Origin of the sequence: Bacteroides sp. BFG-606 (genome assembly GCF_024788145.1) — a bacterium.
GTDB lineage: Bacteria > Bacteroidota > Bacteroidia > Bacteroidales > Bacteroidaceae > Bacteroides > Bacteroides vicugnae.
This window is the reverse complement of the sequence record NZ_JANUIL010000001.1, coordinates 2,134,800-2,250,142: the sequence shown is the minus strand read 5'-3', so window position 1 is coordinate 2,250,142 and position 115,343 is coordinate 2,134,800. Positions and strand designations below refer to the sequence as shown.

The 115,343-nt window shown below is 42.7% G+C and carries 79 protein-coding genes, 3 tRNA genes, 3 rRNA genes and 3 pseudogenes (2 of these 88 cut by a window edge); 37 read left to right on the top strand and 51 right to left on the bottom strand.

Going from position 1 to position 115,343, the window contains the following annotated elements:
• From NXV01_RS08025 to NXV01_RS07975, 11 genes are all read left to right on the top strand, one after another.
• Positions 1-327 carry the 3' portion of a hypothetical protein gene (locus NXV01_RS08025; protein ID WP_004323044.1) on the top strand. Its footprint begins 3 nt before the window's first position, so the window shows 327 of its 330 coding nt (coding positions 4-330); its start codon lies beyond the left edge, outside the window; the stop codon is at positions 325-327.
• 19 nt (positions 328-346) lie between these two features.
• Positions 347-1,426, top strand: a complete 1,080-nt coding sequence (locus NXV01_RS08020; RefSeq protein ID WP_004317142.1) for a penicillin-binding transpeptidase domain-containing protein — start codon at positions 347-349, stop codon at positions 1,424-1,426.
• Positions 1,423-2,139: a hypothetical protein gene (locus tag NXV01_RS08015; RefSeq protein WP_004323042.1), complete on the top strand. Its 717-nt coding sequence runs from the start codon at positions 1,423-1,425 to the stop codon at positions 2,137-2,139. Before NXV01_RS08020 ends, NXV01_RS08015 begins: the two co-directional genes overlap by 4 nt.
• 61 nt (positions 2,140-2,200) lie before the next feature.
• The gene (locus NXV01_RS08010; protein ID WP_080599548.1) at positions 2,201-2,392 is read left to right on the top strand and encodes a hypothetical protein; all 192 of its coding nucleotides are present in this window, start codon (positions 2,201-2,203) and stop codon (positions 2,390-2,392) included.
• 1 nt (position 2,393) lies between these two features.
• A complete protein-coding gene (locus NXV01_RS08005; protein WP_004317139.1) occupies positions 2,394-2,603 on the top strand; it encodes a hypothetical protein in 210 nt (69 codons plus the stop codon).
• 15 nt (positions 2,604-2,618) lie between these two features.
• Positions 2,619-3,071: a hypothetical protein gene (locus NXV01_RS08000; RefSeq protein ID WP_004317138.1), complete on the top strand. Its 453-nt coding sequence runs from the start codon at positions 2,619-2,621 to the stop codon at positions 3,069-3,071.
• A complete protein-coding gene (locus NXV01_RS07995; protein ID WP_259022133.1) occupies positions 3,058-3,459 on the top strand; it encodes a hypothetical protein in 402 nt (133 codons plus the stop codon). The genes NXV01_RS08000 and NXV01_RS07995 overlap by 14 nt, the downstream gene beginning before the upstream one ends.
• Positions 3,460-3,522: 63 nt before the next feature.
• Positions 3,523-3,696 (top strand): hypothetical protein, encoded by a 174-nt coding sequence (locus tag NXV01_RS07990; RefSeq protein ID WP_227102944.1) that lies wholly within the window; start codon positions 3,523-3,525, stop codon positions 3,694-3,696.
• 33 nt (positions 3,697-3,729) lie between these two features.
• The gene (locus tag NXV01_RS07985; protein ID WP_004317137.1) at positions 3,730-3,903 is read left to right on the top strand and encodes a hypothetical protein; all 174 of its coding nucleotides are present in this window, start codon (positions 3,730-3,732) and stop codon (positions 3,901-3,903) included.
• A 75-nt stretch (positions 3,904-3,978) separates the two neighbouring features.
• Entirely contained in the window at positions 3,979-4,203 is a 225-nt protein-coding gene (locus NXV01_RS07980; RefSeq protein ID WP_004323036.1) for a hypothetical protein, read from the top strand.
• A gap of 48 nt (positions 4,204-4,251) precedes the next feature.
• Entirely contained in the window at positions 4,252-4,539 is a 288-nt protein-coding gene (locus NXV01_RS07975) for a hypothetical protein (protein ID WP_004323035.1), read from the top strand.
• 319 nt (positions 4,540-4,858) lie between these two features.
• Here the strand turns inward: NXV01_RS07975 and NXV01_RS07970 are convergent, their stop codons facing one another.
• Positions 4,859-5,230: a hypothetical protein gene (locus NXV01_RS07970; RefSeq protein WP_004323033.1), complete on the bottom strand. Its 372-nt coding sequence runs from the start codon at positions 5,228-5,230 to the stop codon at positions 4,859-4,861.
• Positions 5,231-5,305: 75 nt separating this feature from the next.
• Between NXV01_RS07970 and NXV01_RS07965 the strand changes: the two genes are divergently transcribed.
• The 3 genes from NXV01_RS07965 to NXV01_RS07955 all read left to right on the top strand — a co-directional run bounded on the left by NXV01_RS07965 (position 5,306) and on the right by NXV01_RS07955 (position 7,772).
• A complete protein-coding gene (locus tag NXV01_RS07965; RefSeq protein ID WP_138301750.1) occupies positions 5,306-5,584 on the top strand; it encodes a hypothetical protein in 279 nt (92 codons plus the stop codon).
• Positions 5,585-5,691: 107 nt separating this feature from the next.
• A complete protein-coding gene (locus tag NXV01_RS07960) occupies positions 5,692-6,681 on the top strand; it encodes a hypothetical protein (RefSeq protein WP_138344007.1) in 990 nt (329 codons plus the stop codon).
• Positions 6,682-6,830: 149 nt separating this feature from the next.
• Positions 6,831-7,772, top strand: a complete 942-nt coding sequence (locus tag NXV01_RS07955; RefSeq protein WP_138301753.1) for a hypothetical protein — start codon at positions 6,831-6,833, stop codon at positions 7,770-7,772.
• Between the two features lie 259 nt (positions 7,773-8,031).
• On the opposite strand, the pseudogene recQ reads toward NXV01_RS07955, so the two are convergent.
• From recQ to tig, 4 genes and pseudogenes are all read right to left on the bottom strand, one after another.
• Positions 8,032-10,211: pseudogene (recQ, locus tag NXV01_RS07950) on the bottom strand (DNA helicase RecQ).
• A gap of 168 nt (positions 10,212-10,379) precedes the next feature.
• On the bottom strand, positions 10,380-11,624 hold the full coding sequence (clpX, locus tag NXV01_RS07945; protein WP_148366589.1) for an ATP-dependent Clp protease ATP-binding subunit ClpX: 1,245 nt from the start codon (positions 11,622-11,624) through the stop codon (positions 10,380-10,382).
• A 2-nt stretch (positions 11,625-11,626) separates the two neighbouring features.
• Positions 11,627-12,289 (bottom strand): ATP-dependent Clp endopeptidase proteolytic subunit ClpP, encoded by a 663-nt coding sequence (clpP, locus tag NXV01_RS07940; protein ID WP_004297164.1) that lies wholly within the window; start codon positions 12,287-12,289, stop codon positions 11,627-11,629.
• A gap of 143 nt (positions 12,290-12,432) precedes the next feature.
• The gene (gene tig / locus NXV01_RS07935) at positions 12,433-13,788 is read right to left on the bottom strand and encodes a trigger factor (protein ID WP_148366591.1); all 1,356 of its coding nucleotides are present in this window, start codon (positions 13,786-13,788) and stop codon (positions 12,433-12,435) included.
• 688 nt (positions 13,789-14,476) lie between these two features.
• Between tig and NXV01_RS07930 the strand changes: the two genes are divergently transcribed.
• Complete coding sequence (locus tag NXV01_RS07930; protein ID WP_004297160.1) at positions 14,477-14,722, top strand: RNA-binding protein; 246 nt, start codon at positions 14,477-14,479, stop codon at positions 14,720-14,722.
• A gap of 65 nt (positions 14,723-14,787) precedes the next feature.
• Here NXV01_RS07930 and NXV01_RS07925 read toward each other — a convergent pair whose 3' ends face one another.
• The gene (locus NXV01_RS07925) at positions 14,788-15,558 is read right to left on the bottom strand and encodes an ABC transporter ATP-binding protein (RefSeq protein WP_148366592.1); all 771 of its coding nucleotides are present in this window, start codon (positions 15,556-15,558) and stop codon (positions 14,788-14,790) included.
• Positions 15,555-16,298, bottom strand: coding sequence for an ABC transporter permease (locus NXV01_RS07920; protein ID WP_148366593.1), 744 nt, complete (start codon positions 16,296-16,298; stop codon positions 15,555-15,557). Before NXV01_RS07920 ends, NXV01_RS07925 begins: the two co-directional genes overlap by 4 nt.
• A 75-nt stretch (positions 16,299-16,373) precedes the next feature.
• On the opposite strand from NXV01_RS07920, the gene lptB reads away from it, so the two are divergent.
• On the top strand, positions 16,374-17,135 hold the full coding sequence (gene lptB, locus NXV01_RS07915; RefSeq protein WP_004297152.1) for an LPS export ABC transporter ATP-binding protein: 762 nt from the start codon (positions 16,374-16,376) through the stop codon (positions 17,133-17,135).
• Between the two features lie 134 nt (positions 17,136-17,269).
• Here lptB and der read toward each other — a convergent pair whose 3' ends face one another.
• The 10 genes from der to NXV01_RS07865 form a co-directional block, all read right to left on the bottom strand.
• Complete coding sequence (der, locus tag NXV01_RS07910; RefSeq protein WP_004297149.1) at positions 17,270-18,583, bottom strand: ribosome biogenesis GTPase Der; 1,314 nt, start codon at positions 18,581-18,583, stop codon at positions 17,270-17,272.
• A gap of 48 nt (positions 18,584-18,631) precedes the next feature.
• Positions 18,632-19,513 (bottom strand): GTPase Era, encoded by an 882-nt coding sequence (gene era / locus NXV01_RS07905; protein WP_259022129.1) that lies wholly within the window; start codon positions 19,511-19,513, stop codon positions 18,632-18,634.
• An 86-nt stretch (positions 19,514-19,599) separates the two neighbouring features.
• Positions 19,600-20,607, bottom strand: coding sequence for a beta-ketoacyl-ACP synthase III (locus NXV01_RS07900; protein WP_195648657.1), 1,008 nt, complete (start codon positions 20,605-20,607; stop codon positions 19,600-19,602).
• A gap of 86 nt (positions 20,608-20,693) precedes the next feature.
• On the bottom strand, positions 20,694-20,879 hold the full coding sequence (gene rpmF / locus NXV01_RS07895; protein WP_074559973.1) for a 50S ribosomal protein L32: 186 nt from the start codon (positions 20,877-20,879) through the stop codon (positions 20,694-20,696).
• A gap of 12 nt (positions 20,880-20,891) precedes the next feature.
• Positions 20,892-21,470 carry a DUF177 domain-containing protein gene (locus NXV01_RS07890; RefSeq protein ID WP_074559974.1) on the bottom strand — a complete coding sequence of 193 codons (579 nt, stop codon included), beginning with the start codon at positions 21,468-21,470 and terminating at the stop codon, positions 20,892-20,894.
• A gap of 207 nt (positions 21,471-21,677) precedes the next feature.
• Positions 21,678-21,788: ribosomal RNA gene (gene rrf / locus NXV01_RS07885) — 5S ribosomal RNA — on the bottom strand.
• A 77-nt stretch (positions 21,789-21,865) separates the two neighbouring features.
• Positions 21,866-24,745 (bottom strand): 23S ribosomal RNA (locus tag NXV01_RS07880).
• Positions 24,746-24,901: 156 nt separating this feature from the next.
• Positions 24,902-24,975, bottom strand: a tRNA-Ala gene (locus NXV01_RS07875).
• 58 nt (positions 24,976-25,033) lie between these two features.
• A tRNA-Ile gene (locus NXV01_RS07870) sits at positions 25,034-25,110 on the bottom strand.
• Positions 25,111-25,318: 208 nt separating this feature from the next.
• Positions 25,319-26,847: ribosomal RNA gene (locus NXV01_RS07865) — 16S ribosomal RNA — on the bottom strand.
• Together the 16S, 23S and 5S rRNA genes with 2 tRNA genes alongside form the textbook arrangement of a ribosomal RNA operon.
• A 1,326-nt stretch (positions 26,848-28,173) precedes the next feature.
• Here NXV01_RS07865 and NXV01_RS07860 point away from each other — a divergent pair.
• The 5 genes from NXV01_RS07860 to gldH all read left to right on the top strand — a co-directional run bounded on the left by NXV01_RS07860 (position 28,174) and on the right by gldH (position 32,954).
• Positions 28,174-28,686 carry a ferritin-like domain-containing protein gene (locus tag NXV01_RS07860; protein ID WP_004299950.1) on the top strand — a complete coding sequence of 171 codons (513 nt, stop codon included), beginning with the start codon at positions 28,174-28,176 and terminating at the stop codon, positions 28,684-28,686.
• Positions 28,687-28,873: 187 nt separating this feature from the next.
• Positions 28,874-29,827 carry a methylenetetrahydrofolate reductase [NAD(P)H] gene (gene metF / locus NXV01_RS07855; RefSeq protein WP_074558936.1) on the top strand — a complete coding sequence of 318 codons (954 nt, stop codon included), beginning with the start codon at positions 28,874-28,876 and terminating at the stop codon, positions 29,825-29,827.
• A 1-nt stretch (position 29,828) separates the two neighbouring features.
• Complete coding sequence (locus tag NXV01_RS07850; protein WP_148363870.1) at positions 29,829-30,953, top strand: DNA polymerase III subunit delta; 1,125 nt, start codon at positions 29,829-29,831, stop codon at positions 30,951-30,953.
• Between the two features lie 14 nt (positions 30,954-30,967).
• Complete coding sequence (locus tag NXV01_RS07845) at positions 30,968-32,503, top strand: regulatory iron-sulfur-containing complex subunit RicT (RefSeq protein ID WP_195649244.1); 1,536 nt, start codon at positions 30,968-30,970, stop codon at positions 32,501-32,503.
• Positions 32,481-32,954, top strand: coding sequence for a gliding motility lipoprotein GldH (gldH, locus tag NXV01_RS07840; RefSeq protein ID WP_195649245.1), 474 nt, complete (start codon positions 32,481-32,483; stop codon positions 32,952-32,954). Before NXV01_RS07845 ends, gldH begins: the two co-directional genes overlap by 23 nt.
• Positions 32,955-32,964: 10 nt before the next feature.
• Here gldH and rodA read toward each other — a convergent pair whose 3' ends face one another.
• From rodA to NXV01_RS07765, 15 genes and pseudogenes are all read right to left on the bottom strand, one after another.
• Complete coding sequence (rodA, locus tag NXV01_RS07835; RefSeq protein WP_148363873.1) at positions 32,965-34,422, bottom strand: rod shape-determining protein RodA; 1,458 nt, start codon at positions 34,420-34,422, stop codon at positions 32,965-32,967.
• Positions 34,403-36,265 (bottom strand): penicillin-binding protein 2, encoded by a 1,863-nt coding sequence (gene mrdA / locus NXV01_RS07830; protein WP_148363874.1) that lies wholly within the window; start codon positions 36,263-36,265, stop codon positions 34,403-34,405. The genes rodA and mrdA overlap by 20 nt, the downstream gene beginning before the upstream one ends.
• Before the next feature lie 2 nt (positions 36,266-36,267).
• Entirely contained in the window at positions 36,268-36,765 is a 498-nt protein-coding gene (mreD, locus tag NXV01_RS07825; protein ID WP_195649246.1) for a rod shape-determining protein MreD, read from the bottom strand.
• Positions 36,762-37,607, bottom strand: a complete 846-nt coding sequence (gene mreC, locus NXV01_RS07820; protein ID WP_122136129.1) for a rod shape-determining protein MreC — start codon at positions 37,605-37,607, stop codon at positions 36,762-36,764. Before mreC ends, mreD begins: the two co-directional genes overlap by 4 nt.
• 7 nt (positions 37,608-37,614) lie before the next feature.
• Complete coding sequence (locus tag NXV01_RS07815) at positions 37,615-38,637, bottom strand: rod shape-determining protein (protein ID WP_004304915.1); 1,023 nt, start codon at positions 38,635-38,637, stop codon at positions 37,615-37,617.
• A gap of 89 nt (positions 38,638-38,726) precedes the next feature.
• Positions 38,727-40,251, bottom strand: a pseudogene (gene purH / locus NXV01_RS07810) (bifunctional phosphoribosylaminoimidazolecarboxamide formyltransferase/IMP cyclohydrolase).
• 151 nt (positions 40,252-40,402) lie between these two features.
• On the bottom strand, positions 40,403-42,439 hold the full coding sequence (locus NXV01_RS07805) for a M13 family metallopeptidase (RefSeq protein WP_148364236.1): 2,037 nt from the start codon (positions 42,437-42,439) through the stop codon (positions 40,403-40,405).
• A gap of 47 nt (positions 42,440-42,486) precedes the next feature.
• Entirely contained in the window at positions 42,487-44,445 is a 1,959-nt protein-coding gene (locus tag NXV01_RS07800) for an ABC-F family ATP-binding cassette domain-containing protein (protein ID WP_122136212.1), read from the bottom strand.
• Positions 44,446-44,587: 142 nt separating this feature from the next.
• Positions 44,588-45,499, bottom strand: coding sequence for a nucleotidyltransferase (locus NXV01_RS07795; RefSeq protein ID WP_074558949.1), 912 nt, complete (start codon positions 45,497-45,499; stop codon positions 44,588-44,590).
• Positions 45,500-45,627: 128 nt separating this feature from the next.
• Entirely contained in the window at positions 45,628-47,970 is a 2,343-nt protein-coding gene (locus NXV01_RS07790) for a BamA/TamA family outer membrane protein (protein ID WP_148363876.1), read from the bottom strand.
• 2 nt (positions 47,971-47,972) lie between these two features.
• Positions 47,973-52,484, bottom strand: a complete 4,512-nt coding sequence (locus tag NXV01_RS07785) for a translocation/assembly module TamB (RefSeq protein ID WP_259022127.1) — start codon at positions 52,482-52,484, stop codon at positions 47,973-47,975.
• A 114-nt stretch (positions 52,485-52,598) separates the two neighbouring features.
• Positions 52,599-54,932 (bottom strand): ATP-binding protein, encoded by a 2,334-nt coding sequence (locus NXV01_RS07780; protein WP_259022125.1) that lies wholly within the window; start codon positions 54,930-54,932, stop codon positions 52,599-52,601.
• Positions 54,933-54,972: 40 nt separating this feature from the next.
• A complete protein-coding gene (locus NXV01_RS07775; protein ID WP_195649251.1) occupies positions 54,973-56,331 on the bottom strand; it encodes an MATE family efflux transporter in 1,359 nt (452 codons plus the stop codon).
• Positions 56,332-56,414: 83 nt separating this feature from the next.
• Complete coding sequence (locus NXV01_RS07770; protein ID WP_148363879.1) at positions 56,415-57,653, bottom strand: pitrilysin family protein; 1,239 nt, start codon at positions 57,651-57,653, stop codon at positions 56,415-56,417.
• A gap of 5 nt (positions 57,654-57,658) precedes the next feature.
• Positions 57,659-58,498 carry a peptidylprolyl isomerase gene (locus NXV01_RS07765; RefSeq protein ID WP_148363880.1) on the bottom strand — a complete coding sequence of 280 codons (840 nt, stop codon included), beginning with the start codon at positions 58,496-58,498 and terminating at the stop codon, positions 57,659-57,661.
• Positions 58,499-58,585: 87 nt separating this feature from the next.
• Between NXV01_RS07765 and NXV01_RS07760 the strand changes: the two genes are divergently transcribed.
• Positions 58,586-59,959 carry a sigma-54 dependent transcriptional regulator gene (locus NXV01_RS07760; RefSeq protein ID WP_148363881.1) on the top strand — a complete coding sequence of 458 codons (1,374 nt, stop codon included), beginning with the start codon at positions 58,586-58,588 and terminating at the stop codon, positions 59,957-59,959.
• A 220-nt stretch (positions 59,960-60,179) separates the two neighbouring features.
• Here NXV01_RS07760 and NXV01_RS07755 read toward each other — a convergent pair whose 3' ends face one another.
• Entirely contained in the window at positions 60,180-64,271 is a 4,092-nt protein-coding gene (locus tag NXV01_RS07755; RefSeq protein WP_259022123.1) for a two-component regulator propeller domain-containing protein, read from the bottom strand.
• A gap of 179 nt (positions 64,272-64,450) precedes the next feature.
• Between NXV01_RS07755 and NXV01_RS07750 the strand changes: the two genes are divergently transcribed.
• From NXV01_RS07750 to NXV01_RS07720, 8 genes are all read left to right on the top strand, one after another.
• Positions 64,451-67,294 (top strand): SusC/RagA family TonB-linked outer membrane protein, encoded by a 2,844-nt coding sequence (locus NXV01_RS07750; protein ID WP_409012923.1) that lies wholly within the window; start codon positions 64,451-64,453, stop codon positions 67,292-67,294.
• 22 nt (positions 67,295-67,316) lie between these two features.
• A complete protein-coding gene (locus tag NXV01_RS26015; RefSeq protein WP_409012921.1) occupies positions 67,317-67,712 on the top strand; it encodes a hypothetical protein in 396 nt (131 codons plus the stop codon).
• A gap of 19 nt (positions 67,713-67,731) precedes the next feature.
• Positions 67,732-69,666 (top strand): RagB/SusD family nutrient uptake outer membrane protein, encoded by a 1,935-nt coding sequence (locus tag NXV01_RS07745; RefSeq protein WP_259022122.1) that lies wholly within the window; start codon positions 67,732-67,734, stop codon positions 69,664-69,666.
• A 52-nt stretch (positions 69,667-69,718) separates the two neighbouring features.
• On the top strand, positions 69,719-71,176 hold the full coding sequence (locus NXV01_RS07740; protein WP_259022121.1) for a sulfatase: 1,458 nt from the start codon (positions 69,719-69,721) through the stop codon (positions 71,174-71,176).
• 17 nt (positions 71,177-71,193) lie between these two features.
• The gene (locus tag NXV01_RS07735) at positions 71,194-72,576 is read left to right on the top strand and encodes an alpha-L-fucosidase (RefSeq protein ID WP_259022120.1); all 1,383 of its coding nucleotides are present in this window, start codon (positions 71,194-71,196) and stop codon (positions 72,574-72,576) included.
• A 10-nt stretch (positions 72,577-72,586) separates the two neighbouring features.
• Positions 72,587-72,844: a hypothetical protein gene (locus NXV01_RS07730; RefSeq protein WP_409012960.1), complete on the top strand. Its 258-nt coding sequence runs from the start codon at positions 72,587-72,589 to the stop codon at positions 72,842-72,844.
• A 41-nt stretch (positions 72,845-72,885) separates the two neighbouring features.
• The gene (locus tag NXV01_RS07725; protein ID WP_259022119.1) at positions 72,886-74,448 is read left to right on the top strand and encodes a sulfatase; all 1,563 of its coding nucleotides are present in this window, start codon (positions 72,886-72,888) and stop codon (positions 74,446-74,448) included.
• 270 nt (positions 74,449-74,718) lie between these two features.
• On the top strand, positions 74,719-74,985 hold the full coding sequence (locus NXV01_RS07720) for a hypothetical protein (protein WP_167511699.1): 267 nt from the start codon (positions 74,719-74,721) through the stop codon (positions 74,983-74,985).
• Positions 74,986-75,106: 121 nt separating this feature from the next.
• Here the strand turns inward: NXV01_RS07720 and NXV01_RS07715 are convergent, their stop codons facing one another.
• The 7 genes and pseudogenes from NXV01_RS07715 to NXV01_RS07685 form a co-directional block, all read right to left on the bottom strand.
• Positions 75,107-76,678 carry a glycoside hydrolase family 76 protein gene (locus tag NXV01_RS07715; RefSeq protein ID WP_148363887.1) on the bottom strand — a complete coding sequence of 524 codons (1,572 nt, stop codon included), beginning with the start codon at positions 76,676-76,678 and terminating at the stop codon, positions 75,107-75,109.
• A 21-nt stretch (positions 76,679-76,699) separates the two neighbouring features.
• Positions 76,700-78,358 carry a LamG domain-containing protein gene (locus tag NXV01_RS07710; protein WP_148363888.1) on the bottom strand — a complete coding sequence of 553 codons (1,659 nt, stop codon included), beginning with the start codon at positions 78,356-78,358 and terminating at the stop codon, positions 76,700-76,702.
• A 21-nt stretch (positions 78,359-78,379) separates the two neighbouring features.
• Entirely contained in the window at positions 78,380-79,351 is a 972-nt protein-coding gene (locus NXV01_RS07705; RefSeq protein WP_217723268.1) for a BT_3987 domain-containing protein, read from the bottom strand.
• Positions 79,352-79,376: 25 nt separating this feature from the next.
• Positions 79,377-81,356, bottom strand: a complete 1,980-nt coding sequence (locus NXV01_RS07700; RefSeq protein WP_259022115.1) for a RagB/SusD family nutrient uptake outer membrane protein — start codon at positions 81,354-81,356, stop codon at positions 79,377-79,379.
• 17 nt (positions 81,357-81,373) lie between these two features.
• A pseudogene (locus NXV01_RS07695) lies at positions 81,374-84,479 on the bottom strand (SusC/RagA family TonB-linked outer membrane protein).
• Between the two features lie 21 nt (positions 84,480-84,500).
• On the bottom strand, positions 84,501-85,856 hold the full coding sequence (locus tag NXV01_RS07690) for an IPT/TIG domain-containing protein (protein WP_148363892.1): 1,356 nt from the start codon (positions 85,854-85,856) through the stop codon (positions 84,501-84,503).
• Positions 85,857-86,292: 436 nt separating this feature from the next.
• The gene (locus NXV01_RS07685; protein WP_148363893.1) at positions 86,293-90,333 is read right to left on the bottom strand and encodes a response regulator; all 4,041 of its coding nucleotides are present in this window, start codon (positions 90,331-90,333) and stop codon (positions 86,293-86,295) included.
• 212 nt (positions 90,334-90,545) lie between these two features.
• Here NXV01_RS07685 and NXV01_RS07680 point away from each other — a divergent pair, with 212 nt between their 5' ends.
• From NXV01_RS07680 to NXV01_RS07665, 4 genes are all read left to right on the top strand, one after another.
• A complete protein-coding gene (locus NXV01_RS07680) occupies positions 90,546-92,828 on the top strand; it encodes a GH92 family glycosyl hydrolase (protein WP_259022114.1) in 2,283 nt (760 codons plus the stop codon).
• Positions 92,829-92,881: 53 nt separating this feature from the next.
• Positions 92,882-93,832, top strand: coding sequence for an endonuclease/exonuclease/phosphatase family protein (locus tag NXV01_RS07675; RefSeq protein WP_195649266.1), 951 nt, complete (start codon positions 92,882-92,884; stop codon positions 93,830-93,832).
• Between the two features lie 80 nt (positions 93,833-93,912).
• Positions 93,913-95,046, top strand: coding sequence for a glycoside hydrolase family 76 protein (locus NXV01_RS07670; protein WP_229128602.1), 1,134 nt, complete (start codon positions 93,913-93,915; stop codon positions 95,044-95,046).
• 573 nt (positions 95,047-95,619) lie between these two features.
• Entirely contained in the window at positions 95,620-96,780 is a 1,161-nt protein-coding gene (locus tag NXV01_RS07665) for a glycoside hydrolase family 130 protein (protein WP_195649315.1), read from the top strand.
• A gap of 328 nt (positions 96,781-97,108) precedes the next feature.
• Here the strand turns inward: NXV01_RS07665 and NXV01_RS07660 are convergent, their stop codons facing one another.
• From NXV01_RS07660 to NXV01_RS07645, 4 genes are all read right to left on the bottom strand, one after another.
• The gene (locus tag NXV01_RS07660; RefSeq protein WP_259022113.1) at positions 97,109-99,379 is read right to left on the bottom strand and encodes a GH92 family glycosyl hydrolase; all 2,271 of its coding nucleotides are present in this window, start codon (positions 99,377-99,379) and stop codon (positions 97,109-97,111) included.
• 304 nt (positions 99,380-99,683) lie between these two features.
• A complete protein-coding gene (locus NXV01_RS07655; RefSeq protein ID WP_195649268.1) occupies positions 99,684-100,355 on the bottom strand; it encodes an RluA family pseudouridine synthase in 672 nt (223 codons plus the stop codon).
• Between the two features lie 9 nt (positions 100,356-100,364).
• Positions 100,365-101,111, bottom strand: a complete 747-nt coding sequence (fabG, locus tag NXV01_RS07650) for a 3-oxoacyl-[acyl-carrier-protein] reductase (RefSeq protein WP_010536417.1) — start codon at positions 101,109-101,111, stop codon at positions 100,365-100,367.
• A gap of 16 nt (positions 101,112-101,127) precedes the next feature.
• Positions 101,128-101,718, bottom strand: coding sequence for a TetR/AcrR family transcriptional regulator (locus NXV01_RS07645; protein WP_007763961.1), 591 nt, complete (start codon positions 101,716-101,718; stop codon positions 101,128-101,130).
• A gap of 237 nt (positions 101,719-101,955) precedes the next feature.
• Here NXV01_RS07645 and NXV01_RS07640 point away from each other — a divergent pair.
• The 3 genes from NXV01_RS07640 (at position 101,956) to NXV01_RS07630 (ending at position 103,498) form a co-directional block, all read left to right on the top strand.
• Positions 101,956-102,028 (top strand) — tRNA-Met (locus NXV01_RS07640).
• Positions 102,029-102,150: 122 nt separating this feature from the next.
• Positions 102,151-102,522, top strand: coding sequence for a transposase (locus tag NXV01_RS07635; RefSeq protein WP_259022112.1), 372 nt, complete (start codon positions 102,151-102,153; stop codon positions 102,520-102,522).
• Positions 102,523-102,562: 40 nt separating this feature from the next.
• The gene (locus tag NXV01_RS07630) at positions 102,563-103,498 is read left to right on the top strand and encodes a transposase (RefSeq protein ID WP_259021648.1); all 936 of its coding nucleotides are present in this window, start codon (positions 102,563-102,565) and stop codon (positions 103,496-103,498) included.
• A 241-nt stretch (positions 103,499-103,739) separates the two neighbouring features.
• On the opposite strand, the gene NXV01_RS07625 is transcribed toward NXV01_RS07630, so the two are convergent.
• The 7 genes from NXV01_RS07625 to NXV01_RS07595 all read right to left on the bottom strand — a co-directional run.
• Positions 103,740-104,537 carry a sialate O-acetylesterase gene (locus tag NXV01_RS07625; protein ID WP_258979408.1) on the bottom strand — a complete coding sequence of 266 codons (798 nt, stop codon included), beginning with the start codon at positions 104,535-104,537 and terminating at the stop codon, positions 103,740-103,742.
• A gap of 17 nt (positions 104,538-104,554) precedes the next feature.
• Positions 104,555-107,230: a glycoside hydrolase family 2 TIM barrel-domain containing protein gene (locus NXV01_RS07620; protein ID WP_259022111.1), complete on the bottom strand. Its 2,676-nt coding sequence runs from the start codon at positions 107,228-107,230 to the stop codon at positions 104,555-104,557.
• 19 nt (positions 107,231-107,249) lie between these two features.
• Positions 107,250-109,607 carry a TIM-barrel domain-containing protein gene (locus NXV01_RS07615; protein ID WP_259022110.1) on the bottom strand — a complete coding sequence of 786 codons (2,358 nt, stop codon included), beginning with the start codon at positions 109,605-109,607 and terminating at the stop codon, positions 107,250-107,252.
• 8 nt (positions 109,608-109,615) lie between these two features.
• Positions 109,616-111,409, bottom strand: coding sequence for a glycoside hydrolase family 71/99-like protein (locus tag NXV01_RS07610; RefSeq protein ID WP_259022109.1), 1,794 nt, complete (start codon positions 111,407-111,409; stop codon positions 109,616-109,618).
• Between the two features lie 56 nt (positions 111,410-111,465).
• Positions 111,466-112,479: a DUF6528 family protein gene (locus NXV01_RS07605; protein ID WP_195649276.1), complete on the bottom strand. Its 1,014-nt coding sequence runs from the start codon at positions 112,477-112,479 to the stop codon at positions 111,466-111,468.
• Between the two features lie 57 nt (positions 112,480-112,536).
• Entirely contained in the window at positions 112,537-114,087 is a 1,551-nt protein-coding gene (locus NXV01_RS07600; protein ID WP_259022107.1) for a hypothetical protein, read from the bottom strand.
• Between the two features lie 381 nt (positions 114,088-114,468).
• Positions 114,469-115,343 carry the 3' portion of a hypothetical protein gene (locus NXV01_RS07595; protein ID WP_217722912.1) on the bottom strand. The gene runs 643 nt beyond the window's last position, so only the last 875 of its 1,518 coding nucleotides appear in the window; its start codon lies off the right edge, out of view; its stop codon occupies positions 114,469-114,471.

Genomic DNA, 115,343 nt, shown 5'->3' with positions numbered 1-115,343 from the left:
AATCGTTTACAAACATTTATTATCAATTTCAAGCAGAAATGTTTGGAGCATGGCGTTGAATATAAGCCAAGAGATAAAAAGGAATTTGATAATTTTTATAAAATGGGATTTGTTTTAAGCAATTATAAATTAGGGTACTATGATGTGCACTTATTAATTGATTATGAGGATAATCTAAAAGCAATTCACCTATTGGGAATTGAACCTCACATCTCTATGATTGCAAAGGAGATACAGAGTACGAATGTATTTTGTGGCATTCCCGTTATTGTTAGTGCCTTGAATAATCAATATTCGCCTGCATCCATTACTATGATTTGTATATAAATTTATACGGTATGCTCGTATGAAAAAGATATTATTAAAGTGCACCATATTAATCGTTGTACTTTGTTCTTGCCAATCCAGACAGCAAGTAACAGCACCAATTTCCACTATAGATAGTACATTACAAACTAATGCTACTGCCATATTGGAAAGCAAGTTATCAGAGATAAATGCCCAATCTGGGCAGGTTGTAGTTATGGAAGTTCAGACAGGGCAAATAAAAGCTCTGGTTGGACTTACTAAGAAAGACAGTACGAACTACCAATCATGTGAGAACTTCTCTGTATGGCAGTCTACTGGTCTGATGCACCCAATATCGCTATTGGTAGCTTTAGAAACTGGTAAGGTGAAATTGAGTGATAAGGTTGATACAGGAAATGGTATCTACCAAGTTCATGGCAGAGAGCTTAAAGACCATAATTGGCATAGAGGTGGATATGGTGAGCTTACAGTACAGGAAGGATTGGCAGCTAGTTCCAATATTGCCATTTATAAGACAATGGAGAAGGCTTTTGGTAATAATCCCCAATCGTACTTTGATTTATTAGCTAATATGAGCTATGGTAAACCGGATAGTATTACAGGAATAGCCAATCTAAAGCCTGCACACTTTGTAGCTCCTAAAGATAACAACTGGACAAAGACAGCCTTTGTATGGTCTAGTATTGGTTATAACCAACACGTATCGCCAATTCAAATACTAACCTTCTATAATGCTATCGCCAATAATGGGAAGATGATACAGCCTCAACTATATAAGGATAGTGTAGTAGTTATTAATCCCCAAATAGCTAGTAGGGCTAGTATTGATAGTTTGAAGAAAGCTCTAGTATTTAATATTACTGACGGATTATGTCAACCTGCCAAGTCTGATAAGGTAGTAGTTGCAGGTATGCAGGGAACTAGTTCATTATCTACTAATGAGGATAGTACTAAGGATATGTATGCGGTAGAGTTCTGTGGTTACTTCCCTACTGATAATCCTAAGTATAGTATCATTGTATCTATTAATAAGGCTGGATTACCTGCAAGTGGTGGACTAATGGCAGGCGATGTATTTAAGAAGATTGTTGATTATATTAAAGACTGGGAAGTATGAGTGTAATAGTGTTTATTATTTGCCTTATTTCGTGTATAGCAAGTATAATAGGATATTTGAGAAGAAAGTATAAGTGGCGGTCTAGATTTATGCAGTCAAATCGTAAACTAAACCATTATGATAAACGGAGTCCTTATGATATATATACTCGTGATATAGATATAGATGCACCAAACCCTTATAATGTGTACAAACTATTTGTTGGACAAAACAAGAATAGTGATTACCAACAAAGGGAGCATGATTACCATTGGTATAGGTTTGATAGGTATGAATTGACAAGTTCCAAGAAGTATATATTTACAAATATAGTCTTGTGTATAGCAATGGCAGTTATGATTATTCATTATACCTTTCTAGTTATGGACGGTGTTGCTATTTTAGAGGGAGGTTATCAATATATTCCACTACTAATATCTGTGGCTATTTGTACAAACAAATTAATCACTAAATACAAAGCATACAAGATAGCAAAGGTTATTAATAATATATATGATAATATGTTGCCTCAAATAATAGAGAGGAAGAAGGTAAATCTAAGTTTTAAATATTTAGGAGAGTATGTTACTCTTAAATTCAAATTTGTTCCGCATTCTCACCTTCTACAGATAGATGAAATAGAATATGAATGGGGGGAGATAGATGTATTTATTGCTATAAACAATAATGAAACACAGCTAGAATTTTCATTTTTTTGGAGAAAGCAACAATGAATATAAACATTTGTGCTAAATGTGATTCTGGGGAATTAACAGAAGAGGGAGTGAATGAATTATGATAAGAATGACAAGTAATGATTATTATGACTTCTTGGAGAAGGTTTTAGAGAGATACGAAACAGGAGAGCTATCAGAGGAAGAAGCAAGACAAATGGTGAATGATGCTGTTATTGATGAATGGAAGTCAGACCCACGTGAACCGCATGATGTACCAGATGATTATATACCACCTAGTAGTAATTGTTAATATGATGACTATTGAAGAATTAATGAATAAATTAGGATTGGTAGAAGTATCTAAGGTAGATAAGCAACTGTTAGAACACTTACTTCATCTATATAATACAGGTCAATTAAAAGCTGTATCTATAAGCCGAGAGGAAGCACTACTACAAATGGCAGATGCATATCTTAATAATTGCTTACCTCAAATTGATGATATTATATATAGAGATTAGTAGAAGGGACGACCTATGGATTTAATGGAAGAAATGTGGATAAGCAGACCACAAAGAAGAATGACTAAACTGTCTGATTTATCAGACGGAAGTATTGCACGTATAAAGTTCTATAATGCGAATAAGGAATATACTGTAGATAGCTTTAAAATAATGTTTGCTGAATATCAGAAGTCTATATACTGCAATCAAGAAGTTATAGGAGTATGCCATTCTATTAGTGATTATAGCTACATAGTAGATTATATTAATAATTCCCATTTCAGAAACGAATTAGATATATTTACTCCAGAATTTGATAAGAAGCGTACTCACCACATAATATCTCATAAGTCAGACAAAGACACATTACAAGTGAAAGTAATTTCTAATGAAGGAGTTATTAAGAGCTATGATATGTCTGCAACTGGAATGTCATTTGAAGATATGTATGAAATTATAGATAAGGAGCGTAATGGATATGAATGAAATTGATTTAGTTTTACAGAAGTTCCAGAATATAAAAAGGAATGAATTGCTGATATTAGTAAGTAGTCTATTAGATTACTGGGATAACAAATGTCCTGAATCTCTAACTTCTCTTAGGGCAGATGTCGATAAATGGTGTAGTAATCCTTTACCGTTTCTGTATTGTTCCTTGAAAGCACATAAGGCAATTGTTGAATCAGAAGAGTTCTTTAATCTACTTAGTAAAGTAGAGAATTATGAATACATTAATGATAATCTACGTATAATGGGACTTAAAGTAATTGGGACTGATATTAAATTAGATGAGTATTCGGAAGTTATTCCAGATGAGAACACAGAGTTCCACAACTTAGGATATCCTATATATGAAGAGTGGTGGAATTACTAACATGAATGGGATTTGGTACAGCAGTTGGAGTTCCTACTGCGGCTACTATTAACAATTATGACAATGGAAAGTGAGAATAAAACAATACCAGAGTGGTGCACTATTGAATGTGAGAAGATAGTTGAAGAAATTGCACCCGGATTCAAATGTATTAAGAACGCTATAACAGGTGAAATATTAGCTTTTATACATGAGGAGTTAGATGATGATATGCTAGATGAACAGGCAGATGAATAACTATGAATATGATAACAGCAGAGTATTGGATGTATGGAAACAATGACAGCAAGTGAGATAATGGACATCATGGAAGAGTTGGGTATTTGTGTAGATAGCTTCACTGATGATATATACATACCCACTTTAGAGGAACTATGTAGAATGTTTGGAGTTAATAGCTTAGAAGAGCTTAGAAATATGCCTCACGGTCCAATGGCTTTCTGATATTAATAAGAAGAATTTATGAGAAGTTTAATAAGTATGGATTTGGTACAACAGCTCCTATGATTATGAATAATTATGGCAAAGAAGAAAGGTCCTTATGTGGAGATAATAGGTAAATGGAAACATGAATGTGTATCTCCTTCTAGACGTTATGACACAAATTTAGAAACTGGAGAAGTAATAATAGCAGATACGTTCTGTACATGGGAAGACTGGGAAGATTGGTTTGATTCTATGGAAGATGTAGAATCTACTAAAGAAGACGAGCAGGCAGATGAACAATTTAGCAACAATACTTAATATTCTTGTGCTAGTTTAATTGATTAATAATTAAAAACTTCATACAACATGAGAAGTGTAGAAATGGAAATGATTAATGGGAATAAAGTTAGCAAACTTAAGGTTATTGTAGATTATGATAGTAAAGAACCTAGTACTAATGAAGCAGACGGGACTATAGTTATTAATTTAGCAAATGCAAGGATTCCTTTCGCTTGTCCAGAAGAGGTATTCATTACAGAAGCTTTAGATAAATACATAGGTATTATAAGGGATTACATCATAGAAGGACTTACTGATTGTTATGTAGAATACGATGAGAATGGTAAGGAGATATTTATACCCAAATCTAAGTAAATGAGCTAGGTAAACTAGGATATAAGAATGGAGGTAAATTATGAATATGAAGAGAAACAAGAAACAACAGTATCGTGTAACTAGGTACGAACTGAATGATAAGAATGAACTAGTAAAGGTTGACAATCCTGTAAACTGTAACCCTAGAAAGAAGTTACCCAAACAACTAAAAGAGATGTTAGATAAGCTATTATTTAACGATTGATTAACATACTTCCGTTAGCTTAATTGGCTAATAATGAGTAACTTCACAAGAAATCGAGCTATATTCTTGTTCTATTAGATTTAATCATTAAGATATATTCTTTGATGTTAAAGTTTACCGTTTAGGTGGCTTATTAGGTACTTGACATAAATGATAACCACGGACTTTAAATACTTTCCAAGCTTGATTGTTCTTAAAACGGTCATTACACTTCTTACAGATAGGAGTAATATACTTGGTATAAATAAGTCTACCTTCTGTATCTAGTCGTCCATATTCAGCAAGTACATGCCCACCAACAGCAGGGTTGTCATTAGTAAATGACTTCTTACAGCAAGGGCATATAGTAATGAATCTTGTAAATATATTGGTTTTATAACAGTAGGCTATCCACGACTCGTAACCATATTTACACGCTTCATCATCAGCAACAGCTTGTAAACATGTTATCTCCTTCAAAATACCTGTAACCAATAGAACACCCATAACTAGCAACTTTTATGAAATTCTACTACAAAGATAAGAATTAAACTAATATCTCGTAACTATAAATAAACTAATATGAATAATAATCAATCAGAGAATAAAGAACCAGACTTCTTTACTCCTAATGCTCCAATTAAATACGCAATGGCAGGAGGAAGAGGAGTAATGATAGGTTGCGGAATTATAACAGCCTTATATGTCATTGGCGTAATTGTAGGGTTGTGTTTGGGCTATGGTTGGAGTAGCCTTCTTCTGCCTTTCCTACCATTCATCATAATTGGATTTATTGGCTACATTTGGGAGATGTTTAAGAAGTTCTATAATCTAGGATATAACAAGAAACGCAGGGTGTAACTAAGAAAGATAAGTCAAAGGTTAAGGTGGTAAGTGAAATTTCATTTACTGCCTTATTTTTTTATCTAATTCTTTCTATCTTTAAGGCATAATTTAAGATTAGAGATATGGAAGATATAAAGCCAATAGATAAGTTTACATTAGACAAATATGTAAGAGAAGAAGATGACTTGCTAGAATATGTAGAAATGTTGGGTTGTAAATGTCACCCTGACTATGATTTCATAAGGGTTAAAAAGGAGATAGAGGATAGAACAGAGACAAATGAAACAGAAGTAGCAACAGAACAACAAGCAACAGAACAACAAGCAGCAGCAGAAGAAGAAGAAGAAACAAAGTACGTATTCATGGGTACAACTGTAACACAAGAATTTAAGAAACGGTACAATGCAAAAGTGCTTAATGCTCGCTATACATTTGAGAAATATATACAGTATAAGGATATACAAAATACTTTGGAAGCACTAAATATAGATAGAGAAAAATTCTGGTATCTATTATTGTTTGTTTCTGATTACATTTATGGAAGTTGTTTGGAAGGAATTAAGGTTAAAGAAACTTCAAGAGTATTAGTGGAGAAACTCATGCAACAGCTTGGGAAGAATATTGGTAATAGTGGCTGTATATTATCTTTTATAAAACCAATGACACTAACATTAAAATTACAGGAAAAACATCGCTCTATAGAAATTGACGACCCTATATCATTAGCTTACATTTATCTTGTATATGAAGCAGGGAAGGACTATTTCAGTAATGATAAGCCAACAAGATTTGATACACAAGGAATAGATAGAAAAGGCAAAGACACAGAATATAAAACTATTCTAGTAGCAATGTTCTATAAATTATTGAAGAGTTTCTTTAAACTATTGCCCAAAACAAATACAAGTAAATCTGCAAAAGCATATAGTACAGTTTCTTTGAATAAGACACTATTAATTTCAAGACTTGTTTATTTGACTAACCTATCCAAAGACAAACGGTATACGGGAGTTGATGAGAAAAATAGCAAGCTGTGTCCTAACTTCATAAAAGACCAGATAAAATCTTACAAAGATTATGAAATTCTTAGAGCTAACAAATTTTATAAATGATTCATCAAGGAGGGGTAAATTTATTGGGCTGTTTTTACCCCTCTTACCACCTCTCAAAACATTGCCTTTATTCATATTTCCATTGTAATTTTGCCACCAGAAAGGAACGAAAGTAGAAATGTTTCTACTGGGCAGTCTGATTTTTAATTATGAATAAAAAAAACGAATTAGCACTTCAAGTTTTAACACTAGCAGTGCTGGCAAGTAAAGGAATCAAGATAGCTAGGCTATCAGGTAATCGTAACTTTGACGAAAAGGTGGTTAAAGCCAAAATGAAGTCCATGAAGGCAAATGGAATGTTAGTTCCCGCTATCATAGTGGATGCAAAGAAAGTTATAGAAGCCGGATTGGAAATTGTAGATTTTGAAACGGGAGAAATCATTAGCGCAGCTGATGCAGCCCGGTACGTTGTGTTAGTGGATGCAAACCACCGTTACAAAGGTCATCTAAATCTTCTGGAAGCTAACAAGGACTTAAAAGATGAAGAGAAGTACAAAGGTGAGTTCTATCTTATCTATGCTTTGAATGAAGAAATTGCAGTCTCGAGAATGTTTTCAGAAATTAACGTCTGTACAAATCCTTGGAAAGGTGGTGATTTCACAAAAGGAGCTAAAATGGTATGTAAAGAACCGCTTCCAGTATTAGACTTCATAGAGAAGCTTACAGATGAAGGCTACCCGTTACCAACAGCTTCCAAATGGGCTACTTTCAAAGGCGACATTACTAAAAAGATTATGGCAGATGCAATGGCGGGTAAGATAAACGATAAATTACGGAAAACTAATGGTCTGAAAAGAGGTGAGAGATTATTAAAAGCGGCATCCGAACACCTCTCTAAAGAGGTTCTTAAAAGTCGAACTCTCATTGATTGGGCTATCAAGGAATACGAAGAAGCAGATGATGAACAAAAAGTTAGTGTGATTAACAGTCTGGTTGGCTTCTTTTCAAGTTTGAGTAAAGAGAAAGCAGAGCAGATAGAGAAAGCCAAAGGACAGCGAGGTGGTGATACCAAAGAGACCATTATAAATCGTCTCCTTAACAATTTCTACGAGCAATACACACAATCTCAAAGTACTTCTACTGATGAGTAAAATTAAAAGCCAGTTATCGAGATGATAGCTGGCTTTTTTTTATCTAAATATGAATTGTCACATCTAAATGCAGACTAAAATTCTAATCTCAAAATTATGCCTTATACATAATTAATCCTATCTTTGTGTCGTTCAAACAAGGCTAGATAAGTACAAATTTGAGGAACTAACTTTGTAAGTTACTGATAAACAGTACCCAATCTAAATATACGGTTTTTATTCAAAACCGCATACCTGCACGCCTATTTTTTTCGCTTTTTTAATTAGCCATTTCAGAGATGAACTTAATACGTACCAAGCGAACTTCCTCTTCCGTAAAGTCATCGCCTAATTCATCAAGCGCATCATCAATCTTATCAGTGGTAGATTCTTTGAAATAATCGTAGATATCGAGCATATGATCTTCGTCCATGATTTCTTCCAGGAAGTAATCTATGTTCAGCTTGGTTCCCGAATAAACGATGGCTTCTACCTCGTCCAACAGTTCACCAAATTCAATCCCTTTGGAAAGAGCGATATCATCTAACGCCACTTTACGGTCGATAGCCTGAATAATAGCTACCTTCATCTTAGATTTATTGGCAACCGTACGTACCCGCAGGTCTTCAGGGCGTTCTATCTCGTTCTCTTCACAGTGGCGTTTGATTAATTTACAGAACTCTTCACCGTAACGTTTTGCTTTTCCGGCACCTACGCCAGGTATATTCTGCAACTCGTCTAATGTCACCGGATAAATGGTAGCCATCGCTTCCAAAGACGGATCCTGAAAGATCACATAAGGCGGTACTTCCAGTTTCTTCGAGAGTTTCTTCCGCAAGTCCTTCAACATAGAATAAAGAGCCGGGTCCACCGCACAGGAACCACCGCCACGTGCCGGCACTTCTTCTTCCGTCTCTTCGAAGTCGTTGTCCTCGGTAATCTTGAATGACTTCGGCTTCTTCAGGAACTTATGTCCTTCCTCCGTCACTTTCAGGAGTCCGTAATGCTCCACATCTTTGCTCAAGTAACCTGCAATCAGCGCCTGACGAATCACTGCGTTCCATGTCTTATCCTCTTCACCCATACCGGAGCCGAAGACTTCGAGGTCTTCATGCAAATGCGCCTGTACTTCGGAAGTTTCTTTACCTTGTAGTATGTCTATAATATAATCTGCCTTAAAATTTTCTTTCACCGCGATAATCGCTTCAATCACGGCACACAATAACTCTTGAGCCTCCACTTGTTTTTTAGGGTTTAAACAGTTGTCACAATTTCCACAATTTTCTTCCGTATATTCCTCACCGAAATAATGTAGCAACGTCTTGCGTCGGCATACGGAAGATTCGGCATAAGCAGCGGTTTCCAACAGAAGCTGCTTGCCAATTTCCTGCTCTGCCACAGGTTTTCCTTGCATGAACTTTTCCAGTTTCTGCAAGTCTTTGTTTGTATAAAAGGTTATGCACTGACCTTCACCGCCATCTCTACCGGCGCGCCCGGTCTCCTGGTAATACCCTTCCAGACTCTTTGGAATATCGTAGTGAATCACAAACCTCACATCCGGCTTGTCAATTCCCATACCGAAAGCGATAGTTGCTACAATAACGTCCACTTTTTCCATCAGGAAATCATCCTGATTCTTAGTCCTGGTCAACGAATCCATACCAGCATGATAAGGACGTGCATTGATACCGTTTGCTTGCAGGATTTCGGCAAGTTCCTCCACTTTTTCCGGCTAAGGCAATAGATAATGCCTGATTTCTCCGGATTGTTTTTGATAAACTTGATAATATCCCTGTCAATATTAGCGGTCTTCGCACGTACCTCATAATAAAGGTTCGGACGGTTGAACGAAGATTTGAAGACTTGAGCATCTACCATTCCCAGATTTTTCTGGATATCATGCTGCACCTTCGGTGTCGCTGTTGCGGTAAGCGCAATCAACGGAGCTTTTCCTATTTCATTGATAATAGGGCGAATCCGCCGGTATTCCGGTCGAAAGTCATGACCCCATTCCGAAATACAATGAGCTTCATCCACTGCATAAAACGAAATCTTTACCGAACGCAAAAACTCTACGTTTTCTTCTTTCGTCAGCGACTCCGGCGCTACATATAGCAATTTTGTCTTTCCGGCAAGGATGTCCGACCTCACTTGGTCTATCGCACCTTTGTTTAATGAAGAATTGATAAAATGGGCGACGCCATCTTCTTCACTGAAATTGCGCATTGCATCCACTTGATTCTTCATCAACGCAATAAGCGGAGAAATTACGATTGCTGTACCTTCCATCAAGAGCGAAGGTAGCTGATAGCATAAAGATTTCCCGCCACCGGTAGGCATCAGTACAAAGGTATCTTTACCATCGAGCAAGTTATTAATGATCGCTTCCTGGTTTCCCTTGAACTTATTAAATCCGAAATACTTTTTCAGTTCATCTGTTAAATTAATCTTCCTTGCCATCTTAACTTAGGTTGTTTTATTCAGTTCATGGTTTAACTTTAAGTATGTTCTCTTCTTCAAGAGAGCCAAACAAAGTTATAAACAACTTCGTAATTACCAAGCAAAATGCGACTAATATTTTCAAGAAAATACAGTTACGATCATTTTCTGTAGCCTTACTCTTTGATTTTAAGCAGTTTGTAGTCGTGCCATATTCGCTTTTTCCAGTTGCATCTTTGCATAATCCAGCGTCACCTTATACTCTTTTTTGTTCTCTGAAGGGATTTCAAACATGACATCCATCATGATTGTTTCCACAATAGAGCGCAATCCGCGGGCACCCAGCTTATATTCTACCGCCTTGTCAACGATATATTCGAAGACATCATCTTCAAATGTCAGCTTGATACCATCCATTTCAAACAGTTTGATGTATTGTTTGATGATAGAGTTTTTCGGTTCGGTAAGGATCGCACGAAGCGCATCCCGATCCAGCGGATTCAAATAGGTCAGTACCGGAAGACGTCCGATAATTTCGGGAATCAGTCCGAATGACTTCAAATCCTGCGGAGCGATGTACTGCATCATGTTATTCTTGTCCACCGTCGCTGTTTTCTGCGATGCCGTATAACCTACGACATGGGTGTTCAACCGTTGGGCGATCTTCTTCTCGATACCGTCGAACGCACCGCCACAGATAAAGAGAATATTCTTGGTATTTACCGGAATCATCTTCTGGTCCGGATGCTTACGGCCTCCCTGGGGAGGTACATTCACTACAGAACCTTCGAGCAATTTCAATAATCCCTGCTGTACACCCTCACCGCTCACGTCGCGAGTGATCGAAGGGTTATCTCCTTTACGGGCAATTTTGTCGATCTCGTCGATAAACACGATACCCTGTTCTGCTTCAGGTACATTATAATCTGCTACCTGAAGCAAACGGGTTAAAATACTTTCGATATCTTCGCCCACATAACCGGCCTCCGTCAGCACCGTAGCATCTACAATGGTAAACGGCACGTGCAGTAACTTGGCAATCGTGCGTGCTAGCAATGTTTTTCCGGTTCCGGTACTGCCCACCATAATAATGTTCGACTTTTCAATCTCCACATCATCACCGCTGTCTTTTTGCAACAGGCGTTTATAATGGTTATAGACCGATACGGAAAGGAAGCGTTTCGCATCATCCTGTCCGATCACATACTGGTCGAGGAATTTCTTGATTTCTACCGGCTTGGGTAGTTCTTTTAAGTTGAGTTTGGTAGCTCCTGTGCTTTTCTTGCCTTCTCCCAATGCCTCCTGAGTAATCTCATAAGCCTGGGTAGCACAGCTGTCGCAAATATAGCCATTCATTCCCGTAATCAGGAATCCGACTTCATTCTCCGACCGTCCACAGAAGCTACATCTTTTCTTTGTTTTTGAATCAGCCATTTTTATTTCTTAATCAATACCTCATCAATCATACCGTACTCTTTCGCTTCCTGAGCTGTCATCCAGTAGTCGCGGTCAGAGTCCGCCCATACTTTATCGAAATCAGTATGCGAATGATCAGCGATGATCGTATAAAGTTCTTTCTTCAATTTCTGAATCTCACGCGCTGTGATTTCAATGTCTGACGCTTGTCCTTGCGCACCACCCATCGGCTGATGAATCATCACACGTGAGTGAGGTAATGCAGAACGTTTGCCTTCAGCACCGGCAACCAGCAATACAGCCGCCATTGAAGCTGCCATACCTGTACAGATGGTAGCAACATCACTTGAAATAAACTGCATCGTATCATAAATGCCCAGTCCGGCATATACACTTCCGCCCGGAGAGTTGATATAGATAGAGATATCCTTACCCGGATCCACAGAATCCAGATACAACAACTGTGCCTGAAGCGTATTAGCTGTATAGTCATCAACTTGTGTACCGAGGAAAATGATGCGGTCCATCATCAAACGGGAGAAAACGTCGAGTTGAGTTACGTTCAACTGTCTTTCTTCCAGAATATAGGGATTCAAATACCCGGCCTGCGACTTAATCACATCATCCAATACCATGCCATTCATTCCTAAATGCTTGGTTGCGTATTTTCTAAAATCATCCATGTTAATTGTTCCTTTCTTATAAATTAAAAATAAACGTAAGTACAAAGAAACGAAAAAGAATACAGAGACACAAAAAAACACAGAGTTATAATTTTATAAAAACTCTGTGTTTCTGTGACTTTATATTTTATTCAACCGAATGATTACTCAAACATTTTATTGAATTCTTCGATCGAAACGTTCTTGTTTTCCAAAGTAACCTGCGCTTTCAGAGCAGCAGCAAGCTTCACTTCTACCACACGACTTACCAAATTATTGATAGTTTCTTTCTTCTTCAACATTTCCTGTGCATAGTTGTCAAGCACATCGTCAGGAATAGACAACATACCGTATTGAGCAAACTGTGCCTTCGTTGTTTCTCTAGCCATCTTCAGAACATCTTCCTGTTCTACTTTGATATCGTTTGCTTCAACCAACTGCTCCTTAATCAGGTGCCAAGTCAGTTCTTCGATGCTCTTATCATAGTTTTCAGCAACATATTCTTCTCCCTTTTCTTCGTTGTTCAGCAACATGATACGTTTCAGCAGGGTATCAGAGAATTCCAGCTTACCTACTTTTTCCATCATCACCTTACGAATGTCGATCAGGAATTTATAATCGCTGTCAGCCACAAATCTAGCTGCGATTTCTTCTTTAATCTTAGCGCGGAATTCTTCTTCAGTCTTCACAACACCTTCGCCGAATGCCTGGTCGAATACTTCCTGAGTCAATTCACCCGGAACAAAACGAGTGATTTCTTCTACCTGGAAGCTGAAATCAGATTTCACGTCTTTTGCGATTTCCTTGTCAATCTTCAACAAAGAACCCAGTTCGGCAGCATGTCCGTCATAAGCCACATTCGGATTGAACACCAATACATCATTTACTTTTGCATTAGCAAAAATAGCTTTCTGATCGTCGTTCTTCATGTAAGCAGGCATCAACACAGCAGCTTCTACCTGAATACCACCTTCTTTTGTGTTACCTTCTTCATCCAACTGTGCCAGCAGACCTTTCAACATATCATTATCTTCGTAAGAGTCTACCTTATCATACTTGCCAGTGCGTTGAGTATACATCTTCACCTGGTTGTCGATCATTTCGTCAGAAACTTCGATAGTATAATAATCCACTTTATCTTTAGCACTTACTTCTGCTTTAAATTCAGGTGCTAAAGCGATGTCGAATACGAAATCGAATTCTTCCATTGTATCGAAATCAATATTCTGTTGCTTTTCTTCGTTAGGCAACGGCTCGCCCAACATATTCACCTTATTTTCTTTAATATAATTGTAAACAGCTTCTTGCAGTGCCTTATTCACAACCTCTGCAATTACCGACTTACCATACATCTTTTTAATAAGACTTGTCGGAACCATACCTTTACGGAATCCCGGAATCTGTGCCTTCTGACGGAGCGACTTCAACTCTTTATCTACTTTCTCCTGATAATCGGCTTTCTCAAGCTTTACAGTAAGCTCTGCGCTTACTTTGTCAATGTTTTGTAATGAAACGTTCATTCTGACAATTATTTATTTGATTTATACTTTGTTCTATACTCAAAGAGGGTGCAAAATTAGTGCTAATCTTTCAAATTTCAAAAGACATTGCAGATTTATTTCAGCAACGCCACCCATCTTTCACACATCTTTTATTGATATTTCACTGATATTCTGCTCATACCCACACCTAAACAATGAAAATTCCCCATCAACACCCACCCCGCCAGGTTCCCCCGGCCTACTTTTTTCTCCATCAAGCGAGTGCCCGTAACGGAGCATTAAGAAGGGCAGATTGTTTGAGCGTAGCGAGTTTCTGCCCTTTAGCGTAGTGTAGGAAGCGAGTAGGAGAAAAAAGTCAGCCTTGAAAAGCCCGATTTAATGAGTGTAGCCGCAAGCTTGCTTGAGGATACCGAGCGTGAGGGCTTTCTCCAACTTTTTCTTTGGTTCTTTCTTTTCTTTCAAGAGAAAAGGAAAGAACTTTTTTTCTGATAATCCGCAAATTAACTTTCCAAAAAGATGGTTAATCCAAAAATTATTCTTTTCTTTGTTGCGGATTGATGGACCATTAGTTTCTCGATTTGATTACAAGGTTTTTACTTCCGTTACCAGAACGCATTTGTAAACTCTCTGTCGTTTTAATCTTTTTATTAGTAACCATCTATCCAGAGAGTTTTATTCATTTATTTATTTTTTTATCATTTTCATTATGAACATTTATGTTGGAAACCTTAACTACCGTGTTAAGGAAGGAGATCTGCAACAAGTGATGGAAGATTACGGAGCAGTATCATCAGTTAAAGTTGTTATGGACCGTGAAACCGGTAAATCCAAAGGATTCGCTTTCATCGAAATGGAAGACGACGCTGCAGCTGCAAAAGCTATTGCTGAATTGAACGGAGCTGAATACATGGGTCGTACAATGGTAGTTAAAGAAGCTAGACCTAGAGCTTAATTGCCGACGCTAACATAGCTAAGAAAAAAAGAAACTTCTGTCACCTGATGACAGAAGTTTTTTTATTACCCTTCCATTCCTTGCACTTCCACGTCCTTCACCTTACGGAGCAAGTCGGAAGCAAAGATAAAGTTATTCAGTCGTTCATTGGTAGAAGTAAAGATGTCATCTTTCGTACCTTCCCACTCTTTATGTCCCTCATAAATATAAATCACCTTCTCACCAATCCCCAATACAGAGTTCATATCATGCGTATTGATAATGGTCGTCATGTTATATTCCTGCGTAATATCGTGGATCAGATCATCAATCACCAATGACGTTTTCGGGTCCAGCCCCGAGTTCGGCTCATCACAAAACAGATATTGCGGATTCAAGGCAATCGCACGCGCAATAGCGACACGCTTCTGCATACCACCACTGATTTCTCCCGGAAACTTATCTTTCGCTTCCCCCAGATTCACACGATCCAGACAGAACATCGCCCGTTTGACCCGGTCACGCAAGATATCGTTGCTAAACATATTCAGTGGAAACATCACATTATCAAATACGGTCATAGAGTCAAAAAGAGCCGCACTCTGGAAAATCATTCCCATTTCCTTGCGAAGCATCTTCTTCTCCTTCTTCCCCATCAGGACAAGGTTACGTCCGTCATACAAGACTTCTCCTTTCTCCGGAGTCAGCAATCCTACAATACATTTCATCAACACCGTCTTACCGGAACCACTCTGACCGATAATCAAGTTTGTCTTTCCATTTTCAAAGTCAGCATTGATATCACTCAATACTGTCTTGTCATCAAATGATTTATAAAGTCCTTTAATCTCAATCATCCCATCAAAAGTTTAGTTAATATCAAGTCTGAAAACAGAATCAATACACTGCTGGATACTACGGCATCCGTAGAAGCCTTTCCTACAGCAATCGAACCTCCCTCTACCGTGTATCCGAAGAAAGCGGACACACTTGCAATGATAAACGCAAAAAAGAGGGATTTGATGATACCCGCCCAGATAAACCATTCGTTAAACATATACTGCAAACCATATTCGAGATCGACAGCATTCATAACCCCGGCAAACCAACATGTGCAAAAGGCACCGATGATTCCGGCAAAGATACTAAACGTCACTAGAATAGGGATAACAGTCACCATCGCCGTAATCTTAGGCAAAATCAGGTAGTTCGCCGAATTGATACCCATAATTTCGAGCGCATCAATCTGTTGTGTCACCCGCATCGTTCCTAATTCGGAAGCGATATTCGACCCGACTTTTCCGGCAAGAATCAAGCACATGATGGAGGAAGAAAATTCCAGCAACATAATTTCACGTGTCACATATCCCACTGTCCAGCGGGGCATCCATGGACTTTCGATATTCAACTTAATCTGAATGGTAATCACTGCGCCGATGAAAAACGAAATCAACAGCACAATACCGATGGAGTTCACACCTAGCTGCTCCAACTCGTTAAGGTATTGCCGGAAGAACATACGCATACGCTCGGGGCGGGAAAAAGTCCGTCCCATCAGTATAAAATATCTCCCGACGGTTCTCAATGCTTTTATCATAACTCACACTATTTGTCTGCAAATGTACATTATTTCAGCTTATTTTTACTACATTTGCCGCAAAATAACTAGAATATGGAAGAAAGCAAGATGGTGCTCCGCACGGAAGACCTGGTTAAAAAGTACGGTAAACGAACCGTTGTAAGCCACGTTTCCATCAATGTGAAGCAGGGTGAGATTGTAGGTTTGCTGGGACCGAACGGTGCCGGTAAGACGACTTCATTCTATATGACTGTAGGGCTGATTACTCCTAATGAAGGACGTATTTTCCTCGATGACTTGGAGATTACCAAATATCCGGTTTACAAACGCGCACAAACAGGAATCGGCTACCTTGCACAGGAAGCTTCCGTTTTCCGCCAGATGAGCGTGGAAGATAATATCGCCTCTGTACTGGAAATGACCAACAAGCCCAAAGAATATCAAAAAGAGAAACTCGAAAGCCTGATTGCAGAGTTCCGCCTGCAAAAGGTACGCAAAAATAAAGGTAACCAGTTGTCGGGAGGTGAGCGCCGCCGTACAGAAATTGCCCGTTGTCTTGCCATCGACCCCAAATTCATCATGCTTGACGAACCTTTTGCCGGTGTCGACCCGATTGCCGTAGAAGATATCCAGCAAATTGTATGGAAACTGAAAGACAAGAATATCGGAATCCTGATTACCGACCACAACGTACAGGAAACGCTTAGTATCACAGACCGCGCCTATCTGCTGTTCGAAGGAAAGATCCTTTTCCAGGGGACACCGGAAGAACTATCGGAAAATCAGATTGTGCGTGAAAAATACTTGAGTAATAGTTTCGTGTTACGCCGAAAAGATTTCCAGTTGGAAAAATAGGTTCACCACAGAGGACACGGAGGACACAGAGTTTTATTTTATAAGAAGACACGGATTGCCCCAATCTATATTTATATAGTTGAGACAGTCCGTGTCTTTGATTTATTATTTCTCTGTGTCCTCTGTGGTGAATTTTATTTCTGTCGAATATAAATATTAACCGGCGTACCTGTCAGATTCCATTTCTCACGCATCTTATTTTCGAGGAAACGTTTGTATGGCTCTTTCACATACTGCGGCAAGTTGGCGAAATATACAAATGAAGGCACTTGTGTGTTCGGCAACTGTGTGATATATTTAATTTTGATATACTTACCTTTATTGGAAGGAGGCGGATAAGCCTCGATCAACGGAAGCATTTCTTCATTCAAACGTGCGGTCGGGATCTTTGTCGTCCGGTTTTCATACACACTACGTGCTTCTTCAAGCACTTTTAGAATACGTTGTTTAGTCAGTGCAGAAGCAAAGATGATCGGGAAATCGACAAACGGAGCAAAACGCGAGCGAACAGCTTCCTCAAACGCTTTCTGTACTTTCACAGATTTATCTTCCACCAAATCCCACTTATTGATAACAACTACCAGTCCTTTCTGATTCTTCTGAATCAGAGAGAAGATATTCAAGTCCTGCCCCTCAACACCTCTTGTAGCATCCAACATCAAAATACAAACATCCGAACCTTCGATAGAACGAATCGAACGAACGACTGAATAATATTCCAAATCTTCATTTACCTTGTTTTTCTTACGGATACCCGCTGTATCCACCAGGTAAAAATCAAATCCGAATTTATTGTAACGAGTATAGATAGAGTCGCGGGTAGTTCCGGCAATCTCTGTTACGATATTACGTTCTTCCCCAATAAATGCATTTACAATGGAAGACTTTCCGGCGTTCGGACGTCCTACCACAGCAAAACGAGGAATATCATCATCCAGAATTTCAGATGATTCTTTCTTGAAATTGCTGACAATCAAGTCCATCAAATCACCCGTACCACTTCCTGTCATGGCAGAGACGCAATACGGATCGCCCAATCCCAGTTTATAGAATTCGGGAGCGTTATATTGTAAATCGTGATTATCCGTTTTATTAGCAACCATAATCACCGGACTATTAGCACGACGCAGAATAGCAGCTACCTGCATATCCAAGTCAGTCACTCCATTCATCACATCCACTACAAACAGAATGACATCCGCTTCTTCCACGGCCAATAATACCTGCTTACGGATTTCCTCTTCAAAGACATCATCCGAGTTGACCACCCATCCACCGGTGTCCACCACAGAGAATTCACGGCCCAGCCACTCAGACTTGCCATATTGTCTGTCGCGGGTTGTACCCGCTTCTTCATTCACAATAGCCTGACGAGTCTTCGTCAGACGGTTAAATAAGGTAGACTTGCCCACATTCGGGCGTCCTACAATTGCAACTAAATTACCCATAGTTCAATACCTTGTTTTTTCACGACTATCACAGTCGCATGAATACTCTTAATCTAACTGATAACCAAAATTGCGGAGTTCCTTATCCGAACTACGCCAATCCTTATCCACTTTCACATACGTTTCGAGGAAAATAGTCTTTCCAAAGAAACGTTCCAGTTCACGGCGAGCCTCGGTAGCCACCTTCTTCAACGCCTTTCCCTGTTTACCGATAATGATTCCTTTCTGCGAATCACGTTCCACGTTAATCACCGCCCGAATATGAATCTTCTTCGGTTCTTCCTTAAACTCTTCTACGACAACCTCCACCGAATAGGGGATCTCTTTATCGTAGTAGAGCAGAATCTTTTCCCGGATAATCTCATTCACGAAGAAACGGGCAGGCTTATCCGTCCACTGCTCCTTTCCAAAATAAGGAGGAGAATCGGGCAGCAGTTCTTTGATCCGCTTCATTACATAGTCTACATTGAACTTTGATGTAGCAGAAATCGGAATAATTTCGGCTTGGGGAAGCAACTCTTTCCACTCTTCCACCAGCTTTACCAGTTTTTCCTGATCTGTAAGATCTATCTTATTGATGAGCAAGAGAACAGGCACCGTCATCTGACGCACCTTTTCCATAAACTCATTATTCTTATCCGGCGTCTCCACCACGTCCGTTACATAAAGCAAGATATCCGCATCCGTCAATGCCGAAGTAGAAAAATTCAACATAGACTCCTGTAGTTTATAATTGGGCTTCAACACACCCGGAGTATCAGAAAAAACAATCTGCATTTCATCCGTATTATAGATTCCCATAATCCGGTGACGAGTAGTCTGCGCTTTGAAGGTAGCGATCGAAATACGTTCGCCTACCAAGACATTCATCAATGTCGATTTTCCGACATTCGGATTTCCTACGATGTTTACAAAACCTGCTTTATGCATTTCTCTTTATTTTATTGGTTGAGACAAAAAAACGCATCGAATCGAAATAGGATGCGTTTTTGAGTGTTATAGTTCAGTAACTTACGTTACGATTCCTTCTTTCCATCATAACCCCATTTCACATATACTGCGCCCCAAGTAAATCCGGCACCGAATGCAGTGAAAATGATGTTATCGCCTTTCTTGAGTTTATCTTCATAATCCCAGATACACAGAGGAAGTGTAGCGGCACTCGTGTTACCGTAATGCTCAATATTTATCAACACTTTATCCATTGGCACCTCCATACGGTGTGCCACAGCCTCGATGATACGGACATTCGCCTGATGCGGAACAATCCAGTCAATACTATCTTTCGTCAGGCCATTCTTTTCTGCGATTGCAGCAGAGACATCCGACATGTTGGATACAGCATATTTAAATACTGTTCTTCCTTCCTGGTGCAAATAGTGCATCTTATTGTCTACTGTGAAATAAGACGGAGGACAAACCGAACCACCAGCTTTCATGTGGAGGAAAGGCAATCCCTTACCATCTGTTCTCAGTATCGAATCCATGATCCCGTAATCTTCCGTAGTCGGTTCCACCATAAAGGCAGCAGCACCGTCACCGAAGATAGGGCATGTAGCACGATCTGTATAGTTAACCATTGACGACATCTTATCGGCACCGACAATGATAATTTTCTTATATCTTCCCGAACGGATGAAATTAGCAGCTGTCTCCATCAAATACAGGAATCCGCTACAAGCAGCCTGCAAATCGAAGGCAAAAGCATTCTTCAGTCCGAGTTTATCACAAAGAATAGAAGCTGTAGAAGGGAAGTGATAGTCAGGAGTAGTAGTAGCAACAACAACTAAATCAATGTCATCAGGATTAGCGCCAGTCTTCTTCATCAACTGTTTGGCAGCTTTGCGCGCCATATATGAACTACCTAATCCTTCCTCATTCAGAATATGTCTTTCCTTTACTCCGATACGAGTCATAATCCATTCGTCGTTGGTATCCACCATTTTTGATATCTCATCGTTAGTCAAGATATAATCGGGTACGTACCCGCCGACTCCTGTGATTACTGCATTTATTTTTTCCATCAAACCTATTTTTAATTAGCAATACTATAATACTTAAAGCAGCCGGAGAGTTTCACCCCCAGGCTGTTTCAGTATAACTGTACTAATTATACAGCTGCTTCTTTCACAATAGCGAGCTTACCTCTGTAATAGCCGCAAGCACCACATACAGTGTGGTAAACGTGCCATTCGCCGCAATTCGGACAAATAGCCAATGTAGGAGCTACTGCCTTATCATGAGTTCTTCTCTTCGCTTGTCTCGTACTTGATTGTCTTCTCTTAGGATGTGCCATTTTCTTAAAACTTTAATTATTATCTAATATTTTTTTTAATTCATTCCAACGAGGATCAATTTGTTCCTCCACTTCTTCCTCAATTACGATGTCATCTCCACCTGTGTCGAAAGTATCATCGCTATCCTCATTCGCATTCGTTTTCAAATGCTTGTTCAATTTACTGGTTACCGCTTTATTACACTTACCGGGAGCATGTACATGCTTCATGGGTATAGAGAGTGCAATAAACTCATACATGAACCATGCAACGTTGATTTCCCCTTCTTCCTCGGGAATCACAATCAGGTTGTCACCTTCTTCTGCATATTCATGTCCAAACTTTACCATCAGTTTATCAGAAGAACTGATAGGCAGCTCCATATCATCCAGACAACGGTCACATGGTACCCATACCATTCCCTCAGTCTGAAAACTCAGCTCGAAAGCACGAGAGGTTCTTTTCACGGTCAATGTAACATTCACCTTTCCTTTCTGAACTTCAGGACCATCAATGTGAGCGAAGTAAAGGTTATCCAATACAAACTCATACTTAGCAGAGTCTGTTTGCATTCCTTTCAAGTCAATTTTGTATTTATCAAACTTTCCCAAAGCTTCTCTCTTTTTTAAATCGTTAGCTTACAATTCGGGCGACAAAGATACAAATAAATATCCTCATAACATACAAATTATCAGTAAATATTCACTTTTTTAATAGGTATTATGAGGTTTGTATCTGTTAAAAACGGCGATATAAATACCAAAGTAATAAAAAAACAGAAAGCCTCGCCCGTCCAATAGACAAGCGAGGCTTCTTAAAAACGGCGGCTACCTACTCTCCCACTGTTACGCAGTACCATCGGCGTGACGAGGCTTAACTTCTCTGTTCGGAATGGGAAGAGGTGGAACCCTCGTGCTATAACCACCTGAATAAGGTTATGACATGATGAAAAGTAAAATCCTAGTGTATAGCAAGCTAAACGTATATACCCAACCGGTACATGTTCGAAAGAAAGTGAACGGGCAATTAGTAATGCTCGGCTTTGATGTTACCACCTTTACACCTGCATCCTATCAACGTCATCGTCTTTGACGACCCTAAGAAATCTAATCTTGTGGCTGGCTTCGTACTTAGATGCTTTCAGCACTTATCCAATCCCGACTTAGATACCCAGCAATGCACCTGGCGGCACAACTGGTAAACCAGCGGTCAGTCCAACACGGTCCTCTCGTACTAGTGTCAGAGCCACGCAAATTTCATACGCCCACGATAGATAGAGACCGAACTGTCTCACGACGTTCTGAACCCAGCTCGCGTGCCACTTTAATGGGCGAACAGCCCAACCCTTGGGACCTTCTCCAGCCCCAGGATGTGACGAGCCGACATCGAGGTGCCAAACCCCTCCGTCGATATGAGCTCTTGGGAGGGATCAGCCTGTTATCCCCGGAGTACCTTTTATCCTTTGAGCGATGTCCCTTCCATACGGAAACACCGGATCACTATGCTCTAGTTTCCTACCTGATCGACTTGTCTGTCTCCCAGTCAAGCGCCCTTATGCCATTACACTCTACGGACGGTTACCAATCGTCCTGAGGGCACCTTTAGAAGCCTCCGTTACACTTTTGGAGGCGACCACCCCAGTCAAACTACCCACCAAACAGTGTCCTCGCAGCAGCGAGTTAGAACTCAAATAATCAAAGGGCCGTATTTCAACAGCGACTCCACAAATACTGGCGTACCTGCTTCAAAGTCTCCGGCCTATCCTACACATCAATTACCCAAATTCAATGTTAAGCTATAGTAAAGGTTCACGGGGTCTTTTCGTCCCATCGCGGGTAATCGGCATCTTCACCGATACTACAATTTCACTGAGCTCACGGTTGAGACAGTGTCCAGATCATTACACCATTCGTGCAGGTCGGAACTTACCCGACAAGGAATTTCGCTACCTTAGGACCGTTATAGTTACGGCCGCCGTTTACTGGGGCTTCAATTCAATGCTTCTCTTGCGATGACATCTCCTCTTAACCTTCCAGCACCGGGCAGGTGTCAGGCTGTATACGTTATCTTTCAATTTAGCACAGCCCTGTGTTTTTGTTAAACAGTTGCCTGGACCTATTCTCTGCGCCCAACTCTCGTTGGGACCCTTTATCCCGAAGTTACAGGGTCAATTTGCCTAGTTCCTTAACCGTGAATCACTCAAGCGCCTTAGTATATTCAACCCGACTACGTGTGTCCGTTTGCGGTACGGGTACCTTAAAGATTAAGTTTAGCGGATTTTCTTGGGAGTATGTTTACACGCACTATTACCTCATTCCGAAGAATTCGGTATACTATCAGGTTCGACTCTTGCGGTGGATTTGCCTGCCGCAATCAACATCTACACCCTTCAACGGACTATTCCGTCAGTCCGCGGCGCTGTCACTCCTCCGTCTCCACGTCACTCTTTAAGGTAGTACAGGAATATTAACCTGTTCTGCCATCGGCCTCACCGTTCGGCTGAGCCTTAGGACCCGACTAACCCTGATCCGATTAGCGTTGATCAGGAAACCTTAGTCTTTCGGCGAGGGGGTTTCTCACCCCCTTTATCGTTACTTATACCTACATTTGCTTTTCCACACGCTCCAGCAAAGCTCACGCTTCACCTTCGACGCGGAGTGGAATGCTCCCCTACCGATCATTACTGATCCCATAGCTTCGGTAAATTGCTTGATGCCCGATTATTATCCACGCCAAACTCCTCGACTAGTGAGCTGTTACGCACTCTTTAAATGAATGGCTGCTTCCAAGCCAACATCCTAGCTGTCTTAGCAATCTGACTTCGTTAGTTCAACTTAGCAATTATTTCGGGACCTTAGCTGATGGTCTGGATTCTTCTCCTTTAGGACATGGACCTTAGCACCCATGCCCTCACTCCCGGGATCGAACTACTGCGCATTCGGAGTTTATCAAGACTTGATAGGCGGTGAAGCCCTCGCATCTTATCAGTCGCTCTACCTCACAGTAGTAATTCCCAAGGCTGCACCTAAATGCATTTCGGGGAGTACGAGCTATCTCCAAGTTTGATTAGCCTTTCACCCCCACCCTCAGTTCATCCGGAAGCTTTTCAACGCTTATCGGTTCGGTCCTCCAGTTAGTGTTACCTAACCTTCAACCTGACCAAGGGTAGATCACTTGGTTTCGCGTCTACTCCTTCCGACTAATCGCCCTGTTCAGACTCGCTTTCGCTTCGGCTTCATGTCTTGAGACACTTAACCTTGCCGGAAAAAGTAACTCGTAGGTTCATTATGCAAAAGGCACGCCGTCACTGCTTACACAGCTCCGACCGCTTGTAGGCGCACGGTTTCAGGGACTATTTCACTCTTCTATTCGAAGTGCTTTTCACCTTTCCTTCACAGTACTGGTTCGCTATCGGTCTCTCGGGAGTATTTAGCCTTACCGGATGGTCCCGGCAGATTCACGCAAGATTTCTCGTGTCCCGCGCTACTCAGGATACCACTACGCTTCGTTTCACTTCGTATACCGGACTATCACCGTCTATGGTCCCATTTTCCAAAGGGTTCTACTCATGAAATGTCTTGCGATGTCGTGGTCCTACAACCCCAATATTGCCGTAACAACATTGGTTTGGGCTAATCCCCGTTCGCTCGCCACTACTAGGGGAATCATTATTATTTTCTTTTCCTACAGGTACTAAGATGTTTCAGTTCCCTGCGTTAGCTTCCATCTAGGATGGATGACATTCCTTCAGAATGCCGGGTTGTCCCATTCGGAAATCTTCGGATCAAAGGTTATTTGCACCTGCCCGAAGCTTATCGCAGCTTATCACGTCCTTCATCGCCTCCGAGAGCCAAGGCATCCGCCATGCGCCCTTGCTTACTTTCTTTCAAACTTCTTAAATTGAAAATTGAGAATTGAGAATTTAAAAATAATACTCAATGACAATATCAATCACGTACGGTTTGATATATACTTTTAGCTCTTACTAAAATTTTACTTTTTGTACATCATGTCAAAGATCGTTTCTCTTTTTCAGAGATCGTGGAGAATAACGGATTCGAACCGTTGACCCTCTGCGTGCAAGGCAGATGCTCTAGCCAGCTGAGCTAATCCCCCAAGAGGTTATCAAGAATTGCTGCATTCCGCTTACGCGGCATTTCCTCGTTCTTGAGCTTGGTAGTCCCAGGCAGAGTTGAACTGCCGACCTCTACATTATCAGTGTAGCGCTCTAACCAACTGAGCTATAGGACTAGTTCAACCTTGTCTACCTGTATGTTAGACTCGGCTTCTTTTTTCTCTTGTTTATCTCTATCTATACTTCTATAGATGGTTGATCTATATATTATAAATAAACAAGTACCAGTAGTACAAAAAACAGAACCTTTAAAGTCACTTTTTTTTACGATGTTGTATTTTACATTATTCATGCAGAATTACATCGTTTACGGCATCACTCCAGAAAGGAGGTGTTCCAGCCGCACCTTCCGGTACGGCTACCTTGTTACGACTTAGCCCCAATTACCAGTTTTACCCTAGGACGCTCCTTGCGGTTACGTACTTCAGGTACCCCCGGCTTTCATGGCTTGACGGGCGGTGTGTACAAGGCCCGGGAACGTATTCACCGCGCCATGGCTGATGCGCGATTACTAGCGAATCCAGCTTCACGAAGTCGGGTTGCAGACTTCGATCCGAACTGAGAGAGGTTTTTGGGATTAGCATCCTGTCACCAGGTAGCTGCCTTCTGTACCCCCCATTGTAACACGTGTGTAGCCCCGGACGTAAGGGCCGTGCTGATTTGACGTCATCCCCACCTTCCTCACATCTTACGACGGCAGTCTCTCCAGAGTCCTCAGCATGACCTGTTAGTAACTGAAGATAAGGGTTGCGCTCGTTATGGCACTTAAGCCGACACCTCACGGCACGAGCTGACGACAACCATGCAGCACCTTCACATTTGCCTTGCGGCTATATAGTTTCCTACATATTCAAATGCAATTTAAGCCCGGGTAAGGTTCCTCGCGTATCATCGAATTAAACCACATGTTCCTCCGCTTGTGCGGGCCCCCGTCAATTCCTTTGAGTTTCACCGTTGCCGGCGTACTCCCCAGGTGGAATACTTAATGCTTTCGCTTGGCCGCTTACTGTATATCGCAAACAGCGAGTATTCATCGTTTACTGTGTGGACTACCAGGGTATCTAATCCTGTTTGATACCCACACTTTCGAGCATCAGTGTCAGTGACAGTCTAGTGAGCTGCCTTCGCAATCGGAGTTCTTCGTGATATCTAAGCATTTCACCGCTACACCACGAATTCCGCCCACCTCTACTGTACTCAAGACTGCCAGTTTCAACTGCAATTTTACGGTTGAGCCGCAAACTTTCACAACTGACTTAACAATCCACCTACGCTCCCTTTAAACCCAATAAATCCGGATAACGCTCGGATCCTCCGTATTACCGCGGCTGCTGGCACGGAGTTAGCCGATCCTTATTCATATGGTACATACAAAATTCCACACGTGGAATACTTTATTCCCATATAAAAGAAGTTTACAACCCATAGGGCAGTCATCCTTCACGCTACTTGGCTGGTTCAGACTTACGTCCATTGACCAATATTCCTCACTGCTGCCTCCCGTAGGAGTTTGGACCGTGTCTCAGTTCCAATGTGGGGGACCTTCCTCTCAGAACCCCTATCCATCGTAGTCTTGGTGGGCCGTTACCCCGCCAACAAACTAATGGAACGCATCCCCATCGATAACCGAAATTCTTTAATATCAATCTCATGCGGGATTGATATGCTATCGGATATTAATCTTTCTTTCGAAAGGCTATCCCCGAGTTATCGGCAGGTTGGATACGTGTTACTCACCCGTGCGCCGGTCGCCATCTTCACTTTGCAAGCAAAATGAAATGCTGCCCCTCGACTTGCATGTGTTAAGCCTGTAGCTAGCGTTCATCCTGAGCCAGGATCAAACTCTTCATTGTAAAAGTATTTTTATCATCAGTTAAGATGATCTTTTTGCTCTGTTCAGGACGCCGTAATTTTATTGACCTTATTCAAATACCTTTTAGTCTTAACTGTATCGCTACTGAATAAGACAAGTATTGACGGTTCTATTTTTACTTGTACTACTTGTATTGTTTATCAATATTTCAAAGAACTAACGTGGCTTCCGCCGCGCCTGCTTTCTTTTCGAAAGCGGATGCAAAGATAAGGACTTTTTCAGATAACTTCCAAACTTTTTTCAAAGTTTTTTGTTTTTATTTTCTGTGGCCTTCATCTTATAGCAGAATGTCAATCATTAGGCTCTGTCTCTCTAGCAAAGCGGGTGCAAAAGTAGACAAGTTATCAATAACTTCCAAATATATCTGACTATTTTTTCTAATTATTTTCGGGTATTCATCCTAACTTACTGAATCATAACGATGTTGTAGAATATATTTTTCTTCATATATGTTGCATATATATGAAAACAGGCAGGAAAGGACACCTTATTATATTACATACGCGCGTGTAGAGCAAATAGCAAAAAGATATTCGCAAAGAGAAGGTAAAAAGAGAAGTACTCTTAAAGAAACAAACTTAAAAATAGATTTCTACAGGACAAGAACACATAAAAAAGTGAGAATAGTTATCCGTTATCACTCTACTTTTGTTTATAATTCACTCCTACTAATCAATAAATAAATTACTATCCTAATTTCAGCATACAGGTGTCTTTCTTTATAAGACATACCACTTCATAGGCTTTCTTCTTATGTTCAATATTCATTTGCTTAGTAGTTGGCAAGGGCTCACTGCAGTGAACAAATAAGCTATCAGATGTAAACAAATAAGCTAACGATAGTAAACAAATTCGTTCACTGCAGTGAGCTGTTAAAAGACATTAGGGCTTATCAGAAGAATCACGAGGGATAAACATCTATTATATAAGACATTGACGTCTATTGTATAGGAGAGTATAGGATAAAAGCGAATAGACAAGACACTTATTATAAACTGTTTAAGATAGAATCAGGACGAGACAGGGTGAGGGTAAAAAGTTACCCTCACCCTACTACCACACTTACCCTCACACGTTGTAACCACGATGAATAAAGGGATTGAGCGAAGGTGTGAGGGTGTGAGGGTAAAAGTGATACAAAAATTTAGTTGAAATGAAATATTAAAAGCATCCATGTTCTATTAAAAAAGAAGGAGCTGCACAATGCAATGCATTCTTTCTGTTAAAACCTCCGGGATACTCAAACAAAAAGAACCTCCGTCTGTTACATTAGCGATTTAAACATAGTAACCTAAACTTTAAAATTATGGCTAGAGAAAGTGTAAAAATCCTACAAGGTAAATTAGATGTAGAAAGTTTAATTTCACAGTTGAACGCAGCATTGGCTGAAGAGTGGTTGGCATATTACCAATATTGGGTAGGTGCATTAGTAGTGGAAGGCGCCATGCGTGCCGACGTACAAGGTGAGTTCGAGGAACATGCCGAAGAAGAACGTAGACATGCACAGTTGCTTGCCGACCGTATCATCGAGCTGGAAGGGGTTCCGGTACTTGATCCGAAACAATGGTTCGAACTGGCAAGATGCAAATATGATGCTCCGCAAGGCTTCGATTCAGTCAGTTTGCTGAAGGATAATGTTGCTTCCGAACGCTGTGCCATTCTCCGTTATCAAGAAATTGCCGACTTTACTAACGGGAAAGATTTCACCACTTGTGATATCGCCAAACATATTCTTGCCGAAGAGGAAGAACATGAACAAGATTTACAAGATTATCTGACTGACATTGCCAGAATGAAGAAATCATTTCTCGAAAAGTAAATTCTAATTTAATAATGATTAGGTGAGAGAGGGTGCGTCCGAAATACAGGATATGCCCTCTTTTATGTAATAGTACGATAAAAACCAAACTATTTTCAAACAAATCAAGAAGAAATCTTTCTTTTTTCGTATTTTTGTCCCAATATGCATGTTTAATCCAAGTAGATAACAACATCAACGAAAAGGAATGAAAGTAATTGATTTAATAAATAACAGTAAAGGTACAGCTTTTTCTTTCGAGATTCTCCCTCCTTTGAAGGGAACCGGAATCGAAAAGCTCTATCAGACAATCGACACTCTTCGAGAATTTGATCCGAAATATATCAATATCACCACGCATCGCAGCGAATATGTCTACAAAGATCTCGGCAACGGGCTCTTTCAGAGAAACCGCCTGAGAAGACGTCCGGGAACAGTTGCCGTAGCGGCAGCCATTCAGAATAAATATAATATTACTGTGGTTCCTCATATCCTGTGCAGTGGTTTCACGCGTGAGGAAACCGAATATGTATTGCTGGATTTGCAATTTCTGAATATCACAGATTTGCTGGTACTTCGTGGGGACAAGGCTAAACATGAATCGGTCTTTACTCCCGAAGGAGACGGATATCATCATGCGATTGAATTGCAGGAGCAGATTAATAATTTCAATAAGGGAATCTTCGTTGACGGTTCAGAAATGAAAGTCACCGCCAGTCCTTTCTCGTATGGCGTGGCGTGTTATCCGGAAAAGCATGAAGAATCTCCTAACATAGAGACAGATCTTTACTGGCTGAAAAAGAAGGTAGAAGCTGGTGCAGAGTATGCTGTAACACAATTATTCTACGATAATAAGAAATATTTCGATTTTGTGGAGCAGGCTAAAGCAGCAGGTATCAACATACCTATCATTCCGGGAATCAAGCCTTTCAAGAAAATCTCCCAACTAAGCATGGTCCCCAAAACATTCAAGGTGGATTTGCCGGAAGCTCTGGTGAAAGAAGCATTGAAATGCAAGAATGACGCGGAAGCCGAACAGGTGGGTGTTGAATGGTGCGTGGCTCAATGCAAGGAGTTGATGGAACATGGGGTTCCGAGCATCCATTTCTACTCCATCGGAGCAGTAGACAGTATCAAGGAAGTAGCCAAAATCATTTATTGATATGTTTTTCAAAGACGTAATCGGACAAGAAGAAATCAAGCAACGACTCATTCAGGAAGTGAACGAGGGGCGTATTCCACATGCCCAACTCATTTGCGGTCCCGAGGGAGTTGGTAAAATGCCATTGGCTATCGCATACGCACGCTACATCAGTTGCACCAATCGGGGCGAGGAAGATGCTTGCGGTGTCTGTCCGTCTTGTGTGAAATTCAATAAGCTGGTACATCCGGATGTGCATTTCGTATTCCCCATCGTGAAAAGTGCGAAAGGCAAGAAAGAAGTGTGTGATGATTATATTGCCGATTGGCGGCCATTCGTTATCAACCATCCTTATTTCAACCTCAACCATTGGTTAAGTGAAATGGATGCGGAGAACTCTCAAGCGCTGATTTATGCCAAAGAGAGCGATGAGATCCTGAAGAAGCTCAGTCTGAAATCCAGTGAGGGTGGATTCAAGATTACGATTGTATGGTTGCCGGAGAAAATGCACCCGGTATGCGCCAATAAGTTGCTGAAACTGCTTGAGGAGCCACCCGAAAAGACGATTTTTCTATTGGTTTCCGAAGCTCCGGACATGATCCTGCCTACCATCTTGAGCCGTACTCAACGTATGAATGTGCGGAAAATTGACGAAGCCAGCATCGACCGGGTATTGCAGAGTAAATATCATGTTCAGCCTGCGGATAGCATCTCGATTGCCCATCTGGCAAACGGAAATTTCGTCAAGGCACTCGAAACGATTCATCTGAATGAGGAGAATCAGTTATTCTTCGAGCTCTTTGTCAACCTGATGCGCTTATCCTATCAACGGAAAATAAAGGAGATGAAGATGTGGAGTGAACAGGTGGCCAGCATGGGACGCGAACGCCAGAAAAACTTTCTGGAATATTGCCAACGTATGATCCGCGAAAACTTTATCTTCAACCTGCACCAGCGCGATCTGACGTATATGACTATTAACGAACAGAATTTTGCAACCCGCTTTGCACCTTTTGTCAACGAACGTAATGTGATGGGTATCATGGACGAATTAAGCGAAGCGCAACTACATATAGAACAAAATGTAAATGCTAAAATGGTATTTTTCGACTTCTCACTGAAGATGATCGTACTGTTGAAGCAATAATAAATATATAACTTATGGAATATAAACTTCATAATGGGAGCGGTGGCCTTTGCTGCAAAGGATGTTCCCGACAAGATAAAAAACTGAATACCTACGACTGGCTGGCTGACATACCGGGCAATGCGGAGGAGAGTGACATGGTAGAAGTGCAATTCAAGAATACCCGGAAGGGATATTTTCGGAACAGCAACAAGATCAAACTGGAAAAAGGAGATATAGTTGCCGTAGAAGCTGCTCCGGGCCATGACATCGGAGTAGTTACATTAACCGGCCGGCTTGTTCCCCTGCAAATGAAGAAGGCAAACTTCAAGGCAGATACGGAAATCAAACGTGTTTACCGGAAAGCCAAACCAGTGGATATGGAGAAGTTCAACGAAGCCAAAGCCAAAGAACACGCTACCATGATCCGCGCACGCCAAATTGCATTGAACCTCAATCTGGATATGAAAATCGGTGACGTGGAGTATCAGGGAGATGGTAATAAGGCTATCTTCTACTACATCGCCGATGAACGGGTAGACTTCCGTCAGTTAATCAAAGTATTGGCCGAAGCTTTCCGTGTACGTATCGAGATGAAACAAATCGGTGCCCGTCAGGAAGCCGGACGTATCGGCGGAATTGGCCCTTGCGGACGCGAACTGTGTTGTGCCACATGGATGACAAGTTTTGTTTCTGTGTCTACCAGTGCCGCCCGTTTTCAGGACATCTCACTAAATCCGCAAAAACTTGCCGGACAGTGTGCTAAACTGAAATGTTGCCTGAACTATGAAGTAGACTGTTATGTAGAAGCGCAAAAACGACTTCCTTCGAGAGAGATAGAGTTGGAAACGAAAGATGGTACTTTCTATTTCTTCAAAGCAGATATTCTAAGCAATCAGGTTTCTTACTCTACGGATAAGAACTTCCCCGCCAATCTGGTTACAATCAGCGGCAAACGCGCTTTTGAAGTCATCTCCATGAATAAAAAAGGGATGAAACCGGACAGCTTGATCGAGGAAGAAAAGAAACCGGAACCGAAGAAACCGGTTGACTTGCTGGAACAGGAAAGCGTTACCCGCTTTGACCGTAGCCGGAATAATAAAGATGGCGGCAATAACGCTAACCGAAACAATAAAAAGAAGAAGAAAGGAAACAATAACAATAATAACGGTAACCGCCCGCAACAACAAACGGAAGGTGGAAATCGTCCGCAACAACCTCAACGGGAGAATGAAAACCGCCCGCAGCCGTCAGAAAACGGCAACAGAGGGGAAAGGGACAATCGACCGAGAAATAACAATAACAACCGGAACAGAGGACAGAACCAGGGACGGAATAACGAAAACAGACGTCCGGAAAGGGGACAGAACCAAGAACGCCCACAAGGACAAGAGCGCCCCAGTCAAGAACGTCCGCAAGGTCAGGAACGCCCGCAACAACAAGACCGCCAACGGGAGCAGCAAGGACAGGAACGTCAAGAACGTCGTCCTAATCTGGAGCGTCCTTCCAAACCGGAAAGAAATCAGAATCAGGAGAAACTGCCAAATAATGAAAAGTCTACTCAAGAATAGTTTATTTATTCTATTCAGTGCTTGCTTACTGACAGCCTGCAATGATAATACGGTGTATCACTCCTATCAATCCCTCCCTGACGAGGGATGGGAAAAGAGTGATACACTCTCTTTTCAAATATCCATAACCGACAGTATTCCCACTACCCTCCGGCTTTTTGCAGAAGTCCGCAACAGAATAGAGTATCCTTATCATGACCTCCACTTATTTATCAGTCAGAATCTACAGGATTCTACGGTATGGCGCACTGACACAATCGCTTTCAGCTTGGCTGATTCTGAAGGGAAATGGACTGGACATGGATGGGGAAGCATTTACCAATCGGAAACTTTTTTTAAATCTCTCCTCCCCTTGCATTCCGGCAACTATACTATCAAAGTGATAAACGGAATGAAAGATGAAAAACTACAAGGATTGAGCGATATAGGCATCCGCATTGAAAAACAGTAAAAGGTAAAAGTTAAAGCCTTCTGCCACGGCCTGCATCAATCCGCAGGAAAATAAACAGCAATATCGTAAATCCCCATAAAGAAGAGCCTCCATAACTAAAGAAAGGTAATGGAATACCAATAACCGGAGTCAAGCCCAGCACCATACCGACATTGATAAACAAGTGGAAAAGGAAAATACTGACGACCGAATATCCATAAACCCGGCCAAAATTCGAAGTCTGCCGTTCGGACAAGAAGATTAATCGCAAAATCAAAATAAGGAATGCCAACAGGACAGCAGCCGAACCAACAAAACCTTGCTCTTCACCTACTGTACAGAAGATAAAGTCGGTATCCTGTTCAGGCACATACTTTAACTTCGTTTGCGTACCATTCAGGAACCCTTTTCCTGTTAATCCACCGGAACCGATGGCAATCTTAGATTGATTCACATTATATCCGGCACCGGTCAAATCTTCTTCCAAACCAAGCACTACTTTAATACGGACTTGCTGATGGGGTTCCAGCACATTGTCAAATACATAATTACTAGAATACAGGAACCCGACAGAACCGATTGCAAACAGAGCAATCAGGAAATAAGTACGTTGCCGCTCACTTAATGCCAGATAAATCAGATAGCCTATCATTACAGCACAAAGCCCCCATTGCACCCAAACCAGACTAAAGTGCACCCAATATTCCGATATTAAATAGGTAATCAGCAATATGATCAAACTTCCACCAATGATATTGCGGGTAGCAGCCCATTTCTTGCGATATACCCATACCATGCCACCGGCAAATAATAGAATCAACAGCAATACGATAAATTCTCCCAGCGGCGTAGGAGTATCGGCAATAAATACTTCATCAAAACGGATGCCGACCACAAAGTAGATTACCGCGCATACGCCTGCAAAGAGCACTACCCCCGGCATTCCTTCACGATAAAGAACCAGAAAAAAGGCGAGATAAACCAATGCGGAACCCGTCTCCCGCTGACCGATAATCAATAACATCGGAAGCAGAATGATAAATCCCAGGATAAAGGCACACTTTTCTTTTTTGATGCTGAATGAATAAGAGTTCATGTATTTGGCCAAAGCCAAGGCTGTGGCAAACTTGGCAAATTCGGCAGGTTGCAAGCTAACCGGCCCCATCACCAGCCAAGAGCGTGACCCCTTTGTGTCCGGCGCTATGAAGATGGTAACGATGAGCAAGAGAATCATTCCTACATATATAATGTACGCGAACATATCATACATACGGTCTTCCAGCATCAACAACACAAATCCGAGCCCGAAGGAACAGATAATCCACACAAACTGTTTACCGGCACGGGTCGAAAAATCCAGAAAATCACGTTCACCATAGTCGTAACTGGCTCCGCAAACGCTGAACCATCCACCAACAATCAGGAGCAGGTAAATAAAAATCGTTACCCAGTCCAGTGATTTCCACAAACTATCGTTCCTCGTTACCATACAATATCACTCTGTTACTAATTTCTTCCGCTCTTAATTCATTTTCCGGTGATAACTTCCCGTTTATATATTGTTCCATCATCAACGCACCAACAGGCACTCCATAAGTAGCTCCCCAACCACCGTTCTCCACATAGACGGCAATAGCTATCTTGGGTTTATTCATAGGTGCAAAACCCATAAATACCGAGTGGTCGTGCCCACGATTCTGTGCAGTACCTGTTTTACCACAGGCCTCCAACCCCGGAACCATTACGGACAGCATACGGCAGGTACCACCGGTGGCTGCGCCACGCATCCCTTCTACTACTGATTCATAATGCCTCTTCTCAATAGTGGTATAACGCGGTACGCGATAGATGCTATCCAACTGGTTATCCTGGATTTCCTTTACAATATGCGGTGTCACGAAATATCCTCTGTTGGCAATCGTCGCCCCCAAGTTAGCAATCTGAAGAGGAGTGGACAGAATTTCTCCCTGTCCGATAGAGATACTGATTACGGTTAATCCGTTCCAATGTCCGCGATAAGCTTTATCGTAGAACTGTGCATTCGGAATCAAACCACGTTTTTCTCCCGGCAAATCGACTCCCAGTTTGTAGCCGAATCCCTGCGAAACCATGTGATCTTTCCAGACCGTTATGGCATTTTGCGGTGAACCGTATTTACGATCGCCGAACATACGAAACAGTCCCCAACAGAAATAGGAGTTGCACGAAGTGGCAATGGCAGGAATCAGAGGCAAGGGAGAACCATGAGCGTGGCAACCTACTGTCAATCTTCCGTAATGGAATCCATGCGAGCAAGGGAATGCCGGACTTTGTTCGGTAATAATTCCTTCTTGCAAGAAGGTCAGTCCCTGCGCTGTTTTAAAAGTAGATCCCGGAGGATACACTCCCATCAAGGCACGATTCAGAAGTGGTTTCGTCATATCACGTTGCAAAGCCAGATGATTCTTTCCACGCTGACGGCCAATCATCAAGTGCGGATCGTAATTGGGAGAGGATACCAGACAAAGGATTTCCCCGGTTTCCGGTTCGATAGCTACAACACTTCCGATTTTATTCTTTAATAAACGCTCGCCCAGCATCTGCAAGTCAATATCCAGGCTCAATGTCAGATTCTTACCGGGAACGGAAGGACGGTCATATTCGCCATCCATATAATGCCCCTGGATACGGCCATGTGCATCACGAAGCAGAATTTCAATTCCTTTCTCGCCACGAAGATATTTTTCATACGATTTTTCAACTCCCAGTTTGCCGACATAGTCACCACGAATGTAGTATCCTTCTTCATCAGCCTCCATTTCTTTTGCGGAGACTTCTCCAATATCTCCTAAAGCATGAGCGGCAGCGTTGTAGGTATACTGGCGAATGGTACGCCGTTGAATATAAAAGCCACGGAACTTAAATAGTTTTTCCTGAAAGACACCACATTCCTCTGCCGAAAGTTGCGACATAAACAACTGGTTGGTATAGCGGGAATATCCCGGATTACGGCGACGGTCTTTCATGTCGCTCATAATTTTCAGGAACTGCGAACGGGTGATATTCAGCGATTGGCATAAATCGAGGGTATCGAGATTCTCGACTTCCTTCGGCACAATTGTTATGTCATAGGCCGGCTGGTTGAATACCAGCAATTTGCCGGTCCGGTCGTAAATAGCCCCACGTGAGGGATACTGAATTTTATTCAGAAAAGCGTTACTGTCAGCATTCTTTTTGTAGTCATCAGTCATGATCTGCAATACAAAAAGACGTATCAGATAAATCAGAACAATGGAGAGAGCAATACCTCCGATTACAAATTTGCGCTTCTCTAAGATATAATCTTTTGCCATCGTTACCTCTTAATCCCTTCTATAGCTATGATACAGGTTACAGTCAGAACAGTGCAAAGGAGCACTCGCAACAATAACAGCCAAATGCTGGTGAATGAGAAGAACTCGATGGAGAGTAATGCCAGACTGTGCACAAAAACACTTGCAGTAGTATATTTTAGAAAAGGACTGATTCCCATCGTCTTGAAAGAGGGAATGAGGCTGTCCGGATTATCACGGGGCATGAACAGACGAAGCAAAGAGGGTCGGAGAAAAGCAAGCAACACGGCAGCCGCTGCATTCATTCCCGGAGTATCGGAAAAAATATCAATGGTCAGTCCGAAGAAGAAAGCCCACAGCATCAGTTCATTGCGGGAAGTGCCGGAGCTGAACTTCAGAATAAAGTAGATATAGAGAAAAGGAGTTGCGTATCCGGCAATATGCACATTATTCAGAATCAGTACCTGAAGAAGCACCAAGCCGATAAACCATCCGATTCTATGTATATAAGTAATTATCATTCTTGCGTCACCTTGTTTTCAAGTTTCTTCTGTTCTTCCTGTCCCGTCCGGGCTATCACGCGAACATCACTCAACTTACCGAAATCAGTAGCCAGCTTAATCTTCAACAGATAGGAAAGTCCGTCATTAGAATCGGACATATCATCCACCGTTCCCACCATGACACCTTCAGGAAAGACAGTCGAGAAACCGCTGGTGACGACCGTATCTCCCAAATTAAACTCTGCATGACGAGGCAGGTCTTTCAGATAAGCATAGCGCGAATCTCCATGTTCCCACTTCAGGTAGCCGAAGTAATCGCTACCGACAATCTTACAACTGATATTCGACTTGCTGTTCAGTACCGAAATCACCACCGAATAAGAAGGGGATGTTTCATAAACAATCCCTACAATTCCATTACCGTCCACGACTCCCATTTCGGAGCGAATGCCGGAAGAAGAGCCTTTATCAAGTGTGATATAATTATCAACGAGATTCAAGCTGTTCTTTATCACATGAGCCTTGAACAGCTCATAATCCGTTTGCGACACCTGCCGAATACTTTTGATAGTCAGAGAATCAAGCTGACGCTCTCTCAATGCTTTCTCCAGATTAGTAATCTGTTGTTCGAGCACCATGTTCCGGTCCATCAGGTCTTCATTGACCGATTTCAGATGAAAATAAGAGGAAACTCCTCCCGAAACTTCATAAACTGCCCCCACAACCGTATTGGCAGAAGTGAAGAATGCACTCTGCTGATAACGGTTGAACCGAAATAACAAAACAAAACTGGCTACCTCCAATACGATGAAGAGGAACCAGTAATTGTATTTCAGAAGGAAGTTTAATAAATTCCTCATTCCCGGTTTATCTCATTAAGAAAGAGAAACGGTCTACGTTCTTTAATGCCACACCTGTACCTTTGGCGACTGCGTGCAAAGGATCTTCCGCAATATGGAAAGGAATGTTGATCTTGTCGGTCAAACGCTTATCCAGTCCACGAAGCAATGCACCACCTCCGGAGAGATAGATACCATTGTGCACAATATCAGCATACAGTTCAGGAGGCGTATTTTCCAATGCACTCAAGATAGCAGTTTCAATCTTTGAAATAGATTTCTCCAGACAGTGAGCTACTTCCTGATAGCATACAGGCACTTCCATTGGAAGAGCTGTGATACGGTTCGGACCATGAACGATATAATCTTCCGGAGCATCTTCACCCAGTTCGGTTAAAGCAGCACCCACATTGATCTTGATACGTTCTGCCATACGCTCGCTGACTTTCACATTGTGCTGACGGCTCATGTATTCGCGAATATCTTCTGTCAGGTCATCACCGGCAGTACGAATGGAGTTGTTGGAAACGATACCTCCCAAAGAGATAACGGCAATTTCCGTAGAACCACCACCTATATCGACAATCATGTTTCCTTCCGGAGCTTCTACGTCGATGCCGATACCGATTGCCGCAGCCATCGGTTCAAAAATCAAATAGACATCACGGCCACCGGCATGTTCCGCAGAGTCGCGAACAGCACGGAGTTCGACTTCCGTACTTCCCGAAGGAACGCCAATCACCATGCGAAGAGAAGGTGAAAACAAATGGTTGCGAGTATTCACCTGCTTTATCAAACCGCGCATCATCTGCTCGCAAGCATAAAAGTCGGCAATCACTCCATCTCTCAACGGACGGATAGTACGTATGTTTTCGTGGGTTTTTTCATGCATCAACTTCGCCTTTTCCCCCACGGCAATCATCTTTTCTGTACGGCGATCCAAAGCAACGACTGACGGCTCATCCACCACGATTTTCCCATTCGTGATGATAATGGTATTGGCTGTGCCCAAGTCCATTGCGATCTCTTGTGTAAAAGAAAATAATCCCATTCTTGAATAATTTATTAAAGTGGAGTATTAAGTTTAAGTATTATAACTGTGCAGTGCAAGTTAACACTAAAAACTTAATACTTATTTTTTTAGTGTTTAAAATGACGGATACCGGTAGTCACCATCGCCATACCATGCTCATTGCAATAAGCAAAGGATAAATCGTCTTTTACCGAACCTCCCGGTTGGATAACAGCCGTAATACCTTCTTTATCTGCAATTTCCACACAGTCGGGGAACGGGAAGAAAGCATCGGAAGCCATCACTGCACCATTCAGATCAAAACCGAATGATTTGGCCTTTTCAATTGCTTGCTTCAATGCGTCTACACGCGAAGTCTGTCCTACACCGCTTGCAAGAAGTTGCTTATCTTTTGCCAATACGATGGCATTAGACTTGCTGTTCTTTACAATTTTATTGGCAAACAACATATCTTCTACTTCTTCCGGAGTAGGAGCTTTGTCTGTCACGGTTTTCAGGTCAGCTACCGTTTCAATATTAGTATCTTTATCCTGCACCAATACACCATTCAGTAAAGCACGGAATTGCTTTTTAGGCAATTTGGCTTCTTTACGAACGAGGATGATGCGGTTCTTTTTCTGTCCCAGGATTTCGAGTGCATCCACATCATAATCCGGTGCGATAATCACTTCGAAGAAAATCTTGTTGATTTCTTCCGCTGCTTCTTTGTCAATGACGCCATTCGTAATCAATACACCTCCGAAAGCAGAAACCGGATCACCGGCCAATGCGTCTTTCCAAGCATCCAGAACAGTAGTGCGGGAAGCCAGTCCACAAGCATTGTTATGTTTCAGGATAGCGAAAGTGAGGTCGTCGAATTCGTCAATCAGGTCAACGGCAGCATTGATATCGAGAAGATTGTTATAAGAGATTTCTTTTCCGTGAATCTGGTCGAACATCGCTTCCAGATTTCCGTAGAAATAACCTTTCTGATGTGGGTTCTCACCGTAACGAAGTTGCTTCTGGCTATTTACCGAGCAACGGAAAGCAGAGCCTTCGCCGGCATCGAAATAGTTGAAAATAGCCGAATCGTAATGAGAAGAAACGGCAAATGCTTCTTTTGCCATCCAACGGCGTTCTTCGAGTGAAGAAGTAGCACCGTGCTCCATCAACATATCCATCAATGGTTTGTATTGAGCTTGAGAAGCCACAATGATTACATCGTTGTAGTTCTTGGCTGCGGCACGAATCAGAGAGATTCCGCCTATATCGATTTTTTTCAATAATATCTGCTTCAGATGCACCGGAAGCTACCGTAGCTTCAAACGGATACAAATCAACAATCACCAGATCTATCTCGGGGATTTCATACTTCTCAATCTGTTGCATATCCTGCTCCAAGCCGCGACGGCAAAGGATACCTCCGAATATTTTCGGATGTAATGTCTTTACTCTACCACCGAGAATAGAAGGATAAGTGGTCAAATCTTCCACTGCCTTGCAAGGATATCCCAATGATTCAATAAACTGACGAGTTCCGCCTGTCGACAAAAACTCTACTCCCTCTTCATGAAGTTTGGTAATAATTTCGTCCAAACCTTCTTTATGGTATACAGATACCAATGCAGTTTTTATTTTTTTAGACTCTGACATTGAATTGCTTATTAAGTATTTGGTGTGCAAAGTTACGAAATATTGTTTATCGTACGTAATAAATAAGGTGTGAATTAATAAAAAAAAGCGTTGACCCTCCTCAATGGAAAATCAACGCCTCTTCGCATATGTGTTCTCTATTCAAAATCTATTACCAGATAGACACTCGTTTATCCTTAGGTACAAACATCGGATCCTGCTCGGTAATTTTGAATGCTTCATACCAATTTTCGATATGAGGAAGAGCACCGTCCACACGCCATTTTCCTAATGAGTGAGGATCGAGTTTAGTTAACCGGAGAATTTCTTCAGGACGGATATTTCCTGCCCACACATTAGCATAAGCAAGAAAGAAACGTTGTTCCGGAGTAAATCCGTCAACAATTTCCAGTGGTGCAGCTTCTGTTGCTTTCTTGAAAGCCTGGAAAGAAACCTGCAAACCTCCGTGGTCGGCGATGTTCTCTCCCAATGTCAGGCTACCGTTTCCGTGTACGCCCGGAGCCACTTCAATGCTGTCAAAGAAGTTCACCATTACTTGGGCACGTTCTTCGAACTTTTTAGCATCTTCCTCCGTCCACCAGTCTTTCAGGTTTCCGTCTTTGTCATATTGACGTCCCTGATCGTCAAATCCATGAGTCATCTCATGGCCGATGACCACGCCGATTGCACCGTAGTTCATAGCATCGTCCGCATTCATATCGAAGAACGGAGGTTGCAGGATGGCTGCCGGGAAGCAGATTTCATTGGTAGTCGGGTTATAATAAGCGTTCACAGTCTGGGGAGTCATCAACCATTCATCCTTGTCTACCGGTTTGCCGGCTTTAGCAATCATTTCGTTGTAATCCCATTGGTTCGCACGTTCAATATTTGCCCAGTAAGAATCATTTTTGATCTCCAGTGCAGAGTAATCTTTCCATTTATCAGGATAACCGATTTTTACATGGAAGGTAGCCAGTTTCTCCAACGCTTTTTCTTTGGTCGGTTCGCTCATCCATTCCAAACCTTTGATGCGTTCACCCAAAGAAGTTTGCAGGTTCTTCACCAGTGTAACCATGCGTTCTTTAGCAGCAGCAGGGAAGTACTTTTCCACGTACATTTGTCCTACCACTTCGCCAAGCACACCGTCTACGGTGCTCACAGAACGTTTCCAACGAGGTTGCATTTCTTTCTTGCCGGACATTGTTCTGCTGTAGAAATCGAAATTCTGTGCTTCAAAATCATCGCTTAAATAAGAAGCGGCAGCATCTATCAATCCCCATTGGAGATACAGTTTTTGATCGTCCAGCGATACGGTGTTAATCACATCGGCTACTTCCTTCATGGCAGCAGGCTGACCGATGTTCACTTCCTTCAGATCTTTCAAACCGGAAACGGTGAAATAAGTATCCCAGTCGAAAGTCGGGAAGTTCTTTTTCAACGTTGCCATGTCCATCTTGTTATAATTAGCATGAGGATCACGCAATTCCACTTGTGAACGAGCTGCTTTCGCCAGACGGGTTTCAATGTCCATCACTGCTTTTACCGCTTTCTGTGCAGTAGCGTCATCATAACCTGCCAACTGGAACATCTTGGCGATGTGTTCCTGATATTTGTTACGGATATTTTTAGTCTGCTCGTCATCTTCCAGATAATAGTCACGTTGTCCCATTCCGATACCTCCCTGATAGGTTTGTACGATATTCATGGAACTGTTCATATCGTCTGCACTTACGAACATGGTGAAGTAAGGACGGATGCCTTTCTTCTGGCTTTCGGCAATATATGCATAGATTTCTCCTTTATCCTTGAGAGCGTCAATGGCTGCCAGTTCCGCTTTGATCGGAGCTACACCTTCCTGATTCAGTTTCACGCTATCCATTGCGATATTATAAAGATCGCCTACTTTCTGGGCAGCACTGCCCGGTGCGTTATCTTTCTTTGCTGCCAATTCGGCAATCAATGCTTTCAGTTGTTCACGACTGTTTTCGCGCAACATATCGAATGTGCCAAAACGTGAATACTCGTCTGTCAGCGGATGATCTTTCACCCAACCTCCACAGGCATATTGATAAAAACTTGTACCCGGCACAGCCGTGGTATCCAGATTAGCAAGGTCGATACCGGACGTCAGCACGGCCTCTTTCTTACTGTTACATCCTGTTGTCATAAGGCATACGGCAAGAATTGGTAAATACTTGGTTACTTTCATACTCATATAATATGTTATAGAATTATCATGCTATTGGAAAGGAAGTTCTAGCCTTTCACTTCTTCCAGTTCCATCGAAACTCGCTCCCACTCTTCAACAATAGTATCCAACTGCTGTTTCAGTTTCTGATGCTGCTCATACAGTTTCATATCCGAAGCTCCTTCGGGAGTGGCCATTTTCACTTCTATAATGGCTATGGCCGATTCGGTTTCTTCGATCGAGGTTTCGCAATCCGCAACTTGGCGCTCGAGTTTCTTCACTTTCTTATTCAGTTCTTTTTGAGCTTCATAAGAGAGTTTGTTTTCCGAAGGTTGTGCGGCTTCCTGTTCATTATTTCCTTTGGCAGATGCCGTAGGAGAAGTGGATAAGCCTGCCCCTTTCTGAAGTTCGTTCAAGCTATCTATCTTTTTCTTTTGCAGAAATTCATAGATACCGCCGAGGTGTTCTTTTACCAGTCCGCCACCGAACTCATATACTTTAGTCGCAAGTCCATCCAAAAAATCACGGTCGTGGCTGACAAGAACTACGGTTCCGTCAAATTCGCGGATCGCTTCTTTCAATACGTCTTTCGAACGCATATCCAAATGATTGGTCGGTTCGTCCAGAATCAGGAAGTTGACGGGTTCCAGAAGAAGTTTAATCATTGCCAATCGGGTACGTTCTCCACCGGAGAGGACTTTCACTTTTTTGTCCGAGGCTTCGCCTCCAAACATGAAAGCTCCCAGTATATCACGTATTTTCAGACGGATATCGCCTGTAGCTACCCGGTCGATCGTATCGAATACAGTCAGGTTCTCATCCAGCATTTGCGCCTGATTCTGTGCAAAATAGCCGATTTGTACATTATGACCGATGGTGAGCTTACCATCAAAGTCAATCTCTCCCATGATACACTTTACCAATGTAGATTTACCCTCTCCATTCTTACCGACGAAAGCTACTTTCTCTCCCCTGTTGATAGTGAGGTTTACATCATGGAAAACAACATGGCTGCCATACGCTTTGCGTACATCTTCGCAAATCACAGGATAGTTTCCGCTACGGCTGGCAGGAGGAAACTTCAAACGAAGTGAGGAGTTATCTTCTTCATCTATTTCAATGCGGTCTATTTTATCCAGCTGTTTGATACGGCTCTGCACCTGTACAGCTTTGGTAGCTTTATAGCGGAAGCGTTCGATGAAGTCTTCCGTATCCTGTATCTGTTTCTGCTGGTTTTCGTATGCACGAAGCTGTTGTTCGCGACGTTCTTTACGCAAGACTACAAATTCATCATATTTCACTTTGTAGTCATAGATCTGGCCACAAGTGATTTCGATGGTACGGGTCGTTACATTATTGAGGAAAGCACGGTCGTGGCTGACCAATACGACTGCATTGGCGCGTGTAGCCAGAAAGTTTTCCAACCATTGGATACTTTCAATATCGAGGTGATTGGTCGGTTCATCGAGCAAGAGTACATCCGGGCGACGTAAAAGCAATTTTGCCAATTCGATACGCATACGCCATCCGCCGGAAAATTCCGAAGTAGAACGTTCGAAGTCCTCCCGGCTGAATCCCAGTCCGAGCAGAGTCCGTTCGATTTCCGCCTGATAGTTTGTACCACCCATCATCAGGAAGCGGTCATTTTCATGTGTGAAACGGTCTATCAACTGATGGTATTCTTCCGAATCGTAGTCTGTCCGTTCGGCTAGTTCCTGATTCATCCGTTCCAACCTCGCCTGAAGTTCAAAAATATGTTCGAATGCCAGTTCCGCCTCTCCCATCACCGTCCGGTTGTCGGAAAGAATCATGACCTGCGGCAAATATCCGATGGTTACATCTTTCGGAGTGGCTACAATGCCATGTGTCGGCGACTGCAAGCCGGCTAATATTTTCAGCATGGTTGATTTGCCGGCACCATTCTTGCCGACCAACGCAATGCGATCTTTCTTATTAATTACATAGCTGACGTCCTCAAAAAGCGGCGTCGCATTAAATTCTACTGATAATCCTTCTACTGAAATCACTTCTGCTTCTGATTTATAACATTTTGGACTGCAAAGATACTGAATATTTATTAGATACAGCTTAGTATTATACGTTATGAAAAACAAAAAAGCAGTCATTCTGATTGAATGACTGCCCTCTATCTTTACCTATGTATCTTCTTTAGAACAACTTAGCAGGATATTCGCCGGCATCTACCAATGCCTGAATCTTGTCTACTACGCTCTGACGATCTTCCGGATAAGTAACACCAAACCATTTGCTGGTAGTATCCAATACTTCAACAGTAGCAGTTCCGTCATTAATCAATTTATCCACCATCAATGGGATGAAGAATTCGCTCTTCAGGTTTTCCATGTTCTTCGGATCGCTAAGGAAAGTCTTGAAAAATTCCTGGCTGTAAGCGAAGTAATCAGGAGTGAAGCCCCAGAAGTTCATACTTACCGGAGTCGTGTCGGGAGTAGCAGTCCATTCGCCATCATCACCGATATATTTCACTTCACCGTCAAGACGTTGAATCTTCGTACGTTCTACTACAGATGTCAACAATCCTTTAGCATCTGTGCTACAGATACCACGAGATACCGTACCGCTTTCGCTCAAGGTATTTCCTACACGGAAACCTACCATTGAATAAACGTTCTCTGAATTTTCAGGAAGAGCTGAAAGGAATTTACCCATTACCTGGAAAGAATCGCGACCATAAAAGTCATCGCAGTTGATTACTGCAAACGGTTCTTTAATCACATCAGCACCCATCATTACTGCATGGTTTGTACCCCATGGTTTTGTACGGTCTGCCGGACAAGTAAAGCCTTCCGGAAGATCGTTGATAGACTGAAATACCAGTTCGCAAGGGATGTGACCTTCGTATTTGGAAATAATTTTATCACGGAAATCTTGCTCAAAATCTTTGCGGATTACAAATACAAGCTTACCAAATCCGGCATTGATAGCATCATAGATAGAGTAATCCATAATAGTTTCGCCATTAGGACCCAGTCCGTCTAATTGCTTCAAGCCTCCATAACGGCTACCCATACCGGCTGCCAATAAGAATAAAGTTGGTTTCATAAATTGTGTAATATTAAAAGGTTAGTGATGTCAACGGCATCAGATTTCGTTGCAAAATTACAAAAATAGTTGAATCCAACAGGACAAATATCAATCATTATTTACCAAAATCGTACAAAAATCATTCATTAGAAGGGATAACCGATAGCAAAATGTATTCCCAGATTCTTCATAAAGCTTCCTGTGACATTGTAATATCCGCTTCTTTCGGTATCGTAAGGCAAATGCAAAGGTATACCGAAGTCGAGACGGAACACCAGAATATCCATATCATACCGAATACCGACACCAGTACCCAAGGCGATTTGTTTCGGGAAAGTTTTCAGTTCGAGCTGTGAGTCCGGACGAGCCTCATCTTTACGCATCAACCAGACATTTCCGGCATCTAGGAAAGTAGCTCCCCAGATACTCTTAAAGATACGGAAACGATATTCTACATTTGCCTCGAAACGGAAAGTACCCGTCTGATCGAGGTAGGAATAGCGGCTTTCCGACGGATGGTAGCCACCCGGTCCGATGCTACGCACCGTGAAGGCACGAATACTGTTGGCACCGCCTACATAGAATTGTTCGCTGTAAGGGGCTATCGTTGCATTACCGTAAGAGAAGAGAGCACCCAAGGCCACACGGGAGGCAATCTTATTATTCTTGTCCATATTCCATAAATGGCGGAACTCCGTATTCAGCTTTACAAACTGTGCGAAAGGTACGTTGAGCAAACGCTTATCCTCTTTGTTGAAAGGCTGACCGAAAGCACGGTAAATCAAGGAGGTCAAGTTTCCGGCAGAAGTAATGGTGGACTGCCACCAAATCGGATTCTTTATACCGCGTGCGGAAGCGTTATCATACGTATAAGTATATTCCATGGCAGGAATAAACTGGTCTTTCAAACTGATATATAAGGCCGGATTAGCTTCGGCTATTGCGATAAATTCGTCCGATTGATGTTGCAGGACATTGAATGTCAACTTGAAAGGGGTAATACTATGTCGGCTTGTACGTGTCGGCTGGAAATCGTAGGTAGCATTTCCACCGAAGGATAGCAGTTTGTAATATCTGGCGCGATTCAACTGGTCGACGTATAGGCGGAAAGTCGTTGTTGCCGGAAAGTCGAACTCCCGTTTTCCCAAATGCGGGAAAACCACCCGTGGGAAAGTCAAAGAAGTAGAAACTCCCATCTCCCAGCTATTCATCAGAGAACTCTTCTCTCCTCCGCCGGTTTGCCACTCATAAGAACCTTTCAGCTTTACATTCCAGCTTTCTCCACCTCCGAACACATTGTTCCGGGTGACGCCGAATGAGGCTCCCGGACCGGTCTGGTCGTTACTTTTGGTTACGACATTCAATTCCAGCTCGGCATCCAGCGGCTTGGCAAAAGTAGCTTGCATCGTCACCTGCAACGTATCGCAAACGGCTGTTGTATCTTTAGGAGCATATTGCAGATCCAAGTAACTGAAAATTCCCAGCTGACTGAGCTTCTCCTGAATCTGTTCCTGCCGATACTGATTATAAAGCCGGGTGCGGTTGGAAGCACGCATCTGTGTATTCCGCACAAATTGCTGATAGTTCAACCACCGATAAAGCATATTCGGACGAACCTGCAATTTCTTATAGAAATGAATATTCAGATTCTTGTACATCATGCTATCATTCGGCATTTCTCCATTTTTTCCAAATAAATAGACGGAAGCATCTCCTACATAGTAAGGACGCTGTGCAGCAGCAGGCAATCCCGACACAGGAATCAGACGAAGACTGATGTGTCCTCCGGGCACTAAAGTTGTATCTGCCTGATAAGTCATATAGTCGGGACGGAAATAAAAATATCCCCGGTTACGTAACAGCGTACTGATACGGGTACGTTCTTCATCCAGATCGACCACGTTAAACTGCTCACCGGGATTTATATAGGACATCCGGCGCCCCCGTTCCATAATACGTAAAGTCTGGGGTGTGAAACGCTGATAATAGACCGTATCAATAAAATAAGGATTCTTCATGTCAACCGTATAAAGAATGCTTGCTTTCAGGCTGTCTTTCTTATCCACCAAGGTTTCATAAGTCACTTTCCCGTTAAAATAGCCATAATCACGGAGCAAGTTAGTAGCCACCTTGATACGCACTTCCGGATTGACAGTGGAAATAAATACCGGAGGGTTGGCAGCCAGGCGGTTGAACATCCACTTTCCAAATCCCTTTTTATATTTCACAAAGTCATTATACATCCACATTTTAAAAGGAATAGGCAGAAGGCCTCCTAACATCTTTGTACTGGGAGTTTTGTCAAGAGCCGCATCAATCTCTGTTAAAGCCGTCTCTCCTACCGGTGTTGCCGACTTATTCTCTACTACCGTTTTTCCTCCTGTATAGAGTACCTCCCCTTCAGGCAGGTGTTTTGTCACCGAACAGCCCGAAAACAAAATGATACCAATCAGACAACTTGCTAATATGTTATTATATATCCCTTTCATGCTTACTTCTTTTTCTTAAAGATGAACAGTTCACTGAGTTTGTCCAGTTTCTTGCGAAGTACCAGACCGACTCCGGTTTCCGTAATCTCGCCTTCGAGTACACTCTCGTAGTTTTTATCGTAAAACAGACGGACATAACGGGTTCCGGTTCTATCCAAACGATATTCCAGAGAGATGTTATCAATAAAGGATTCCGCATCATTCGTCGCACTCTCACCTGTAGAAACCTTACCTCCGATTACAATCTGGAAACGATTGTTAAAGAGACGTTGTGAATAACGGAAACTGTAATCCGTACGCTTACCACCCGTATCCGACAAATCGTGATCTTCGATACCGACAGAAACACTGGCATTTTTCAGATTTCCCATCAATGAATTGATTTGGCTGCTTAATACGGAGTTCAGTGCGGAACCCATATTCAGTTTACCCAATCCACCACCTCCGCCACCAATCGGTCCGGTGCCAAGATAGGTTTTCATAACCATAATATAGAGAGCTTGTTTACCTCTCTCTTCCGCCCCCATGGCTGTCAACTCGTTTTGTATGGTTGCATCTTCGGGAGCAGATACATCAAATGCAAAGGAAAGATTATCCAACCGGTTCTTGACGACAATGGATACATCGAAATTAACCGAACGCGTTCCGCCGTTCTCTCCTTCGGAAACAGAAGCACGGATACGATCGGTGGCTTTGAAGTTCAACATCGGGTCCATGGGGTTTCCTGTCCATTCCACATAGCTACCGTTATCGATAGCAAATTCTTTGGCGGCAATGACAGGCAAAGCATATTTCATCAAACCGCCGCTCAACGTATAGCGTCCGGTCAATGTCAGATCACCTTGCGGAGTATATTTCATAGAGAGGTCACCTCCCCCTTCCAGTTCGACACGATTGTCATTGCTTGCATCCAAATCGACTTTCAAACGGACGGATGGATCGATATGTACCATCATCACCATGTCCAACCCGCCTAAAGAAACAGTCGGCACTTCTTGTTGAACAACCGTAGTGGTGTCGCTAAACGAAGTAAAGGTTACCAGACTTCCCAAACGATCCTGTACCGTCAACGGTGAGTCGGTCAAGATATAGGAAACGTCTGTATTACCCAGCAGGCTCATATTTCCACGCATGTTCAATCCGTCTAACGGACCTTTCACCGTTGCCCGGAAATCAGCATATACTTTTCCGTAGACCAGACTTTCGCGGGTACGTTTGGCATCCAAAAGCGTATAGTTCTGCGCCAGCAGATTCAAATTTGCCATCGGACGGGACATATCCCTGAAATCAACATAACCGTCAATCGTAAATGGAGTTTTTCCTGTTGTATAGATAGCGAATTTATCAAATTCCAACCGATTATTCTTTATCAGTACCGGACGGTTGTCGAACCTGAAATTAGCACCATACTGTTGAGAAAGGACAGAAACGCTATCCAGCACCAGTTCGCCATTAATCAAAGGCTGTTCGGTGCTACCCGTAATGTTCAGATTACCATCCATATCACCGGCCAGCGTAGCCATTTTATCAGGAATAAATACGTTAGCTACACGTAGCGGGAAATGCTCCAGAGTAGCGTTTACTTCCAGACTGTCTTTTCCTGTCCGGGTTGGAAGCAGCTTACCATCCGCCACCATCACTTCTACTTCGTCGTGATTCAGATAGGCGTTCAGGTATTGCTTTCCCTGTTCGCCCGGTAGCCAAGTAGCTCCCACTGTCACGTCACCAATGCGTTGACGTTCATAAGTCAGCTCATCAATAGCCGCTTCAACCGAAAGCTGAAGATCCTTTTCGGTCTGTACATAGTGCGCTTCCGCAGAGAATAAACCGGTTATTTCCGGGAAGTAAGGAAGTACACTGCTCAAATCAGCCAAACTGATTCTTCGGATTTCCACATCAATATTTTGTAGAGAAACGGTGTCTCCCCGTACGGAATGTACACGGAATCCCATTCCTTCGTCATCCCACATATCGACATTGGCGTATACGCGCATATTCTTATGTACATAAATCCAATTATGCTTTTCATTGAAATGGAACTTCTGGAAGGCGATAATCGGTTCTTCCGGAATCAAGGTGAAAGCCAGTCCATCGCCTTTTCCTTTGCCCTCAAACAAGGGACGTGCATTGACACCGAGTAATACTCCTGTTTCTCCTTTTCCATTTTTAAAGTCTACCAACAACTCGGCATCCCGGTCACGAATCTCTCCCGTCAGTGTGGTAGAGAAGGAGAATTGCGGATTCTTGGGGCCGTTAATAACTCCGGCACGCAATTTCATGAGTGTGGTATCTTGTTTGACGGTAAAGAAGATGGTATCCAATTGCAAAGTATCTACTTTCAAGGCATGGACAGCGGCCTTTCCATTGATTCCCCAGTTGGGAGCCGTTCCGAATTTCACTGAAGCGTCATGGTAAGCTATCTTCTTGGTAGCCAGGAAATATGCCAAAGGGTTCTCTTGTCCTGCGGAGAAAGAGAAAATAGCAGTTGGCAATGCTTTGCGTAATTCAGCGTGATTCAAGGCTTTCTCATCAATCTGCTTCATCAGTACATCTACAAAATGAGTGGACTGGCGAATCAAAGGATTAACGCCGGAACGTGCACTCAAATCGAGTTTCATATCTCCGGAGATTAAATGTGCCGAAACTAAATCCCGACGTGCTTCGGCAACTAAGTTAAAAGTCAGCGGGCGTTTCATTGGCTCTGGCATGATTCCCAGTTCATGCAAATCCAGTTGGGTGACATCAATCGTTATTTTACCGTCGGGGTAGCTGTGTGCCAGATTGTATTCAGCATCCGTTGTCATTTTCAATAAAGCATTGTCACTTGTTAGATGTGCAGTGACCAATGCGCCTTTAAGTTCTCCCGTCAGATCAAGATTGGAAAGATGGTATTTAGCATAATGAAGCTGATCTAGTGAAAGATTCAATTTGGCAAATGAATGGTAGGACATGACATCCAATCCACGACCATTAGCCGCAGCCGAAAGAGAAAGTTCATAGATAGAGTCTTTCGGGAGGAAACTATGAAGTTGCAGATTGTCTATTTTCAGATCAGCCTTATAGACTTCGGTAGCGGTATTTAAGGCTGCATTCACGTCCATAGCTCCTTGTCCTTCTTTCAAACGGAGATTTGCTTTATATTCAGGACCTTTGATATCCACTTTCGCCACCAGATTCATGCTGTCAGGAATGACAAGCGTACCATTCGGCGCTTCTCCCGACAGAGCGGTCAGGAAGTTCAGGTTTTGAGTGGTCATTTTCAAGCCGATGGTTCCGGTGCGTGTGAGGCTGTCAGCAAGGTTTTCCAGAAGACCACCACCCTCCAATGCAAAAGCACCCGGCAGATCTACCGTGAAACGGGAAATCTGCATTTCTTTCAGATTGCCGTCCGTGCCGGCACGGATGACGAGCGGGCGGAAGGGATAGGCTTCTTTGAAGCTTTCAGGCAGACCGCCGGCAAATAGCATGACGTCTTCTTTGCCGATATAGGCATTGAGACGGGCGGATAAGCGTCCCGTAGTGGGGATATTGACCAGTTCCCAATAGGTATGGGCAGATAAATCGATTTCAGAATGGGGAGTGTTCAGTTTCAAACCGGGAACACAGATAACAGAATCATTGGAGTAGGCTCTACCCGTCAGGGAAGTGACGCTCAATCCGGAACGTTCGTTCATGGTAAATTCACGAATGACTGCGTTCATATCCCTCCCTTTATACAGCAAGGAATCCAGAGCGATGCGAATATCCCGGACGGCAATATGAGAAGCATCGAAGCCCTCTGCCGGTTGAGCAGTTCCGGTATCATAGCTGGCGGAGGTTCCCGATAATAAGAACTTCTTCAAGTCGTAGTACTGATTCTTCAAATCCGCTTGAGCATCATCGATGGCTGCTTCTCCAATATGGGTCGCCATACGCATGGAATCAGCAGGAAGCTGCATACTGAACGATACATTTTTCAATTTCAACTGATGAAGAGCTACTTTCCAGTTGATCGGAGCAGAAGCTGTGGTATCTTTGGGCGTAGTTGTGGTATCATTCATCAGTAGTTGCACGTGAGTGTCGGATAGTTCGACCTGATTGATTACCGCTACTTCATTAGACAGATCGACGCCATGACTTTGCAGGAAGAAACGTCCCAAAACGCCTTTAATCTTCATTCCCTCCATCAAATCGGCTGAATTAACGGCTACCCGGCTCAAAGTCACTTCATCCACTTCTACTTTTCCTTTTATCAACGGCCATGCCTGTACACGGACATTGAGGCTTTCTAAAGACAAAAGGGTGTCCGGCTGTTGAATGACCTCCACACCACGTACCAACAGATTAAGTGGGAAACGAAGGTCTATCCGCTCCACCTGAATCTGCATGCCGGTTGCTTTAGAGGCGTATGCAGTAACCTCCCGACGCAAAAGATTCTGAACGGGAGGAACATAAAGCAATACCATTAGTATTACAAAGAGTATTATAGGAGTAAGCAGTATCCAGCTTACCCAACGTATCCATTTTCGTTTCATGTAAAATGTGTCAGTGTAAATAAGGTGACACAAAGTAAACAAATTATTTTGAAAAAAGGTTTGGGTAATAGTAAGAAAGATATAAATAGTAGCTAAGGAGTAGGAGAAACCGGCTTATTGGGGCTTCTTCATTATCTCCAAATAAAGCTCCGCTTCACTAATTATTTTACGGACAGCTTCTAATGTATTAAATGTTATTTCTTCTATTTTTTCCGAGAATTCTTCTCCACGACAAGCCTCCAACCATTTTAGCGGAGCGATGGTTTCCTCCGCTCCGATCATTGTGAAGAGAGGGAGAAGTTTATGCGCCATGGCAGCTATCCCATCCACTTCTTTATCGTTCAATGCTTGTTGCATCCGTTCGATATTCCTACCTGTCTCTTCAATAAAAGTATGAATGATGGAGTATGCTGCTTCCGGATCATCTTCAGAATAAGCAGTAAGTGCAGAAAAGTTGATCCCGACAGTTCCCATATCTTCTGTAATATGCGCTTCATCGGCCGAAAGTTGACCTTCATTTACTGTTAGCAACAATTCCTTTACTGTAAACGGTTTATGCAAACAACCGGCAAAACCATGTTCATGTAAAGCGGCTTTATCCATCTCACTACGGGCAGTCACAGCAATAACAGGGATTGTTTTTGCTTGTGGTATATTAGAAGCCCGTAATAGTTTTACCAGATCAAACCCGTTAATGGCAGGCATTTGTATATCTGTCAGCAATACATCGAAGACGGAAGAGCGAAGTTGTTCAATCAGCTGTTCCAGCTGTTCACAACATACCGCATCAATACCATGCTGTTTCAACATGGCAGCAGTCAGATTCAACTGAATCTTATCGTCATCAATCAAGAGCACACGAATGACTTTCATGGGAGGAATGCCAGCCGACTGTTTGGGAGCGTATGGACTTTCGTTCTCCGATGATTCACTTTCCGGAGATTCACTCTCCGCAAGGGATTTACCTACCGGATACAAAGGCAGAACGACCGTAAAACAGCTCCCCTCACCCAATGTACTCTGCACGTCGATTGTTCCCTCAAGCAAGGTTACCAGCTTCTTCACAATAGACAGTCCGAGTCCGAATCCTTCTTCCCCCTGTGCACCGGAAAGACGTGTGAACTCCTGGAAAATACGTTCACGATCTTCTGATGCCATTCCTTTTCCTGTATCGGCTATAGCAATGGTTAACTTTGAAGAATCATAACCGGCTGTCAGGCTAATCTCGCCTTTTTGAGTAAATTTTACAGCATTGGACAAAAGGTTATTCACAATTTGCCGAAGTCGCAAAGGATCGCTAATATATCCTCCGTTCAGTTCCGAAGCGACGTGACATTGCAAGGCTAATCCTTTGGCAGCAGTCAGAGGTTCGAAACTGACATAAATTTCATCAAATAGCTGGGAGGGGTTAAAGGTTACACGATTCACTTCCGCTTTATTGAGATCAAGCCGGTGGAAATCGAGCAAGTCACTGACTAACTTCAATAAATGTTCCGAAGAACTTTTCATATTGTCGAGATAGAATCGTTGCCGTTCATCTTCTGTCAACCGGGACAGAAGCTCGGTATATCCCATAATTGAGCCTAACGGAGCTTTAAAATCATGGGTAATGGCAAGCATTAATTTCTCGCGGGCAACAAGCAAATCTTCCGCCCGTTTATTCGCTACCTCCAATTGCCGGCGGTAACGGTTGCTACGGGAAATATCCCGCATAATCAATATCAGGAAAAAAGCAGATAATAGTACGGCACCAACCGCGATACCGCCGATGATACGTGCCGACCGCATCCTCACTTCCTGCTGAAGTTCGGCATCCTGACGGGCACGCAAAGTCATTTCTTCCTCATATTGTTTAATCAGGCTATCCATCCGTGCCGTCAACTGCGTATTCATCCGCTGGTACTTTGTACTGGTACGCCGGATTGTTTTCCTCCGTTGCAGTCGTTTTTCTTCGGTAGCCATGCGGATTTTCTGCTGAAGAGAATCTTTGGAAGTGGTCGGTTGAAGAATGGTATCGGTAGCAACTTCCAACGATGTATTTACTAATACGGCACTGTCTTGTTTAGAAGGGGAAAACACCTCGGCGAGTCGCTTAAAGAATCCCTTCTTTTTAGGCGTAGTGATTAAAGAGTCACGCTTGGTAATGACCCGATGTTGTACCCGCTGCTGGGTAATAACTGAATCCTGTTCGGAAATGATTTCTTCGATTTCCGAAGCAGAGAGAAGACTGTCGTTTGCCTCACTTAGCACCCGCAACATCTGAATCGTGTTTTGATCTTTCTCATGGAGAAGGGTCAACAGACTGTCTGTTCTTAAATTCTGTTGATCGTCGGCGGCCGACAATGCTTCCATCTCACGATGTACAAACACCAGCGAGAAAAGGAGGATCGCCAGCAACAAAGTGTAACCGGCGGTTATTTTCAACTTTGTAAAACGGAAGGAAGCCATTGGGGTTAAGTATTAAGTTTTAAATATCAAGTATTTAGTATCAGGTTTTGGGATGAGGTTCGGGGAGCTTCGTCATGTGATGAAAACGCCACCAAAGCATCAATCCTGCGCTCGTCAAACCAAAAGGGAACGCCATCCAGACACCTACTACTCCCCATCCCATCACAAAGCCACAGAAATAACCTACAGGAAGGGAAATAATGAAATAGGCGACAAAGGCAATCACCATCATTAGTTTTACATCTGAAATTCCACGCAAAGCGTTGGCAAAAGTAATCTGCAGTCCGTCGCCAAACTGATAAACGAGGAAAGGTAAGATTAGAGAGGTCACCATAGCAGCCACTTCCTGACTGTCGGTAAACCAGCCTCCCAAGTAATTCCGGCAAAGGAAAACAATCAAAGAAAGCACAACGCCCAATGTCATCATCAGATGAAAACCTGCATAGGCAGAACGACGTACATTGATGATGTCATTCTGACCTTTGAAGTTACTGACACGAACAGCCACAGCGGCACCCATACCGTAATACATCATAAATGTAAACTGCGAAATAGCCAGCATAACCTGATGGGAAGCCAGAGCGATAGTACCCAGCCAACCGATCATGATCGCACTTAGACTAAAGGAGGCTGTCTCCATTCCCATTTGAAAGGCAACCGGCCATCCGATCCCATTCAAACGTCCAAATATAGCTCGTGACCATCCCAAACGGAAAAAGCCAATCTTATAGCGGACAAAACGCGGACTACGCATAAAGATAATGATAAATATAATCACCATCACGATACGCGAGAACAGCGTGCTGATACCTGCTCCCAACAGACCTAATTCGGGCAATCCGAGCTTTCCATAAATCAGGATATAGTTTCCTATGATATTCAAGACATTTCCACCAAGCAATATCCACATGGCGGTTTTAGTATCCGTAATTCCGTCTGTAAACTGCTTAAATCCATTAAAAAGCATGACAAACACTAGCGAAGCGAGCAAAACAAGATAATACGGTTTAATCAGGGGAATCAATTCTTCCGGCTGTCCGAGACGTTCAATATTTAGATAAAGAACAGTCATACAGATAGTCAGCAACAATGCAACCATCAGGTTTGCCAGCAAACTGTTGCGTAAAGCCTGTCCCGCAGGGGCATACTGCCGGGTTCCATACAAACCTCCCACAATGGGAGTCAGCCCATACGAAAACCCTGTACTGAAAATAATCGCCAGATTGAACACATTATTGACGAAGGAAGCTGCTCCCAGCTCAATCGTACTATGATGTCCGATCATTAACGTATCCGCGAATCCAAGAACGATTACTCCTATTTGACCGATCACAATCGGCAATCCGAGAAAAATCAGTGCTTTATAATGCTCTTTATATGTACTATAAATATGTCTCATTTACTTTTCCGTTACCTAAACGAATCTCCATTTTCAGGCAAAGGGACTTTTCCCTTTCACTGGTAGATTATAAAAGGGAGAATTTAATTTTGTTGTTTCTTATAATAAAGTATTACTCCGTTCTCCTTACGGAAAGCAGATTGAGCCACTGCCCGCAATTGTTCGGCTGTGACAGATCGATAACGATCAACCTCTTTTTCCATGTCTTCCGCCCGGCCAAGCAATTCGTACCAAGCCAGGTTGGTTGCCACATTCAAATAATTGATGTTGCCGAATATCTGGGTAGACTCAAATTTATTCTTCACCTTTTCCAGTTCCTGTTCGTCAACCAATTCTTGTTGCAACAAATCCAGTTCTTCCCGTACTGCCGCTTCCGCCTGTTCCAGGGTGACACCTGCCGAAGGTTTGCCACTAATATGGAATAACCCCGCATCTACACTGCCGGAAATATAGGCATCTATACTTGAGAATAATTGTTTCTGCTGTACCAAACGCTGGCTCAAACGGCTGGAACGCCCGTTGCTCAACACATCCGACAGAATATCAAACGCATAATAATCCGGATGATGATGATCGGGCATATGGTAAGCCATAAACAGGGAATCGAGAGGAACATTTCTCTCAACTGTCAGTCGACGTTCTTCCGTCTGCTCCTGTTCCTGTGGCAGGTTCCGTTGAGGAACTTCCCGACGAGGAATAGAGGCAAACCATTTTTCCGTCAAAGCAACCGCTTCTTCGAAAGAGATATTGCCGGTTACAGCCAATATAGCATTATTGGGAGCATAAAAACGGAAAAAGAATGCCTCCACTTCTTCCAGCGTAGCATTGGCTATATGCGACAACTCTTTTCCGATAGTAGGCCATTGATAAGGATGCGTCTGATAAGCCAGAGGACGCAAAAGATGCCCTACATCTCCATAGGGCTGATTCAAACAACGCTGTTTGAATTCTTCCATTACTACTCCCCGCTGTACCTCCAGACTCCGTTCACTAAAATCAAGACTCAGCATCCGGTCGGATTCCAGCCAAAAGCCGGTTTCTACGTTCTGACGAGGTACAGTGAGGTAGTAATTGGTTATATCATTATTCGTCCAGGCATTATTCTCTCCACCCGCCAGTTGAAGCGGCATATCATAATCGGGAATATTCACCGATCCTCCGAACATCAGGTGTTCGAACAAATGGGCAAAACCGGTATGTTCGGGATCTTCGTCACGGGCTCCCACATTATATAATATATTAAGGGCAACCATCTGCGTACTTTCGTCCTGCGAATGTACCAAACGTAACCCATTATCAAGAATATGCCTGTTGATTTTCATATATTTCAGTCAAGTATTGTCACCTTTGTTATTTTTACATCTTCTTCGGGACGGTCGCTACGGTCGGTTTTCACCTGCTGGATTTTATCCACAATATCCATACCTTTCACGACTTCGCCGAATACGGTATATTCGCCATCCAGATGCGGAGTTCCTCCCACCGTTGTATAGGCTTCAATCTGTTCCGGAGTGAAATGAAATTCCGGTTCTTTGGCAGCCATTTCCTGTGCCTGTGCAAACAGTTTTTCCTGCAAATCATAAAGACCGTTCTCGTCATTTTCTTTCCGCATCTTATAGATTTCTTTCATGTGTTTCTGTGCCAGCGTATTGAAAATAACATTAATCTTATTCTCATTCATCTGGCTTTCCATACCCAGCAAGGTAGAATCATTGAACACCTTACCCGTCACGATATAAAACTGGCAACCGGAAGATTCTTTCTTCGGGTTCACATTATCTCCCTGACGAGCAGCGGACAGGGCACCTTTCTTATGAAAATATTTAGGATATACAAATTCTGCGGGAACAGTATAACCTACATCTCCGGTACCCAACATTTTTCCTTTCGGCGCATTTTTTGAGTCCGGGTCACCTGCCTGAATCATAAAATCTTTGATAACGCGATGAAACAACGTACCTTCATAAACTCCGTCTTTCACCAGTTTGATAAAATTATCGCGATGCTTCGGTGTCTCATTATAGAGCTTTACCTCAATGTCTCCTAAAGTGGTTTCAATCTTTACCAACGTTTCTTTATCCATGTCTCCTCCTTTTTTTGTTCCGGTTTTGCAGGCAGTAAGTCCACAAAACGATATGGTTAATATGATCAATAAAATCTTTTTCATAACGCTTTTATTTAATTTAAGTTTGCAAATATACCATTTTCGCCTAAATCCTCTTACCTTTGTGACTTAAAAGAATCAAAACCTGACATGATGAGCTCCATATTGATCGTTGAAGATGATATCACTTTTGGAATGATGCTAAAAACCTGGTTAGGCAAAAAGGGCTTTGAAGTATCATCAGTGAGTAATATTGCCCGCGCCCGAAAACATATTGAAAGCCAAAGCGTCGACCTCATTTTATCAGACTTGAGACTCCCCGACCACGAGGGCATTGATCTACTGAAATGGATGAACGAACAAGGCATTGATATTCCTTTAATTATCATGACCGGTTATGCAGATATACAATCGGCTGTGCAAGCAATGAAACTGGGAGCACGTGATTATATCGCCAAACCTGTGAATCCGGAAGAGTTGCTGAAGAAAATCGCAGAATCCTTACAGGTCGGAAAGGTTCCGGTGACTCATAATACCGCCAAATCTTCTTCTAAAAAAAGCACCTCCATTTCATCTAAAGATTCAACAGAAAATCATCATGCCTATCTGGAAGGTGAAAGTGATGCAGCCAAACAACTTTACAACTATGTAGGTCTGGTAGCTCCTACCAATATGTCCGTACTTATCAACGGTTCCAGCGGAACAGGAAAAGAATATGTGGCACACCGCATCCACCAACTTAGCAAACGGAATGACAAGCCGTTTATTGCCGTAGATTGTGGCTCTATCCCCAAAGAACTGGCGGCCTCCGAATTTTTCGGTCATGTAAAAGGTTCGTTCACAGGAGCCTTGACAGATAAGACGGGGGCTTTCGTTGCTGCCAACGGCGGAACTATCTTCTTGGATGAAATCGGGAATCTTAGTTACGAAGTACAAATACAACTGCTCCGTGCCCTGCAAGAGAGAAAGATACGTCCGGTAGGCTCCATGCAGGAAATATCAGTAGACATCCGTCTGGTATCTGCAACAAATGAAAATCTGGAACAAGCTATCGAAAAAGGAACTTTCCGTGAAGATCTTTATCACCGTATTAATGAATTTACGTTGAAAATGCCTGACCTAAAAGAGCGGGAAGAGGACATCCTGCTCTTTGCAAATTTCTTTCTTGATCAGGCAAATAAGGAGCTGGACAAGCATCTGATAGGCTTTGATGCAAAAGCATCACAGGCTTTACTGAACTATCATTGGCCGGGTAACTTACGCCAAATGAAGAATATCGTGAAAAGAGCGACCTTATTGGCACAAGGCAGTTTCATCACTCTCCTTGAACTTGGGACCGAACTTTTGGAAACTCCCGTATCCAGTGTCACAAGCATAGCATTACGCAATGAAGATACCGAAAAAGAACATATTCTGGAAGCATTGCGCCAAACCGGAAATAATAAGAGCAAAGCTGCACAGTTACTGAATATTGACCGGAAGACATTATATAATAAATTGAAATTATATAATATTGATTTGTAGCAATTTACAATCTTATATTTCTCAAGCATTCTCATGCCTATGAGAAAAAACTCTCATAGGCATGAGAAAAAGTTCTCACTATAATGAGTATTTTTTCTCATCACAGTGAGAACACTTTAGATTGTACTTCCCTGATACTATTTGACTAGTTCTTTCTTTATTCTTGTTACAGGTTGATTAGAATGATTGCGTAATAACCTGCTAATAATTGGCTACCTTTCTATATTTCTCCCATATATTTAGAAGGAGATACTCCAAAATGTTCCGTGAAATGTTTGCGAAGAGTGCGAGTATCAGAATATCCGACCATTTCCGAAATCTCCTGAATAGAATAGCGGTTTTCCAGAATTAATGACGCCGCTTTGCTTATACGTATACTGCGGATCATATCTATGACCGACAAATCACTACGCTGCTTCACTTTCCGATACAACGTAGGCTGGCTCATATTTAATTGTTCCGCCAACATCTTCACATTAAAATCTTCATTGGAAAGATTAACCTCTATAACATGAATAAGCTGTTGCAGGAAAGTATCTTCTTTCCCTCCCTCTTCCGATTCTTGTTTCAGCATCAAGGCCTTTGTATAAATCCGTCTCAACCGTTCTCGTTGTAAAATCAGGTTATCCACTTTGGCAAGAAGAATCTCCGGATTGAAAGGTTTCAGCATATAATCATCCGCTCCACTATAAGAACCATGCAAGATATCAGCATCTTCCGATTTTGCAGTCAACATCAAAATCGGAAGATGCGCCGTTTCCTGTTGTGCACGAATCTCCCGACAACAAGTAAAGCCGTCTTTTACAGGCATCATCACATCCGAGATAATGAGGTCGGGCAATTGTTCTTTTGCCATACGCACCCCTTCTTCACCGTTGCCGGCTTCATATACTAAATACTTAGAAACAAACAAACTCCGGATATATTCACGGACTTCTTCATTATCCTCAATAACCAACAAGCTTTTTTGGGATGTTGTTTCTTGGCTATTTTCTGATGCAGAAAGAAATAGTTCCGACTTCAACTCTTCATTCGGTTTCGTACTCATTTGCTGACAGTCAACCAGTTCATAATCATCTTTTGCAAAATGCTCCTTGCCATCAGGAATATATAAAACAAACGTACTCCCTTCACCCGTTTTGCTCTCCAATGTCACTTTGCCATGATGCAAATCCATCGTATTCTTCACAATGTATAATCCAATCCCTATCTTTGTTGATATTTCCGGTATATTTTCTCCTGTTATGAACGATTCGAAAACATGTTTCTGCAAATCCTTCGGAATCCCTGCCCCTGTATCCGAAACAGCAATCCGGCAATATCCTTGTCCATCTTTCATTGTATGGGAGACAGAGAGCAGGACACTACCACCCGAAGATGTATACTTAAATGCATTCGAAAGAAGATTTTGCACGGCCGAAGTAATTTTGGGTTCATCTACCCAATACAACAGTTTTCCTTCAGGCAGATTAACCTCAAAGCGCAAATCCTTGATCTCCGACATTTGCCGGAATGGTTCCGACACACTCTTTATCACCCGAGCCAAGTCGGTCTCGGACAATTGGAGTTTAACCATTCCTGCCCCTATTTTTTGCACATAAAGTAAATGATCTACTAAAGTATGCAAGGAAGTAGCATTCTTATGCATTATCTGCAATTTCTTATAAAAAGGTTCCAACGGATTAGCTTGTTTCATCAATTCCTGCAACGGAGCAAGAATCAAAGTTAGCGGGGTACGCAGTTCGTGGGCAGCACCAGTAAAGAAATTTTCACGTTCCATACGTATCTGCCGTTCTTTCTCACGCTCCAGACCAACAGTCAGCAATTCATGTTTCATCTGCATTTCATGTTCCAGACGCCGTTGTCTCAATCTTAACAATCGCACAAAATAAGCTATCATGCCAATCACCACAAAGAGAATAAACAACCGAAAAGCCACTGTGCGACTCCAATGAGGAAGTATCTTTATATTCAGGGAAGTCACTGCTCCCGTCTGTCCATCCGGAAATATATTCTTTACCTCGAATACATAGTCCCCTTCCGGCAAGTTAGTATATGAGGCTTTTTCTCCATCATCAGATATCAGCCAATTCTCCTGATAGGGCAAAAGCCGGTAGTTATACTTTTGTTGTTCATTAGAATAAGACAGATTATTGAAAGTCAAAGAAAAATCGCGATTATCATTATTCAAAATAACTTGATTGGTATAAGAGATTCCCTCCCGAAGTATTATTTGACCGTTTATCTCCTTATCTATTTCCACCGGACGGTTGTCGACTTCCAATCCCGTTATCAATACCCGTTCATTTGCAGGATACACATCTACATCATCCGGATGGAAGTAAGTCATACTCTGATTATTCCCAAAGAACAACGTATGGTTACTGAATAAAGCCGAACGGTTACTACCTGCAATATAATAATTATAGAAAAGGTGCTGATGACGGCTATAACGGGAAATTCCCGAATTGCTGCCCAGCCATATATGTCCTTTAGCATCTTCCGTAATACAACCGACAAAATTACTGCACAATCCGTCAGCAGTTGTATAAAATTCACGAATCGAATCCTGTTGAGGAGAGAGAATTGCGAAACCATCCATATAGCCTACATACAGATTTCCATCTGTAGAAGCTAACAATGACCGCACTGAATGATTCTTTACATTTGCTTTCTGCTCATAGCCAGACTTGGCTGATATTTCACCGGAAGCAGAGACAGACACCCTACATACTCCCTGATTGCTTGTGCCCAGCCAGATACCCCCGTCTTTTGTTACAGCAATAGAACGTATAGCAAGTGCTTCTTTTTTATCTAGTTTCTGTTCAACCGGCAAACGCTTGCACATTCTTTTTTTAGGTTCAAAGAGCAAAAGTCCTTTTTCAGTACCCACCCAAATAACTCCTTCAGCATCTATATAGATAGCCCAAATATCCGAAGTATAGATGATACCATCCACCAGCAAAGTATAAGTTATGAATCGGCGGGATTTAACATCATAAACGATCAATGTCCCATTTCTATTCCCGAACCATAAATTACCCTGTCCATCTTTCAAAGAACAGAGCACAGTTTCACTACTATTTCCCGAACCGGAATATACAGTAGAAAACTGTAGCCTCTTACCTGATTCATAAGGTTCATCACTTCGCATAATACCTTTATGAAAAGTGGCCAGCCATACAAAACAGTCGTCGTCCATCGTTATACTGCAAATCTCATTATGCCTATCCTGATAAAAACGGTTATAGAACTGTGACCGCAAGTCCGAACACATCACTCCTCCACCGTTTGTCCCAATCCAAAGCACCCCATTCGGATCATAATAGGATGAAATCATACGAGTTTCCAAGTTTTGCTGAACTTGTGAAGCTGTATTATTATAAATTTCTGTAGTGAGTTTCTGTGGATATCCCTTATCCGGTATCAACACAGTATAGCCACTCCAAGTTACCGCCAGATAACGGTTATTATCTATTGGTATGACTTGATAAACATCCGTATGGGAAAGCAGATTTCCCTCTGTTGTCCCGTCATACGAGATCCTGTCAATCTGATGAGTCCGCAAATGATAGCGAATAATCCCCCGGGCAATGGTTGAAATCCATACAATATCATCCTTACACATGACAGAAGTAATCTGAATAGACTTTATTGTATCTAATGGGATCAACGTCCGGCACAACTTCTCACTATCCGGATGAAATAACAGCAAGTTACTGAAATTGGTAACCAGACACAACCCTCTATTTTCATCAAAGCAAACAGCAGAAAAAAATTCTCCTTTTGCGGATAGTAGCTTAAAGTCCTTCTGAAGGTTCGCACAAATAAAGTCTGCATCGCCTGACTGATCTTTATGCTCTTTCCATTGATACAACAATAATTTATCTTCGAATATAGCCCAAAAAGAAGTTTCATTCAAGGGCAACAATCCCCAGAGCCTGACTCCATCCGTCTCCTTTCCGGATATGACAGGAGTAAAACATTCGGATTTTCTATTAAAACAATAAAGTTTGTTTCCGGCAATAATACCCAGATAGTCTTCAGATAATTTCACAATCCTTTCAACCGAAACAGACATTTCCATCGGACTGAAATTTTTAATCATCTTCCCATCATAACGGCTTAAGCCATTATTCGTACCAAACCACATAAATCCGTCCGCATCCTTACAAATGCAAGAAACGGTATTGTCTGCCAGTCCATCCTGCATTGTCAACAAACGAATATCCTTATCAAAAAAAGCATAAACGGAAACCAAAGGAATACTGCTTATCAGAACTAGTAAGATTAGATTTAAGCGTTTTGCCATATTAATCAATTTAGGGCAAATAAACGAAATAAAGTCAAAACATACAAAAAAAAAGAATAAAGAAATGCCGTATGAATTAAACATGTACACTGAATGAAAGAAATATGCATATCCATAAAAACTTTCTTCGCGTACATTTGCAGTACAATAACCTTATGTATAACTTTAAATAAAATGCAATGAGAAAACTAACATCATTACTCACCATGCTATTGCTAGGTATCAGTTTCGTGTATGCGCAGCAAGTCAGCATCAAAGGTACCGTTACAGACAAAAGGCTTAATGAGCCGATTATCGGTGCCAGTGTATTAGTGGAAAACACAAACAACGGAACCATCACAGATATAGATGGTAACTTCTCTCTCAAAAATGTCGCTAAAGGAAATGTGCTGATCATATCTTATATAGGATATCAGCCTCAACGCCTGACATTCGACGGCAATCAAACGACTTTCAATATTATGCTGACCGAAGATACACAAACGCTGGATGAAGTGGTTGTAGTAGGATTCGGTACGCAGAAGAAAGTGAACTTAACCGGAGCCGTAGCGACAGTAGATACCAAAACATTGGAATCCCGCCCGGTCACTTCCGTATCACAGGCCCTGCAAGGGGTCATGCCGGGATTGAACATTGACGTGAATGATAAAGGCGGACGACTGGATAAGAATCCGACAATGAACATCCGTGGCGTCGGTAACCTGGGAACAGGTTCCAGTGCTTCACCACTTGTTTTGATTGACGGTGCCGAAGGAGATATTAACACGCTTAATCCACAGGATATTGCTAATATTTCCGTATTAAAAGATGCAGCTTCCTCTTCTATCTACGGATCTCGCGCTCCGTTTGGTGTGATATTGATTACTACTAAATCCGGAGAAGCAGGAAAGACAACGATCCAATATTCAGATAACTTCCGTTGGTCTCGTCCGACCAATATACCCGACATGCTTGACTCCTATCGTTTTGCCAGATATTTCAATGCAGCGCAACTTAATACAGGAGATGGTAACAAGAAATTTATTTTCGATGCCAACACTATTGATCGTATCCAACGATACATGGCAGGCGAGTATCCATACACCTCTGATCCGGAAGGTTCTCAAGGGAGTAATTTTTTCCCTTTCAATGGAGCGTCTAATGATAACCAAAACTGGCCGCGAAACTTCATAGACAAAACATCTTTCGGACAAGAACATAATTTAAGTATTTCCGGTGGAAGTGAAAAGGTCAAGTATTATATCTCCGGTGCTTTTCTTTCGCAAGAAGGACAAATGAACTACTCTGACGAGAAAAAGAAACGTTTTAATATCAGCGGAAAAGTCAGCGGACAGGTAACCAAATGGTTAAACCTTGACTTCAATGCACGATTTATCCGTGAAGATATTGCAATGCCTACGTTTATCAATCTCTATGGCGACCGTTTCTTTGCAGAAACAACCAAGTTATATCCTACAATGCCATTATATGACAACAACGGACACTATACACGTAATCCCAAGTTAATGCAGTTAACTTCCGGAGGGCGTTCCAACTCAACGAAAGATACTTACTTCACCCAGGGAGGATTTCATTTAACCCCCATCAAAGGATTAGGCATACACGGGCAAGCCAGTCTGCGTACCGAAAGCTATCAACATCAATACAACATTAACAAAGTATATCTATACACTCGTGACAATCAGCCGGTTGAAGAGCAATGGTTGGGTGGTGACGACGATCTTGCCGCCGGAAGAACATCTGCACAAAGCGAAACGGAACAAACTTCCATGGTAACTACGGCTCTTTACGCAGACTATGAATACTCTTGGATGAAGCATAATTTCAAAGCTACCGCAGGTATGAATTCGGAATATTACCGCATCAACAACATGGTAGGCAAACGCTATGACGTAGTCAACGAACTGGTCCCCAGTATCAATACCGCAACAGGAACGAGTGTACTGAAAGCCTTCACAAGAGAATGGGCTACAATGGGTTATTTCGCACGCGTCAACTATGACTACGACGGCAGATACCTGATTGAAGGAAATATCCGTCGTGACGCGACTTCCCGTTTCCGTGGAGATCAACGTTGGGGAACTTTCCCTTCCGTATCCGTCGGTTGGAATATCGCACGCGAAGCATTTTGGAAACCGATACAACAACAAGTAAATCTTTTGAAACTCCGTTTCTCTTATGGTAGTCTGGGAAACCAGAACACAGAGAGCTTCTACCCTACCTATTCCATTCAGAACATTACAGTAGGTAGCGCAGACGACGGAGGCCGTTGGTTGCTTGAGCAGGCCAACAAGTCAAGTATAGCTACTACTCCCGGACTTGTAAGTTCATTGCTCACTTGGGAACGGATCACCAGTTACAATGCCGGTCTGGACTTCGGAGCTTTCAACAACCGTTTGACCGGATATGCTGAATATTATGTCCGCGACACAAAAGACATGGTAGGACCTGCCGAAGAGATTTCTCCGATTGTAGGTGCGTCAGCCCCGAAACTGAACAATACATCTTTACGAACCAAAGGATGGGAATTACAAATAAATTGGCAGGATAGAATCGGTCAGGTAGGTTATCACATATCTCTCAACTTATCCGATGCGCAGACTGAAGTGACAGAATATCCTAACCCTGACAAGACATTCTATACCAAAGACTCTGATGGTAATACAATAGAAAGTTACTGGAAAGGAAAAAAACTAGGTGAAATCTGGGGATTCAAGACAGTAGGCATGGCAAAAACCGATCAGGAAATACAAGATTATATAGCTATCCATGACCAAAGCAGACTTCCCAATGTTGGCAATAACATCTGGAAAGCAGGTGACATCATGTATGCGAATCTCGATGATAATGCTGCTATTGAAAAAGGGACTTCCGCCAACGACCCGAAGGACCTCTGCATTATCGGCAACAGTACACCGCGCTATCGTTTTGGCATCACATTGGGAGCAGATTACAAAGGTTTTGATATCAGCATGATGTTCCAGGGGAGTGGCCAAACGCGATATATGGGTAGGTGGAGATGACAGATCTGTATATGAAAAAGGTATGATTTTCTGGGGAGTCAACGGAGGACAATGGGACTCTACAGGATACGAAGAACATTATGATTTCTTCCGCCCGGAAGGTGACGAACTGGGAACAAACCTGAACGCTTACTTCCCTCGTCCCATCATCGGAAGCAAGCAAAATCAACAAGTACAGACTCGTTACCTGCAAAATGCCGCTTATATCCGTCTGAAGAATCTACAAATCGGATATACCTTACCGAAAGCGCTGATACAAAAAATCAGTTTACAAAAAATACGGGTCTTCTTTTCTGGTGACAATCTTTGGACAGGAAGTAAAATGAGTAAGAATTTTGATCCGGAGCTATTATATCAGAATGGTATGAGTTACCCACTAAGCTATACACTCTCCTTCGGTGTCAACATCACATTATAAACCTTAAAAACAGATTATTATGAAACTAAAATATATATTCTTTTCATTCATGGCTGCCTCATTCACTTTGAGTTCATGCAGTGACTTTCTCGACAGGCAACCCTTGACAGACAATACGGACGAAGGATTCTTCACCGAACCGATTCAATTGCAGGCATATTGCAATAAAAAATATGATTTGCTCCCCGATTATAAAGATGTCAATCTTTTCAATGATGACGAAACGAGTGATAATCAGGCAGCAGACGCACCGAAAGATCTCTTTTTGCCCCAGCGCATCAAAGTAGCAACAGATGGCAGCTATAACCGGCAGGAACATTTGCGGGATTGTAACCACTTCCTGCACTATGCTCTTGAGAACCTGAAAAGCGGAAGACTTAATAATACCAATGAAACACAGCAATATATAGGCGAAATGTATTTCTTCCGTGCCTATATTTACTTTGAATACCTAAGAAAGTTTGGAGACTTCCCTATCATTACGGAAGAACTTACCGCTGATGACTATGCCGCCAATGTGGAAGCAAACAAACGTAAGCCACGTAATGAGGTAGCACGTTTTATTCTTAGCGATCTGGATGAAGCTATCAGCCGTCTTTTTCCCCGTAGCAATGCATTAACCAACCACCGGTTGAATCAGGAATCCGCATTATTGTTTAAGTCACGTGTTGCTCTTTATGAAGCCAGTTGGGAGACCTATCACAAAGGAACAGCCCGCGTACCGGGTGGTCCGGGATGGCCGGGAGGAACATTTGATGGTAATCTGGACACAGAAACAGACTTTTTCCTGACACAGGCAATGGAGGCAGCAAAACCTATAGCAGAAGCATTTCTACCCAATATCACCGATAAAATTGAAGACTACATGAATTTGTTCAACCAATATGATTTATCATCCAATAAAGAAGTATTGTTATGGCGTATGTATGCCGTAGATGCAACAGTCAACAGCAAGGTGGAGGGTACGTATCATAGTATCTACTACGGAGAAAAAACAGAAGCCCAAGGTTGTGCCGGCAAAAACGGAGGATACACACGCTCATTAATGGAAACATTCCTGACCACTAACGGTTTGCCTATTTACGCAACCGGCAATACAGAATATCAGGGTGACGCAAGTATTGAAGATGTGATGAAAAACAGAGATCTGCGTCTGGTACAATCAACTTCCAAACCGGGAGATCTCATATGGAGGGGAGCAAACCTTGACCAGACAGGTATCATGAGATATGTCAACTTGCTGAATTCATATGAAAGCGTATCTCATTCCACTACCGGTTATATGGTACGCAAAGGATGGAGAGACAGCAACGTTACTATGAATGATAATTCGCCATTGGCTTATATGATTTTCCGTGCTTCAGAAGCATTCCTCAACTATATGGAAGCCGATTGTATGAAAAACGGAGGAATTTCCATAGATGCAAACAGCCAGAAATACTGGAAAGCATTAAGAAAACGCGCGGGAGTATCAGATGATTATCAAAAGACCATAGACAACACTGACCTGAACAAAGAAAATGACCTGGCTGTATGGTCGGGCAATGAACAAGTCAGCAGACTGCTTTATAATATCCGACGTGAACGCCGTTGTGAGTTTATAGCTGAAGGTATGCGCAAAGACGATTTATTCCGTTGGCGTTCACTAGATAAAATGAAGAATTATATAGTGGAAGGATTCAACTGGGAAGAATATAAGAAAGAGGAGTATTATGTACATCAGACGCAACTGGGATTGAAAATCTATGATAGCAAATACCTGCGGCCATATGCCTTCAACGAGTTGATTATCAACAACAATGGCTATAACTTTGAAGAAGCAAACTATCTTACCCCGATTTCTTATGACGTCTTCCGCATGTCGACACCAGTGAAAGGAGGAGACCCAACCACTTCGGTTGTATATCAGAATCCGGGATGGCCGATAGGCTCCAATCTCTATGCAAATCAGTAGCAATTCAATATAAATCATAATCCATTAAAAATAAAAAGCTATTTTTGCCATTATGAGTATTACAACAAGTATGATATATCACCGGACATGGATAATCGGAGCAGCACTTGCTGCTCCGATTCTTCCAGTTTCATCACAGGTCCCCCCTAACCTAGTCTTTATCATGGCCGACCAATATCGGGGAGATGCATTAGGTTGTGTGGGCAAAGAACCTGTAAAAACCCCTTGTCTGGATAAACTTGCTTCCGAAGGAATCCTGTTGACCAATGCAATCAGCAGTTATCCCGTTTCATCACCGGCACGGGCCATGCTGATGACAGGTATGTATCCGCTCCACAATAAGGTGGTAGGCAATTGTAATTCACAAACTGCCCCCTATGATGTAGAACTTCCTCAAGAAGCCCGCTGCTGGAGCGACGTTCTGAAAGAAATGAACTATCAGACCGGATATATAGGTAAATGGCACTTGGATTCTCCTCATAAACCTTATGTAGACACCTACAACAACCGCGGTAAAGTAGCATGGAACGAATGGTGTCCGCCCGAACGTCGTCATGGTTTCGATCATTGGATAGCCTACGGGACGTACGATTACCATCTAAAGCCCATGTATTGGGATACTACCGCCCCACGCGATAGTTTCTATTATGTAAACCAATGGGGACCTGCCTATGAGGCAGATAAAGCCATCGAATACATTCAGGCACAAAAAGAGAATAAACAGCCTTTCGCATTAGTCGTTTCAATGAATCCTCCACATACAGGTTATGAACTGGTTCCCGACAACTATAAAGCCATGTATAGGGACTTGAATGTAGAAGCTTTGTGTGCCAATCGCCCCGATATACCTACCAAAGGGACTGAAATGGGTGACTATTTCAGAGACAACATACGTAACTATTATGCATGTGTTACAGGAGTGGACGAGAACGTAGGACGTATCGTAGACGAATTAAAAAGAAACGGGCTCTTCAAGAATACGATTATAGTGTTTACTTCCGACCACGGCATCTGTATGGGTGCTCACAACCATGCAGGGAAAGATATTTTTTATGAAGAGTCTATGCGTATCCCCATGATTATTTCCTGGCCAGAAAAAATTCAGCCGCGTAAAGACGAACATTTGATGATTGCTTTCGCCGACTTATATCCTTCTCTCCTATCCATGATGGGATTCCGGAAAGAGATTCCCGAAACGGTACAAACATTCGACTTATCCCGGGAAATCCTCGGTGAAAGTAGAAGAGAGGTCGTACAACCTTATTATTTCGTACAGTTCGACAATCATGCCACAGGTTATCGCGGACTACGCACAGCAACCCATACCTTTGTAGTACATGCCCAAAATGGTATTATAGACGAAACAGTTCTTTTCGACCGCACAAAAGACCCATATCAAATAAACAATATAGCCGAACACTCCCCCAAGTTAGTCCGGCAGTTCCGGGAACAACTCAAGAAATGGCTACACCATACCCATGATTCATTTGCCAATTATCTGACCCCCTAATAAATAAATTAAAGACCATGAAGAAACTACATTACTTTATTCTTTTTATCTTTTGCACAGTTACCTGTCTCGCACAACAGCAGAACATCCCTGTCCCCAAGCCTCACCAACTAAAATGGCATGAGGCGGAATTAGGAGCCGTCTTCCACTACGACCTGCATGTGTTCGACGGCATCCGCTATGAGCAAGGCAACAACCGCATTAACCCCATCGAAAATTACAACATATTCAATCCTACCAAACTGAATACCGACCAATGGGTGCAAGCCGCCAAAGCTGCCGGATGCAAATTCGCTGTGCTGACAACCAGTCACGAAACCGGCTTCTGTCTTTGGCAAAGTGATGTCAACCCTTATTGCCTGAAAGCCGTGAAATGGCGGGACGGCAAAGGAGATATTGTACGCGACTTCGTGAACTCCTGCCGCAAATATGGTGTGCAACCGGGCATTTATGTCGGTGTACGATGGAATGCTCTGCTAGGCATCCACAATTTCAAAGCCGAAGGAGAAGGAGAATTCGCAGTCAACCGCCAGACATGGTATAAACGCCTGTGCGAGAGAATGGTTACCGAGCTGTGCACCCGCTACGGCGATCTCTATATGATATGGTTTGACGGTGGAGCCGATGACCCGCGCAGTGACGGTCCGGATGTGGAACCTATCGTGAACAAATACCAACCGAATTGTTTGTTTTACCATAATATAGACCGTGCCGACTTCCGCTGGGGAGGGTCGGAAACCGGTACTGTGGGCTATCCTTGCTGGTCTACTTTTCCCGCTCCCTGCTCGCACCATAAGCGTTTGGAACAAGACAAAGACCTTTTGGAGTTGCTAAAACACGGAAGCAAGGACGGCAAATATTGGGTTCCCGCCATGGCAGACACTCCATTAAGAGGGGCTAACGGACGTCACGAATGGTTTTGGGAACCAGATGACGAAAACAATATTTACCCGGTGGACGTGCTAATGGACAAATATGAAAAATCGGTAGGAAGAAACGCCACGCTAATCCTTGGACTTACGCCCGACCCCACAGGGTTACTTCCCACCGGAGACGTGCAACGGCTCAAAGAAATGGGAGATGAAATCAATCGCCGGTTCGCTTCACCGATAGCACAAACCGCAGGACAGAAGAAAAGCCTGCCCCTTAAGTTTGGCAAAAAGCAACCCGTAAACTATTGCATCATCCAGGAGAACATCAAAAATGGAGAACGCATCCGTCAATATAAAGTAGAAGCGAAAGTGAACGGCAAATGGAAAACCGTCTGCACAGGAGAATCCGTAGGCCACAAACGGATTGAAAAGTTTGAACCGGTAGAAGCAACGGCACTAAGACTGACTGTACTCGAATCTACCGCATTACCGGATATTATCAATTTCAGTGCATACTCCGTCCAATAAAATCGGAAACATGAAAAGAACCATCCGCACCATGAAAGAGTATGGATTTGACTTTTTAAAGATAGATAACCAATCTTTCACGCTCCCGTTTTATATGGACGGAACGCAGGCCGTTCGACAGGCAAAGTACTGTAACCTCGCATTAGAACATCAAGCCCATCGTATGCAGCTGGGATTGATGAATTGTATGGTACAGAATGTTTTGAATATGTATGGGTTGATTCTAACGGAAAGCAGTAATTACGAAGTATCCCCATCAACAAGATAGGCATAATTGAAATAAAGAAATAACACCCAAAAACTCCCCCCATGAACAAGAAAGCTCTATTTCCTCTCACACTTTTGCCGCTGGCCGCAACTTATTTGCAGGCACAGAACAACGGCAGTCTCCGAAGTGAATGCACAGACAAACGTCCGAATATCATCCTCTTTATGGTGGATGATATGGGATGGCAAGACACTTCCCTCCCATTCTGGACGCAAAAGACACGTTACAACGAACTGTATGAAACACCTAATATGGAACGCCTCGCCCGGCAAGGAATGATGTTTACCCAAGCGTATGCCAGCAGCATCAGTTCTCCTTCCCGGTGCAGTCTTATCACCGGAACGAATGCAGCCCGCCACCGGGTAACCAATTGGACACTACAAAAGAATACAAAGACGGATCGCGAAGACAAATTACTGGATGTTCCGGATTGGAACTATAACGGAGTAAGTCAAGTAGCCGGCACTAATAACACCTTTGTCGGAACCTCTTTCGTACAACTCCTAAAAGACAGCGGTTATCATACCATCCATTGCGGAAAAGCCCACTTCGGTGCCATAGACACGCCGGGAGAAGATCCACATCATTGGGGATTTGAAGTCAATATCGCCGGACATGCCGCCGGAGGGCTTGCCAGTTATCTTGGAGAAGAGAATTACGGACATACCAAAGAAGGGAAACCGGTTTCATTGATGGCTGTTCCCGGGCTTGAAAAATATTGGGGTACAGAAACTTTTGTAACCGAAGCGCTGACTTTGGAAGCTATTAAAGCATTGGATAAGGCAAAGAAATACAACCAGCCTTTCTACCTGTATATGGCTCAATACGCCATCCATATCCCGCTGAACAAAGATAAACGTTTCTATGACAAATACAAGAAGAAAGGGATGACTGACCACGAAGCTGCCTATGCAACGCTCATTGAAGGCATGGACAAGAGTCTTGGTGACTTAATGAACTGGCTGGAAAAGAATGGGGAAGCTGATAACACGATTATCATTTTTATGAGTGATAACGGAGGGCTTGCCTCCGAATCTGAATGGCGTGACGGCAAACTGCATACACAGAATTACCCTTTGAACAGTGGCAAAGGCTCTACCTATGAAGGTGGTATTCGCGAACCGATGATTGTCAGCTGGCCGGGTGTAGTGGCTCCAGAAAGCAAATGCGACAATTACCTGCTGATAGAGGACTTCTACCCCACTATCCTCGAAATGGCAGGAATCAAAAAATACAAAACAGTCCAGCCAATAGATGGAATCAGCTTCATACCTCTGTTGAAACAGACAGGCAATCCCTCCAAAGGCCGGAGCCTTTTCTGGAATATGCCTAACAACTGGGGAAATGACGGTCCCGGAATCAACTTCAATTGTGCCGTTCGTAACGGCGACTGGAAATTGATTTATTACTATGGAACAGGCAAGAAAGAGTTGTTCAATATCCCTGATGACATAGGTGAAAGCAACGACCTTAGTGCACAACATCCGGATATCGTGAAAAAACTTTCCAAAGAGTTAGGAGACTATCTAAGAAAAGTAGATGCACAACGACCTACTTCCAAAGCTACCGGCAATCCTTATCCCTGGCCGGACGAAATAAAATAGATTGCCCAAACAAAAGGAGTGTGGCGGGGAGTGTGGAATAATTCCACACTCCCCGCCACTATTTCCACACATTCCACATACGGTTCTACACAGTCCTACGCCTTTCGAAAGCACATACACCTTTATTTATCAACCACTTAGCATATCGCTATTTTTTTGGCACGCGCTTTGATCTTTAATAAAACGTTAGCGAAAAAGTAATAACCAATTCCTTAACACAAAAGTAGAGAATTGAAAACATATGTCTAATAATCTTTAAAGCAAACGATTATGAAAAAATTAGTATTAGTAGTAGCAATGTTTATGTTTGTTTGTGGTGGTTCATTCCTTGTAAAGGCTCAGAGTTCTGCAGAAGCTGTGACAGCCCCGACAGAAGTCAATGCGACAGTTGTCAATGATACAGTAGTAAAAGATACTGTAACTAAAAAAGACGAGCCTGCAACGGCATCACTGGTTGCATTAGCCGCTAATGTCAATGATACAGTTGTCACAGACACTGCATCTAAAGACAAACCGGCTGTGCCTGTCAAGGAATAACCTTGCCAACAACAAGCAGGACATAGTCTGCTGAACAATAGTAAGCACACTACAAAAAAAGCCATCCCTACTTTCGTCTATTCCGGGGATGGCTTTTTTTATTATCAACGACAAACAATCCTTACCTATTCTCACGCTCCAGTACCGCAAGACGAGCAAACAGCTCTACCAATGCTCCCTGTTGCAAAATTTCCCAACTATTCTTGGAAGTTCCGCCACGCAAATCATCATCGTTCAGCAAATTATTACTCTGGTGACAGCTACTCTCCCAGGCATGAAGCATGGTCTTTTCAATATCATCGATATATTTACGGTCATTATCAATCGAATAGAGTTCAAAAAAACCACGGCACATAATCGTGTTGAACCACGCATGCCCCGGAGCAAGTATATTGAACGTAAGGTTCAGATCCTTAGAACGATATGGCATGAACCACTTGTCATGACAGCTTGCAGCTATAGCATACGCTTCGTTCAGATACTTCTGCTCATTGGTAATCTTGTAGAGCATACAAGCAGCCTGTAACGGTTGCCCGCTGTTGTAGGAATACTTATTCTTTTCTACATCACCCGGCAGATTCGGATCGCTGGCATTAGGACGTACATTGTCATAAAATAAATGGTCTGATGGGTCTTGCAGATTGTCCAGCATATAGTTGTAACACTTAATCGCCCAGTCCAGATACGTTTGTCTTCCCGTAACCTGATACAGTTTGCATCCCAATACCGCTGTAGGAGCAGTAGAGCAGGAATGCTTGCTGGTAGTATGACTATTCAGTTCTCTCCAATGAATACCACCACCGCAGGTTTCATCCCATCCATAATCAATCAGGTAATTCCATACAGCCTCTGCTTGTGTCAGAAAACGTCTGTCTTCTGTTTCTGTATACCAGTCTACCATATCCAGTCCGATCCATACGTTATCGTCGTAGTAACGTTCATTTCCGCGAGCAGGATAGCAGGAATAAGCCGACTTACCTTCGTCGTTCTGGAAGAAGTACTGTATTCCCTTGAACATCATCTCATCCATTGCAGCATAAAGGTTCTCCACCTCACTCTGTTTGCTCGCTTCGCGCATGGCTACAAAGGCCGACAATCCACTTCCCTGTCCCCATACCAAGGCATCACCATCCCAATATGCGCCACCGTTATACGGATACCAAGTACGCCAGCAGCTGCGTGAGCTCTTGCCGAAATAGAGACCGATAAGGGTAGTCATGTAAGAGTGTGCCCGATTCAGCATGGCCGGTAACTGTAATTCCGGCACCTCCTCCTCTTCCCGATACGGAGTCAGCCGTTTGCTTTCGATAACCGAACGTTGACCGCTCTTGCTAATGGCTACTGCCGACACCTCATAAAGGGAGAAGTAAGGAACGGTAAGCAAATACTCACCCTCCTCCCCGCTTTGCGCAGGGAGAGTAATGCAACCCGGTGAAAAAGAGGCACGTGTCAACTCTTCGGACACATCTCTATAGGAGATTTCCACCATATCCAGATCGCGGTTGATCGGATTAACCCACTTCACCAGCAGTTCATTATCGGCATTGGTAGTCTCCACCGAAAAAGAACTAACCGGAGAGATGTTATCACCCGCCAAAGCACCATCGGCAACCACATCGTCAGCATCACTACAAGCAGACAGCATGAGCAGTGAGAAAAGACTGTAAACAAACAATTCATATATTACTTTCATATTTTCTTTCTGTTTAAAAGGTTATCTAAAAGGCACTTCAATAGATGAAGCATCTTCAAAACTAGACATCGGGAACTCAACATCTCCCCAACTATCATATTTACAGATGTGCATCAACAACTCATGATCGGAATTAGTACCATCATCAATATAAGACACCGGAGCTCCCGCAGAGAAATCCCAGCGTGCCAGCAATCCTTCCGGATGTTCTTCCTTAAGTTTCATCGCATTCTCTATCAATTGTTCCTCTGTACGGCAAACAGTCCAGATACGTGCTTCAAGTATGGCACCACAAAGAAAACGCCGGTTATCGCTAGCCTTTCCAATAGTAATTCGTCCGCCATCATTACCTGCACAAAGATCGATCGCTGAATAATCAATATCCGTCTTTTGCTGATCGCTCCATGCCACCTGCTTGCCATTGACATACAGTTTATATTTATTACTGTAATCATGTTGTCCTTTCGAGCAGTCCACCACTAAAGCAATATGCATCCATTCCCCTAACTCGAATGCACCATGCCCAGTTCTGAGTTTCAAATTGTCACTGATACCAACTAATTCCATCTGTCTGCCTTTATTATTTTCCCAGTCACCACCACGGAGGATGAAGTAACCTTCCTTACCCATAAAGGTCTGCAACCAATTGGTTTCGTCCACGCGAGTAACGATTTCCCAAGTCATTTGGGTCAATTTGAAACCATTAGTCTTCTCCTTAATAGCTTCTAACCCCTCACCCGTCATTTCTCCAAAGTGAGCCCACACAGCATAGTTTCTACCGAGATTCATTGCGTAACGTCCCTCTGGTGCAATAGTTACTTGCACAGGTTTTGATACTTGCTTCTTGGCATCTGTCACAGTAAATGAAGTTGTCCCGGCTTTTCGTCCTGTGACAGTTACTACATTACCGTAAATTTCCAGACGAATTATTTTCGGATCACCCGCATCGCAAATCTGATATTCACCATTACCGCTTGTGATTTTCACCTGGGTGCTTCCCTGGTTGGCTTTAATCAAAACACCTTCTTCATCGGCATCTGTCAGAATAGGTTTTGGCGCAATCACATTCACCGTAACGTAAGCCGTTTTTCCCTGTTGATCCTTCACTTCGATTTCCGCACTACCCTGTGCAACCCCCTTGATGGTGAACATTTCTGTTTCTTCCAAGTCATCGGCATTGATTTCCACACAAGTAGGAAAAACTGTATCATCCCCTTCCTGATGGAATCCGACCGTATAGCCACCGTTACCAGTATAAATACGGACAGTAGCCTCATCAGCGCCTTCCACCTGTGAATAGAGTGTGAACAAGTTTTGGCTAAGTTTCAAATCGAAAGTCGCTGCCGTATTCACAAAAATCTTGACGCGTTGGTCGTATTTATCCTTCACATATACTACACTCTGCGCATCGTTTTTGCCTTCCACGGCTTTCAGTTTCACGATGTTGCCGTCCACTTCTGCCGTCACTACTTCTTCATTGGCGGAAGTCACCACATAATCACCGTTGCCAGAAAGGATATTTACCGTCCGTTCATCCCCCTGAGCTATGTTGATCTCCGTAAAATCGACTCTCAATTCCACCATATTAGAAGACGTTACATTATCCTTGTTATCATCCTCATCCCCACAAGCGCTCAAGGCAAGCAGTGAGGCGAAAAAGAAAAACTTTACAAACTTCATATGTTATTACATTTAAGGTTATTACTCTTCTACCTCCACATCCGGATATTCTACCCGTAACACATCTCTCGACATGGAGAAAGTGCCCTCAAACGTCATCGTCAGCGGTTCGGGCAGCGTACTATCCAGGTATCCGTATGCCAGTTCAATGGTTGTAACTTCTGTATAGTATCTTTGATCCGTATAATTATAAGTATATTTCCGGGTCAGTCTGGCACTGTAAGGTTCAAACTGCAATCCTTGATTTTCAGAAACCAAGGAAATGTCACCAAACATGTTCCGATGAATTTCTACAGCATAATTCAGATAATCAGCCGTATTAGAACGAGTCTTGTCTCCCACAAACATATAGCAGACATCATTATTGATAGCATAAAGCTGTGTACCGGTAGTCTCTGTTGTATAACTTGTTCCTTGCTGTGTGACCACACCTTTTCCACTATAAACGCCCGAATAATCATTTTTGAATCCGATATGTGCCAGTACTTTAACGTATTTATTCTGCCCTATCGGTTCACCAGTGGAAGAAGCAATACGCAACGGCAGTACATAGTCGTCATACAAACTTCCCACTTCCTCAATTTTCGCCAGGTCGATGGTAATGTACGCAGCTGCATTCAATTCTCCTTGTGGGATTGTCCATGAGCTGTTATCAAAAGAGTACGTCTCCGGCGGAAGAATCTTATAATACAAATCATCCTGATTTTTATACCTCTCCCAATTATATCCCGCCAATGTGTCCGGGTCCACCTCCAGGGTCAATGTAATATCTTTATCGTTACCAGAGGTTCCGTTTACACCAAAATAGATCGGTAGCAGTGCTGTATTATCCTCTCTAACAGTCAGCTGATAGTCCTGCCATCCATTATGGATAATATATGAGTTCTTCACAAACAGTTCATCAGCCAGTCCGTCGTTGCAGGCACAGAAACCTAATGCCATAAGAGCTAGCAGACAACCTACCATTCCGTAATTATATCTTAGTTGTTTCATAATAACTGTTTCTTAATTGTTAGTTTTACCATCCTGGGTTCTGCGTCATATTCACATTACGTTTCAGTTCGTAAGTCGGGAACGGCCACAGATACATCCTCTGTTCGAACATCTTATGTACTGTCGTGATAATCGTCGGCTTATAAAAGTCGGCAACGCGGGTTTGATCATCACTTATGTTAATATCGCATCCCTGCAACAATTGGTTCTCTTCCTGCAAAGCATCTTTCCAACGAAGTAAGTCAAAATAACGCATACTATTTTCAGCAAACAACTCCACCTGGCGTTCTCTTTTCAGCTTCACACGGAAGTCACTCTGATTGTTGTATGTTTCGTTGGAGTAATCAGGTACTCCCGCACGCATACGTATACGTTTGATGGCATAACGCATCTCACCGGCATCCCGCTGAATCGTTACGTCTTCACCCATATAATTAGTTACATGATATACCTGCCCTTCTGTCAGTTCATTAAGCGCTTCAGCATAGTTCAACAAAATCTCACCGTAACGGATGGTCATCTCCGTCTTATCCACCCGGTAACCTCCTGTCGTTCTGGAGTCTTCAGCATTGTAGTACTTCTTCACGGTTATACCCGTAATCGGACAATCTTCTTTAAATCCCTGCTTACCGTCATTCAGTCCGCGGTAGTAGAACACCTGACTATTACGATACAGCGTCTCAGATGAACTAGAAGCTTCCCAAATGGAACCACAATAACCGATAGAAGCGTAGAAACGAGGTTCTCGGTTGTTGTACATCAAAGAGACGTTAACAGGCAAGAACGGATTAGTGGCAGCATACGCCTGTGTCGTAAATCCTTCCGTCACGTAGTCGCCCGTAGCGGCAGCCTCCGTGATACTTCGTCCATCATTCATAGCATACGCATTCACCATTTTCAACGTCACAGCCAGCCGGTTCTTTCCACTCAATGTCTTAGGCATCAGCTGCTCATTCCAGTTATCTATACAAGTATGTCCATTTCTGGTGCGGGTATATATCAACTCTCGATTCTTGGAACCCAGAATCGTTCCGTCAAAGATAGACTTATAGGAAAGAAGCGGGTCTACATCCGCCCATCCGTCTGGATAAGTTTTATTGGAGTACTCATCGTTGTAAGGAGGACGTTCCCATTCCAGTGTCGTAGCTTTCGGAGCTATAGTATAGAGTTCATATAAATCAGCACTTTTAGCCAACTCTATCACATCTCTTGCCGCAGCGGCAGCTCTGGCCCATTTGCTTTCATCGTACTCCTGTGCTATCAACAGGTTTCCATAACAATCCTTCACATCAAAAAGGTCGGTATTTCCATTAAAAAGCGGACTGGCAGCAAAAAGCAATACACGCGAACGCAATCCCAATGCAGCACCACGAGTAGGACGTCCCAGATTGTTGACTGTTCTCTTCGTTGGCAGAGAGCGAGCGGCCTCCATCAATTCCTTGTCAACAAAATCCACCAGCACGTCAAAGTGCTCGCGTGGCAAAGACAGTTCTTCGTAAGAAAGGTTCACATCCAATCCTTCCAGCGGAATCAGAGGCACAGGACCATATACCCGCATCAACGCCCAGTAGCAGTATGCACGAAGGAAACGGGCTTGTCCTTTCATATCTGTTTTCTCATCCATAGTCAGTTCCGGACACAGATCTACGTTATTAACAAAGGTAGAAGCCTTGCGAATTCCTTCGTAGTATTTCCACAAACGAGACTCATTTTGGTTTGAATCACTGAATTGGTTGTCAGCGCTATAATTTCCCTCATGATATTCTTTCATATCCGGATGATACAAGTCATCAGCCGTCCAACGGAAGGGTTCGGAAAATTCACCGATGTAGTCCATCGCACTATATGCACTAGACAACCATCCATCTACATATACTCGTTTGGAAAATGCAGAGTCCAAAGAGACCTGATCATAGAAATATTTGTCCACGTCGAGATAGTCGGCACATGACGAGAACAGGCACGTACCCACAATCAACAACAGGCTATAAAGTATTCGTTTCATAATTTGTTGTTTTTACATTAGAAGCTAAATTGAAGATAACAAGAGTAAGTTCTATTAATCGGATAGTTACTTCCGTCTTCACTCGGCACTTCCGGATCCCACCATTTGAACGGTGCCCAAGTCAGCAAATTCTGCCCGATGAAGCCAATGCGCATATTGTTCACGAAGAACTTACGTGTCCACATCTGCGGAAAATCGTACGTGATTTCCAAGTTACGCAGACGCAGATATTTTCTCTCTCTCAACCAAAAAGTAGACTTACGATTGTTATTATTATTATTGGTATAAGTCAGACGAGGCCAATCTGCATTGGGGTTCTCCGTAGCTTCTGTACCAGAAATCTCCTTCGGAATCCAACGGTTGCCTTCCACCATCACCTGAAGGATATTGCCACGTTTGCCATCGTGGAAAGCGTGAGGTCCGCTTCCCCCAAGGAAGAAATCACACTTACCCGTACCCTGGAATAACAGGTTGATCCCCCAGTTTTTCCAATTGGCACTCAACCCAAAACCGTATTGGAGTCCCGGTGTCTGTCTGTATCCCAACGGAACAATATCGTCATCATTAATTATACCGTCACCGTTTACATCCTTATATTTAATATCACCGGGAAGAATCGTTTTATTAGCCAGGCTCGACTGATCAGGACTACGGTCAATATCATTCTGATCTTCAAACAATCCCAATGCAATAAGACCTTTGGTCTGATTCAATTGGAAACCTTTCTCCATTTTATACCATAATTCATTGGCAGCCTCATCCTTGTCTAGAATATCCGTGGTCTGATAAGTGAAATTGGCCCGGAACTGCAAATTCACTTTTCCTATTTGCTGCGTATAAGCGATGTTTCCATCCCATCCATAGGATTTCATTTTACCCACGTTCGCCATCGGTGTCTGGTCAGCAAGTCCGGTAGTTAATGGCATCTGGTTACGTTTCATAAAAATATCATCACGTCTGTCCAAGAACCAGTCGACTGTACCTGTAATTCTATCATTAAAAAATGAGAAGTCGACTCCGACATCGTATTTCTTGGCAACCTCCCATGTCAGATAAGGAGTACCAAGAGTCTTGATTCGATAAGCCTGTACTCTATTTGATCCAAACTCTCCAAAGGTATAGGAGCCACCATCATCCGTGTTCACCAAAGTGATATAGGGAAAACGGCGTCCCTCCAACTCATCGTTACCCACCTCACCATACGAAGCGCGTACCTTGAACTGACTTAACCATGGCATTGCTTTCTTTACGAAAGATTCTTCCGAAATCACCCATCCGAGAGACACAGCGGGGAAGAAACCGAATTGCTTACCTTTTTCAAAGTTTTCAGAGCCAGTATATCCCCAGTTAAACTCTGTCAGATATCGATCTTTATAAGCATAAGTGAAACGACCGGAGTAAGCCAGCGTACGATGGGGTATTGATCCCATCAAATCATCTTCAGCGAAATTAACATCGGAAGTTTCCTGCTGATACACCATCGCGAAAGCTCCTACACGATGTTTGTTGGCAAACATTCTACTATAATCCAGCGATGCTTGCAGATAGTAGCGCTTATCTCCTTGTACCTCCTTTTTCTGATTCATTGCGCTGGCGTTCGACTCCCGTTTCAGCACCAGATTTCCGTTACCATCACGCATATTCTCCGCTGACCAAAGTTCCTGACTTTTAGAACGGGTAATCTGGTTCCAGTTGTACGTATCGAAAGCGAACACTCCGTTAAATTTCAAACCCTTGGTGATAAAAGAGAGGTCTTGTTCCAAACTGATGCTGCTCTCTATTTTATTCTCCCAAATCGTACGATAGCCAGTCTGTGTCAGTTGATATTCAGGAGTAGTCATTCCATTTACAATAGGCCACTGCCCGGTAGACCATTTACGGGGAGCAGACAACGGAGTATAAGAAGCAAATGATTTCCAGATATCCTCCGAGCTACTGGAAGGAGCATTACGATTGACCAGCCATCCCCCCCACACTGGCAGACAACACCGTAGTACGGGTCAGATTCATATCCACGTTGGCGCGATAGTTCCAGCGTTCATATGTAGAATTCGTATTATAGGTATTTTCCGAACTGGCAGTACGGTAACGCCCGTTCTCACCGGTATAGCGACCGGAAACGAAATAACGCACATTGTCACTACCACCCGAGAAACTAATATTAGCATAATAACTCGGAGCGCCATTCTTCAGCATCAGGTCTCTCCAGTCCACATTAGGATATAGGTCCGGATCCAATCCGTGTTGGATAATAGCCAATTCTTCATTCGTATACAATGGATTTTCATAACGGCCCACCAGCGCTTCATTAGCCAGACGAGCCCAATCATAACCGCTAGCGTATTCCGGAACTTTTACCGGTGAATTCCAGTCAAAGCCCGCCTTTACATTAATCTTTACCTTGCCTTTTTCACCACGTTTGGTCGTAATCAAAACCACGCCGTTAGCACCACGTTGTCCGTAGATAGCCGTAGCCGAAGCATCTTTCAATACAGAGAATGATTCAATATCTTCTACCGGAATCTCATTGAAACTACGTTCCACCCCATCTACCAGAATCAAAGCTCCAGATTTGGCACCAAACGTACTCATACCACGAATCCAGAATTGAGACATATTTTCCCCCGGTTCACCACTACTCTGCATGGCAATAATACCCGGAACAACACCCGCTAAAGAGTTGGTCAGGTTGGCTCCCGGTGCATTCAGATGCTTGAGTTCTACATTTGTGATGGCACCTGTCAAAGTTTTCTTCTTTTGTACACCACTGGCGGTGACTACCACCTCGTCTATAGTCTGGTTATTTTCTACCATCTTCACTGAAAGATGATTCCGGTCTTTAATGGACAAGACGGGAATTTCCACTGCCTGATACCCCACAAAGGTGATCTGCAACACATCATACGGTCCCACCTTGATGGAAAAATTACCGTCAAGGTCAGTAATAGTACCTACACCCGGCTGGTTCTTGGCTATGACCGATGCACCGACAATTGGTCCCAGGGCATCTTCCACCACACCTTTTATAATAAACTTTTGCTTGTCTTCCTGCCCCCGCATAGTTTGAGGCACAAGCAACAGTATCATCAGAAACAATACGATATATTGTTGTATATTCTTCATGAAAAATTCGTTTTATAATTATTACTCTACCGTCACACGACGGATTACGTGATTCTCACGGTCAGCCACATATACTGAATTGTCAGGATAAACCGTGACACATTCCGGTGAGTTAAACTTAGCCAATTCAGGCAATCCGTCACCAAAACCATTCTGCCCGGGCATCCCCGCATAAAGAGAAGTAGTACCCGCAGGCGTAATCTTGCGGACAATATGCCCACTCTTTTCCGGAATAAACATATTGCCATCTTCATCAAATGCCGGCTGACGAGGTTCATTCAGACGGGCTGTAGCACCTGTACCATTTACATAACCGCTCTCGTCCCATGCTCCGACAAAAAGCACCGGTATTCCAAATGTATGTGTGCCGGCATCGTAAGGCACCTTATAAATACAATGACGGTTACAAGCCACTACATATAATATAGTACCTTCTCTGTTAAATACCATACGAGTCTCCACTCCTGTCGCATTATTGATCTGAAAGAGTTTCTCGTAATCTTCGTAACCAGGTCCGACATAACGCCAAATGTATCCATCACCCTTATTACTAAAGAACACCTCTCCAGTCTGGGGATGAACAGCGATTCCGGTTGTTCCGATTTTCGTTCCACGGCAAAGTCCGCGTACATCTACGAAACCGCCTTCACGAGTCACATACAGGACATTAAAGTCCGTCTTTGTGTTACTTTCGTCTGTATAACAATAGTTAGAGATATACAGTGTATCCTGATTGGGGCTAAATGCTAAGGCGGTAGGTGACTGGAACGGTCCCGTAGAACATTGTACTAATGTTTCCACTTCACCACCGCGCGCCCGACGCAAAGCACCATTCTGTTCAGTACCACGTCCTTCATCAACAAAGAACACGGTCCCATCCTTATCCGTCAACAAGAACCATGGACGTTGCAGTTTACAAGCAGCATAGCTACCGTCTTCACGTCCTTTCATTCCTTGCTGTCCCACCATTGTTGTCACATTACGCTTAAACTGATAACAGAACTTTGATTCGGAAGAATATTCCTCCACATTATCATCTTTACCTATATATAAACGAACATAACCTGTGTCCGCACGCGCTGGAACGATGGCATAAATCATTTCATCGTCCATTCTCACAACGGTCGCTTCTTTGTTATTGACCGTAACTCTCACATACTCCGGATCAGAACCAAAATTCTTACCTCTAATGATTAACTGTGTGCCGATACCTCCACTATCAGGAGAGAAACTTTCGAAGACTGAACGCTTACTCAAATCGGGAGGCGTAACTTGATATTGATTTATGGGAGCTAAATTATTATCACACCCCCAAAAAACAGATATCCCAATAAATAAGGACAATCCTAATTTGATGTTTAATAAATTGAATTTCATAAAATATTAAATTTAAATTAAGAACAAAGAGAGTAATTTTGACATAATACCCCGAACGACAAATACAATATTAATTCATAGCTTACATAATAATTAGTTAAACAATATTTCCTTTTCATTAGATTAAAGATTAAAAATTAACACTATTCAGGTTTGCTATTTAAAACTTTGATGAAACAAAGATAAAATCACTAAACTCTACCAAAAGAAAATTAACTGCTTTTTTTTACATTTTGGCACGGAGATTTACTAGATTAACATGGATATTTACTTCTTCTTTTCAGCCATAAAGAGACGTCCTGGATAGGGTTATGGCGGCTTTAATCTCTTTTCCTGCGAAAAAAGCCCCAAATGAAGCCAGCTCGCAAAAGAGTTCCCTCCCGAGCATTAGTAAATTGCCACTTCTTTTCACTAAAAGAAATTGCCACACACTTAACTACTGCTGAATTTCCTCCAGATGTTTCATCCGGAATTCTTTTGGCGTGCACTCATACTTTTCACGAAATACCTTGAAGAAAGTAACTTTATTCGAGAAACCCGAATCAAACACAATTTCATCAATCGTCTTTTTGGTCGTGAGCAATAAATCTTTCGCAATATGCAAACGGCACTCCTTTATCAAATCCGTCGGACTATCCTCTCCGATTTCTTCCATCTTCCGATAAAGACTTCGGGGACTGATCGCCAACCGGTCGGCAATATAACGCGGAGTTAAATCTTTGTTCGTTATATTATCATTGATGATCTTCAAAACTGACTGGAGGAACTTTTTCGACTCTTTATGTGTCAACTTCCCGTCCGACTTCTCGAAAGAACTGATCGGTGAACTGAAATAATTCTTCAACACCTCTTTCCGTTCCATCACCTGACAGACAGAAATACGAAGGTACTCCGCACTAAACGGTTTCGTGATATACATTTCCGCACCGGCAGAAAGAGCCTCCATCTGTTGTTCCATCTCGTGCCGTCCGGAAACCACAATAATAGGAATATGCGCCGTCTCTTTCACCGATTTAATCCGCCTGGTCAGTTCAATGCCACCCATTCCCGGCATCATGACATCACAGATAATCACATTCGGATAAACCTCATTCATCACCTGATCCAGCCGCTCGGGATCTTGCAAGGTTATTACATTAAAATCGCCGGAAAATATTTCTCCAATAAACCATAACATCTCGATTTCATCATCAACCACCAAAAGCGTGGGACGCATCTTGTCAAACTCATACTGTGGAAGTTTCAGTATCGATTGAGTATCTATCTTAGGGATGTATTCCGCTGTGAGCCGCTTGGTTTCCGACACTCCGGTAGTCAGTTCCACGACCGGCAAGGTGAGTGTAAACATCACCCATCCGTCAGGAGTATTTTCCACTTTCAACGTACCATTCAGTAACTTTGCCATATTATAAGAGATGGCTAGTCCCAGTCCGTTCCGGGAAAAGTTCTTTTCATCCTGATTTTCGAAGTTATCCAAAATAGCATACCGGTTAAAAATATACTGGAAATCCTTTTCCTTGATGGTACTTCCTTCATTTGCTACACGAAGAGTCAACATGTTTTCCCCACTCGTATCCACTTCAATCTTGATACTCTGTCCGTCGGGAGTATATTTAAAGGCATTAGAAATCAGATTAATAATAATCGTATTCAGAAATCCCTTGTCCGAGTTCCACATCACCTGTTCGGGTATCTTGCTCAAGAAAGTGATGTTTCTGGATTTAGCCATTTCGACAAACGTTTTAGCTATTCCTTTCACAATAGAAGACACATTCAATGACTCAATCCGTACTTCCCTGTTTCCTGTTTCAATCCGACGGAATTCAATCAACTCATGAATCAGGTTGTTGAGACGCTCCGCATTCGTCTGAATCATCTGTACGTAGTCCACGACAAATTTACTAAGTCCCTTCGATGAAAGGATTCGTCCGCAAGGACCATAAATCAAAGTCAGCGGAGTACAAAACTCATGTGCGATATTAGTAAAGAAACGAAGTTTGGACTCAAAGACATTCTTTTGATGGCGTTTCTCTATCTCGTTCAGCAATTCCTGCTTTTTACGTTTGGAGCGCAGTATAAAAGAACGTATCAGTAAGGCTGCCAGTAAAAGCAGACAGAAGGCATAAATCAAATAAGCCCACCAGGAAGCATACCACGGATCGCCTATACGAATGACCAGGGAATAGACATCACTCTCTTTATCAAAGACACTATTGTAATATTTCACCAGTAAGGTATATTCACCAGGAGCCATATTCGTAAAAGAGACTCCACTTTCCGAACCATTGTTTACCCATTGGTCACTCAATCCTTTCAGTTTATAGAAATAGGTACAGTTATTACCATTCAGATAATCCACAGAAGCAAATGAAACAGAAAAGAAATTCTGGTCATACTGTAAATTCAAGACTTCAGCTTCTTTTTTCCGGGTGAGAAATTCTCCCAGATTGTATTGTTCACCGAAGATAGACAGCTTATCAAAATAAACAGGAGGCATATAAAGCTGCTCCGGACGGCCATCCGCCCGGATAGCTACGACTCCATTGATTCCTCCAAAGAACAGAGTACCAGTCCGGGAATCCCGAAAAGCGGCACCGTCACTAAACTCTACCACCTTTAAACCATCTCCGAAACCATACGAACGAAAGACATTCCGTTTCGTATCGAAATTGATTAATCCGAGATTGGTGCTCAACCAGAAATTGTCGGACGAGTTTCTAAGAATTGCATGAATGGTATTATTCAGGAAACCATTCTTGGCATTGAAGAGCTGATAAGAAGTTTCCGAAGTGTACTTTATCAATCCGTAGCTCGTTCCAAAAAGATAGTTATTGCTGCTGTCTTTACTGATGGCGAGAATATTATTCAGGGTCATGTTTTCGTATTTGTGAGTAGACACCGGTTCCAGGCCGTTCGTCGTTTCGTTATAGCGGAACACCCCATATCCTTTATTACCAAACAACAGGTTGGTTTCATTCTCCGCATAAATAGTAAAGAAATAGTTCGATCCCAGTTCGCCATCATTAATGATGTAACGTTGCGCATCCACAATCACCGGATTGTCCGGTGTTCCGGCAATACGAGCCTTCACCACTCCCATGCCGACACTCGCCAGCCACAGTTCGGAATCTGCTGTTTCGTAAATGTCATGGATGTATTTGAAATCTTCGTTGCCGATCCGTATTGGTATACTCTTGATACGTTTTTCCCGATATGAATAATAAGTTAATCCTTCTTCGTCTCCTATCCAAAGCAAATTCCGGTGGCTTTTGGCAAAACAATAAACGGCATTACTACTCAAAGCACTATTAGAGGTAGTCAACACCTCTGATCGGCAGTCAGAGATGTTTTTATCGAATTCGTAATCATAGATTTTAAGAATTCCGTTTCCTTTGGTTCCCACCCAAAAAGTACGTTCATCATCAAGATAGATGGCACGCACGGGGCGTTCTATTTTCTCGGTGTAATTGCTAAGCACCATTGATTTGATAGAATAAAGCGGGTTCGAATAAAGATAAACACCTTGCCCGTCTGTACCAATCCAAACAACATCCTGAAAACGGTCCTTCTTGAGACAGAATACACCGCTGTTGATTGGCAACGGCTGAATTTGATAATGATTCGTTTCCTTCTGTTTCTCCAACAGCAGAATACCATCCATCAAAAAGCCCACAAAATAGCTGTTATGATAATGAACGATGGAAGAGATTTTGCCACGTTCCTGTATTTCCTTACCCAGATTGGCAATAAATTCATTCTTCTGGGTCGGAATATGGAAAGCATAAAAATTAAATTCCTTGTCTATGTAATAAAGAGATTGCTCGTCATTGAAACAATAGATCAAGGAGGTCTGATAAATCAGATTCGTTTTTTGGGGTAACAGGGTGATATCTCCCGATGTGGCTTCCTGCTGTATGTCATAACAACGGTTGTATCCTTTCATGACTACCCACATCCGGTTATTACCGTCGATAAAGAAGTTTACGATATCGGAAATCGGAATTCCCGTGATATTGATTTTCTTGAAGACGCCTTCTTTTTTATGATAATAATAAATGCAGTTACTATCCTGGATAATGAACAGATTACCATGACTATCCTTATTCATAAAGAAGAGTTTCTGAAATTCATTATAGTGAGTGATTGTATTGGTTTTCCGGTTCAAACGGTTCAACCCATAGTAGGTTTGAATCCAGTAAATGTCTTCACCCGTATACACAATATTGTCAATCAGATTACCAGATAAGTAATCCTCCTTGTCACGGGTCTTAAATTCCTCAATCTCTTGTCCATCATAAATATTCAGTCCGTCGCAGGTCCCGATCCACATTAATCCACGTTCATCCTGGCACAGAGATGTAATCGAACTATTAGACATATATTCTTTATCTGCAACTTGCTTCAAATTATAAGCATAAGCGTTATGTATCAACAGATTAAGAAAAAAGAATAGAATAAAAAACGACTGTTTCCCCATAGTGTATTATTCTTAGATTTGCTATATGACAAAGGTAAACAAAAAAACATTCCGAGCTTTTTTTTTTGGCCGAGATATAAGTAAATATCCGTGCCAGAGTAGTTAATTTCAGTGACAAGAGACGATTTAAACTCCCTATTACTAGAAGCGCATTCCTTTTCTCCCTATTTTCGTCGTAGAAATTATTTTCAAATCTATAAATTCATTGGTTCATGAAAACACCTTTTTCATTTAAACACTTGCTATTTCTTGGAGGTGCCGTGTTGTACAGCCTGCAATCTTCTGCCGTTAAGAATCCGGTAGACTATGTCAGTACACTGGTAGGCACTCAATCCAAGTTTGAACTGTCTACCGGAAACACGTATCCGGCTACGGCATTGCCGTGGGGAATGAATTTCTGGACACCGCAGACCGGTAAAATGGGAGACGGTTGGGCATACACGTATGATGCCGACAAAATCCGGGGATTCAAACAAACACATCAGCCCAGTCCCTGGATGAACGACTACGGGCAGTTTGCCATCATGCCTGTCACCGGCGGACTGGTATTCGACCAAGACCGACGTGCCAGTTGGTTCTCTCACAAAGCGGAAGTCGCCAAGCCTTATTATTATAAGGTATATCTTGCCGACCACGATGTAACAACCGAGCTTGCTCCTACGGAGCGTGCCGCCATGTTCCGTTTCACATATCCGGAGACAAAGAATGCCTACGTGATTGTAGATGCTTTCGACAAGGGATCTTACGTGAAAGTGATTCCGGAAGAAAACAAGATTATCGGCTATTCAACCAAGAATAGCGGTGGCGTGCCGGAAAACTTCAAAAACTATTTTGTGATTCAGTTCGACAAACCGTTCACATTCCTTTCCGCAGTTTCCGAAAATAACATTCTTCCGAATGAAACAGAAGCGAAAGGAAACCACACAGGTGCCGTGATCGGGTTCGCCACCCAAAAAGGAGAAATTGTACACGCACGTGTTGCTTCCTCCTTTATCAGTCCCGAACAGGCGGAGTTGAATCTCAAAGAGCTTGGCAAAAACAGTTTCGACCAACTGGTAGCAAACGGAAGAGAGGTCTGGAACCGTGAAATGAGCAAGATAGAGGTAGAAGATGACAACATTGATCATTTACGTACATTTTATTCCTGCCTGTACCGTTCGATGCTTTTTCCACGCAGTTTCTACGAAATAGACGCTAAGGGACAAGTCATGCATTACAGCCCCTACAACGGCGAAGTGCGTCCCGGCTATATGTTTACCGACACCGGATTCTGGGACACGTTCCGCTGCTTGTTTCCTTTCCTCAACCTGATGTATCCGTCAATGAATCAGAAGATGCAGGAGGGACTGGTGAATGCTTACAAAGAAAGCGGTTTCCTGCCGGAATGGGCCAGCCCGGGACACAGGGATTGCATGGTGGGCAACAACTCGGCTTCCGTAGTGGCCGACGCTTACATCAAAGGGTTGCGCGGGTATGACATCGAAACTCTTTGGGAAGCATTGAAACATGGAGCCAATGCACATCTTAGCGGAACTGCTTCGGGGCGTCTCGGCTACGAATCTTACAACCAACTGGGATATGTCGCCAACAATATCGGCATAGGACAAAACGTTGCACGTACATTGGAATATGCATATAACGACTGGGCGATTTATACATTAGGCAAGAAACTCGGTAAACCGGAAAGCGAAACCGATATTTACAAGAAGCGCGCATTGAACTATAAAAATGTCTATCATCCGGAACACAAACTGATGGTAGGTAAAAACGACAAAGGCGTATTCAATCCGAAATTCGACGCTGTAGACTGGAGCGGTGAATTTTGTGAAGGAAACAGCTGGCACTGGAGCTTCTGCGTATTCCACGATCCGCAAGGACTTATCAACCTGATGGGAGGCAAGAAAGAATTCAATACGATGATGGATTCCGTTTTCGTCATTCCGGGCAGACAGGGAATGGAGAGCCGCGGCATGATTCATGAGATGCGTGAAATGCAAGTGATGAACATGGGGCAATATGCGCACGGAAACCAGCCTATTCAGCATATGGTGTATCTCTACAACTATTCAGGCGAACCCTGGAAAGCCCAATACTGGATACGTGAGATTATGAACAAGCTATACACCGCCGGTCCCGACGGCTATTGCGGCGACGAAGACAACGGACAAACTTCCGCATGGTATGTATTCTCCGCACTCGGTTTCTATCCAGTTTGTCCGGGAACAGATGAATATATCATAGGAACTCCGCTCTTCAAATCAGCGAAGTTACATCTGGAAAACGGAAAGACCATTACGATCAAAGCAGATAACAACCAGCTTGCCAACCGCTACATTAAAGAAATGAAGGTGAACGGGAAATCACAAACCCGCAATTTCCTTACACATGACCAGCTGACAAAAGGTGCTAATATCCAATTCCAAATGAGCCCCGTACCCAATAAACAGCGGGGAATCACAGAAAAAGATGTACCTTACTCTCTTTCATTTGAATAAAATATTGTACTTTTGGAGGTCAATGAATTATCTACCAAACAAACTATAAAAACATGAAACTGAAAAGTCTTTTACTAATTTCCCTTGTTGCGATCGTATTCTGCAATTGCCAGAGTAACTATCAGCCTACCACCTTTACTGTTGCCTCTTATAACCTAAGAAATGCCAACGGCAGCGATTCACTTCGCGGAAACGGTTGGGGACAACGTTATCCGGTCATTGCCAAGATGGTGCAATACCACGATTTCGATATTTTCGGCACACAGGAATGTTTCCTTCATCAGCTGAAAGACATGAAGGAAGCACTTTCCGGTTATGACTATATCGGTGTGGGCCGTGACGACGGTAAAGATCAGGGTGAACATTCTGCAATCTTCTATCGTACCGACAAGTTCGATCTTGTAGAGAAAGGCGACTTCTGGCTGTCGGAGACTCCCGATGTGCCGAGCAAAGGCTGGGATGCCGTGCTACCGCGTATCTGCAGTTGGGGACACTTCAAATGCAAAGATACCGGTTTCGAATTCCTGTTCTTCAACCTGCACATGGACCATATCGGGAAGAAAGCCCGTGTGGAAAGTGCGTTCCTTGTACAGGAGAAGATGAAGGAACTGGGCAAAGGCAAGAATCTTCCGGCTATCCTGACCGGTGACTTCAATGTCGATCAGACTCATCAGTCATACGATGCTTTTGTAAGCAAAGGCGTGCTGTGCGATTCCTACGAAAAATGCGATTTCCGTTATGCTATCAACGGAACCTTCAATGACTTCGACCCGAACAGCTTTACAGAAAGCCGTATCGACCATGTATTCGTATCTCCGTCTTTCCATGTGAAAAGATACGGCGTACTGACAGATACTTACCGGAGCATCGTAGGAAACGGAGACAAAAAAAATGCAACCGACTGTCCGGAAGAAATCGACATCAAAGCATATCAAGCCCGCACTCCTTCCGATCACTTTCCTGTAAAGGTAGAGTTAGAGTTTGACGAACGTCGGCAGAAATAATTTTATTAGTTAAAAATAACCTGAAAAGTTTCACCACACAACCTGATATTCCTATGAGAAATATATACACCCTAGCCTGTATGTTATTTTTCCTTACGTCCGCAACGGGAAAGACACCGGAAAACAATCGCTATCTTTCCATTGCCGACTCGATTCTGCACAATGTATTGAATCTTTATCAGACGAAGGACGGATTACTGACAGAGACTTATCCTGTCAATCCCGACCAGAAAATCACTTATCTGGCTGGAGGAATGCAACAGAACGGAACGCTGAAAGCCTCTTTTCTATGGCCTTACTCCGGGATGATGTCAGGTTGTGTGGCGTTGTACAAAGCTACCGGTAACAAGAAGTACAAGAAATTACTCGAAAAGAGAATCTTGCCGGGGATGGAACAGTATTGGGATAACAGCCGCCAACCAGCCTGTTATCAGTCATATCCGGCCAAATATGGTCAGCACGGACGTTATTATGACGACAACATCTGGATTGCATTGGATTATTGCGACTATTACCAGCTCACCCACATCCCAACTTATCTGGAAAAAGCCATCGCATTGTATCAATACATTTACAGCGGCTGGACTGACGAACTGGGTGGAGGTATTTTCTGGTGCGAACAGCAAAAGGAAGCAAAACACACTTGTTCGAATGCCCCGTCAACTGTGCTCGGTGTCAAGTTATACCGATTGACAAAAGATGCCAAGTATCTGGAAAAAGCAAAGGCTACCTATGCCTGGACCAGGGAACATCTTTGTGACCCCGACGACCATCTTTATTGGGATAACGTCAACCTGAAAGGAAAAGTGTCCAAAGAGAAGTATGCCTACAACAGTGGGCAGATGATTCAGGCAGGCGTGTTGCTCTATGAGGAAACAGGAGACGAACAATATCTGCGTGATGCCGGACAAACAGCTGCAGGAACAGACGCTTTTTTCCGTACGCAAGCCGACAAGAAAGATCCGGTAATCAAAGTACACAAAGATATGGCTTGGTTTAATGTGATTCTGTTCAGGGGATTGAAAGCTCTGTACAAGATTGACAACAATCCGGTTTATGTAGATGCCATGGTGAACAACGTTCTTCATGCTTGGGAAAACTACAGGGATGAGAACGGACTATTGGGAAGAGACTGGTCGGGACATAAGGAGGAACCGTATAAATGGTTGCTCGACAATGCCTGCCTCATTGAGTTTTTTGCCGAAATAAATTAACTTCATCCATTATTATTACCATGAATATAACTAAAATCCTTGGTTTATCCATCCTCCTCTCCGGCAGTGCCGGTATGCAAGCGATGGAGTAGCCGATTGCTCATATCAGGAATTATTGTATTCCTGCTTACGGAATAACTGTTTCTAACATTGACACTTACGGTTCCAAGATAGTTTCAAGGCAGAAGAACTTTAGTTTCAAGCCTTTGAAACCATAGTTTCAAGCAACAGAAACTAAAGTTTCTCACCAATGAAACTAAAGTTTCCTACTGATGAAACTAAAGTTTCAAGCAATGAAACCTTCTCTCACCTGTAATAGTATGATAATGAGCGAATACAACTCCGAATAGAGAAACAAGTGCCCTCATAGCAGAAAAACAATAGAATCCCAGCTTTCGACAAAGTGACAGCACACCATGCCGTCACCTTGCCATCACACCATGCTGTCACACCGTAATATTTTCAGGATCAATAATTTATATCCAATCAGGTGACAGATGACAGCATTTTATTCATTTTTCAATTTATATGTAGAGAGTTATATGACTCCTGAAAATAAACAACCCATATAATATAGACAATATGAAATCAACTTTTTTATTCTTACTTGCTACGACAGTGATGACTTGTGCTGCCAACGGCCAGTCTTCCAATCATAAAGAGAACCAGTTACCCGATTGGGCTTTCGGTGGTTTCGAACGTCCGAAGAGCGTAAATCCGGTAATATCCCCCATCGAAAACACCCAATTTTATTGTCCGCTCACAAAAGACTCCATTGCATGGGAATCGAATGATACATTCAATCCGGCAGCTACAATCTACAATGGAGAGATTGTCGTGTTATACCGTGCAGAGGATAAATCAGGGGTCGGCATCGGACGCCGTACTTCACGCCTCGGTTATGCAACCTCTACTGATGGCACACATTTCCAACGGGAAAAGACTCCTGTATTCTATCCGGATGACGATTCACAAAAAGAATTGGAATGGCCCGGCGGCTGTGAAGATCCACGGATTGCTGTAACCGATGACGGACTTTATGTAATGATGTACACCCAATGGAACCGCCATGTGCCTCGGCTGGCAGTAGCGACCTCCCGCAATCTAAAAGATTGGACAAAGCATGGGCCTGCTTTTGCCACGGCATACAACGGAAAGTTCTTTAATCTGGGCTGTAAATCCGGCTCTATCCTGACGGAGGTTGTCAAAGGCAAACAGGTTATCAAGAAAATCAACGGAAAATACTTTATGTACTGGGGCGAAGAACACGTATTTGCGGCTACTTCTGATGATTTAATCCATTGGACTCCGATTGTCAACATTGACGGCTCCCTGAAGAAGCTGTTTTCTCCCCGTGACGGCTACTTTGACAGCCATCTCACCGAATGTGGACCACCGGCCATCTACACTCCGAAAGGAATCGTCCTTCTTTACAATGGTAAGAATCATTCAGGAAGAGGTGACAAACGTTATACTGCCAATGTTTATGCTGCCGGACAAGCGCTCTTCGACGCCAAAGATCCTACCCGCTTTATCACCCGTCTCGACGAACCGTTTTTCCGCCCGATGGATAGCTTCGAAAAGAGTGGACAATATGTGGACGGAACCGTATTTATCGAAGGAATGGTCTATTTCAAAAACAAATGGTATTTGTATTATGGCTGTGCCGACTCCAAAGTAGGAGTAGCCGTTTATGATCCGAAACGGCCGGCAAAAGCTGATCCGCTGCCATAATTAAGTATATGCACACAAGTAGTTTATATAATCATTCAGACACGGATTACATCCTCCTTTAAAAGAAAGAAAGTAATCACGACTAACTTATTTCTTAAAACTACATCCTCTCAAACGGCTGAAAACGGTAAGTTCCTGTAAGGATTTACTTTTCAGCCGTTTTTAGTGTATAAAATAAAGCTTTCCGAAGCTGAACTAAATGTTACAACCGGAAAGCTTTACAATACCTATTGAAAACTGAATTAATACTCGGGAACTAACTTTATTCTTTCATTGCCGGAGACTTTTCCCTCCTTTCAATAAGGACTTATCTTTTATAAGCTGTCTTTCATCTATTTATCTTATTCAAAACAACCGGTCTGTTTGCCGGAGCCTTACCAAAATTCTTATTAGGCTTTTTCCCCATTACAAACTTCAATGTGCTGCCATTTATTATATCCTGATAAGTGATATAACTCTTATCATAAGGCTTGCCATTTAAATACACTTTCTGGATATAGATATTTTCTTTGCTGTTATTTGGTGCTTCTACAGTAAAAGTATTACCACCACGTACCTTCATTTCTACTTTCTTAAAACAGGGGCTACCGAAAACAAATACACCATCCGACGGGTTCACCTGATAGAGTCCCATGGATGAAAGCAGATACCAAGCTGACATTTGTCCACAATCTTCATTGCCGATAATACCATCCGGTTGGTCTGTATAAAAATCACTCATGATGAAACGGACCTTTTCCGCCGTTTTCCATTGTTCACCGGCATACGCATAAAGGTAAGCAACATGGTGGCTCGGTTCATTTCCGTGCGCATATTGTCCGATCAATCCGGTTATATCGCTCGATGCTCCTTCGCCCATACTGTCGGTGTTGGTAAAGAAACTATCAAGCTTCGTCGCAAAGGGTTTGTCACCGCCAAACAAGGCAATCAGTCCATACGGATCTTGTGGAGCAAAGAAAGTATATTGCCATCCGTTTCCTTCACAGAAATCTCCGACAGTATGGATGGAACGTGCCGGATCGTAAGGAGTACGCCAAGAGCCGTCTTCCAATTTCGGGCGGATAAAATGGATGGAAGAATCAAAATAGTTCTTATAATAATGAGCACGTTTCGAGAATGTTTCAGCATCTTCGGCCTTTCCCATCTTATATGCCATAGCAGCAATTCCCCAATCGTCCACCGCATATTCCATTGCTATCGAAGTCGCCTCATGGATTTTGTCGGCAGGAATATATCCTTTTTCTACCACATAGGGTACTCCCTTTTGTTTCTCGTAAGTAGCCGTAGCTTTCATAGCCTGCCATGCTTCTTCCGCATCGAAACCGATAAATCCTTTCAGATACGCATCGGCAATCACCGGCACGGAGCTATAGCCTGGCATCTGATTGGTTTCGCCGCTCATCAAAGGCCAGATGGGGAGTTTATCCTGCTGACGATAGATGGAAATCATCGAATTGACTACATGGTCCACCATTTCAGGTTGGGTGATAGTCATCAGAGGATTCAATGCACGGTAGGTATCCCATAAAGAAAGAGTTGTATAGTTGGCTTTCTTCGGATCCGTGTAAATCATGTCGTTCATTCCCCTATATTCTCCATTCACATCACAAAAAAGTGTAGGGGCAATCATGGTATGATAGTGTGCGGTATAGAACACACGTCTGGAAGCCTCATCGTCGGTTTCTACTGTCATCTTCTCCAGTTGCTTGTTCCATCGGGCGGCACTCCTATCCACTACTTTGTCAAAATCCCAGTGGGTAAGTTCGGCTTGCAGATTCATCGCCGCATTGTCACAGCTGACAGAAGAAAGAGCGACTTTTATCTTCACTTCTTTCACGTTACCAAAAGTGAGGACACTCTTCACTGATGCCACTTTCAGTTGCCCCCAAGGTTTCGGGGTATTATCGTCATAGGCAGTAAACTGCTCTATCTTCTTATCACTTTTCAACACAAAATAAACTTTGCGGGAAGGACTCCAGCCTCTCACATAACGATACCCCTCTACTGTATAATCATCTACTTTACGGATATAACTGTCGTAAGCATTCGAGCCGTTCCCTTCACGTAAGTCGATCAATATGGAAGCCGGTTTTCCTTCAGGATAAGTATAACGATGGAAGCCTACACGATCTGTAGCTGTCAGCTCAGCTTTGATATTGTAACGGTCGAGAAGCAAAGAGTAATATTCGGGACGGGCAATTTCATTCGTATGGGAATATCCGGAAGCATAGCCATCTCGTATATCATCCTGATTACCTCTAGGCGTACGGATTTCATTCAATGGCATGATGAGAATATCACATAAGTCAGTACAGCCCGTACCGCTCAAATGGGTATGTGAAAAACCGATTAAGATGCTATCGGAATAATGATAACCCGAACACCAGTCCCAACCTTTATGGATGTTAGTAGGGCCCAGCTGCACCATTCCATACGGAACACTCGTCCCAACAAAAACGTGTCCATGATAACCGGATCCGATATACGGATCGACGTACTGCAATAATCCTTCACTTTTTGAATAGTCCCGTTGCGCAACTCCATTTCCCGCTGCAAACAAGAAGCAGGAAGTCAATGCAAGTAGTTTAAATGCTTTCATTCGTATTCTTCTTTGGTATGATTGATAATAACAATTAGCGAATGATGCAAATATACTACCTATTCAGGAATTTACTAAATGTCGCTGGAGTTTACTAGAAAAATGGCAGGCAAGTTTACTCTTTTGGCAAGAGTTCCAATCACAGACTTACCCGAATTTCCATAGAAAAAGCTGTATACCAAGCACTCTTGCTAAACAATCGTATATTATTAGGTACAGATTCCATGTTTTTTAGAATAATGAATTGTAAAGCAACAGCGCCAATCCGTGAAATCCGTGCTTAAATTTATTATAGAAATCCGTGTTAATCTATGATGAATCCTTTCCATAAATTCCCTTCGGGAAGGGGAGCTTCAAGCTCTATCAGCTCTTTGGAAACAGGATGTATGAATCGCACTCTCCGGGCGTGCAGACAAATGCTCCCATCCGGATTGGAGCGTGGAGAACCATATTTCAAATCTCCTTTGATAGGACATCCCATTTTGGCCAACTGACAACGAATCTGATGATGACGTCCGGTCTTCAAATCAACTTCGAGCAAATAGTAATTCTCCGAACGACCGATCAACCGGTAATGCAAAATCGCTTTCTTACTGTTCGGAACTTCCTTATCATATGCATAACTTTTATTTTGCTTTTCATTACGCACAAGAAAATGTATCAGTTCGCCTTCCGGTTCTTCCGGTTCATTTTTCACAACCGCCCAATAAGTCTTTTTCACCTCACTGGTGCGAAACATCTCGTTGAGTCGTGTAAGCGCTTTACTCGTTTTGGCAAAAATAACAAGACCGCTTACGGGGCGGTCCAACCGGTGTGTCACACCGAGGAAAACATTTCCGGGTTTCTGATACTTCTCTTTCAGATACTGTTTCACAGTCTCCGAAAGCGGCGTATCACCCGTCTTGTCTGCCTGGACAATCTCGGAAGCGGTCTTATTGACTACAATGATATGGTTGTCTTCGTATACAACAGTCATTCTGTTCGATTACATATTCATACCACCATCTACCTGAATCACCTGGCCCGATACATAAGATGACATATCAGAAGCAAGGAAGGTAGCGATGTTTGCCACATCTTCAGGAGTACCACCACGACGCAAAGGTATTTTCTTTGCCCATTCAGCTCTTACTTCATCAGAAAGAGCAGCTGTCATGTCTGTCAGGATGAATCCCGGAGCGATAGCGTTGGCACGGATGCCGCGAGAACCCAACTCCTGTGCGATAGACTTAGCCAATGCAATCATACCTGCTTTGGAAGCAGCATAGTTAGCCTGTCCTGCATTTCCGTGAACACCTACAACAGATGCCATATTGATAATGCTACCGGCTTTCTGACGCATCATGACAGGTGTACAAGCATGAATGAAGTTAAACGCCGACTTCAGGTTCACGTTGATCACCATATCCCATTGCTGTTCGCTCATGCGCATCATCAAACCGTCACGAGTGATACCGGCATTGTTTACCAATATATCGATCCGTCCAAAGTCCTTGTGGATTTCTTCTACGACCTTTGCAGTATCTTCAAAGTTAGCAGCGTTAGATGCATAGCCTTTGGCTTTCACGCCCATTGCTTCAAGTTCTTTAGCTGTATTTTCTGCATTTTCGTCAATGACAAGGTCAGTAAATGCGATGTTTGCACCTTCGGCGGCAAACTTAAGAGCGATAGCCTTACCAATACCGCGAGCAGCACCGGTTACAATGGCTGTTTTTCCGTCTAATAATCCCATACTAAAAGTTATTTAATTAAATTTCTGTTCTATGCAGTGCGCCAAACACGATGTTGGACACATATTTATTTCTTGTATCTTCATCCAGATGCGCGCCTATATGACCACGGATATAAGGAACTTCAATTCCTTTCACACAATAATGAATCAAGTCGGCAGTCATCTCCACATCGTCAATATGAAAAACTCCTTTTGCCTGTCCTTCCAGGAGAACGGCTTTAAAAAGCTGGACTTCCTTTGCATCAAACTTCTTGCGGACTTTCTCTACCCGCCATATATCACGGAAGAAATAAGCACGCAGTGTTCCGTTTCGATAGACTACCTCTTTTACCGCGTCCAACCGGGTATATATCATCTCCAGCAATTTCTCGTCCGGTGAGATGTTTTTCTCGGCTACCCGCTTCATCATATCCGACAGAATATCCAATTCCGACTCCACAACAGCCAAATAAATTTCGTCCTTGCTTTTGAAATAAGTATAGAGTGTTCGTCTACCTTTTTTAGAAGCAAGAGCGATATCGTTCATAGTTGTGTTTTCTACTCCCATCTTCGCAAAAAGCTGACGGGCTACATCTACTAATTTGGCTTTTGTCTTGGATACGGTCATAGGTTACAAATTGCACATTGCTGAATATTTTGAGCAAAAGTAATTCTTTTCTTTAGACCATACAAGAAAATAGAGAGAATATTAACATTTGTATATTAATAGGTGCTAAGAAAAAGTTTCATCATTATTTCGCTCATTCTCAACCTAATAAGAAAAAAGTGAAGATTTATTCGAAAAATATTCAGCAATATATTTGTTTGTTTCAAAAAAAGCCGTACCTTTGCACCCGTTAAACATCGCGGAGTGGAGCAGTTGGTAGCTCGTTGGGCTCATAACCCAAAGGTCATTCGTTCGAGTCGGATCTCCGCAACTAAAGAAAAGAAGAATCGCAAAAATGCGGTTCTTCTTTTTTATGACGACTCTCCTGTACAGACTTTATTCGGATCAGTTGTAATTCTTGGGGGATTTGGTTAAAATGCTTATTTTTGCATTATGAAAACGAACTCTAAAACTCCACTTCTTCCGGCTGATATTTTAAGCCTATTTCTGCCTTCCGGTATCCTTGAGTACTTCACCGTTGTTGATAGCCTTTCTCAAGAGACCTGCTTTATTCTCTTTTTAGAAGAAACCCCGGTTATTTCTTCTGAACTGTCCCATTTATCCCTTCATTCGAAAGGCTTTTTTCCTGAGATAGAAGTTCAGGATTTTCCTATTCGCGGCAAAGCCGTTTACTTGCGTATCAAACGTCGTCGTTGGGAAGATCCTTCAACCGGTCAGACTTATAGTCGTGACTGGAATTTAGTAGCCACCGGTACTCGCATCACAGCTGAGTTCGGTGCTTTTTTAAAAGAATTACTTAGATAATCATGCCGTTAGCTGTCAAAGTCTGGCCGAGCATTACTGCATGGACGGCAAACAGCTTCAAAATCAATATAAGGACCATTTGAGTGATTATCAGAGTTGGAATCAAAAAGAGCATGCCCAAGACCATATTCTTTACCCTAAAAATATAGGTTATAATCTATGTATCGATGAGACGGCGCTAAGTAAAGGTGAACTTTATACCATCTTACTCAACAGGGATAAACGAGGCCGTAAAGGTTCAATCATTGCCGTAGTCCAAGGAACAAAGGCCGAAGATATTATAGCTATCTTAATGAAGATTCCTAAAGAACAACGTAATCAGGTCAAAGAAATCACATTGGATATGGCAGGAAGTATGCAGAAGATTGCTAAAACTTGTTTTCCACGCGCCATGCAGGTTATCGATAGATTTCATGTCCAGAAACTCGTATACGAAGCCGTACAGGAGTTGCGTATTACTTATCGGTGGCAGGTAATGAAAGATGAGAACAAGGCAATAAAAGCTGCAAAGGAACAAGGAGTAGCTTATGAACCGGAGACTTTTAAAAATGGAGACACGCTTAGGCAGTTACTAGCAAGAAGTAGATATTTACTATTTAAAGCACCTGATAAATGGACTAAAAGCCAGAAGATTAGAGCTGAAATATTATTCAAACAATTTGATGATATCAAGCAGGTGTATTATTATTCTTTACACTTGGGAAAGATATTTTCCACAAACTATGATAAAGATGTAGCAAGAGCTAAATTAGCTTTATGGTATAGTAAAATAGAAGAGTATGGCTATGAAACGTTTGCAACCGTAGCAAACTCTATTGAGAATCATTATGAAAGGATATTAAACTTCTTTGTCAACAGAAGTACCAATGCGGCAGCTGAAGCTTTTAATGCGAAAATAAAAGCTTTCAGAGCCTCCTTCAGAGGAGTCGCAGATATGAGATTCTTCCTCTTTAGATTAGCTAAAGTATATGCATAGCAGAAATTAAGAATGGGTAATCCCCCAAGATTTCCAACTGAGCCCTTTATTCACAACCCCATTTCAGTTATCAACAAGGATATTAACAAAGTTATTAACAGGTTAATTTGTTTATAACAAGATAATTAACTACATATAGTCATTTTCTATCAACAAGGCAGTATTTAGTTATTCACCATACAAAAGCCGGCTGATTCATGAGGAATCAGCCGGCTTTTGTATTCTTTCGAAAAAGGGTATTCTATGGATGCTTATAGAACTTCAGTACCTTTTTTGCATAACGTTTCCCTAATAACAATTGTGCTTCCGTATTAAAATGAGGGTCCTTCTCATCTTTATACCATCCCAATCCTTTCGATGATACCCAATCGGAATGGGGAATAAAAGAAGAAACTTTTTTAATCATCTGATTAAAGGGGACTGTACCTGCTTCTCTTTTCGTCCAGTTCCATTGAGAAATCTGTCCTACAACAATCGGCAGTTCCGGCAGATTCAAATCTTCCCGCAGGTCTTTCACCAAAGAAATCAGTTTTTGTTTATACGCTTCCGGATTGGAGCAGTCGGCTTCTCCCTGATGCCAAAGGATTGCTTTTAAAGCACCTCCCTGTTTCATCGCAATCCGAATCCGGGAGAGTGCTTCTTCATAATATCCGTCTTTACTTCCTTTTAGCCAAGAGTTGATAGAAGAACCACCACGTGCATTTACTACCAGTCCGATAGGGCGTTTCGTTTTCCGCGTCAATTCTTTGGCAAAACCATAAGCTGGTCCCAAGCGTTGCATAGACAAATCTTTCCGGACTGTTGAATAACGATTGAGGGGATTTACTGCCGGTTCAAAATTCCCCTTATCATTCAACAGATACACATTTTGAAGGGTATCCATGACTTCCGGAGTTAATGTTGCACGCCCCGCCATGTTGGATTGTCCGATGCATACATACAAATCTAAAGAGGACGGAACACTCTCCTTTACATTCCCGGCAAAAGCAAACAAGGATTGCAGGAGGAGAAAAGACAGTAAATAAATAGACCTAAGCATATTGATAGCATTTATAATTAATAGTTTCTATAAATACGGATAGCATTCAGAATTGGTTCTCCCTCCTTTTTATGGAAATCGACACTCAATCCTTTTCCATCCTTCACTGTTATCACAAACTTCTTGATAACAGCACGGGCATATCCGTAATCGCGGGCTACGTTAAAATCATCTGAAACGGTTGTTCCATTGATTGAAATTCCGAAGCTGCGGTTTCCGGCAAATGTCTGTTCCGAGTCAGCTCCCAAGTTATAAACCAATGCTTCCCGCTCTTTGTCCGACTCCAGTTCTGCCCAGTACAAATATACGGAATATTCTCCATCCGGTACATCAGCTTTAAAAGATTTTATTCCGACACGTTGGGTCTGGAAAACCGGATTCATGTCTGTTCCGTGAATATCAATATCCGAGCCAAGCATACTGCCGAACCCTGTTTTGCGGCGATAAGAAGTTCCGCCAACAAATCCCCAGCTACCGGGCTTATACTCCTGTTCGGGAATCCATGCTACATTTGCCGAACGGTCTTCAAAATATCTTGGAGAACCTAACATTACATTGATTTCCGTGAATGACACAGCTTCATCTTTCAATTGTGAACCTACCAACTGGAACTGAATCCGGAGCATATCACGCAATTTATGACCACTAGCCATAGCAACAGCTTCCAGCAGATTCTCTCCACCAACGAACGGCACGTCGAACAAAGCATAATTATCTTCTACCTTTTTCTTTCCCAGACTCTTGTTGTTCACAAACAGCTCAACTTCTTCCGCATTAGAGAATACAGGGACAGACTGAATACACTCTTTCTGTGCAGTATTCACCACTCCCCCACGGCTTTTCCACTCCCGATTACCTATAACAAGTATCGGACGACGTGACAAAGCTGTCTTATAGAACCAATAGACATCTTTCTTCTCCCTGTCTAATCCGACAACTCCTTTATTGTTTACATGAGGAACAGCATCTACACGGGATTCGGAATAAAAATCATTCAGATTCCACAGACTGGAACCGGCTATAAACGGACGTTTCATCATTTCACGGAGATAATGTTTATGATATACCAGACCGTATTCCTGTGAGAAGTCGAAACGTTCCGACTGGTAGGAATGAAGTCTCGGATCTACTCCCGGTCCATATTCCGTAACCATCAGTACTTTTCCTTTGTATACCTTATGGGCACGATCGAGCAAACGCTGAAACTCATTGATATCCGGTTCATACCAGCCTTGATACAGGTTCCATCCCTGAATCATCGGTATCTCGGTCAGATGGGCGTCTTCGTAATATTGAGGCATATTATGATAAGCCATCATGGTATATCTGGAAGGATCTTCTTCTCGGATGGTCGCCTCCAAGGCACGGGCTACTTTTTCAGTAAAGCGGTAATAATTTTCCAATTGCTTGCCTTCGGTATAAGGGCGACGCAGGAAAATCTCATTCATATAACCCCAAATCATAACAGAAGGGCGGTTGAAGTCCTGACGCACCATTTCTTTAGCCATCTCAACGGAGTTCTGCAGAAACTCTTCGGTTTCCGTAACAGCATTGACAACGGGGATTTCAACCGAAGTCACAATACCCAGTTTATCGCACATTTCCATGATTACAGGATCTTGGGGATAATGTGACACACGCAGGAAGTTCCCTCCCATCTCTTTCAACAGCAATACATCCTGTACATGCAACTCGTCGCGCAAGGCATTTCCCTTCTGAAAATAATCCTGATGCCGGGCAGTTCCGATCAGTTTACGTCCTTTGCCATTCAGGAAAAAGCCTTTTTCCGAATCAAACTTGAACCAGCGCAAACCTAACGGATTCACCACTTCATCCAGTAAAGCGCCCTTTTTCTTATCAAGAATACGCGTATATACCATATACCGATAGGGATCGTCTATATCCCACAAACGGGGAGAATCAATTTTTATCTTTTTAGAGATGTCCGTCTTTGTTTCGCCGGATGCCAGCTTTACTTCCGCATGAGTCTTTTTCACTTCCCTGCCATCCGCATCGCAGATTATATTTTCCACCCTGATTTCAGCAGGTTGGAGTGTATTATTCGTCAGTAACGTAGTGATTTCTATCGAGGCTGCGGAGTTGTTCACTTCGGGGGTACGGATATAAACTCCTGACGAAGCATAATCATTCGTTGCAATGTGCACCGGATTCATAAACTGCAGATAGACATCCCGGTAGATACCGCCAAAGAAAGTAAAATCGGCAGACAGAGGCGGGATATTCGGGTTATAGACATTGTTCACATAAATGGCAAACAGGTTTTCCTGTCCATAACGCAAATGGGAAGTAATGTCAAAACAGAAACGGGTATACCCTCCTTTGTGCTCTCCCACGAACTGACCGTTCAGATAGCATTGCACTTCCTGATTGGCTCCTTCAAAATAGATCACTGCCTGACGTCCTTCCTGGCTTTTGTCTACAAATAATTGTTTCCGATACCAAGCCGGCCCCCGATAAAATCCCGGAGTTTCGTCGTCGGCATCTTTATTATTCCATGTGTGAGGTATATTGACCGTCTCCCAAGAAGAGTCGTCACAGCCGGCCAGCTGTGCTTCAAACGGAGATCCTTTTGTAAATTTCCATCCGTCGTTGATTGTGTATACCACGCGTTGTTGCGCCTGCGCCCATCCCACAATAAGCAATAGAATAAAGATATAGAAAAACTTCTTCATAATCGATATATGCATCTAATTAAAACTTTATTTTTACCTCTCTACCTGTGTAGACACACTCTTTACTCTCAAAAGCAGCACCTTCAGGCAGATATAATTTCATATGCACTTTTATTTGTTCCGGCATACCGGGATAAGTTCCCTCACGCAGGCCAATAGTCAATGTCCGTTCCGAATCTTCCCATCGCACCGGCACTTTCGAACATACACCCTCTTCATAGCGGTAGGAATCACCTTCATCCTCATACCATAAAAAAGAAGCGTCCGCTCCTCCATAGATACGCAGTTCCAATTCACGGTCGGGATATTCCATCGCATATTGTTTTACTTCTGCCAAAGGCAAGATAGAACCTGCCTTCACATAGAGCGGAAGTATATCGAGGATACTTGTCTGCATTTGTTCTCTTCCTCCTTCAAAAGCTTCTCCGGTCCAGAAGTCATACCAATATTTACCGCTGTGTTCCGGCAGATAAATGCTGATGTTCTTTTCTTCCGATTGCGGACGAAATACCGGACGCACCAATAAGGAAGTACCGAACATATAGGCATTATCAATATCAAAAGTCCGGGTATCTGTCGTGAAATCCATTGCCAAGCCTCTCAACATGGTATAGTTATTGGCAGTTACCTGATGAGACATTGAGTAAATGTAAGGCAACAGACGGTAGCGCAGATGGATATATTTCACCTGATTATCATAAAATAATGTCCCCTTTTCACCGAATTGCCAAATTTCACGCGGCACGTTCGTACCGTGAGCACGGAAGATAGGAGTAAATGCGCTAAACTGGAACCAACGGGAATACAACTCTTTATAATCATTACTTTTCAGTCCGTCGGGATATTTCGCATCCCGTTCTGTGACGAAGAATCCTCCCGTATCGGAAGTCCAATACGGAATACCGGACATAGACAAGTTTAAGCCGGCAACCAGTTGTTTGTGCATATTCTCCCATGAAGCCGAAACGTCACCCGACCAGACAGCCGTACCATAATGTTGTTGCGAGGCAAAGGCGGAACGAGTCAGGATAAATATTCGTTTCTGATCGCTTTCGGCTCGTAGGCGTTGATAGAAATCTTTCAGCATCTCTAAAGAATAGGTGTTCAGATAACGGTGGAAGCTACCCAGATAAGTATTACCTGCCGATTTGGTCTTTTCTTCCTGTTTCAACTGTGTGAATCCGTCCCGGAAAGAAGGTTCCGTTGCATCCATCCACCAGGCATCCACGCCCATATCATAGAGTCCTTTCTTGAGGTATTGCCAGAAGATATCCCGTGCAGCAGGATTATAGGCATCAAAAACCTTATAACCTGCCCATGTAGGTTCACTAAACAATGCACCGATAGAATCCAAAGACTGATAGACAGCCGTTTCCGGTCCGAATCCGGGCCATACGGAAAGCATAAAATGAACATGGTCCTGTTGATGCAGTTCATCAATAACCTGACGGGGATGATTAAAGTTTGCCGGATGGAAAGTCAGGCTGTTCCAATGAGGTTTGTCTCCCCAATATTCCCAGTCCTGCACAATGTTATCCAACGGAATTTCCCGTTTACGGTATTCTTTAACGACTGCCTTCAATTCATCGAACGACTTATAACGCTCTTTGGACTGCCAGAAGCCATATACCCATTTTCCAAACATCGGCACGTCCCCCGTCAATTCCCGATAACCGGCAACAACTTCGTCCATATCCTTGCCATAGACAAAATAATAGTCGGAAGCATCACCTACTTCGGAAGTAAACGAGTAGCCCTCCTTCGTATCTTCAAACTTCGTAGAAGAATAATTATCCCATAAGACACCGTATCCGTTGGTCGAAATAAGGAACGGATTGACAATATCCATATTGGCCTGCAACAGAAGTACGGATTTCCCCCGATAGTTCATGATTCCGTTCTGATACTGCCCCAACCCGTAAATAGCCTCATCCTCGGTAGGAACAAAGCATTGAGTGACTTCGAGACATTGCTCACCTCCGGCAACCGAACGTTTAAAGTTCCGTGCCTTTCCATCCCCTTTCTCTTTTAGTAACAACTTACCTGTGGATATTTCCTGAAAAGTGAAAGCCGCATCTGCCTTATCAAAAGCTACGGAAAGTTCACGGGTGCGAAAGAACAGCTTCTGTCCCGTATCTTCCCATTTATAGTCTTTGAAAGCCGGCTTTTCCGCATCGACCACCAATCTTTTTGTTATCAACGTATCACCTTGGGGAAAAGACAAAATCCGTACGCATCCCGCCGACATAAACTCAACCCGATATTGAATACTGTCAGATACGAAAGCACATCCTCTGCCATCCTCATGAACCGGAGAGGAACAGCCGAAGTAGGATAGTACCGATAAAACTAATAACCAATTATTTAAGCTCTTCATCCATGCATTTATTTGACTGTGTAGATCGTATAACCCAATGACAAATTACGGACTACGACATTTCCTTTTAAATAAAAAGTAGGCATATTGAATCCATTCACGATATTATCCTTATACAATTCTACTTTTGCGCTTTTCCACTCGCCCGTATTGTCGGTACGTATCCGGGATACAATTTTAAACGGCTCTTTCGGTTCACGCAGCGTAGACGAACGTATAAAAAGAGATTCATTTCCTTTGTCCAGATACTCAAAATAGAGATATCCTACATAGTTATTCATTTGTAGTTTGGAAACCAACTCTTTAGGCAAAGAGATAGAGAGAGTCTCTTCGGCACTGTAGCCACCGGATTTCCGCTTTCCCTGAATCTTCATGTCCGACTCACGCAAACGCATCATCTCAACCGTTAAAGCCGACTTTGCCGTCTTGACATCATTTTCTATTTGCGACAACAAACCTATCGCCACCGGATAACGTCCCTGGCTGATTAACAATGCTGCTTTATCGAGGGAACGATGACAACCGGATACGTCCATCTTTGTCTTTTCCAAGAAACGGGCTTCTTTTCGCAAACGGAAAAGCATCAAAGGCAAGGTTAATCCACGTTCATCCGCCTGTTCACCTTTGAACTCTGCCGCATATTTTAAAGTAGTACGCAATTCGCGGTCGCCGTTTTCAATGGTTGGCTCTATTTCGTGTCCTTCGGTATAGTCGCTCCACGAAGCAATAAACATCATATCCAAGCTGTCTTTCTCCGCCATACAGAACTTCCACATACTTTGGTAGGTTTCTCCATTGTTGCGAGGAATATAATAGAAGTGTCCGCGTCCCCAGCCTGCACACCCCCGGTTATCCATCCCCGGCATGGCAAATCCCGACTTTATTGTATATGCAGGATTGTTACTATGCCAGATAGAATCGCGGAAAGGTTTCATAAACTCGATAACATCATCCTGTGTGGCGTAATTATCCCATTCGGCATGTGCCTGATCTCTTGTACGGACACGGGCAGGAAGCCATGCAGTCGGAATTTCTCCCACTTCTTTCCAAGCATCCATTTCATCGCTACGAGTGACGGGGATATATTTATCGTTTTCCAGTTTTCCCCAATCCGCCCAACGGCGTAAAGCAACCGGTTGCTTCATTCCTTGCGGTAACTTCGCCAGTGATAATACTTTCTTATATTCATCCACCTTCGCTCCGGGACCGAAATGATAAAAGACAGGCATTCCCTTCACCATAGGAGCTGTAGGAGCGGTAAAGACGCTATCTACCAAATATTGGTAACATTTAGCCATGTATTCGGTCTTTGCCTCACGGGTATTGATTTCCGGATAAAGTTTAGTAATCCAGTCATAATACAACCAACCGTCACACCAGTTTACCCCGATCTCAAAGTCATACTTCGCCGCCACTTTCTGCATCTCACGCAACAAGATGTCATTTTCGTGAGGCTTGAATCCCCATTCAATAAAGAATCCATCTATCTTGGCTGCTTTCGCAGACAAAATCTGATATTCGATATAATCGGGATCGAGATTGGACTGCATTCCGACTTGCGGATAAGCCACTGCCGCTATTTCATGCCGCCCTTCACTGTCTATCAGGTCGGCATTATAACACAGCGACTTTCTTCCGGTACTTGATTTCTCCGTATTGGCATACATCTCCCAACGGCCCAACTTTCCGTCATGCTGCCGGGTATAGCGTACACCGTGAAAGTCGGCATACACTTTCTTTCCATTCTGCGCCAAAGCCGGCAATGCGATAGATACCAATAAAAATAGAAGAAGCTTCCTCATTGTTCCAAACTTAATTATTCAACTTATATACTCTATCAATCTTCCGTGATACTTAATCAGTCCTCACCCAACACGAAATCATGTTTTTCCGGATAACTGAAGGTATTGTCTATCATCCAACGGCCTTTATAAATCTTGGCTCCGTCCATTCTGAAAAGTTCTTCTCCCTTCTCATTTACAAGTCCTTCTGCCCACCACTCTTCAGTCGGTTTCAACATCAGGATTCCATCCGGTCCGTTGCAGATACTTTTTATATCGGCTATGCTATACACTTTCTCGCAGGTCGGTTCGGCCGACTCATTGGTCGTGGCATCCGTAACACCAGTCAGATCAAACTTATAAACAGCCGAAGCCGCAGTAAGCCATAATTTATCTTCTTCGCCATATACCGGAAATAAATCATGCCCGCCCGATTCATTGCTGAATGTATAGATACGAGTCTGATTGGTCAGCTTCGGATTACTCCGGTTACCATCATACTTAAAACGGAATAATGCAGTCACTCCTCCCGTCATGGTAGCTGTTGCATAAAGATATGATCTCTTCTTATCCCAGACTACATTATGCGCATTACCCAATTTCACCGTATTAGCCTTTGCTCCCAATACCTTAACCGTGTCAACCACAAAGGTATTGATTTCACCGGATTTTGATTCTGCCGTCACAATATTTCCATCGGGTAATACCTCCGCGGAGTGAGGATTCTGTCCGCAATTTGCATAGAACATTAATTTATGATCCGACAAACGGATTAAAGCCACAGCTCCGCCGGAGGCAGTCATTAAGATATAGCGTCTATTGAAAACCGGTTTTACTTCGCTCGGATTGACAAACCAACCCTGTTGGGCAGCAGGCACACAGGCAGTATAAGGATCCCAACTCCAAATATTGCGATGCGTTTCCGCATCTCTGATGACAATAGCCCGTCTGGATTGCTCCGCCAGCACATAAGCTTTTTCCGGAAGTTGAAAGATTTCATCTTGTACTACAGGAGCGGCATCATCATCGGAACATGCTCCCAAAGCTATATTAAATCCTAAAAGGATTGCCAATAAACTAAACTTCTTCATGGTCATAACTATTTTAATTCTAAATATTCAATTTGTCTTTTTAAAGTTTCCATTAATCTATTGAACCGATTTTTTATCATAATAATCGATCAATGAATAAACTGCAAGATTCAACTGCCGCATCTGCGACAGGAAAGATCCATAAGGTTCATATTCGATGGACACCACTCCTTTATTGGAAGCTTTTCCATCAGAATCGTAGCCGTCATTATACTCAAAGTGTACCCAGCCCACACAGTTTCGGGTTTCCAGCAAACGAAGGCAAAAGTTCTGATAAAACTCACCTCTATTTTTTTGTGTATGCACCAGCCATCCACCTCCTTCGGTATTGGCATATCCAGTTCCCTGATAACTGGCATCTTCTGCTTTCGTATAGAATTCCGAAACTAAAAAAGGTTTCGCTCCACACCAGGTTTTCAGGTTTGCCAGAAAATCGGTTTCCGGTTGCCAACGCGCATAATAGTTGATGGAAACAAGATCGCAATGACGGGCACACGCTTCCACTACTTTCTGATTATATTTGCTCCAATCATGCAGACGCGTTCCCAAAATCAAATGCTCTTTATCATATTTCCTGACGGCTGCGGTAGTCAATTGATAATAATGATCGGCAACCATCCCCCGAAAGTCTTCCTGATCTTTCTTGGTTATCGCTCCGGCAGAGGCTATGCCGTTATCCCGCATAAACTTTTCTGCATACTCCCGGGCTGCTTTATAGCGTTCGGGTAAGGATAGGAAATGTTTCAGATCGATCCCTCGTAAGGGATCAGCATTCTGATAGCTGGCAAACGGTAGTTCATTGTCGAGATAGAAACCGATAAAATGCTTATCACCGGCAAATAAAGCAGTCTTTTCCTGTACAAGATGATCTATGTAAGCAGCAAACGTCGGTTCGAAAAGAAGAACCAGGCGATTGTACTTGTCATCATCAAACGTATAGCCTAAATTCTTGCTCATATCCCACATAAACGTACGAAGCAGATACAGATTCTCCGCATAAGCAATCTTTTGCGTCTTGGGTGTCAGCAGGTTGTTGCGTACCGCCGCAGGAAATGCTTCAATGCGGTTCGATCCATACGAAATATAGTTTATATGATTGTCCGCTATCAGTTTACCTGTCTCTTCACTCCATCGTGCTTCACTACCATATCGAGTGCTGAAAGCCTTCTTATGTGCAGTAGATTCTCCCGGACGGACATGCTGAATTCCATGAATAATAACGGCTCCATTATCCGGGTCGAGCAAATAAGAACGTCCTGCGCAACTAGCCACTCGGAAAAAACCTTCTTTTCCAATTACTGAAGATGGCTGCAAGCCTATTCGTCCTCCCCAGGCAGTCCGGCTATAATCCGAAGAAGGAGTGTACCAATTCATGCGATCAATGGTTCGGGTCTCTCTTGAGTCTGCCGTTGTCCACGCTTGAAAAGTTCCGTTCTGCCATTTCCGGTACTCCACATTTACAAAAGTATATTCCTCTTTTTCCAAAGGAGTATCTCCCTCTTCCGGTTTCAAAGGGTCTATTTCGTCAGAGGAAGAACAACTAAGCGTCAACTGCATCAGTCCGACCAAAGATAAAAAGAGGAAATGCCCATATATATGTTTTCTCATATTACTTTCAGCTATTGCACATGGTTACTTAATCATCGTGCCTGTTATCAGTCGCATCTTTCGTATACGCTACGGTTCACCTGGAAAGATCCTGTTAACTTCCACTTTGCCTATTAATAGAAAAGTTGTTCTCTATTGATGGCAAACTTCCTTTCATTGCAAACTTCCCTTATCTTATTTATAAACTATAAACGCAAGCTTTGTTTTTATAATTGCAAGCTTTGTTTTTAAAAATGCAACTTGCATTTATAAAAATGAAAGCTCCGTTTATAGTTTATATCCGATAGACAATAACTTTACTTCTAATGAAATGAAAGTTTAGTCTTAATCGAAAAGAAGTTTTCTATTCATACTTTAGATGGTACGTAGCATTACCCAGCATTATTTCTTTTTAGGGAACTTGATTTCAACCGTCGCGATACGTTTTGTTGCATCGGTACCCATCTTATCGGATATATCAACAATTTTAATAACACCAATTCTTCCACCGCCAGCACTGGAAGAACCTCCCGTCTTAAATCCAATAATATCTCCAACATTCACATCTGCCCTAGCGGCTGTTGTCGCTTTTCCGAACTCTTCTTCAATAGACGAACGAGTTGCCTGTTCATAATCAAAATTAGGCAATTTAGCAAAACGTGTCATATTCATTTTCTTCAAGGCTGTTAACTGACCTGTACTCCCTGCATATTCTCCATTCTTACCATCTACATTTTCCGGAGAGTAAAGACGGAAAGTTATCACTCCACTATTAGATGCCACATAGAATTTTATATCGATATTTTTAGCACTTTCTTCACTCACAATAGCCTCATCCACAGAATAAGTCTTCATATCCTTCAAAGAAATCAAAGCAAATGGATCAGCGTTCGCTAATTTTTGGCTACCTACCTGAAGATCAACAACTTCCATACTAACATAAGTCTTCACTGTTCCACTCACATCTTTTCCTTCTCTACCATCGGATACAACAACTTTGATTTGAGAAGTTTCTTCCGTAAGCTGTACTTTTGGAGTATAATCTAAATTCTTATCACCACTAAATTCTTTACGTGAAATTTCCGTTTCGATTCCTTTTTCTACACGATAAATAACTACTTCTCTGACACCACGAACCGATTCAATATGCATCGGGACTTCCGTTTCCACTCCCTCATCAGTAGAAATAAGTTCGTTACCCAAGGTCAATACAGGAACCGGAACTGTCTTATACGACACCTGCAAAGTAGAAATTGTGATATTACCATATATATCTT

Excerpts from the sequence above, each read along its gene's own strand:
- der (WP_004297149.1), bottom strand. The coding sequence starts at position 18,583 with ATGGGTAATTTAGTTGCAATTGTAGGACGCCCGAATGTGGGCAAGTCT.
- NXV01_RS07715 (WP_148363887.1), bottom strand. The coding sequence starts at position 76,678 with ATGAAAGTAATATATGAATTGTTTGTTTACAGTCTTTTCTCACTGCTC.
- NXV01_RS07730 (WP_409012960.1), top strand. The coding sequence starts at position 72,587 with ATGAAAAGAACCATCCGCACCATGAAAGAGTATGGATTTGACTTTTTA.
- NXV01_RS07900 (WP_195648657.1), bottom strand. The coding sequence starts at position 20,607 with ATGGAAAAAATAAATGCAGTAATCACAGGAGTCGGCGGGTACGTACCC.
- NXV01_RS07980 (WP_004323036.1), top strand. The coding sequence starts at position 3,979 with ATGGCAAAGAAGAAAGGTCCTTATGTGGAGATAATAGGTAAATGGAAA.
- NXV01_RS07610 (WP_259022109.1), bottom strand. The coding sequence starts at position 111,409 with ATGAGGAAGCTTCTTCTATTTTTATTGGTATCTATCGCATTGCCGGCT.
- NXV01_RS07845 (WP_195649244.1), top strand. The coding sequence starts at position 30,968 with ATGGAATATAAACTTCATAATGGGAGCGGTGGCCTTTGCTGCAAAGGA.
- NXV01_RS07705 (WP_217723268.1), bottom strand. The coding sequence starts at position 79,351 with ATGAAACAACTAAGATATAATTACGGAATGGTAGGTTGTCTGCTAGCT.
- NXV01_RS07720 (WP_167511699.1), top strand. The coding sequence starts at position 74,719 with ATGAAAAAATTAGTATTAGTAGTAGCAATGTTTATGTTTGTTTGTGGT.
- clpP (WP_004297164.1), bottom strand. The coding sequence starts at position 12,289 with ATGGATGATTTTAGAAAATACGCAACCAAGCATTTAGGAATGAATGGC.
- NXV01_RS07985 (WP_004317137.1), top strand. The coding sequence starts at position 3,730 with ATGGAAACAATGACAGCAAGTGAGATAATGGACATCATGGAAGAGTTG.
- NXV01_RS07710 (WP_148363888.1), bottom strand. The coding sequence starts at position 78,358 with ATGAAGTTTGTAAAGTTTTTCTTTTTCGCCTCACTGCTTGCCTTGAGC.
- NXV01_RS07930 (WP_004297160.1), top strand. The coding sequence starts at position 14,477 with ATGAACATTTATGTTGGAAACCTTAACTACCGTGTTAAGGAAGGAGAT.
- NXV01_RS07805 (WP_148364236.1), bottom strand. The coding sequence starts at position 42,439 with ATGAAAGTAACCAAGTATTTACCAATTCTTGCCGTATGCCTTATGACA.
- NXV01_RS07815 (WP_004304915.1), bottom strand. The coding sequence starts at position 38,637 with ATGGGATTATTTTCTTTTACACAAGAGATCGCAATGGACTTGGGCACA.
- NXV01_RS07850 (WP_148363870.1), top strand. The coding sequence starts at position 29,829 with ATGTTTTTCAAAGACGTAATCGGACAAGAAGAAATCAAGCAACGACTC.
- NXV01_RS07625 (WP_258979408.1), bottom strand. The coding sequence starts at position 104,537 with ATGCTTAGGTCTATTTATTTACTGTCTTTTCTCCTCCTGCAATCCTTG.
- NXV01_RS07635 (WP_259022112.1), top strand. The coding sequence starts at position 102,151 with ATGAAAACGAACTCTAAAACTCCACTTCTTCCGGCTGATATTTTAAGC.
- NXV01_RS07600 (WP_259022107.1), bottom strand. The coding sequence starts at position 114,087 with ATGAGAAAACATATATATGGGCATTTCCTCTTTTTATCTTTGGTCGGA.
- tig (WP_148366591.1), bottom strand. The coding sequence starts at position 13,788 with ATGAACGTTTCATTACAAAACATTGACAAAGTAAGCGCAGAGCTTACT.
- NXV01_RS07860 (WP_004299950.1), top strand. The coding sequence starts at position 28,174 with ATGGCTAGAGAAAGTGTAAAAATCCTACAAGGTAAATTAGATGTAGAA.
- NXV01_RS07765 (WP_148363880.1), bottom strand. The coding sequence starts at position 58,498 with ATGAAAAAGATTTTATTGATCATATTAACCATATCGTTTTGTGGACTT.
- NXV01_RS07770 (WP_148363879.1), bottom strand. The coding sequence starts at position 57,653 with ATGAAAATCAACAGGCATATTCTTGATAATGGGTTACGTTTGGTACAT.
- clpX (WP_148366589.1), bottom strand. The coding sequence starts at position 11,624 with ATGGCTGATTCAAAAACAAAGAAAAGATGTAGCTTCTGTGGACGGTCG.
- metF (WP_074558936.1), top strand. The coding sequence starts at position 28,874 with ATGAAAGTAATTGATTTAATAAATAACAGTAAAGGTACAGCTTTTTCT.
- lptB (WP_004297152.1), top strand. The coding sequence starts at position 16,374 with ATGGAAGAAAGCAAGATGGTGCTCCGCACGGAAGACCTGGTTAAAAAG.
- NXV01_RS07630 (WP_259021648.1), top strand. The coding sequence starts at position 102,563 with ATGGACGGCAAACAGCTTCAAAATCAATATAAGGACCATTTGAGTGAT.
- NXV01_RS07745 (WP_259022122.1), top strand. The coding sequence starts at position 67,732 with ATGAAACTAAAATATATATTCTTTTCATTCATGGCTGCCTCATTCACT.
- mreC (WP_122136129.1), bottom strand. The coding sequence starts at position 37,607 with ATGAGGAATTTATTAAACTTCCTTCTGAAATACAATTACTGGTTCCTC.
- NXV01_RS07735 (WP_259022120.1), top strand. The coding sequence starts at position 71,194 with ATGAAGAAACTACATTACTTTATTCTTTTTATCTTTTGCACAGTTACC.
- rpmF (WP_074559973.1), bottom strand. The coding sequence starts at position 20,879 with ATGGCACATCCTAAGAGAAGACAATCAAGTACGAGACAAGCGAAGAGA.
- NXV01_RS07955 (WP_138301753.1), top strand. The coding sequence starts at position 6,831 with ATGAATAAAAAAAACGAATTAGCACTTCAAGTTTTAACACTAGCAGTG.
- NXV01_RS07750 (WP_409012923.1), top strand. The coding sequence starts at position 64,451 with ATGAGAAAACTAACATCATTACTCACCATGCTATTGCTAGGTATCAGT.
- NXV01_RS07645 (WP_007763961.1), bottom strand. The coding sequence starts at position 101,718 with ATGACCGTATCCAAGACAAAAGCCAAATTAGTAGATGTAGCCCGTCAG.
- NXV01_RS07680 (WP_259022114.1), top strand. The coding sequence starts at position 90,546 with ATGAAAACACCTTTTTCATTTAAACACTTGCTATTTCTTGGAGGTGCC.
- NXV01_RS08020 (WP_004317142.1), top strand. The coding sequence starts at position 347 with ATGAAAAAGATATTATTAAAGTGCACCATATTAATCGTTGTACTTTGT.
- NXV01_RS07760 (WP_148363881.1), top strand. The coding sequence starts at position 58,586 with ATGATGAGCTCCATATTGATCGTTGAAGATGATATCACTTTTGGAATG.
- NXV01_RS07785 (WP_259022127.1), bottom strand. The coding sequence starts at position 52,484 with ATGAAACGAAAATGGATACGTTGGGTAAGCTGGATACTGCTTACTCCT.
- fabG (WP_010536417.1), bottom strand. The coding sequence starts at position 101,111 with ATGGGATTATTAGACGGAAAAACAGCCATTGTAACCGGTGCTGCTCGC.
- NXV01_RS26015 (WP_409012921.1), top strand. The coding sequence starts at position 67,317 with ATGATTTTCTGGGGAGTCAACGGAGGACAATGGGACTCTACAGGATAC.
- mrdA (WP_148363874.1), bottom strand. The coding sequence starts at position 36,265 with ATGGCAAAAGATTATATCTTAGAGAAGCGCAAATTTGTAATCGGAGGT.
- NXV01_RS07795 (WP_074558949.1), bottom strand. The coding sequence starts at position 45,499 with ATGAAACCAACTTTATTCTTATTGGCAGCCGGTATGGGTAGCCGTTAT.
- NXV01_RS07675 (WP_195649266.1), top strand. The coding sequence starts at position 92,882 with ATGAAACTGAAAAGTCTTTTACTAATTTCCCTTGTTGCGATCGTATTC.
- rodA (WP_148363873.1), bottom strand. The coding sequence starts at position 34,422 with ATGGTAACGAGGAACGATAGTTTGTGGAAATCACTGGACTGGGTAACG.
- NXV01_RS08000 (WP_004317138.1), top strand. The coding sequence starts at position 2,619 with ATGGATTTAATGGAAGAAATGTGGATAAGCAGACCACAAAGAAGAATG.
- NXV01_RS07775 (WP_195649251.1), bottom strand. The coding sequence starts at position 56,331 with ATGAGACATATTTATAGTACATATAAAGAGCATTATAAAGCACTGATT.
- NXV01_RS07780 (WP_259022125.1), bottom strand. The coding sequence starts at position 54,932 with ATGGCTTCCTTCCGTTTTACAAAGTTGAAAATAACCGCCGGTTACACT.
- mreD (WP_195649246.1), bottom strand. The coding sequence starts at position 36,765 with ATGATAATTACTTATATACATAGAATCGGATGGTTTATCGGCTTGGTG.
- NXV01_RS07620 (WP_259022111.1), bottom strand. The coding sequence starts at position 107,230 with ATGAAGAAGTTTTTCTATATCTTTATTCTATTGCTTATTGTGGGATGG.
- NXV01_RS07920 (WP_148366593.1), bottom strand. The coding sequence starts at position 16,298 with ATGATAAAAGCATTGAGAACCGTCGGGAGATATTTTATACTGATGGGA.
- NXV01_RS07670 (WP_229128602.1), top strand. The coding sequence starts at position 93,913 with ATGTTATTTTTCCTTACGTCCGCAACGGGAAAGACACCGGAAAACAAT.
- NXV01_RS08015 (WP_004323042.1), top strand. The coding sequence starts at position 1,423 with ATGAGTGTAATAGTGTTTATTATTTGCCTTATTTCGTGTATAGCAAGT.
- NXV01_RS07970 (WP_004323033.1), bottom strand. The coding sequence starts at position 5,230 with ATGGGTGTTCTATTGGTTACAGGTATTTTGAAGGAGATAACATGTTTA.
- NXV01_RS07655 (WP_195649268.1), bottom strand. The coding sequence starts at position 100,355 with ATGACTGTTGTATACGAAGACAACCATATCATTGTAGTCAATAAGACC.
- NXV01_RS07925 (WP_148366592.1), bottom strand. The coding sequence starts at position 15,558 with ATGATTGAGATTAAAGGACTTTATAAATCATTTGATGACAAGACAGTA.
- NXV01_RS08005 (WP_004317139.1), top strand. The coding sequence starts at position 2,394 with ATGATGACTATTGAAGAATTAATGAATAAATTAGGATTGGTAGAAGTA.
- NXV01_RS07690 (WP_148363892.1), bottom strand. The coding sequence starts at position 85,856 with ATGAAATTCAATTTATTAAACATCAAATTAGGATTGTCCTTATTTATT.
- NXV01_RS07605 (WP_195649276.1), bottom strand. The coding sequence starts at position 112,479 with ATGAAGAAGTTTAGTTTATTGGCAATCCTTTTAGGATTTAATATAGCT.
- NXV01_RS07725 (WP_259022119.1), top strand. The coding sequence starts at position 72,886 with ATGAACAAGAAAGCTCTATTTCCTCTCACACTTTTGCCGCTGGCCGCA.
- NXV01_RS07960 (WP_138344007.1), top strand. The coding sequence starts at position 5,692 with ATGGAAGATATAAAGCCAATAGATAAGTTTACATTAGACAAATATGTA.
- gldH (WP_195649245.1), top strand. The coding sequence starts at position 32,481 with ATGAAAAGTCTACTCAAGAATAGTTTATTTATTCTATTCAGTGCTTGC.
- NXV01_RS07740 (WP_259022121.1), top strand. The coding sequence starts at position 69,719 with ATGAGTATTACAACAAGTATGATATATCACCGGACATGGATAATCGGA.
- NXV01_RS08010 (WP_080599548.1), top strand. The coding sequence starts at position 2,201 with ATGATAAGAATGACAAGTAATGATTATTATGACTTCTTGGAGAAGGTT.
- NXV01_RS07685 (WP_148363893.1), bottom strand. The coding sequence starts at position 90,333 with ATGGGGAAACAGTCGTTTTTTATTCTATTCTTTTTTCTTAATCTGTTG.
- NXV01_RS07700 (WP_259022115.1), bottom strand. The coding sequence starts at position 81,356 with ATGAAACGAATACTTTATAGCCTGTTGTTGATTGTGGGTACGTGCCTG.
- era (WP_259022129.1), bottom strand. The coding sequence starts at position 19,513 with ATGCATAAAGCAGGTTTTGTAAACATCGTAGGAAATCCGAATGTCGGA.
- NXV01_RS07615 (WP_259022110.1), bottom strand. The coding sequence starts at position 109,607 with ATGAAGAGCTTAAATAATTGGTTATTAGTTTTATCGGTACTATCCTAC.
- NXV01_RS07660 (WP_259022113.1), bottom strand. The coding sequence starts at position 99,379 with ATGAAAGCATTTAAACTACTTGCATTGACTTCCTGCTTCTTGTTTGCA.
- NXV01_RS07995 (WP_259022133.1), top strand. The coding sequence starts at position 3,058 with ATGGATATGAATGAAATTGATTTAGTTTTACAGAAGTTCCAGAATATA.
- NXV01_RS07755 (WP_259022123.1), bottom strand. The coding sequence starts at position 64,271 with ATGGCAAAACGCTTAAATCTAATCTTACTAGTTCTGATAAGCAGTATT.
- NXV01_RS07990 (WP_227102944.1), top strand. The coding sequence starts at position 3,523 with ATGGAAAGTGAGAATAAAACAATACCAGAGTGGTGCACTATTGAATGT.
- NXV01_RS07790 (WP_148363876.1), bottom strand. The coding sequence starts at position 47,970 with ATGAAAGGGATATATAATAACATATTAGCAAGTTGTCTGATTGGTATC.
- NXV01_RS07975 (WP_004323035.1), top strand. The coding sequence starts at position 4,252 with ATGAGAAGTGTAGAAATGGAAATGATTAATGGGAATAAAGTTAGCAAA.
- NXV01_RS07965 (WP_138301750.1), top strand. The coding sequence starts at position 5,306 with ATGAATAATAATCAATCAGAGAATAAAGAACCAGACTTCTTTACTCCT.